Here is a 115,343-nt window from a genome sequence, read left to right as displayed (position 1 = left end):
GAGGGGTCGTTTCAAATATTAAGAAGTGTGCGGCTGGAAGATTGCCTGAACAAAACGTGAAAAACGTTCATGCTGTGCTGCAAGAAAGTTTTGAGTTGGTGTAACACGGATAGTATTAAGTACTTTTAACTCATCATCTGTTGATGGAAGTACAATAGTGTTACGTTTTTGCTGATCTAAAGCTTTTTCAATAAGTGAAGACTGTTTATCTGAAAGACTTTTACTTGGTGTATCTTTCAGTACGGCTGCTGTAGACAGTTGCGATGCAAAACTAAGCACCAAACCCAAGCTTAAAGCTTTTCCATAATGAATTTTCATTTTCTGTTCATCCCCTCAGTACATTTCGTCTATTTTTTGAGTTTAACCAAATGTAAAATTACGGTAACGCTACGATTCAAACATAAATTTTAATAAAAAAGTAGAACTATGTCACACTTTTTACAAAAAATACCTTTATTTTACGCTGGTACCTTTAAATGTAGCCTATGTGTATCCATTACGTCTCATTATTTAACAAATTAATGTGTAGATAAAGTGAAGACTATAAATAAACTATAAGAATAATTACAAAACTTTTCAAAAAGGAGAAGGAAAAATTAGAGTTAACTATATCTTTTAAAGTGATTAGTAAAACATTTATTTATATAACTATTTGATTGAAAACTAAAAAAATAAAAATATAGTAGACGTTAAAAGTAAAAGTGGTTTTTATAAATGAAAAGAATAGCAATAATTGCAGTCGCTACGTATATGGGGTTGGCAGTAAGTGCTGTGCAGGCGGCGACTACATTTTTAAATGTCTCTTATGATCCAACTCGAGAATTTTATCAGGAATATAATCAGGCATTTGGTAAGTTCTGGAAACAACGTACCGGGCAGGACGTGGATTTTAAACAATCCCATGGAGGCTCAGGTAAACAGGCTCGCGCTGTAGCAACTGGTCTTGAGGCAGATGTGGTGACCTTAGCCTTAGCCAATGATATTGATGAAATTGTAAAAGCAGGCTTTATCCAGCCAAACTGGCAAAAAGAATTCCCTAATAATTCTGCACCGTATACCTCTACAGTTGTGTTTTTAGTAAGAAAAGGCAATCCAAAAAATATTCGTGACTGGAATGATTTAACTAAACCTGGTGTTGAAATTATTACGCCTAATCCGAAAACGGGTGGGGCACCGCGTTGGATTTATCTTTCTGCATGGGGATATGCTTTAAAGCAGCCGGGTGGAAATGATGCTAAAGCCAAAGAGCTGGTTAAAAAACTTTATCACAACGTTAAGGTGTTAGATTCGGGAGCGCGAGGCTCGCTTACTACATTTGCTGAGCGTGGAATTGGAGATGTTCTACTTTCTTGGGAGAACGAAGCACTATTGGCAACGAAAGGTCTCGATAAAGATAAATATGAAATTGTTTACCCATCAATTTCAATTTTGGCAGAACCATCTGTTGCCATTGTTGACAAAACAGTCGACAAAGACGGTAACCGTACTTTGGCAAAAGGTTATCTCAACTTTTTATACTCACCTTTAGGTCAAGAGTTGGCTGCTAAACACTATTTCCGTCCTCGCAATCCTCAAGTTGCTGCTAAATATGCAGCACAATTCCCAAAAATTAAATTATTTACGATCAATGATGTTTTTGGCGGTTGGGCAAAAGCTCAGAAAACCCATTTTGCCAATGGAGCCATCTTTGATCAGATTTATGATGGAAAGCAGTAGATAAAATTTTGGTAGAGTAGAAGTTTAAAAATTAGTTTACTTTTTTATAGTGAAGCAAGTGAGCCTGAAAAGGTGAGCTTGCTTTTTTGTTTTGCTTAAAAAATGAAAAGAAAACGGTTTTCTCTATGAAAAATTAATATTTTCCTACAAAAAGCCGTTTGGTGTTAGCCATAAACAAGGTGATAATGTGCAGTTACATTTTTACGCTATGATTTAACTCCTATGTCGCATATTTCTGTCTTACTTTTTGAGACCGTTGAAAGCTTATTGGCAGATCGCACAACTGGGGTGTATATCGATGCAACCTTTGGACGAGGTGGGCATACGCGCTTGTTATTGTCGAAACTCGATGAAAACGCCCGAGTATATGCTTTTGATAAAGACCCTCAAGCTCTGGAAGTTGCGGCTGCTTTAGCACAAGAAGATCCAAGATTTACGATTATTCATGCAAGTTTTGCTGATATTAAGGAAAAAATGCAGGAAATTGGGGTGCAAAGTGTCGATGGAATTATGGCAGACTTAGGTGTGTCCTCTCCTCAACTCGACCAGGCTGAACGCGGCTTTAGCTTTATGCAAGATGGCCCGTTAGATATGCGCATGGATAACTCTAAAGGATCGACTGCTGCCGAATGGTTACTTGAGGTAGAAGAGGAAGATTTGGCAAATATCATTTATCAATATGGTGAAGAACGATATAGTCGCCGTATTGCTAGAGCAATTAAACAGGCCGGAAAATTGGATACTACGGCGCAATTGGCTGAAATAGTAAAAACAGCCCATCCAAAATGGGAAAAGCATAAACATCCGGCGACACGTACGTTTCAGGCAATCCGTATTGCTATTAACAAAGAACTAGATGATATTGAAGTATTTTTACCGCAAGCTGTAGACTTGCTTAAACCAAAAGGGCGTTTGTCTGTGATCAGCTTCCATTCGCTTGAAGATCGGTTGATCAAACAGTTTATTCAAAAAGAATCAACTCTAGCAGAAGATTCTGGTTGGGGGATGCCTCAACAGCAGGTTGATACGAGAAGATTAAAGAAAATTTCACGGGTTCGTGCGAGTGAAGAAGAAGTAAAAGCGAATCCACGTTCACGTAGTGCATGGCTTCGGGTTGCTGAACGCTTGGAACAAAAAGGCGCGTAATGAAAAGCAGTGATGAAATCGAAACCACAGAAAATAAAGTGGTCAAAAAAGTTGTGGTATATGCAGTCATGGTGGCATTGGTTTTTATCAGTGCCATGATGGTGGTATTTCAAGTATTTGAATACCGTCATGATTATAGAGAGTTAAGCTCTTATATGCGTGAACGTGATGACCTCAATGCTGAATGGGGGCGTTTATTGATTGAGCAACAAACATTTGGTGCGACTGCTCAAATTGGTACACGTGCTGTGACACAATTACGAATGTTTTCGCCACCTGCTGCAGAAACGGTGGTAATTTCTTTACCGATGACCTCAGAGCAAAATAAGTAAGGCCTTGCTGTATGGTAGATAAGCGAACAAAGCAAACACGAAAAAAACAGCAGTCTATTTCGGAAAAACCAAGTCTTGCCTTTGATATGTGGCGGTTTTATCTGCTCTGGGCGGTAGTGCTACTGTGTTTTGTGGTATTAATTGCACGTGCATTTTATGTTCAAGTCATTAATAAAGACTTTTTGCAAAATAAGGCCAATGCCAATATTTTGCGTACTGAACGTATAGAGGCTATGCGTGGAGTGATTAGTGATCGCCACGGTGTACCTTTAGCGATTAGTAGTCCAATCATGAAAATTGTGATTGATCCGCGTGATTATTTTGAGACCAAGCATTTATATGATCAAATTACGGCTGAACTAAAACAAGATCCAAACAACCGTAAATTAAAACGCCAATTGCCAGATAAAAATTTAAATCTTGATGAACTTGCCGACGTGGTGGGTGTTGATCGTGCTGATCTTAAAAAACAGATGAATGCGCGTCCGCGTTCTCGCTATCTGGTTTTGAAAAAAGAAGTACCTCCTCAGCAAGCTGACCTCATTATGAAAGGTAATTTCCAAGGGGTGTATGCAGAAAAAACTTATAAACGTTATTACCCGCAACCTCAGCCAAATGCCCAAATTATTGGTTTGACCAATAGTGAAGGTCAAGGTATCGAAGGCTTGGAAATGCAGTTGAATAAGCAACTGTCAGGTGTAGACGGTGAGCAAAAAATTATTCGCGATAAGCGTGGTAACCGTTTAAAAGTTTCTGAGGTAATTCGTGAGGGTGAACCAGGTGAAAATATCACTTTAAGTATCGACTCACGTTTGCAGTACATTATGTACCGTGAATTAACGGCTGCAGGTGTGGCTAACAATGCGCGTTCAGCAACAGCAATTGCAGTTGATGTTAAAACAGGTGAAATTCTGGCAATGACCAGTTGGCCATCTTATAACCCGAATGATAAGAATGGCTTATCAAATAAAGATGCTATGCGTAACCGTGGTGCGATCGATATGTTCGAGCCTGGTTCAACCATGAAACCTTTTACTATTTCTGCAGCTTTAGAAACGGGTCAATACACACCAAATACGATTGTAAATACCTCTCCTGGCTCAATGCGTTTAGGCTGGCATACTATTCGTGATACCCATAACTACGGGGCTTTGACCGTAAGTGGTGTCATTATTAAGTCTTCAAACGTGGGTTCTGCAAAAATTGCATTATCGCTTCCGAAAGAAACCTTGCCGAGCTTCTTTAATCGCGTTGGTTTTGGTAAGCGTTCTGCAGTAAGGTTCCCTGGGGAAAGTTCAGGTCTGGTTTTACCTGTTAATAAATTAAATTCTTCTCAAATCGGGACCATGGCATATGGTTATGGCTTAAACGCGACAATCCTTCAATTGGCTCAAGGTTATGCCATGCTTGCAAATCATGGTGTCAAAATGCCATTAAGCTTGCATAAACTAGATCAGCCACCTAAAGGTGAGCAAGTTTTAAATCCGAAAATTGCCGATCAAGTTTTGTTAATGCTTGAGCAAGTGACTATGCCGGGTGGTACTGCAAAACAAGCCAATATTCCTGGTTATAGGGTAGGTGGTAAAACAGGTACTGCACATAAATTGCGTGCAGATGGTAAAGGATATTCAAATAATGAGTATCGTGCCTTATTTGCGGGCGTCGCACCAATTAGTGATCCACGTTTAGCCGTTATTGTAGTGGTGGAAAACCCACAAGGTCGCTATTACGGTGGTTTGGTTGCCGCTCCAGTTTTTGCTCGTATTATGCAAGAGTCGTTGCGCTTAATGAATGTGCCGCTTGATAAGCCACTTAATACTCCAGAAAATCCTATTCGCAGGTAAGCTATGACTGTTTCTTTTCAAGAAATTCATCCAATCGAAATTGATGCTCAATGGCCTCAACAGCCATTTCACGGCTTTAGTTTAGATAGTCGTAAAGTTGAAACGGGCCAAATTTTTATTGCTTTGACAAGTTATAGCCAGCCTGAAAAAACGCGTACATTTGCTGAAGCGGCTTTAGCAAATGGAGCGTTGGCTGTCATTAGCGAAACCGAATTAGGTGTAGCAAATGAATGGGTATGTCCTGATGTGCGTCAGCGCATGGGAGAGTGGCAAAAACGTTATTTGCAACAAGCTGATGTAGTAAAACCTCTACGGATTATTGCTGTAACAGGCACAAATGGTAAAACAACAATTTCTCGTTTAATTGCTGAGTTAATTAGTTCACAACAGCAGCGCTGTGCAGTGATGGGGACAACAGGGAATGGTATTTTACCGAACTTAACGCCTTCTACGCATACTACCCTCGACGCTCTACAGTTACAAAATGCACTACATGATTATGCTAAACAGGGAGCAACTTTTGCTTCTTTAGAAGCAAGTTCACATGGTCTTGAACAGGGTCGATTAAATGGTTGCGATATTGAAATTGCTGTTTATAGCAACTTAAGTCGTGACCATCTGGATTATCACGGCACTTTAGAAGCTTATGCAGAAGCAAAGGCGTGTTTATTTCAGTTTAATTCGTTAAAAGTCGCTGTTGTTAATTTAGATGATGCACATGCTGACTTGATGATTAAATCCGCCCAAAATAATCCAGCACAACCTAAAATTTTGACTTACTCACTAGCTCAAAATACAGCTGATTATTACATTACCGATTTAAGCTATAGCTTGGCGGGTGCAACTTTTAATTTAGTAAGTCAGCAAGGTTCATTTGCGGTAGAAAGCCCATTATTAGGTCATTTCAATGTTGAAAATTTAATTGCCGCACTCATCGCTGCTGAGCAAGCTGGTTTCGATTTACAGGCATTGGTTAATTTTGTTCCTAAACTAATTGGTGCGCCAGGCCGAATGCAAGTTATTCGTGATGATGAGCGATTATTTGTAGTGGATTATGCGCATACACCAGATGCATTGATTCAAGTGCTTAAAACATTAAAGCGTCATGTTTCGAATCAGCTTTGGGCGGTGTTTGGATGTGGTGGTGACCGTGACCGTGGTAAGCGTCCACTCATGACTCAAGCAGCTTTGGATGGCGCAAATCCTGTTATTCTGACTTCAGATAATCCAAGAACAGAAGACCCTGAACAAATTTTTGCTGACATGAAGCAAGGAATCGATTTTTCAGGGCATCGTATGCATGAAATTCATGACCGCCGTGAAGCAATTAAATTTGTTGCAGAGCAAGCTCAAGCTGGTGACATTGTAGTGATTGCCGGCAAAGGACATGAAAATTATCAAGAAATTAATGGTGTGCGTCACTGGTTTGATGATGTGGTTGAAGTGCGTTCCGCGATTGATGCCCAACATCATACGGTAGATGCTGCTTACCCTGCACAATAGGAAAAATTATGCATACTTCAACCACCAGTACCGTGCCTTTGGAACCGTGGACAGCTCAACAATTACAACAGGCAACACAGGGTTACTGGCATAAAGACCAGATCCCTCAAAGTGAAATTAAACGTATTTTGACTGACTCGCGTCATGCAGAAAGTGGGGATGCCTTTTTAGCACTAAAAGGTGAACGTTTCGACGCGCATAATTTTGTCGCGCAAGTGGCTGCAAATGGTTGCCAAGTCGCTATTGTCGAGCGGCCTATAGATGCAGAAATTGCTCAGCTTGTAGTTGCCGATACCCGTTTGGCTTTAGGGCAACTTGGTGCGTATCGCCGTGAACAAAATGCTCAATTGAAAGTAATTGCTTTAACGGGCAGTAGTGGTAAAACCACCACCAAAGAAATGCTAGGAAGTATTTTGTCTCGTTTAGCACCTACATTGATTACCCGAGGCAATTTAAATAATGACCTTGGTGTGCCGATGATGTTGCTTGAGCTTCGAAAGGAGCATCAGTATGCGGTGATGGAACTTGGTGCAAATCATCAAGGTGAAATTGATTACACATCAAAAATTGTTCAACCGCATGTTGCTGGCATTTTAAATATTGGAACTGCTCATTTGGGTGAGTTCGGCGGGCGTGATGGCATTTGCCGCGCTAAATCAGAAATCTATCGTCATATTTTACCTCAGGGCGTTGCTATTGTTCCGCAACAAGATGACTTTACCGCTGAGATTCGTGAAGCAGCCAAAAGCCATCAAATCATGAGCTTTGGTGTTGGTGGTGATGTCTTTGCTACAGAGATTGAATTGTTGCCACAATCTGTCAATTTCCAGTTACATACGCCTCAAGGTTCAAGTTTTGTAAGACTGCCGTTTGCGGGTGAGCACAATGTGCAAAACGCAACTGCAGCAGTAGCATTTGCTTTGGCGTTAGGTGTTAGCTTGGAAGATATCGTAAAAGGTCTAGAGCAAGCACAAGGTGCAAAAGGTCGTTTGAATTTTATTCAAAAAGCGCCTCATTTATTTATTGATGATACTTATAACGCCAATCCAACATCTATGCGTGCTGCGGCACAAGTATTACTTCAGCAAAATGGCATTAAAGTCATGGTGATGGGTGATATTGGGGAGTTAGGTGATAGCAGTTGGCAAGAACATCACGATTTAGGTCGCGATCTTGCTGAGCTTCCTTTAGACCATATTATTGCAGTTGGGCAGTTTGCCTCAGCAGCTCTCGAAGGCGCAGGTCTTCATTCTACTAAATTGAAAGCATTTCAGACTCAAGCTGAGGCGCTTCCATTTTTAATCAATCTAATCCAAACACATCAACCCCAGTCCATGAGTTTCCTGTTTAAAGGTTCTCGCTTTACTCATATGGAAACGTTGATGGCTGATTTGATGGAGAAACTTTAAATGCTGTTATGGTTGTTTGAACAACTTGCGGGCTATCACAGTTCGTTTCAGGTTGTTCGTTATTTAACATTACGTTCTTTACTCAGTGTATTAACGTCACTGACCATTGGTTTGGTTCTCGGACCAATCATGATTCGTAAATTACAAGCGTTAAAATACGGTCAGGCAGTAAGTTCGTTTGCTCCTGAAAATCATGCTAAGAAAATGGGTACACCGACGATGGGTGGGATTTTAATTCTGCTCTCAATTGGTATTAGTACTTTATTGTGGGCTGATTTATCTAACCCTTATGTTTGGATTGTACTTGGTGTAATGGTTGTGTTCGGTGCGGTTGGCTGGGCTGATGACTGGATTAAAATTCGCTATAAAGATAATGCTGGTCTACCTGCCCGTAAGAAGTTTTTCTGGACTTCTGTTGCATCGCTGGGTGCTGGTATTGCGTTATATTTAATTGCTACCCAACAATCTAATGCAGAATACACAGCAAATATGCTGGATTTATTGATTCCTTTCTTTAAGAATCTTTCAATTCCGCTTTCTATTGTTCCTTTAGGTTTAGCATTTATTGTATTTACCTATTTAGTAATTAATGGTGCCTCTAATGCGGTTAACCTAACTGATGGTTTAGATGGTTTAGCCATTATGCCAGTAGTTATGGTAGCGACGGGCTTAGGCGTATTTGCGTATTTATCTGGTGATATTCGTTTTGCCAACTATTTGCATATTCCTTATGTGAAATATACCTCTGAACTTGTGGTGATCTGTTCTGCCATGATTGGTGCAGGTTTGGCATTTCTTTGGTATAACGCACATCCGGCGCAAGTCTTTATGGGTGATGTGGGCGCTTTAGCTCTAGGCGCAATGCTTGGAACCATTGCCGTTATGGTTCGCCAAGAAATTGTATTCGCAATTATGGGCGGTGTTTTCGTTATGGAAGCGGTATCGGTATTCCTGCAAATCGGCTCATTACGAATGCGGAATAAACGCGTATTTTTGATGGCACCTTTGCACCATCACTATGAAAAACAAGGCTGGAAAGAAACCCAAGTAGTCATCCGTTTCTGGATTATTACGATTATGCTGGTTGTTTTAGGCCTAATGACCTTAAAATTGCGCTAGAACTTATTTTGGTGTCAATATAAAGCCAGTTTCTACTGGCTTTTTTTATTGGAGAGGTAAATGATAAAAGTTGCTGGTCTAGACCAATTATCTGTAATTAATCAAAAAGTAGTTGGAGAGGGCGAAGTCTTACCTCAAGTTGTGCTTAAAGATGGAAGTCAGGTGCAAACGGGAACTGTCGCGACGATGCTGCATAATATTGAACTCTATAATGCGGGGCAAAGAGGGCAAATTGAAGAAGAGTTGAAGATCGCAATTCCAACTTTAGTTAAAGTGGGCTTGTTTGATTTGTTTGAAGTAGATGAATGGATTAAGGGAACAAATGCAGGCCGTACATTTGTTGGAATACACGCTAAGGCTTATTTACAACAAAAAGAACAAGAGAATAATTAAACGTGACTACGCAAAATTTAATGTGCCCTGTGTGTCGTCAACGACTTGAGCTGGTAAGCAAAACATGGCGGTGTGAACAGGGTCATAGCTATGACATTGCAAAGCAAGGTTATGTGAACTTACATGTTGTACAGCACAAACATAGTAAAAATCCGGGGGATACTCCTGAGTCTATAGATGCGCGCCGTGCTTTTTTACAAGGTGGCTATTATCAACCTTTACAGCAAGCAGTAGTTCATTTGCTGAAAGATCTTAAAGCTAAAATGGTACTTGATATTGGCTGTGGCGAGGGCTATTACACCAGCGCAATGCAACAGGTCGTTGAACAGTGTATAGGTGTAGATATTGCAAAAAATGCAGTACAACGCGCAGCAAAGTTAAATGACAAAGTGACATGGGTGGTTGGTACAGGAGCAACTTTACCGGTCATCGATCAAAGCATGGATGTGTGTACGAGTCTTTTTAGCCCGATTCCCCAAACGGAAATTCTGCGTGTTTTAAAAGATGATGGTTATTTAATTGTTGTGACTCCAGCAACCGATCATTTGTATGCGATGCGTGAGGCGCTGTTTGAACAGGTTAATCCTCACACACCACAGAAATTTGTTGAACAATTGCAAGATTTATTTGAGTTGAAAGAACAGCAAGTTTTTGATGCTCCTTTAGTACTTGACCAGCAAGCTTTAAAAAATCTTATTGCAATGACTCCCTATGCTTATAAGGCATCTCCAGAACGTCGTATGCAACTAGAACAGAAAGTACACTTACAAGTGACCGCATCTTTTCAAATTTATCTTTTTCAAAAGCGTAATAAAAAAGCCATCTAACGATGGCTTTTTTATTTTTACTCAATTTGATTAATCAAGTTTTCTAATTCATCTTTTTCACGCTTCGGCGCTGCCCCTTGCGAAGGTTTCATCGCTGGAGGTGTTGTCTTGGAAGGAATCACAATTTCCTCACCAGGTAAGTCATCGAAGTCATTATTGGTGGTTTTAGGTTGTGGTGGTGCAGGACGATAGAGTGGACGTGCTAATGGAGGGGCAGCACGATATGTTTTCTTATCGCCTACTTCAGTTGAGACTTCTTGCTTATCGCGAGAAATAGGTGCCTGAGCATCTTTTTCTAAACGAACCCAAGCAGCTGGTGTTCCTTGCAATGCTTGACCCATAAAGTTAATCCAGATCGGTAATGCAGCAATACCACCATACTCACGGCGACCAAGTGTAGTCGGCTGGTCAAAACCAACCCATGTTACAGTTACTAACTTGCCATTAAAACCTGCAAACCATGCATCTTTTGCATCGTTAGTCGTACCTGTTTTACCTCCTAAATCACTACGGCCAATCTTGAGTGCAGCACGACCTGTGCCATGCTCAATTACGTCACGTAAGATATTTGCCATGTCATAAGCAGAGCTTGATTTTAAAATGCGCTGAGCTTGACGATATTGACTGTTATTTTTGTCCGTCTGTTTAAGGTTAAGTTGTTTGGTTGCCTTTTCTTTCTGCTCTAGCTCTTTATTTGTGACTTCAACAACTTGATCGTCTGGAGTAGTTACCTGTGCATCGTCAGTTGTCTCAGGAGCATTAATACATGGAATACATGCATATTCTGGCTTGGCTTCGTAAATGACTTTACCGTATGCATCTTCAATACGCTGAATAAAATGCGGTTGAACACGGTAACCACCGTTTGCGAATGTTGCATAACCAGTTGCCATTTGAATTGGTAATACTTGAGGCGTACCTAAAGCAATGGTGTAGTTACGTGGAATTTGATCCTCTTGTAAACCAAAATCCATGAATAATTGGCGAGTACGTTCAATTCCTACAGTTTGTAAAAGTCTTACTGAAACCGTATTACGAGACAAATACAAAGCACGGCGTAACGGGATCATGCCTAGGTAGCGACCATCAGAGTTCTTCGGTGTCCACTTGCCAATCGTAATAGGGCTATCATTCACCATACTATAAGGTGTCATGCCACGTTCTAATGCTAAAGCATAGAGGAATGGTTTGATGGTAGAACCTGGCTGACGCCAGCCTTGTAAAGCACGGTTAAATTTTGATTGATAGAAATTATAACCACCTACAATTGCTTCAATTGAGCCATCGTTTGGGTTAATTGCAATGAGCTGACCTTGTACTTTTGGTACTTGAACTAGTGACCACGCAGTTTTAGCTTCATTTGGACGTAAACGAACAATATCTTTAACTTTAACAATTTGAGATGCACGAGAAGGTGCTGCACCTACGCTATTTGCATTGCGATAGGGACGGGCCCATGACATGCCGGACCATTGCACGGTTACTGTTGAGCCATCTTGCATTAATGCTTCAAAAGAGCTGCTATTTACCTTGGTAACTTGCGCCGGATAAGTGTTGGCATATGCTCTAAATTCGCTTAATGGCTTATCATGTGCTTCTGCACCACGCCAGCCATGACGACGGTCATAAGCTTCAAGGCCGTCCTGCACAGCTTTTTCCGCAATCGCTTGGCGTTTCGCATTAATTGTTGTGTAGACTTTATAACCAGAATCAATTGCTTGTTCACCAAAATGTTTTACAAGCTCTGAGCGGACCATTTCACCTGCGTAGGGGTGAATATTATTTAGGTCACGGTTGGGCATATTCAAATTGATTGGCTCTGCAACGGCCTTTTGATATTCCGCTTGAGAAATATAACCAAGTTGAAGCATTCGGCCTAAAATCCAGTTGCGACGTTCAAGTGCACGCTCAGGGTTAACAACTGGATTATATTTAGATGGTGCTTTAGGCAAGCCGGCAATCATGGCCATTTGGGCAATGCTGAGCTCATTAATGCTTTTGTTGTAGTAAATCTTTGCAGCTGCTGCGATACCGTAAGCATTTTTACCTAAGAAAATCTTATTTACATAGAGGCTTAAGATGTCTTCTTTAGATAAGTTTTGCTCAATTTTTCTAGCCAAAAAGATTTCTGTTAGTTTGCGTTTTAATGTTCTTTCTGGACTTAAATAATAGTTCTTTGCGACCTGCATCGTGATGGTTGAACCACCAGTTTGTACATCAGAACCAGTCACACTTTCACTCAAAGCACGACCTAAACCTTTAAAACTAATGCCGCTATGTTCAAAGAAAGAAGAATCTTCTGCTGCTAGGAATGCATGAATAAAATTAGGAGGAATTTGTTTGTATTCAACCGGAATAGAAAGTTTACCACCGTATTCAGCAATGAGTTGATTATCGGCTGTATAGACTTGCAATGGTTTTAAAAGCGGTGCTTTTTTTAGTGAACTCATTTCCGGAAGCGTTGGGGCAATATAGAGATACATGCCATAGAATCCCATCGGAAGTGAGACTAAGATAATAATAATGATCAAAAAAATTGGACGCACGAAGCCCAAACTGGATAGCTTTTTCATGATAAGTAAGCTTTAATAAGATCGAATACAAACTAATTGTGGTCAGTATAGCCTTTAGACATGCGGATTGTTAGATGAGATATTGTATCCGTGTAAAAATAAAGACCGAGATTATTGGTTTGTAATTTTTTTTGGGGATAAAAAAATAATAGGACAATAGTGTGCTCAGGTTATATCGTAAACCTAATAAGGGGTTAATGGGTGTCGATATTAGTTCGACTTCTGTTAAGTTGTTAGAGCTCTCTGTCAAGAACGGTAAATATTGGGTAGAAAGCTATGCTTTGATGCCTTTACCCGAAAACAGTGTAGTTGAAAAAAATATCTTAAATCCAGAAGCAGTTGCAGAGGCTTTGGAACGGGCGATGAATTTAGCAAATCCCCAAACCACTCATGCTGCAATTGCTGTTCCGACATCGACGGTTATTCATAAAACTATCGAAATGGATGCAGATATGAGCGATGACGAACGCGAAGTTCAGATTCGTGTAGATGCGGAGCAGTATATACCGTTCCCTTTAGATGAGGTGAGCCTTGATTTTGAGGTTTTGCCGGATCGTCTTGCGAATCCAAATCGTGTAAATGTGCTCTTGGTCGCCACAAGAACAGAAAACGTTGAAACACGCGTTGAAGTGCTTGAATTGGCAGATTTAAATCCTAAATTGGCTGATGTCGAAAGTTACGCGGTTGAGCGCGCTTTTAGCGTGTTTGCTGATAGCTTACCGATAGGTGCAAATACCATAGGGATTTTAGATATCGGCCATACCATGACGACATTATCTGTCATGCAAAATGGCAAGATTATTTATACACGAGAGCAGGTTTTTGGCGGAAAACAACTTACGCTTGAAATTCAAAGTCGTTATGGTTTGTCTTTAGAAGAAGCAAGCCGAGCGAAAAAAGATCGCTCTTTACCAGATGATTATGAAATTGAAGTGCTAGACCCATTTCTAGATGCGGTAGTTCAGCAGGCGGCCCGCTCACTACAATTTTTCTTTTCCTCATCCCAATTTAACGAAATAGACCATATTTTGCTCGCTGGTGGAAATGCGAATATTCCAGGCCTTGCCAAGCTTTTGCAGCAAAAATTAGGTTACCGTGTCACGATTGCCAACCCGTTTTTACAAATGGGCTTTTCTCCTCAAGTCGACGTTCAAAAAATTGAAAATGATGCTTCATCTTTAATGGTGGCATGTGGCTTGGCTTTAAGGAGTTTTGATTAATGGCAACAATTAATTTACTGCCTTGGCGCGAAGAGCTGAGGGAGCAACGAAAAAAACAATTTATAACGTTATGTTTTGGGGTGGTTGTTTTGGGGATTACAACCGTATTTGGGGGATGGTTTTATTTTGACCATAAATTAGATGATCAAGAGCAAGCGAATCAGCTCATTATGAGCACAAATCAGAACCTTGATCAGCAATTAAAAACATTAAACGGCTTACAGGAACAGCGTGATGCCATTATTGAACGCATGAAGTTGATCCAAGGTTTGCAGAGTCAACGTCCAGTAGTGGTAAGACTTGTTGATGAGTTAGTTCGAGTCACACCACCAGCTATGTATTTAACGAAATTTAGCCGAACCGGAGATAAGTTTACGATTGAAGGTAAAGCTGAGAGTCCAAATACAGTAGCCGAACTACTCCGTAATCTTGAAGCATCTCCTTGGTATCGTAATGCTTTTATGAACTCTTTCTTGGCTAATGAAGAGAAAAAAGATAAGGCTGCAAGTTCTCTTCTTCCTAGGGTGGAAGACCACTATGGTAGTTTTGTTGTGACTGTCGATTTGGGGGAAATGGGCGTGGCCACAACGGATGATTCTGCTAAGCCATCTACAGGTGAAAGTGTGGGGGCTGCTAAATGAGTCAAGACGAACTTCAAGAATTGTCATTAGAACAATTATCTGCAAAGAAAAAGAAATTTAATCTCGATAAATTCCTTCAGCAATTTAATACGCTGGATATGAACAACTACGGTAGTTGGCCAATATCTGTAAAAATTACGTGTTGGATTTTTATTTTCTTTGCTGTGTTAGCTTTGGGGTATTTCATTGTTATTCAACCGAAATTACAAGTTATTGATAATGCTCAAGCTCAGGAAAGCAATTTATTAAACGAATTTCGTGAAAAAGACTCGAAATTACGTAACCTGCAACAGTATCAGGTACAGCTTCAAGAAATGCAGGCAAATTTCAACCAGCAACTAGAGCAGTTACCAAAAGAAACTGAGATTCCGAGTTTAGTTGAAGATATCAACTTAACAGGAGTGAACTCTGGATTGAAATTTAAAAATATTCGCTTGGAAGATGAAGTAAAGCAGGAAATTTTTATTGAGCAACCAATTGCCATAGAAGCGACCGGGGACTATCACGCATTTGGAGCTTTTGTAAGTAGTATCGCTGCTTTGCCTCGTATTGTAACCATGCACGATTTTACTGTTGATGTATCGCCAGCTAAAGATAACAAGTCTGATATTCCTGTGCTGAACTATTCCATTAAAGCAAAAACATACCGATACGTAGGGGCAACAGATACATCGGAGCAAACAGGCAAAGCTCCAGCAGCATCTGCTTCAACGAACACTACTGTTCAGCCGAAATAGGAGAGTTATGATGAAAATTAAGCAAATTACTCTTTATGTTTTGGCGTGTACTGTGCTTGTCGGTTGTGATTCAAGAATTGATGCAGTAAATCAGGAAATGGCCAATATTCGTAATCAGCCGCCACTCCCTATTGAACCAGCACCGATTTTTACTCCTGTACCACAATTTAATTACGCTGCTCATCAATTAAAAAGCCCATTTATGCCAAGTTCTCTAGCTGCCGAGCTCAAGATTATGGCGGGGAAACGGGTTTATCCGAATTTCTCACGTGCGCCGCAACCACTCGAAAGTTATGCACTTGAAGCTTTAAATATGAAAGGGAGCATGCGTAATAATCGAGGGCACATATTGGCCTTGATCCAGACACCGGATCAGCAGATTGAACGGGTACAAGTGGGTAACTATATGGGTATGAATCAGGGCCGTATTACCCATATTAGTCCAACCCAGATTGATCTGGTTGAAATCGTACCAGATGGTCGAGAAGGCTATGTCGAAAGACCAAGAACATTGGTCTTGATTGGGCCTGCACCCTAAAATTTAGGGAGTAACAACGAAAAAATATTTTTAAAGATTATTTAATTGGGGATGGTCAGACAATGAATCACGTATTCCGTCAGTTTTCTATGGGGGCTGTAGCTATTGCGATTATGCAGGCTGCATCTGCACAGGTCAGCATGACCAACATTGTACCAATGCAAATTGCAGGTCAGGGCACAGAAATTAGAGTCATGTTTAATGGCTTGCCACCACAACCACAAGCTTACCAACTTGAAAATCCTTCACGTTTAATACTTGATTTTGATAAGGCTCAGCAAGGTTTAAAACAGTCTAAAATTAGTGTTGCAACTAATGAGGCAAGTTCTGTAGATGTTACTTCAGATGACCAGCGTTCACGTTTAACTGTAAACCTAAAAGATGCTGGAGCATTTACAACACGAGTCGAAGGTAATACCTTTATTTTAAAAATTAATTCTGCTCAAACAAGTAATAAGCCGCTACCTGTGGTCTCAGTTCAACCACAAGGTGTTTCAAATATTGGCTTTCAACGTGGTAGTCAGGGAGAAGGCCTGGTTGTTGTAGATCTTTTAGGAAGTAATACGCCTGTAGATGTTCAGCAGCAGGGTAGTAAAGTCGTTATAAGAACAATAGGTACAAAAATCCCGACACATTTAGCACGTCGCTTAAATGTAAATGATTTTGCAACCCCCGTTTCAAGTATCGATGCTTATAATGATAAAGGGGTTGGTGTAATAACTATCCAGTCCTCTGGTAGCTATGAATATATGGCCTATCAGGCAGAGAATAAGCTCACGATCAGTTTGAAACGTCCCCAAGATAAAAATGTTACCTCTTTATATAAAACGCCGAATTATTCAGGAAATAAACTTTCATTAGACTTCCAAGATATTGAAGTACGTCGTGTGTTGCAATTACTTGCTGATTTTACAGGCATCAATATGGTAGCTGCCGATAGTGTACAAGGTAATATCACACTACGTTTAAAAGATGTACCTTGGGATCAGGCTCTTGATATTATTTTAAAAACTAAAAATCTTGATAAACGCCGTAATGGCAATGTGATTTGGATTGCTCCAGTTGCAGAATTGATTAAGGCGGAAGAAGAAGAAGCGAAAGCTGTTGCACAAAGTGTCAAACTTGCACCCTTACAGACTGAGTATATTCAACTGAAGTATGCTAAAGCTGGCGATATTATGGGTCTCATTACACAAGGCTCAAATAATAGTAATGGCTTACAGCATACTTCTGGTGGAGGGACCTCAACTTCAACCAATTTAAATACTGGAGTTGATAGTCTAGGCAATAATGTGGGTAGTTTGCTTAGCCCGCGTGGCACTATTACTCAAGATGACCGAACCAATACTCTTATTATTAATGATACTGCTCAGTCAATTGATCAAATTCGTAAAATGATTGACTTGCTTGATGTGCAAGTTAAACAGGTTATGGTTGAGGCACGTATTGTCAGAGCCTCTACGTCATTTACCAAAGAACTTGGTGTGAAGTGGGGCATTCTGTCGCAAGGTATTACCAATAACAACAATTTGCTGGTTGGCGGTAGTGAAACAACTTTATGGAATTTACGCGAACCTAAAAAAGATGAAACTACAGGTGGGTATAAATATACGATTGAGCGCCCAGATAACTTAAACGTGGATTTAGGAGTTTCTAATCCTGCAGGAAGTATTGCTTTTGGCTTGATTAGTATGTCTGACTTTATGTTAGATCTTGAATTGTCTGCTTTACAAGCGGATGGTTATGGTGAGGTTATTTCTACCCCTAAAGTCATGACTGCCGATAAACAAACAGCGAAAGTTGCAACTGGTCAACAAGTTCCATATCAATCTACAACTAACTCTGCAGCAGGTTCAACTGCTACAACATCTTTTAAAGATGCTTTGCTGAGTTTAAATGTGACACCAAGTATTACACCTGATGGCAAGATTCAAATGAAGTTGGATATTTCTAAGGATTCTGTAGCGGGTGCGGCTCCAAATGGAGAGTTGATTTTAAATAAAAATAATATCAACACCAATGTATTGGTAGATAATGGCGAAACTGTCATTTTGGGTGGTGTTTTTGAGCAAACGACTATGAATTCACAAACCAAAGTTCCTTTCTTTGGTGATATTCCTGTTGTTGGGCGTTTATTTAGAAAAGATGTAAAGTCTGATGATAAACAAGAGTTGCTGATTTTCGTTACACCACGAATTGTTAATGACACTTTAGCGAGAAATCATTAATATATTTTTTAATGAAAGCAATTGAAATAGGTGGCGCCTTGCCAAGCAAAGCGTTTGAAACCCTACCAAATATTTATTTGGTAGGGCCCATGGGGGCAGGAAAAACAACCGTTGGACGTCATTTAGCAGAACTATTAGGGCGTGAATTTTTAGATAGTGATCATGAAATTGAGCGCAAGACAGGGGCTACTATTCCCTGGATTTTTGAAAAAGAAGGAGAAGTCGGCTTCCGTACGCGTGAAACTGTCGTTTTAAATGAGCTTACTTCACGTAAGGCATTAGTGCTTGCCACAGGTGGCGGTGCTATTACTCAGGCGCCTAATCGGGAGTTTTTAAAGCAACGTGGAATCGTTGTTTATCTATATACTCCTGTCGAATTACAACTACAAAGAACCTATCGCGATAAAAATAGACCTTTATTACAAGTTGAAAATCCTGAACAAAAATTGCGGGATTTATTAAAGATCAGAGATCCTCTGTATCGTGAAGTTGCACACTATACGATTGAAACGAATCAAGGTGCTGCACGTGATCTTGCCCAAAAGATTTTGCAACTTATTCTATCGAACAAGTTAAAATAGACGAACTGACTAGTGGTTTTATAAATTCATGCAAACTTTACATGTTGAATTAGGCGAACGCCGTTATCCTATTTTCATTGGTAGCCAACTTGACCCGAAACAATTACTAGAGCCTTATATTCATGGTCAACAGGTCATGATTGTGAGTAATGTTACGGTTGCGCCTTTATATTTAAGCCACTATCAGGAAGCTTTGGAAAGTCTAGGTAAAACGGTTGCGACCTGTATTTTACCTGATGGCGAAAAGTATAAAGATATTCAGCATTTAAACTTAATTTTTGATGCATTGCTTGAAGCTGGTTTTAACCGCGATTGTACGGTTTTAGCTTTAGGTGGTGGCGTCATTGGTGATATGGCTGGTTTTGCTTCTGCTTGTTTCCAACGTGGCGTTTATTTTGTACAGGTTCCTACGACCTTACTTTCACAAGTAGATTCAAGTGTTGGTGGAAAAACAGGAATTAATCATCCGCTTGGCAAGAATATGTTAGGTGCTTTTCAGCAACCACAAGTCGTTTTAGCTGACATGGCACAATTGAATACATTGCCAGAACGTGAGCTCTCGGCCGGTTTAGCCGAAGTAATTAAATATGCACTTTTGGGTGATGAAGATTTCCTGGTTTGGCTTGAAGAAAATATGGATGGCCTAGTTGCAAGAGATGCTGACCTTTTAGCAGAGGCTGTTTATCGTTCATGTGCTCATAAAGCCCGCATTGTTGCCAATGATGAGAAAGAGCAAGGTGAACGTGCTTTACTTAACTTAGGTCATACTTTTGGCCATGCGATTGAGTCGTATCTAGGTTATGGAACTTGGTTGCATGGTGAGGCTGTAGCAACTGGAATGGTTATGGCGGCAGATTTATCACAACGTTTGGGTTGGATCTCAAATGAAGATGTGGCACGTACAAAAAAAATCATTCAACGTGCGAATTTGCCGATATCATGTCCACCAATTCCATTGGATGATTTCCTTGGATATATGGCTCATGACAAAAAAGTTCTTAATGGGCAATTACGTTTGGTGTTGTTAAAACAACTTGGGCAAGCTGTAATTACTAAGGACTTTGATGTTGAACTTATGAAACAAGCTATTTTGGCGAATCAACACGGATAACAAATAAGGTAAAGCATGACTGTATCACGTACACTTTGGCAGAATGTTCAACAATATATCTGGTTGGTTGGTGGTATTGTCTGCTTATTCCTTGCTTTTATTTTTTGGGTCATAACTGATAATAAAAAACTGGTTGAGGTTGAAAAGTCAGCTGATTCCGATGCACCTGTACAAATTCAGCCAGAGAAAGTTGCAACCACTCCTAACTTAGGTGCTTTAGCTGACGAGGTTCGTCCACTGGATTTAACAACGCGAACTGTGGCGTCAGGTGAACATGAGCCTGAGTTTCGTGGCACAAAATTTATTAATGAAAATAAAAAACAATGGACGCTTGAGTTATTCAGAGCTTCTGATGAAGACATCATTAAAAACTTTTTAAAAAGTCGTACTGATCGTAATAAGTTTATTTATTTCCGCTTAAGCGGAGAACAACAAGCAGAACAGTATGTGTTGGCTTACGGAACATTCAAACGTTCAGAAGATGCGGTTCAGCAATTAACACAGATTAATTTGCAGTTACCTGATTCGGTTAAACCTCAGCCACAGCAGTTCTCAAGTTATGCCCCACTGGTAAATGATTTGGGGGCAGATGAGATGAAAGGTGGCAATAATCAGTTATATGAAGTTAGATTGCGTCCAGCGGCTTTGCCTAGAATTGATGAATCTTTATTAATGTCAGCTCCAGCGAGTGGTACCCTAAACACTCAGCCAAAACCTGCTAATAATAACTCAGCTACAAAAACTACTATTGTGCGTCGTGATGCGGCAGGGAATGTGGTTGATGTACAGCAATCGAATTCTAATATTGATCAGCCAAATAAACCTGCACAGACACGGGTTAATGAGAATCAACCCAAAAATGCTACAAATGAGGGCACAAGAGGGAACTAAATCACCTTAATTTGTGCTCTAAAATAGTGCAAATATATGGTGTATTAATATTTTTTGACCAGATGTGGTGCATATTTAGTCATTTTTTAACATGATAACGTGAATAAAATAATTATATTTATAATAAATATAAAGATTTAGGCCTATTTTTCTATTTTGGCACACTTTTTGCTTTATTGTTGTGCTTATTAATGTGCTGCAAACTATTTTAGCCTCTAAGAAGTGAATTCTATGCAGAGTCGTGGGGTCGAACTGCTTTAAAAGAGTGCGAAATAAGTCAAAACATTTTTCTAGCAAAACCAGTGTACGTAAAAATGGAACAGCGTATATTGGCTTATCCGCCCAAAATTTTTTTTTGCGAAACATTGAGCTAACTATCGTCCATAGGCACTATCGCAAAAAGAAGTTGTTTGTTTGACGCTCGAAAGAGCCTTATTGAAAGAAGGGTACGCTATGCACATGCCATCGCCTAATACTGTAGCTCCCGCTCAAGGTTTATATCAGCCTGATGAGTTTAAGGATAACTGTGGTTTTGGACTGATTGCCCATATGAAGGGTGAATCAAGTCATCATCTAGTAGAAACCGCGATTCACAGTTTAAGTTGCATGACGCACCGTGGTGGTATTGCCGCAGATGGCAAGACGGGAGATGGTTGCGGCTTATTATTGGCGATGCCAAAGCAATTTTTCCGTGATGAAGCAAAAAAACTGAGTGATATTACACTGAGTGAAATTTTTGCTGTGGGTACGGTATTTTTAAATATTGATCCAGCATTAGCACAGCACTCTAAAAATATTTTAACGAAAGAAATTGAGTCAGAAGGTTTACGTGTACTTGCTTGGCGTATCGTTCCAACAAACAACGATGCATTGGGTGAAATCGCGCTTCAATCTTTACCTGCTTTTGAGCAAGTCATCGTCAACTGCCCAATGGGCGTAACTGAGGTTGAATTTAACCGTAAGTTATTCTTGGCGCGTCGCCGTGCGGAACAACAACTCCAAAATGATCCGTTATTTTACGTGACTACGCTTTGCTCGACAGTTATTAGCTATAAAGGCTTAATGATGCCTGCGGCGATTGCCGAGTTTTATACAGACTTGGCAGATGAGCGTTTAAAATCACATATCGTGGTATTCCACCAACGTTTCTCTACAAATACATTACCGCGTTGGCCATTAGCTCAGCCATTCCGTTATCTTGCGCATAATGGTGAAATCAACACAATTACAGCAAACCGTAACTGGGCATTGGCGCGTACTCCTAAATTTGAAAACCCATTATTACCAGGTTTGACTGAGCTTAACCCGATTGTAAACCGTACAGGTTCGGACTCTTCAAGTTTAGATAATATGCTTGAGATTCTGGTGGGCGGTGGTATGGATTTATTCCGTGCTTTACGTATGCTCGTGCCACCAGCTTGGCAGAACGTTGAAACTTTAGATGCAGACTTGCGTGCATTCTATGAGTTCAACTCAAAACATATGGAAGCTTGGGATGGTCCGGCAGGCCTCGTTATTCAAGATGGTCGTCATGCGATTTGTATGCTTGACCGTAATGGTTTACGTCCTGCGCGTTGGGTTATTACCAAAAATGATTACATTACCTTGGCATCTGAAATTGGTGTTTGGGGCTATGAGCCAGAAGATGTAGTATCAAAAGGTCGTGTAGGTCCTGGTCAAATCTTGGTTGTTGATACCCTTACAGGTAAAGTGCTTGATACTAAAGATGTTAGCAATCACTTGAAAAACATGCGTCCGTACCGTGAGTGGTTGCGTGACCATGCGATTCGCTTAAATGCAAACCCGGAACTTGAAGAACAACTTGTTGATAAAGGTTTAACTGGCGATGCATTAAAAGCGGCTCAAAAAATGTTTATGGTGACATTTGAAGAGCGCGATCAGTTGTTACGTCCAATCGCTGAGAGCGGCCAGGAAGCTGTGGGTTCTATGGGTGACGATACACCAATGGCTGTATTGTCTCGTCAAGTACGTCATGTGACCGATTACTTCCGTCAACAGTTTGCACAGGTGACAAACCCGCCAATTGACCCATTACGTGAGTCAATTGTTATGTCACTTGAAACCTGTTTGGGTCGTGAGCAGAACGTATTCGAACAAGGTCCTGAGCATGCTGATCGTATCATCATCTCTAGCCCGGTTTTATCAAATTCAAAAATGCAGCAAATTCGTAGCATTGAACGTGCGGGTTATGAGGCGGTTGATATTGATCTGAACTATGCTGAAACCGAAGGTTTACAAGCTGCGATTACTCGTATTTGTGAAGAATCTGCACAAGCTGTTCGTGATGGTAAGACCTTAATTGTTTTAACTGATAAAAACATTCGTCAAGGTTATTTACCTGCAAATGCTGCGCTTACAACAGGTGCGGTACACCATCACCTCATAAAAACTGGTTTGCGTACTGATGCAAACATTATGGTTGAAACCGGTTTTGCACGTGATCCACATCAATTTGCGGTGTTACTCGGTTTTGGTGCTACTGCCATTTACCCATACCTTGCATATGATGTAATCAATGATTTGATTGCTAAAGGTGAGCTTTTAGGTGATCCAATCCATGCACAGGCAAACTTCCGTAAAGGTATCGAGAAAGGCTTATTAAAAGTTCTTTCAAAGATGGGTATCTCGACAGTAGCTTCTTACCGTGGTGGTCAGTTATTTGAAGCAGTTGGTTTATCTTCTGAAGTTGTAGATCAATGTTTCTTAGGTGTTCCTAGTCGTATCCAAGGTGCAACATTTGTTGATCTTGAAAATGACCAGAAAAAATTAGCGGCTACAGCTTGGTCTAACCGTAAACCAATTGATCAAGGTGGTTTGCTGAAATTCGTATTTGGTAAAGAATACCACGCGTTTAACCCAGACGTGATTAACTCGCTACATAAGGCAGTTCGTTCTGGCAAATACGAAGACTTTAAAGAATATGCCGAGTTAGTGAATAACCGTCCGATCGCGACTATTCGTGACTTATTTAAGTTAAAAACAACCAATCCAATTCCGGTTGAGCAAGTTGAATCGGTTGAAGCTATCTTACCTCGTTTCGACTCGGCAGGTATGTCATTAGGCGCGCTTTCTCCAGAAGCCCATGAAGCAATTGCAATTGCCATGAATACCATTGGTGGTCGCTCAAACTCTGGTGAGGGTGGTGAAGATCCTGCGCGTTACGGCACAATTCGTAACTCGAAAATCAAGCAAATTGCATCTGGTCGTTTTGGTGTAACACCTGCATATTTAACTTCTGCTGAAGTCTTGCAAATTAAAGTTGCTCAAGGTGCAAAACCGGGTGAAGGTGGTCAGTTGCCAGGTGGTAAAGTGAATGGCTTGATTGCACGTTTACGTTACTCTGTTCCGGGCGTGACACTTATTTCACCTCCGCCGCATCATGACATTTACTCAATTGAAGATTTGTCGCAACTGATTTTTGACTTGAAACAAGTTAACCCGAAAGCAATGGTATCTGTGAAGTTAGTATCTGAGCCGGGTGTAGGTACAATTGCTGCAGGTGTTGCTAAAGCATATGCAGACTTTATTACCATTTCAGGTTATGACGGTGGTACTGCTGCGTCTCCGCTTTCATCAATTCACCATGCAGGTTCGCCATGGGAGCTTGGCTTGAGTGAAGCGCATCAGGCACTTCGTGTAAATGACTTGCGTGGCAAAGTACGTGTACAAACTGACGGTGGTTTAAAGACTGGTCTTGATGTTATTAAGGCGGCTATTTTAGGTGCTGAAAGTTTCGGTTTTGGTTCTACACCAATGATCGCATTAGGTTGTAAATACCTACGTATTTGCCACTTAAACAACTGTGCGACCGGTGTTGCGACTCAACAAGATCATTTACGTCAAGAGCACTATATTGGCGAACCACAAATGCTCATTAATTTCTTCCACTTTATTGCAGAAGAAACGCGTGAATGGTTGGCAGCTCTTGGTGTAGCTTCACTTAAAGACTTAATTGGCCGTGTAGATTTACTTGAAGTCTTACCGGGTGAAACAGAGAAACATGCTCATCTTGATTTAAGTGCATTATTAACTTCTCATCCTGCTGCTGAAGGTAAAGCACAGTATTGTGAAGTAGAAGGTAATGCACCGTTTGACAAGGGCGTATTGGCTGAAAGAATGGTCGAAGAAATGCTTCCTGCAATCGAGTCAAGCGCTGGTGGTCAATTCAATTTTAATGTCGTGAACTGTGACCGTTCAATTGGTGCACGTGTATCGGGTGAGATTGCTCGTCGCTATGGCAACTTGGGTATGGAAGCACATCCGGTTGTAATGAACCTAACAGGTACTGCTGGTCAGTCACTTGGTGTTTGGAATGCTGGTGGTTTGCACATCCGTCTTGAAGGTGATGCAAATGACTATGTAGGTAAAGGTATGGCTGGTGGTCGTATTTCGATCTTCCCACCAAAAGGTTCACCTTTCCAGACACAAAATACAGCAATTATTGGTAATACTTGTTTGTATGGCGCAACTGGCGGTAAGTTATTTGCTGCAGGTACAGCAGGTGAGCGTTTCGCAGTTCGTAACTCTGGTGCGTTCGCTGTTATTGAGGGTGCAGGCGACCACTGCTGTGAATATATGACTGGTGGTGTTGTGACTGTGCTTGGAAAAGTGGGTCATAACTTCGGTGCAGGTATGACAGGCGGTTTTGCTTACGTGCTTGACCTCGATAATGACTTTGTAGATTACTACAACCACGAGTTAATTGACTTAACCCGTATTTCAACCGAATCTATGGAAGATCATAAAGAATTCTTATTGCGTATTATTGACGAGCACATCAAGGAAACAGGTAGTGCTTGGGCTTACAAAATCCGCAACGAGTTTGACTTCTACAGCCGTAAATTCTGGCTTGTAAAACCAAAAGCTGCTAACTTGCAATCGCTTTTGAAAACTACACAAGCTGACCCACAATAATTCCACGACTGCAAAGACATAGGCAGGTGCGGGCAACAAGGAAATCCGCGCCTACCCACGGAGAGAGACATGGCAGAACGCCTAAATAATGACTTTCAATTTCTGGATGTACCACGTCAAGATCCAGAGAAAAAAGATATTACTGTCCGCAAAGCAGAGTTTGTGGAAATTTATAAACCTTTTACTTCGGAAACTGTAACTAATCAGACGCACCGTTGTTTAGGTTGTGGTAACCCATATTGCGAATGGAAATGTCCTGTACATAACTACATTCCAAACTGGCTAAAACTCATTGCTGAAGGCCAAATTTTCCAGGCTGCTGAGCTTTGCCATCAAACAAATACTTTACCTGAGGTATGTGGTCGTGTATGTCCGCAGGACCGTTTGTGTGAAGGTGCTTGTACCTTAAATGATGGCTTTGGTGCAGTCACCATTGGTAATGCTGAAAAATATATCAATGACACAGCTTTTGCTTTGGGTTGGCGCCCAGATATGTCACATGTGAAGTGGACAGGTAAAAAAGTTGCAATCATTGGCGCAGGTCCAGCAGGCCTAGGCTGTGCCGACATTTTAGCTCGTGGTGGTGTTAAACCGGTGGTATTTGATAAGCGTCCTGAGATTGGTGGCTTACTAACATTTGGTATTCCAGAATTCAAGATGGAAAAAGATGTCATGAAACGCCGCCGTGAAATTTTCACAGGCATGGGCATTGAATTCCGCTTAAATACTGAAATTGGTAAAGATGTCACGATTGATGAATTACTTGCTGAATATGATGCAGTATTCATGGGGATGGGAACTTATACCTACATGAAAGGTGGTTTCCCTGGTGAAGATCTTGACGGTGTTTATGATGCGCTTGATTTCTTAATCTCTAACGTGAACCGTTGTCAGGGATGGGAAAAGGACCCAAGTGAATACATTAGCATGGATGGTAAGAAAGTTATTGTTCTTGGTGGTGGTGATACCGCAATGGACTGTAACCGTACTTCATTACGTCAAGGTGCCCACGACGTAACATGTGCATACCGCCGTGATGAAAGTAATATGCCGGGTTCTGCACGTGAAGTAAAAAATGCGTATGAAGAAGGCGTAAAGTTCTTATTTAACCGTCAACCAATCGAGATTGTTGGCGAAAATGGTAAGGTAACAGGCGTAAAAGTGGTAACGACACAAATGGGTGAACCAGATAGTCGTGGCCGCCGTAGCCCTGAGCCAATTCCGGGTTCTGAAGAAGTTTTACCTGCTGATGCAGTTTTGCTAGCGTTCGGTTTCCGTCCAAGCCCTGCTGACTGGTTTGATAGTGTGAATATTAATCTTGATGGTTCTGGTCGTGTTGTTGCACCTGAACAGCAGGAATTTAAATTCCAGACTTCAAACCCAAAAATCTTTGCTGGTGGTGATATGGTACGTGGTTCAGACCTTGTAGTTACAGCAATCTGGGAAGGTCGCCAAGCTGCTGAAGGTATTTTAGATTACCTTGGTGTTTAATCTAAAAAAATCATTATTAAAGTTTTTGATAAAGCCTGCGATATGCAGGCTTTATTTTTTTACCATTAGTCAGTTTGATGCTTTTGGCAAATACAATAAGCTTTTTTGCCCTGTTTAGCCCCTTAGTCGCAAGAGATACTCAAAACTTCCTTCTTCAATACAATAGGTGTTGAATATGAACATCGCAGGCATGACGGCAGAAAAATCATATTTAAATCGTCGAAAAGCGTTGGGTATTACAGTACGTCGTCTTGAGTTTAACCCTCAAGCTATCAAACGCTATTATTTTGCAAATTCGCCTTTAATGTCCCATTTTTTAACTGCACTCTCTTCAACATTTCCCGTGGGAGAACAGTTTTTTGTAAATAGCGTGCGTAATGTACGTGACAAAGTTTCCGACCCTCAATTACAGGCTCAGATTGCGGCATTTATTGGGCAAGAAGCAATGCATTCGAAAGCACATGGAGAGTTCAATGAGGCTTGGCGTCGTGATGACTATAATCTGGATCGCTTTCAAAACTGGTTGAATGAGCGTGACAAGTATTTAAGAACAATTTCTCCTAAGCTGCAGCTAGCACTGACATGTGCATTTGAGCATTTTACGGCTTTGCTGGGGGGATATATTTTACAGCATCCAGAACTTCTAAAAACTTTGGATCAAGATGCGCTAAAGCTTTGGGTTTGGCATGCTATAGAAGAAATTGAGCATCGTTCAGTTGCATTCGATGTCTATCAACAGGTATATGGCGATGACCGTATTCGTCGTTTACTCATGCGGAGTGTCACTACAGGGTTTGCAAGTCTTACTTTTTATGGCACTACACGGCTATTTTGGCAAGATAAATGGAAGAGCTTACCTAAAATCGGAGGTAACTTATTTGGGCTATATTTGCTTGCTAAAATGCTTATACAGCTAACTCCTGAATATTTTGCTTATTACAAAAAAGACTTCCACCCGAGTCAAAAAGATTATGGCCATATGGTCGATTATTGGAAAAGCTATTTGGCTGATGAATATCAAATGACAAGTTTCCAAGAGGAAAAAAATCCAAGACCAAGCTAATAAAAAACCGGATTTAAAAATCCGGTTTTTTTAAATCTATAAAATAAAAGCAACACAATAATGCCAAAATCGTCATACAATCGGGAAAAGTGGTTAAAAATATAAAGAAAAACTTGAGGATAATGTGACGATGAAAACGTTTAAACAACTTGCTATCGCGACAACACTTGCCAGTACCCTATTATTTTCAGGCTGTGGCTATAATACTTTACAGGTTAAAGATGAAGCTGTAACAGCGGCTTGGTCTGAGGTACAAAACCAATATCAACGTCGTGCCGATCTAGTTCCAAATTTGGTAAATGTTGTAAAAGGTTATGCTAAACATGAAGAACAGGTTTTAACAGAAGTTACCCAAGCACGTGCCAATGTTGCAGGCTTGAAGGTTGATAAAGAAGTATTAGAAGATCCAGCATTACTTGAAAAATATCAACAGGCACAAAGCCAGTTAACTGGGGCATTATCTCGACTTATTGCCGTTTCAGAAAACTACCCGGATTTAAAAGCCAATACCCAATTCCAAGAATTGCAAGTTCAGCTTGAGGGAACAGAAAACCGAATTGCTGTTGCCCGTAATCGTTATATTACAACTGTTCAGGACTATAACGCTTATGTTCGTCAGTTCCCACAAGCAGTAACAGCAAAAGTGATTGGCATGCATCCTAAAGCCAATTTCTCTGCAGAAGCATCTGCTCAGCAGGCTCCAAAAGTTTCTTTTGATTAATTTAAATCAAAGGAGTGCCGCATGAGAAATACTATATTGCTTCAGTCTAAGCAAATTAGGGTATTCGTTATTACCTTAATTGTTCTCTGCTGTGGTGTTCTGTTTCAGAATGCGGCTTGGAGTGAGAATAATATTGCCACTGCTACCGATGAAGCGGATACGGTAGTGGCAGGCAAAATTATTCAACAGCAGCAAGCTCAAGCATCTAAGCCTCAAATAAATTCTCAGGCAGCTTCGAGTGTCACACCTCAAACGCAAGTTGCAAATGATATGGCTGATGGTGAATCGATTCGCGGTTTACCAACATTAAATCAACCTGTCATTGATCAAGCTAACGTTTTGAGTGAAACCGAAAAACAACAGCTTAGCCAGAAAATCTTAAATCTGTACCAGCAAGGTAAAGCACAAATAGGTATTGTGATTGTACCGACTACAGGTCAAGAAGATATTTTTGATTATGCTTTGCGAGTAGGTGAAAAATGGCAACTCGGTTCGAGTAAACGAGATAATGGCTTACTTATCGCAGTTGCAATTAATGACCATAGAATACAGATTCTAACTGGATACGGTTTAGAAGGAGTATTACCTGATATTGTTGCAAGTCGAATTATTCGAAATCAAATTACCCCTTATTTTAAACAAGCCCAATATGCTCAAGGACTAAATGCAGGACTTGATGAAATTGGAAGAATTTTAAATTTAGATCCGGAAGTTGCTCAGCAAGCTGCTCAAGATTTAAAAGAACGCCAACATCAAGCTGCCGAAGAACAACAAGCGAAACAAACTACGCTTACAATGGCTTTATTTATTCTTGTTGCTGGGGTTGTGGGATCATTTATTGTTGGTCGACCACTTAGCGCGTCAACAGCAGGAGTTGCGGCAGCGGTAGCTGGTTTCGTAAATGGTGCTGGCGTAGTAATGAGTTTACTACTGGGTTTTGGTATTTTCTTTTTACTCATAACTTCAATTGCCCAACTGATTTTACAGGCTATTCTGAGCGGAGCTGGTGGCGGTGGACGCGGAGGAGGCTTTGGCGGTGGTGGCGGAGGCTACGGCGGCGGTGGACGTTTTGGCGGTGGAGGTGCTTCAGGCTCATGGTAACAACATCAGAAACAACCCAAATTATTACTCAGCCAAAAATTGAGGAATATGTAGAGCCAAGTTTAAAACGTTGGTTTAAGCATTTTTGTTATTTACCAGCAAGTAGCAAATATTTCTCCAAACAAGATAAACAAGCTATTGCTGAGGCTGTACAGCAAGCAGAGCATGGGCATGTTGGCGAAATACAGGTTGTCATAGAAGGCCATATCCCATGTTCACAAGCGTATAGACAAAATACCCGTTTAAGAGCCCAGCAATTATTTGCAGAACTGGGTGTTTGGGATACAGAGCTCAATAGTGGTGTATTGCTCTATTTAAATTTGTGTGAACGTACAGTAGAAATCATCTTTGATCGTGGGATTAGAAATGCAACTACTGAACAAATATGGCAGCAGATTTGTAAGTCGATTGTAGAGCAGCTTCAACAAAAGCAATATCAGAAAGCGGTAGTTACAGGAGTTCAGCAAATTGGAGAAGTGATGTCACGCTTTTACGATGAAAACATGCCAGATCAATTAAATGAATTAGGTAACGCACCTATCATTATTAATTAAATGATTGACTCAAAAATTTAACTGTTTTTAGAATTTTTGCTCAATAAGGTGGCTGACAAAAAATGTCACCTATTTGATTATTATTATAGAGATTTTTATCACATTCGATATTAAAAAAATGAAATAGGCAATAAATTAATTTTTATCGGTGATTCAGTCCTAATAATTCCTAGTGACAATTTTTGTCAGTTAATTACAGCTTAAACTACTAAAATAAGGCTTTATAAATTATAAGTTTATGTTTTTTAACAATAATAAAAGTTGGCATGGTTGCTGCAATATATTTGATAGCTGAAAAGCTTATATAAAAACATACATACAATCTTTGGGGAAAAGGCTATGAATGCACAAAAAGGTTTTACATTAATCGAACTTATGATCGTGGTTGCCATTATTGGTATTTTGGCAGCAATTGCGATTCCTGCTTATCAAAACTACATTGCTAAGTCACAAGTAAGTACTGGTTTAGCTGATATTACTGCTGGTAAGACAAATGCAGAAACTAAATTAGCAGAAGGTTTAACTGCGGCATTAACTGATGTAACAACTTTAGGTTTACAACAATCTACGAATGCTTGTGCTATTACAGCCAATATTGGAACTAATGGTGCAAGTAATATTACTTGTACATTGAAAGGTACATCACAAATTAATGGTAAAAAAATTGAATGGATCCGTGATGCAGATAATGCTACAAATGGTACGACAGGTGCTTGGCGCTGTAAAACTGATGTAGCTGAAAACTTACGTCCTAAATCATGTGGTGCTTCTTAATAGTTAATTAATAAAAAGAGAGGTTGCGGCCTCTCTTTTTTATTGAAGAAAATAAATATGTTAAAGAAAAATATTTTACTGTTTGTGATAGTAATCTATCTTATTACAGCACTATTGGGATATCGAATTGGCTGGTCTGTCTTTCAATATGATGAACTTCGTTTATTGCAGTTTCCTTTAGCGTTATGTGCTTTATTAATATTAATCTCCGCAAAAAAACTAAAATACTCAATTTATAGTCAAATTAATTTTTTTATTATTGGGGTATTTATATTAATTCAACACATAAATTGGGGAATTTTTGAGTTTCAAGAGCTTTGGTCTGCGATAGCATTACTTTTTATATTTTCTGCCTTAACATATGAGTTAAGGAATATAAAAAATATAGAGCATGGTATTGCACTAATTGTAGTTACAGCAATTATTCCATGTTTATTTATTTTGATTTCTATTTTTAATTTTATTATCCATCAACAATGGTTTGATTGGCAGTTTAACTCTGGCACGATTCGGATTTATGATAGTGTTATTGTTCCCTTGTTTTTCTTCCTGATTTATCTAAAAAATAAGAAATATCCTTATATCTCTTATTTTTACCCTATAGTAATTTTCTTTTTTGCTTTAGCATGGTTTTTTGATGGAGCTAGGTCTGCTTTACTTGCGGTAATGACAGGATTGTTAGTTCTCTTTATATATTCTAAAGAAAATCGAAAGCTTATTTTGCAAAGCTGTATTTATATTTTTTTAGCTTTTTTTATTTATAAAATCACTATTTTTTTAGCTGAAAAAAATACAATGACTGTAATACGAACGGGAACATCGCTGCGCGCAGAAATGTGGAAGTTTGTATTTGAACAATGGAAACAGCACCCATTTACTGGGGTTGGTGGTGGATACTTGTCTAAAATACAGTATGCGTATGGACATCATATACATAATCTATATTTAAGACTTATTTTTGAATGGGGCATTATAGGTCTCATATTCTGTATATGGATGTTGACCCAATTAATTGGTTTATTTAAAGATAAAACTGTTTCACTAATTTTGAAAGTTGGTGTGATCGCCGTTTTAGTTGATGCAATGTTCTCAGGTAGTATGGTGTACCCAGCGTCACAAATTGCCTGTGTATTATTTATAGCTTTTACTTTTTCTCATAGAGAGTTAACTTCTAGTTCCCAATATTCTTCTAGGTCGACAAAAATACTGATTGCTTTATGGGGAGTTTTATTCTTATACATCACAATAATGTATTTAGGGCAAGATTTAACTTGTTGGAGTTGCGGAAGCTATGGAGGACGAATGGCTCCAAACTTTTGGTTTTATGGTGGTGCGGAGCACTTAGTACCAGCTTCAAAAATTCCTTAACTTTTGAAGTAAAATTTATCAAAGCCATTTCATATAGACTCATACATTTTTCTTTAGGGTTCCATGTATAATTTCACCCATTTCTAATAGTCTCAAACCTGTCACTATGCAAGTATTCTTTCTGTTCCTCGCAGCAATTTTGTTGGGTTTTGCGTGGTTATCACCATTTCACTATAACCCTTGGGTAATGTTTTCTAGTGAAATGAGTACTTTTGCGGCAGGTTTAAGTGTCTTAGCTGCACTTTTTTATCAAAATATTAAAATTCCGCGTGCACAATTATTGCTATTGCCATTTATTTTAATTCCAGTGGTGCAGTGGGCTTTTGGTCTAGTTTTTGATTTTAGTACAGCTTTGTTAAGTTCACTTTACTTATTAGGCTTCTGGTTTATGGTTGTGGCGGGTTATAACTTGTCACTAGATCAACAAAAGCGAGATCAAATTTTTACAGGCTTTAGTTTATTACTGATTATTGTATCAATTGCGACCAGTTTTATTGCGATATGCCAATGGTTAAATATTGAGTCTCATTTTGTGCATATGTTGCATTTAATTGGTAACCGTCCTTACGGCAACTTTGGTCAACCTAACAATATGGCAACCTTTCTGATTATGGGGCTATTAGGTTGTCTATTTTTATATGAAAAGAATAAAGCAACAGTTTGGTTACTTTTCCCTTCAGCACTTATTATCTTGTTTACAATCGCTTTAAGCCAATCAAGAACTTCTTGGGTGGTTTTTCCATTTTTACTTATCTATTGGATAGTTAAACTATTTGGAAAACAAAAAAGATTTGGTTTTATTCAAGGGTTCTTGTGGTGTGCTGGTTTTTTTGTAATAGCCGGCGTAATTCTGCCATTTGCTACTAGTTTAATTGAAGCATGGTCGAGCGCTGATGTAGCCCAAGCAAGTAGTTTAGTTGAAAGAGCAAGCTCTGGATATCTACGTTTTAATATCTGGACCCAAATGCTACTTGCTGTACAGCAACATCCTTGGTTGGGGTATGGTTGGAACCAAACCAGTGTAGCGCAAATGTCAGCCTATGCTCTTTTTCCAACAACTGAGTGGACGACCAGTGCCCATAATATTTTATTAGATCTCATCATCTGGAACGGTATCCCAATAGGTATAGTCATTATTGCTTACTTTGCATGTTGGTTCCTTTGGCTAAACCAGCAGGCTAAAGAAACTATCTCAATTATTGCAATTATGATGGTGTGTACCGTACTCATTCATGCCATGTTAGAGTTTCCTCAACGCTACGCTTACTTCTTACTTACTTGTGGATTCTTATTAGGCATAATTCAGGCACAGACACCTGTACTCAAAGGTATTGTGCTCAACAAGCAGGTTCTTCGTTTAATTTGGGGAGTCAGTTTAATACTTCTGCTAGCAATTTGGCGTGACTATAATGTCTATGTCACAAATAGTAATTTGTTGTTTAAGAATAAACAGCCAAATGCTGAGGTTTTGGGAAGTAATCAGATTTTTGTTTTAACGCAGTTTGAGCAGCGTCTAAAATGGATTGAGATGAAGCCTGAAACTACTTTATCTGATGCTGATTTAGCAGTGTGGGGTAATTTTGTGAAGAATAAAGCGACGCCTTATAACTTGCGTAAATATGCCCAGCTACTTGCCTATAATGGAAAAGTAGAACAGGCCGAGCAACAAATATTTATTTTGCAGCATCTTTATCGACAGCAAATAACTTTGGCAGAGTTGTTAAAAGATAAATAAAAAAAATCCCCTTGAATACAAGGGGATTTTTTTATGAGAAATTACATTTGGCTTTGAATATAATTTTCGATACCAACACTGCCAATAAGATCAATTTGAGTATCTAACCAATCCCAATATTCTTCCTCTTTTTCTAAGATTTCTTGTACCAAATCACGCGTTACATAGTCTTGTTCTGTTTCGGCTAAAGCGACCGCTTTTTGAATTGCTTCAATATTTTCTTTTACTTTACGGATGTCGCATTGCAGAACTTCTTCTGTATGTTGACCGATATACAATTTACCTAAGTGTTGAAGATTAGGGAGACCTTCTAAAAATAAGATACGCTCAATAATTTTGTCAGCATGCTTCATTTGGCGAATTGATTCTTTATATTCGGCAGAACCGAGTTGTTCAATTCCCCAATCATTAAACATACGAGAGTGTAAAAAGTATTGATTAATTGCAGTTAAATGATGATACAGCACTTGGTTGAGCTGATTAATGACATCACGATTGCCTTTCATTGTAGCTACTCCAAAACAATTTCTGCCTTAATTCAATTAAGGCAATCTATAAATTCATTTTAGTGAACAATCATGGATATGGCGAGTAATTTATAGAACAGCAAATGAAAATCGCAATCAAAAACAACACAATATTGGTAAATGTGAATTTCCTTCCAAAAAAAACCGCTTCAATGAGGAACATTTAACGTTCCGCAAAAAGCGGTGGAGGAGTCAATAAATTTTTGTTAAATATAAATTTTTATTATGCAGCTACAGAAATGCGAGCAGCAATTTCTGCTAATTCTTCACTAATAATAGCACGTGCTTCTGGTGCACAGCGTCCACAGCAAGTACCAAGATCAAGCAAATCGCGAATTTCACGATAGCTTTCAGCGCCATTTTCAATAGCGTCTTTAATATCCTGATCGGTAATGCCACGACACAAGCAAACGTACATGGGAGTGATCCCCAAATATAAATGCGATAATTGATATTATTGATAATTATTATCGTTTGTCAATGAAATTCATTTAAAATCTCATTTATCGTTATTGGGATTTTGGATAAAAAAATACCACCTAAGCGGAAATCTGAGAGTTACTCAGCTTTTTAAGCTGGGGTGGTATCTAATTTTAGAGCTAAATAATTTCTAGTTAATATTTTATCTTACTGATTAATAATAACAATTCCATCCATTTCAACTAAAGCCCCTTTAGGCAGGCTTGCTACACCAAGTGCAGCACGAGCAGGGTATGGTTGAGCAAAATATTCGCCCATAATTTGGTTAACGAGTTGGAAATTAGATAAATCAGTAAGAAAAATATTGAGCTTTGCAATATCTGCAAGTGTGCCGCCTGCAGCTTCACATACTGCTTTAAGGTTATCAAAAACACGGCGGATTTGAGCTTCAATACCGTCTACAAGTTCCATACTGTAAGGATCTAAACCAATTTGCCCTGATAAATATAGTGTGTTACCTACTAAAATGGCTTGAGAATATGTGCCGATGGCAGCAGGGGCATTTTCAGTATGAATGACTTGACGGGACATTTGGTTCTCCTTGATTAAATCTTTTTTCATCATAATCGATGATACGTTTTGACAAAAGTATCATCGATTTAATTGATTAAGTACTTCTAGAAGTTAGATTTTAGTAAAGCAGAACAAATTTTAGCTGACTTTGGAAATTTCCATTTGTGGAGCAGGGGCGTCTAGACGCTCAATACGTGGGAAGCCATAGTGCATTCGTAAATCACGAATGACTTTTGCAATATGTTTACGGTTGTTTACTACAATATTGACGAAAGTACGCTGTTCGTTGGAATGTACCATTTCTACCCCAGCATTATTTTTACGACATTGGTAGATGAGGTCTGATACCTGTTCATCATTCATTGCCATATAAATCGCAAGGTAAGCAGTAAAACGTACATCATCTACGTCATCTGCTTTCCATTGAAGCGGCATAATGTTTTCTGGGTGTAAATGTTGTTCATGAAGCAAATTATGACAACGAATACGGTGCACAATTAAACCACGTCGTGTTAAATGGCCTTGAATTGGATCGCCTAAAATAGGATTACAACAGTGGGCATATTTAACATCAATGCCTTCAGTTCCTTGAATTAGTCGATCTGAATTTTCTGCTCGAGGATGCTTGTCATTTGCAAACAAATGGTTAGCTACAAGTTGAGGAAGTAAATCTCCAACAGCAATTTGCTCAAATAATGCATCTTTATTATCAATATGACGCCATTGTAAGAGATCTAACCAATCTGCATCTGAAAGGTCGTTAATAGAACGATTAAAGAGTTTCAAAGCTCGTGAAAGTGCTTGGGCACCAACTAAACGTTGTTCTTCAATATCTTGGTCTTTGAGTACGTGCTGTAAAGCACGGCGAGCTTTTTGAGTGTTAATGAAGCTCAGCCAATCTGGATTTGGCGTTGCTAAAACGTCAGTAATAATCTCAATAACCTGCCCACTAACTAATGGTGTAGAAAGTGGCTTAATTTCACCATCAACTTTCGCACCTACCGCATGGTTGCCTAAGAAAAGACTAGCTGAATAGGCAAAATCAACTACTGTGGCACCTTGTGGTAACTCATGTAACTGGCCGTGTGGTGTGTAAACCCAAATTTTTTCTTGATGCAAATAATCAAGTAAGTCATTAAAAGTCGTTTTAGCACATTCACCATCAATGAGTGTATTTAGGTTCTGCATGGAAGCTTGAATGGCAGAGCGGCAAGTTTGTGGAGCATTTTCGCCGAGTACTACACCGAAACGTGCAGCTTTACGCATCAACTCAGTTTGAATAGTGAGCGATAAGGTAGTTTTTTCACCCTTAAGCTTGATCATTAATGACTGATTGCCACCTGGTAACGGGCGGCGGATATGATCTTGATATTGGATGACCTGAAAATTTTCTTTTAAGGCTGCTACTAAACGATCGCAGTCTGCAATAGACTGCAAAACGATTTCAAAGGCATGGCTATGAGTAAGTTCTTGTAAATCCATTTCATTTTTTACGAAATGGCGTAAGAGCTCAATATTATTATTTTTCTTTTTAATTCGACCTTGAATATGATAATTGTGGAGAAGCTCCGCAAGATTTTGTTCCCAGATACTTTGGTATTTACATCGCTCTGGCTTGGTTTGAAGCAACGCATTTTGAACGTTATCAAACATATCTAAATCGAGATTTTGATAACATAAATTTTCAAGGTTATCGGCCATTTCATTCATGCCGACTAATCTTGCCATCGGTACGAAAATATCAAAGGTTTCTTGAGCAATACGAGCACGTTTATCGGGACGTAAGGCGCCCAATGTGGTCATATTGTGGTAGCGATCAGCTAGTTTAATAATAATGACGCGTGGATCTTGCAAAGTAGCTTGTAGAATTTTTCTAAAAGAAGCAGCTTTATTATATTCTTTATCGCTCGACTGGCTTAGTTTGGTTACGCCATCAACAAGCTCTGCAACTGTTTGTCCAAATCGCTCAATAATATCGTATTTTGTATATTGAGTGTCTTCAATGACATCATGTAAAAGTGCAGCCATTAATGTTTCAGGATCCAGGCGCATATTCGCTAAAATACAGCTAACCGCGATAGGATGCAGAATATAAGGTTCACCACTTTTACGGGTAATACCAGTGTGTGCCAGATCTCCAAAATCGCAGGCAGCAAGCACTTTTTCGACTTCACTTACCGATAAGTAAGGGTCGATAATTAATTTGAGCTGTTGCTTGGCTTGGCTGACCTCTTCGCCTGGCATAGACCACCCTTTTTCTGTTGCTTAAAAAACTAAATCTATCTACTTCTTAATGAAAAGCATATTGCGGAACTTGTCAATTTTTTCGATTGAAAAAGTGTATTTTTTTTTCAATGAAAATAATTGCTTTTACCAATATGTTTTAAATATGCATAAGCCAAATAAAAAACCATCGCAAAAAAACGATGGTTTTTTATAGAAACAGGAATAATTAGAAAGAAAAACCTTCTAAATTTAAGCTGTTTGTAGAAAGGGCAAGATCAAGACTAGAAGTTTGGTAATCTTGCTCACGTTGTTTAAGAATTTCTTTCGTTACGTGACCTACAGCGATTTCACGTAAAGCAACAACTGTTGGTTTGTCGTTATCCCATTCTACAGTTGGCTCCATGCCTTGACGTGCCAATTGACGAGCACGTTTACTTGCAACGAGCACAAGCTCAAAACGGTTGTCTACATGATCTAAACAATCTTCAACGGTGACGCGTGCCATAAAAGTTCTCGTTTTGGAATGGTAAATTTGAACAGACTAAATAGTATAAAAGGCTTTCGTTCCAGACTCAAGTTATTCCTGTTTTGGTTGTGGAGTAATCAAGTCTTGAATTAGATTTTGATGTCTTTTTGCCTGTTGAGATAAGACTAAACGATTTGCTGTAATGACGGCTTCAAGCTCATGTAGGGCTTTATTAAAGTCATCATTAATGATGATATAGTCGAAATTTACATAATGCTGCATGTCTTCAACAGCACAGCTTAAGCGGTGTTCAATAACTTCAACAGAGTCTGTACCACGGTTAGATAAACGCTGACGTAAATCGAATTGAGTAGGTGGTAAAATAAAGATCTGTTTAGATTCAGGAAACAGCTTGCGTACTTGCTCTGCACCTTGCCAGTCAATTTCAAGCAAGACATCATGTCCTTGAGCTAACTGTTGTTTTACGGTTGCTTGCGAAGTGCCATAGTAATTACCAAATACTTCAGCATATTCGATAAATCCACCTTGGTTCACTTGGTCTAAAAATTCATCTTTTGTTGTGAAGTGATAGTGAACACCATCTAACTCACCTGGTCGTTGACCTCGGGTAGTATGCGAAACTGAAACATGTAAATTGCTCACACGGTCAAGTAGGGCTTTCACCAAAGATGTTTTGCCCGTTCCTGATGCAGCAGAAACGACAAACAATAGACCCGACATGATATTTTTCCTGATATGATAAAATATCTTCGCTATTGTAGTGTACCGTGCGTTTAAACTGAATAGTTTTAACTGCAAATATTTACGAGAAGTTCCCCTGTTTTATTAATTTTGAGGCTGTTATGGAAATTGTGTTAGCTAATCCGCGTGGTTTTTGTGCCGGTGTTGATCGAGCCATAGCAATCGTCAATCGGGCTTTGGAATGTTTTAATCCTCCTATCTATGTACGTCATGAAGTTGTACACAATAAATTTGTGGTAGATGACTTACGCCAAAGAGGGGCAGTTTTCGTTGATGAGCTCGATCAAGTGCCAGATGATTCTATTGTAATTTTCAGTGCGCACGGTGTTTCAAAAGCAGTTCAGCAAGAAGCAGAGCGTCGAGGCTTAAAAGTTTTTGATGCAACTTGTCCATTGGTGACTAAAGTACATATTGAAGTAACTAAATATGCTCGCGAAGGGACAGAAGCTATTTTAATTGGTCATGAAGGGCACCCAGAAGTTGAAGGTACGATGGGACAATATGACAAATTAAAAGGTGGCGATATTTATCTGGTTGAAGATGAGGCTGATGTGGCAGCACTCGAGGTTAGACATCCGGAAAAATTAGCATTTGTTACGCAAACGACCTTATCTATTGATGATACAGCAAAAGTGATTGATGCTTTGCGTGCAAAATTCCCGAATATTCAAGGTCCGCGTAAAGATGACATCTGTTATGCAACTCAAAATAGACAAGATGCAGTACGTGACCTAGCTGAAAAATGTGATGTTGTGCTGGTTGTTGGCTCACCTAACTCGTCAAATTCGAATCGTTTACGTGAGCTTGCTGAGCGTATGGGGAAAGCTGCTTATCTAGTAGATAATGCAGATCAACTTGAACAATCATGGTTCAATGATACTTGTAAAATTGGTGTTACAGCAGGAGCTTCTGCTCCAGAAATTTTAATTAAGCAAGTGATTCAACGTTTACAAGATTGGGGAGCTCAGGCGCCTAAAGAATTAGAAGGACGTGAGGAAAATATTACTTTTAGTCTTCCTAAAGAATTACGTATACATGTGACCCAAGCATAAAATGTGACTTATTTAACATACTGATTTTAAATAGTTAAACAGATAATTGTTAACATGACAGTTATCTGTTTTTTTATACCCTTTGTCTGTTTTGTATTTGTTTTGTAATTTGTAAAAGTAAAATTTAAATAAGAAATAAAAAATTTTAGTTTTATTTGGGGTTCTGGGGATGAGGGGAATTATTCCACAAGAAGGGTTCACCTTGGTCGAGCTAATGGTGACGATTGCGGTCATGGCTATTATTGCATTGATGGCTGCGCCATCAATGTCAAATTTATTAGAAAGTAAACGTTTAGATGCTAATCAAAGAGACTTAATCAACACTTTATCAGAAGCGAAAAGTCAGGCAATTTTAGGCCGTCAGAATGTTTCTGTTAACTTGAACTCAACAGCTTCAAATACACCCACTTCATTAAATTGGCAGACAGCTTCTAATAATACTCTTGAGCTAAAAAATATAGCCGCTGATGGTACGCAAAGTTCTTTAACGACTACCACTTTAGCTTTTAATGCAAATGGAGTAGTGGCAAATATAACTCAAGATACGCTTTTATCTATTTGTAATTCTAGAATAAATAAAAAGAAAGTCATTATTTTGACCAAGCTTGGCACTTTAGTTTTTAAGGCCGAGGAGACTTGTTAATGCATCACTATAAGCAAAAAGCCCAAGCTGGGGTGGGCTTACTCGAAGTTTTGGTTGCCTTAATTTTACTTGCTATTGGAGTTTTAGGTTATGTTGCCTTGCAGCTAAGAGCTATGGATGCCTCTTCAGAAGCATTAAGTAAATCTCAAGCCATTCTAGTGATGAGGGGATTAGCAGAAAATATCCGTACAAATAGTACTCAAGCTAGCCAGTATCCTACATTTGTGCGTAGTTATAGCAACTATACATCTGATACTCCTGCACCCACGTCATGTTTTAACTCTCTATGTACTGCCTCCCAACTTGCTCAATTTGATGCCTATCAAGCAGCTAGAAATGCTAATCAACTGGGTATGAGAATTACGATGTCAAATTGCCCTGGCGTTACAAATACAATGGTGCAACAACGCCAGTGCCTATTTGTCTTTTGGGGTAAAACTGCGCCAGTGATTACTACAAATGGAACAAATACTAGTGTGGATGTTTCAAGTTGTATGAGTAATAACGGTGTTTACGTGAATAATTTAACTTGCTTAATGATGGAGGCATATTAAATGGCTCAATCATTTATTTCTAATAAAGAACAAGGTTTTACCTTGATTGAACTTATAGTCGCCTTAGCTTTAGGCCTAATATTAGTGGCTGCTGCAACACAGCTATTTATTGGAGGGCTTTTATCGAGTCGATTGCAAAAAGCCAATGCTGAAATCCAGGACAGCGGTATTTTTGGTTTGGAATATATGGCACGTGATATACGGCTTCTAAATTATGGAAATGTTGTAAATCCACAATTAACAGATACAACGCCTTGGGGAGGTATTGTATTAACAGGTTCAACAGCAACAAATGCCAACAATATTAATTTTATTCCAAAAGTTGATACAAATACTTATATTCCGGAAGCGTTATTAAGCCGTGGTGCAGGTGATACGGTAAGTACAGTGAATAACCACTGGAAAGGTCTTTCAAATATACAGAATAGTTCAAATGCTGAAGTACAAAGCGATCAACTGACTATTCAATTCATTGCCCCGACCAATATGACTAATTGTGAAGGTGTGAATGTGTTAGCGGGGGACCTAATAGTTCAACGGTATTTTTTACGTGTTGATAATAATGGTAGCTCTCAACAGGATTATGCACTTGCATGTGATGCGAATACCCCTGCGGTTAGTGCTACAGCGCAACCTGATATCGTTAATGGATTAGGAGATGCAGGGCAAATTATACTGCCTCGTATTGACCATTTTCATGTCTTATTAGGTGCGAAAAACGCAGCTGGTAATTTTGCTTATTACACAATTCCTCAGTATCGGGTGGCTGCGCAAGCTGCTCGAGATGCGAGTCCAGCTGTGGCTGCTCCAAGAATTCTGTCAATACAAATATCGGTATTAGCCCGTTCTACAAATAATGCTCAAAATAAGGCAATAGACCCTAATCAGTCTTTTCTTATGCTAGATCAGAATGTGCATGCTGCTGATAACAGAACTCGCTTTTTGCGACGCGTATATAGCGTGACAATTGCTTTACGCAATGCAATGGGAGAAACAATATGACCCATTTAAATTATAAAAATATTAAAGGTCGATCTAAGGAAACGGGTGCCACACTTATTGTTGTACTTATTATTTTATTGATTGTTATTTCTGTCGGGGTTTTGGCAATAAGAGTAGCGATTGTTTCTCTAAAAGTTGCAACTAATAGCCAAGTTGGCCAATTAAACTTTCAATCTTCAGATACTCCGTTAGAGCTTATTGTACAGATGAACCCAACCACATTGACAAATATTACCAATGTGATTGGAGCAGCACTGAAAGCACATGAAAGTAACCCTGGTGCGGAATATAACTTTTGCTATAAACCAACTTCTACATCTGTAAGTTTTGCTCAAACTCGGGGGGCAAGTTTGCTTCGAGCTGGCAGCGCCAATAATGCTGTGGTTGAAGATGGTGGAGTAGCAGGTTTCTGCGATTTAACAAGTGACTATGGGAGTAATCGTCAAGCGGTAGTTACTCAAGTTGCTGTCAGTATCCCAACCGATGCCATGGCTGATATTCCGGGTTCAAATCTACCTCGGGACATAAATCTTTCCGAAGGAACCCAACTTCCTAAAAGCATGCTATCTACGCAACGTATTCGGGTTATTACAACAGCGTTTTTACCTGCTTATGCCTCGACTTCTTTAGAAGCTCTGCAATCTGATTGCTTAAGTACGAGTTCCGCAAAAATTAGTGACAACTTTGATAGTGCATTAACGGATAAGCAAACCCTAGCTGATTGTTTGGCAAACCATAACGTACCTTTTAGTACTCAAGTTCAAGAATTTAACTATACCAATAAGCTGACTGAAATCACGGCACCAGGTTCATAATGGGGAATATCATGAAACTAAAATTGAAGAATTTTAAGCCAAATAATTTATGGTATGCCGTCTGTTCAAGCTCAATGATATTCACATGGCTGATGACAAGCTCTGTGGTGCAGGCAAGTGATTTACAAATTTATGCCTCACCTACAGCAGGTAAAAAAACAATTGTGATGATGTTGGATACATCAGGAAGTATGACCAACAATAGTTATGGTGAAAACCGCTTAGCCATGCTTAAAAATGGTATGAATGCTTTTTTGGCTAGCAATAACCCTGTCTTAAATGATACGCGAGTAGGTTTAGGAAATTTCTCGGCAAATGGCGACAGCCGAAGTGGACAAATCTTGGTGGCTGCTGCTCCTTTAGGAGATGCGAGTACTTTAAATACGGTAGGCTCACAACGTTATAAATTAAAACAAGCTGTTGCTAATTTAACTGCAGGAGGCTCAACACCTTCAGCCCACGCTTATGCTGAAGCGGCTGCTTATTTGATGGGAACAACCACATATTCAGAGACGAATTATGCTATTCGTAAAGATAGTTATATCAAACGTGTAAGAAGATCTGATAATAGAACTGAATATTCATATTGTACTAATTACCGTGATTCGCAAATTGATACAGCCAACCTATGGCAACCTTGTCGTTCAAATAGTTATTGGAGTAGCTGGTCAACAAATAATCCAGGTGTGGATAATGCTACTGCTTATGATACTTCATCTGACTGGACTTATTACTATACTTATTACTACACCACTTTTAATTATGCTGTAGCAAATGCAGATAGCGGTATTCCAAAATCTAAATCAAATGATACAGCTAGCAATCCGAATATTGTTGTAGACCGAAATGCTACTAACTCCAATGCAGTGTATCAGTCACCTTTACCTGCAGTAGCGAATCGCCAGAGTTGTGATGGACAAGGTATTTACTTCTTATCGGATGGCGAACCGAACAATACAACAAATACACGTTCGGCAAGTGTCATGTCGACTGCTTTAGGTAGTACTTTTGGAGCTGATTTTAATTGTTCTGGAGGTTTATCTAACACTACGGCAGACTCTGGTTGGGCTTGTATGGGGGAGTTTGCAAAAAGATTATTTGATAAAACAAAGAACCCTGCCGGAGTTTCTATTCAAACAGCATTTGTCGGTTTTGGTAGTGACTTTTCTAGTTTGAATTCTTCTGATGTAAAAAATGCCTGCCGTTTAAGTTCGAGAACCCAGTCTGACCGAAAAGGAGATGATGCGTGTTCACCGAATCAATCTACAAATGCGGTAGCTGCACCAGGTTATGGGAATGGTGGTTTTTTCCCTACTCAGAGTTCACAAGGCGTAACAGACAGCGTTATCGCATTTATTAATAATTTAGATAAAGTTCCTTTAGAACCCTTAACCACAGGTGCTATCTCAGTTCCATATGATGCATTGAATCCCAAAAATTTACAGGAATATGGTTATTTACGAGCTTTTGAGCCAAATCCAGCTAACACGTACTTAACATGGCGTGGAAATTTAAAGAAATATCATGTTGTTTTATCTGGAGCGAATGCAGGTGCTTTTGAGGCCAATTCTGGCGGATTAGTCTACAATGCAAGTGGGGCTTTTAGGACTGGAACAAAGGATTATTGGAATAGCTCTACTTATACTGACGGAGGCAAAGTCTTTTTAGGTGGTTCATATGCGAATGTGCCTTTACCCATTGCTGGACAACCTGAAACACGTGATGCAGAAGGGAATATCACAAAATATTATTACGCAGTACAAAGTAAAATCCGCAACTTATTTACTGATGTTTCCGCCGTTGCAGCAGATGGTAGCTTAACGAAAATTTCAACTTCTGGAACTAATTTGCTAAAAATTCCAGCTGCTCCACCAGAAGGAACTAATCCTTTTGATACGGTGGCTAATACAGCAAGTTATGTTTTAGGTAAATTTGATCCATCAACTGGACAAAATATTTTAAAAGCTTTTCCTATAAGCTTGAAATTAAAAATATTAAATTATTTAGGTTATTCAACAGATATTAATGCAACAACTCTGCCTTCATCTTTGGTTACATCGAATGAACCTTATTTATCGATGGGGGGAAGTATTCACTCTTTACCGGTTCAACTAACCTACAATGGAACACTAGATGATAATGGAAATTTAACATCTGCGCGAGAACAATCCATCCTCTATGGAACTATGGAAGGCGGATTACATATTGTGGATGCTTCATCTGGTATTGAGCAAATGGTCTTTGTTCCTGCAGATATTTTAAATGATTCAGTTGCTTCCAAAGCTTTAGTTGTTGGTCAAAGTGATGCTTCAGCTCCCGCTCATGGTATGGACGGAGCTTGGGTATCTGATCCAGCCTATAATATTACTACAGTGGGAAGTGGTAGCTCGGCAGTATCAAAAGTAACTGCAAAGCAAATGAATATTTATGGCGGCATGCGTATGGGGGGAAGTAGCTACTACGGACTAGATGTATTAAGCCCTACTTCACCGAAACTGCTTTTTAGAATAGGGGCAGACCAGACTGACTATAGCCGTATGGGTCAAAGCTGGTCTAAACCCGTACTCGCGAACATCCGTTATAACGGTTCTATTAGACGCGTCCTGATTGTTGGCGGTGGTTATGATCAGTGTTATGAAAAACCAAATATTACGTTGACTGACGCTTGCTTTACCAATGGAAAAGCAAAAGGAAATGCTGTCTATATTATTGACGCAAAAACTGGTCAGCGTTTGTGGTGGACAAGTGATACAGGTTCTAATACTGATAACGCCAATATGAAGCATAGTATTGTTAGCCGTATTAGTACTTTAGACCGTGATGCTGATGGCTTAGTCGACCATCTATATTTTGGAGATTTAGGCGGACAAATTTTTCGCGTGGACCTTAATAATAATCAGACAAAAACCAATTCGACCTATAGCAGTTTTGGTGTCAGAGTTGTGCGTTTAGCGAATTTAGCAACAAATGATTCAACTTATGATGGCACAAATGATTATACAGGTGGGAATGCTCCTCGTTTTTATGAGCCTCCAACAGTAACGATCCACGATTATGGAATTCACACTTTTATTACAGTAGGTATTGCATCAGGAGACCGTAGTACACCTTTAGACGTTTACCCACTCACAGGTCGTGAAGGTATGCTGCCTGCAAGTGCATTAAGTGGACGTCCTGTAAATAATGTATATGGAATTATTGATAGAGACTTTGTTAAAAAGAACTTAATGTCTTTAACTGATAATCAGCTTGAAACAAAAGATATTACACGGACAGGCTTAAGAAAAAATCCACAAATTCTAAGAACAGGTGAAACAAGAGTAGCTCAAATTTTCTTCCCCACTACAGGAGTAGGTAAAGGTGGTTGGTATCGCTCGCTTTCTAGTACGAGCGATGGTACAGAAAAAGCTAATAATAGTTTTCGTATTAAAGGAGGACTCAAAGCTTTTGAGGAACCAATGGCAATTACGGGTAATTTAATTATTCCAGTTTATGACCCTCAAGGAACGGGAATTGTTGCGGCAGATCCTTGCCTACCTCGTGTTGTGGGAGAAACAGACCGACAAACTTATTGTTTACCATTTGGTGCTTGTCTTAATCCGGATGGAACCATTAATTCAAATAAAGAAAACCCGAGCGGGTTTCAAACAAAAACTGGTAGTAACTGTCCAGCTGGAGTCTCTGAATGTAATACAAATGTCATTGGTGCAGGTATTCGTAATATCACATTTGTTCCAAAAAGAGATGAACCTCCTGTGACTAATAGTTGTGGCAAATTACAGCTGTCTGGAAACGAGAACGGAACAGGTGAGTGGCAGTGTACAAGTCATTTACTTCCTGTGCGCTGGTATGAGCGCTATCGCTAGAAGGAACAGCTTATGAATAAATACTCTATTCTACGGTTCAATCAGGGGGTTACCTTGATTGAGCTTATGGTCGTGATTGTTATCGTTGCTATTTTTGCTTCAATTGCTATCCCTTCATATCAAAGTTATAGCCGTAGAGCTACTGCATCTGCGGCTAAAAGTGAAATTTTGAAATTAGCTGAACAATTAGAACAGCATAAATCAAGAAATTTTACTTATAGGGGTTTTACCACAACCTCTATAACCCTACCTCGCGGGGGATATACGATTCAGATTACTGATGATACGACCACAGGTAATTTATTAACAAATTCTGCTGCAAATGGGCAAACATGGGTAATTAGAGCAACCACAACAGATTCGAGAAATTTTAATTTTATTGCTAAAAATTCAGGTATACGTTGTCAAAGTTTAACAGTTACAGCTGTTGATAATGATTGTGGTGGTACGACTACTTGTAATACATGTGAAGCGAACAGTGAGGTTTGGCAGTGAAGAATGGTTTTTCTTTAATTGAAATTATGGTCGTGGTAGCAATAGTTGCAATTTTAGCGGCTATAGCCACCCCTTCATATTTACAATATTTGCGTAAAGGACATCGTACTGCTGTTCAATCCGAAATGATGAATATTGCGCAGACCTTAGAATCTCAAAAAATAGTAAATAACCGTTATCCTTCGGATGCGACCATACAGTCAATTTATGGTTCTAATGTGAGTCCTATACAAGGTCAGGCTCTATATAAGTTAGCTTTTACAACTCTAAATGATTCAACTTGGGTACTTACTGCAACACCTATTTCTACTAGCTCACAAGCAGGTGATGGAATTATTTGTTTAAATGACCAAGGGCAAAAATTTTGGGCAAAAGGTGCCACAGTTTGTGCCCTATCTGCTTCATCGAGTTGGACCGAGTAATTTAAATTCAAAACTGCGGATAACTCAAAATTTAATCTTTCTTTCAGGGTGAAAATCACGTAGAATGTCGCCCTCTATGAAAGGGGTTTGAAGTGTTGCCGATGGTCGGCGCAGGGATAATCCGTAAGAATTATAAGGCTTTTATCATGGTTGTTATTCGTTTAGCACGTGGCGGCGCAAAAAAACGTCCATTCTATCAAATCGTTGTGACTGATAGCCGCAATGCACGTGATGGTCGTTTCATCGAGCGTATCGGTTTCTTTAACCCAACTGCACAAGGTCAAGCAGAAAAACTTCGTTTAGACGCAGACCGTTTTGCTCACTGGGTTTCTCAAGGTGCTCAACCTTCTGAACGTGTTGCTTCTTTGGCTGCTCAAGCTAAAAAAGCTACTGCATAATTATTGTAGTAGGTAGCCCATGACACCAACACAGAATGTTCCCGAAGATCGTATTCAGATTGGACAGTTACGTTCAGCTTATGGATTAAATGGGTGGCTCTGGGTGTATTCCAATACAGAACCCATGAGCAATATGTTTGACTACTTGCCTTGGTACATCGAGACCAAGGCCGGTTGGCAAATCGTTGATGTAAAACGTTGGAAACCACATGGCAAAGGCTTGGTTGTTGCTCTAAAAGGTGTGAGTGATCGCACAGGAGCAGAAAGCTTGGTTGGCGCTAATATCTGGATTGCTAAATCTCAACTGCCGAAAGCAGATGTAGATGAGTACTACTGGTCAGATTTGAAAGGCTTAACAGTGTTAGGTCTTGATGACGACGAACAGGAAGTGAACTTGGGGCAAATTCATGAGTTATTTGAAACTGGAGCCAATGATGTGATGGTTGTACGCGCTACACCAGACAGCATTGATTCAGAAGAACGCATGATCCCGTGGCATAAAGATGTGGTGCAACGCGTTGACCTTGAAGCTGGTCGCATTTACGTCAATTGGGGCGTAGATTATTAATCCTTTTTATAGGATTAACGCAGCAGGAAAATAGAGGAGTCTGCGGTGTTTTTTGCAGTCATTACGCTTTTTCCTGAAATGTTTGAAGCGATTACAGCCTATGGGATTAGCGGGCGTGCAGCAAAACGTGACATAGTACAAGTCACTTGTATTAATCCACGTGATTTTGCTGAAGGGAATTACCGAAGAGTGGATGAACGTCCATTTGGTGGTGGTCCTGGTATGGTGATGATGGCGGAGCCTTTGGCAAAAGCAATTAACCATGCCAAACAACTTGCTTCGCAAGCAGGATGTGTTCATGTACCTGTGGTGTATATGTCTCCACAAGGCAAGACTTTAAATGAACAGGCAGTACAGCAGTTTGTCGATTATGATGGCTTAATTGTATTGTGTGGGCGTTATGAAGGCGTCGATGAGCGTTTGATCCAGCATTATGTTGATCAGGAATGGTCGATTGGAGATTACGTCTTATCTGGTGGTGAACTACCTGCCATGGTGTTGCTTGATAGTATTATTCGCCGTTTGCCGAATGTAATGTCAGATGAGCAATCAGCGATACAGGATTCTTTTGTAGATGGTCTTTTGGATTGTCCGCAATACACTAAGCCAGACCAGTTTGAAGGGTTAGATGTTCCTGAAATTTTAAAATCGGGACATCATGCCAATATTGAGAAATGGCGTTTTTTGCAGCGTTATCAACGAACTTTAGAGCGTCGACCTGAGTTGATTGAACAGGTTACGTTGACTAAGCAGCAAAAAAAATGGCTGTCAGATGAACAAGGGTAAGCACATCCCCTGTGTTTTTCTGAGCAAAAGATGAGAAGCTTTGCTTCGAATTAAAGCATAAGTCTATTTTTTATAGATTTATGTGTACTTAAGGCTCTTTACGGTTGTCGTAAAGGGAAAGTTAAACGGGTTGATATGCGCTTTAGCCTCTATCCCCAGCGGAAACTCAGGCCTCTTCTGACTCCGCACATATTGGAGATTCCCACAATGAGTGGTAAACATCCTTTAGTTCAAGCTATTGAAAATTCACAGTTAAAAACTGACCTTCCTGAATTTGCTCCTGGTGACACAGTAGTTGTTCAAGTTAAAGTAAAAGAAGGTGACCGTGAACGTCTTCAGGCATTTGAAGGTGTTGTAATCGCTAAGAAAAACCGTGGTTTGAACTCTGCGTTCACAGTACGTAAAATTTCTAGCGGTGTTGGTGTTGAGCGTGTATTCCAAACTCACTCACCAGTTGTTGCTAAAATCGAAGTGAAACGTCGTGGTGACGTTCGTCGTGCTAAACTTTACTACCTCCGTGACTTGTCTGGTAAAGCTGCACGTATTCGTGAAAAATTACCAGCTCGTAAAGCGTAAGCTTATAGCGAGTAAAAAATGCGCCTTTTGGCGCATTTTTTTTGTTTTAAAGCTTATAATCCTTGAAGTTTTAAACGGTTAGCATGTTGACGGTAAACCGAGACAGGGTCTGCTGCAAAAATAGAACGTATTCCCATGATCTGATTGACTTCATCTAAATGATTCCAGTTATAGTCGTCACGAATAGTTTTACCAAATTTGGCACTGCATCGAGAAACCAGCCCATCATTATCCCCAAATGGGTCAACCACTAGACTACTTCCTGTCAATGCTATATCAAATGGATCTAATGGGTTTGTCAGCGCTTTATTACCAGAGAATGAATACATATAAATGCCTTTCTCCTGATAAGCACCCTCACCACAAGACGTGGTAGGAACACCCATTGGAAACTGGGCATTAAACTGTGCAGAGCCTTGAGTCGATAAACTGTGGGCACCTGCTAGGGAGTCATGCGGATAACTATTTGGGTCTAGACCTCCTGCCCAAGTAATTGCTGCGGAAAACCAGTTTACTAATGTTGCCAGTCCGGATAGAGGAGTACCCTCAACATTCAGGATGACATCTGCCATTGGCGATCCTTTGTGAGGTGCACCAATAGTAGTAAGCGAAGCGACTTTTTCAGGCATGATCCCAGCGACATAGCGAATTGTTGGTCCCCCGTGGCTATGTCCGATCAAGTTGACTTTAGGCTTTCCGGTGATGGCAATAATTTCTTCTACTTGTTGGGCAAGTTGTTCTCCACGAACTTCAGTTGAGTTAAACGGAGAAACTCTTGTTGCCCAGACATTTCCTCCGTTACGTGCAAGATCAGGAAGAATCTGATACCAGTAGTCCAGACCAAGCGTATCTGTTCCAACTCGATTAAAACCCGCCATACCATGGTTAAAAACCAATGGATATTTGGTTTGTGCATAAGTCGAATAGACGAATGAGCTTTTGACTTGCTCTGCATTTGTGGCATGGGTTGCTGAAACACTCAGTCCTGAGAGTATTGCAGCACAGAAAAATATTAAGTTCCTTTTCATTTTTTACTCACTATTTTTATTTTGTATGAGAAGCAGCTTCTACTGCTGGATAAGGTTTGGCTCACTTTGAAATAGAAAAGCCTAGTAGTTAAAGGGTAGTTCACCTCCTTGGTCATGGACTGTTTCAAAAGTTCTAAGACGAAGCTGTTCTTGCGATGAGCTAAATTGTTGTTGGCGTAGTTGTTGAATAGCTTGTTTTTTAGCGCTGTCACTCATATTGCTATGCAGGACTTCATCACGTTGATTTAAGTAGCCAGTCACTCGCTGTTGCCACGCATTACGCTGTATATCTAAAGTTTCTAATCGTTGAGTTGCCTCGGCTCCAACAAGTGCTGTACGCATTTGCCGAAGTTCCTCTGCTGAACCATTGCGAGCTTTAATTTGTTTGGTCAGTGTGTGTAAATCATCAAGCTTTGAGAGTTCTTGTAGGTTTTCTTGCCAGTCTTCTGGTAATTGTTCAAAGCGCTCTTTGAGTTTTTTAGCTTTTTCAATTTCGCTTAAAGATGAATCTTCTAAAATCTTCATGCGATCTAATGTGTAGTTCTGATAAATGTCTTCTGTTGAAAATAACCCTTCAATTTCAGAGGCAGAGAAGAAACGTTTTCTTATATCTTGAATTGAACTGAAGATCTTTTGAAAATAATTTTGATCTTGTTGTTTAGATTGAGGCGGTTGAATTTGTGCAAGCTGCTCACGGTATTTTAAATAACGCGTCCACAAATCAATAATCTGTGAGCGGGCTGGCTCTAAATATTGATCTTGTATAAATTTCTCAAAATGAGTTTTAACTTGTTGTAAATTGCTCTCGCCATACTGCGTAATAAAATATTCAAAGCAGTCACGGGTTTGGCTATTCACAACTAAATGCTGTGAACTATCAATTTTTAATTGGCAGTTAACTTGAGTATCTTGCTGACTTTTACTCAAATAAGTATTTTCGTTTAATGGTGAATTTAAAGTAGATTGCGAAGTAGCTACCAAACTTTTAGCTTCATCCTGATTTGGCTGAGGTGAAGTATTTTCCGAGTCTGGGCTTAGCCAATACACACATGCGATGAGGCTCAAAATAAAAAATCCGAGCACACACCACCATATCTTTTTCTGCATCCTTTGCATAAAGATATCTTCCTTAAGTTTTCATTTGTTGTTTTTTACTCGATCATTAATGTGCCATAAAATAAGTGAAAAGGCACCTAAATATTATGAAAATATCTTGCTGAATTTGCTAACATGTCGGCACTTTTCTCTAGCTTTGTGTTCCAGTAAAAATGACGACAAAAAATCAAAAAATTTCTCGTCGCCATATCAGTGGTGTATTTCTTTTAAATAAACCATTAGGGCTAAGTTCTAACGCTGCTTTGCAAAAAGTGCGTTGGCTTTACCGTGCCCAAAAGGCGGGTCATACTGGTGCATTAGATCCATTAGCAACCGGTTTACTACCTATTTGTTTAGGAGAGGCCACTAAATTCTCACATTATTTGCTGGACTCGACAAAGCGTTATCAAACTACTGTTCGATTAGGCCAAACTACAACAACAGGCGATGTTGAAGGCGATATTTTACAAGAACGTCCTATCCCGGTTCTTAGCAAAGAGCTTATTGAGCAAACTTTAGAAAAGTTTAGGGGCGATATTCAACAAGTTCCACCGATGTACTCGGCATTAAAAAAAGAAGGTAAGCCGTTATATGAGCTGGCCAGAAAGGGTATAGAGATTGAGCGTGAGGCACGCCCGGTTACGATTTATGCTTTAGAACTCATTGAATTTACTGAAAATAGTATCACTTTAGATGTAATTTGTTCTAAAGGAACATATATTCGTGTGCTAGGTGAAGATATTGGTGAGGTACTTGGTTGTGGTGGTCATTTAACCATGCTTCACCGTATTCAAACTGGACATTTTGAACTCATCCCAAGTTATACCATTGAATATTTGGAAAGCTTAACGGAAGAGCAAAGAGAAGCTTTGCTACTGCCCGTATATGCTCCAATTGACCATTTCTTAAAAATTCAGGTTCCCGAAGGACGGGAAAAATATTTTTGTAACGGTCTAGAAAGCAATATTGATCATTCTGCAGAAGCAGAAGTGTTGGTTTTTTCGGGTGAACGCTGTCTAGGTTTAGCTGAAATTACTGATAAAAAACGGTTGGTACCTAAACGTATCTTAAATTTGTAGTAGATGTAGAGTATAAAACATGGGCATGGAATGGGATGTTATCCTTAGTTTGATCTTTTTTGCGTTTACTGCGGGAGCAATTGATGCTGCTGTTGGTGGCGGCGGACTCATCCAGATTCCCGGGATCATGAGCACTTTTCCTAACATGTCGACTGCTACGGTGATTGGTACCAATAAAGTCTCATCCATTTTTGGTACGGCATCGGCAGCTTATACATTTGCTAAAAAAGTAAAGTTGCAATGGAAGCTTTTAGCCGTTATTGCCATTTGTGCTTTGATTAGTTCTTTCGCAGGTGCAGCTTGTTTGTCGCTTATCCCTCAATCGGTATTGCGTCCTTTCGTTTTCGTGATGTTGATTGTGATTGCGATTTATACCCTAGTTAAAAAGAACTTCGGACAGGTTCATACCGAGCAAAAAATTACTACGAAAATGCTCGTTTTAGCTGGTATCGGTAGTCTGGCGATTGGCTTTTATGACGGTATTTTCGGACCGGGTACTGGTAGTTTCTTTATCTTTTTCTTCATTCGTTTTTTACAAGTCGATTTTTTACATGCTTCGGCGTTGTCAAAAATCGGTAATTTTATGACTAACTTAGCTGCGCTGAGTTTCCTCATCCCAACTGGGCACGCTATTTTACATATTGGTTTAATGATGGCAGCAGCTAACGTGCTAGGTTCTATTGTTGGGGTGCGTACCGCGCTTAAATACGGTAGTGGTTTTGTACGTATTATCTTTTTAATTTTGGTGAGTATCCTGATTTGCCGTTTGGGATATCAAATGTTTGTTACAGGTTAAATAAGATAAAAGTATGAACTGTTCCTGAGGAGTGGTTCATACTTTTGTGTATCATTTAAAGCTATAAATATAAAAATCATTACAGAAACTTACTAGAAAGAAAACTGTGTAAAAAATAGTCTCATTTTAAGCTACTTAAATAATATAAATTTTGCCGTACGATAAACCTTGAAATAAAAAAGATTTTTTAACTAAAAATGAGGAAGAGAATGAATATTTTCGAAGCATTAAGAGAAAGCCACGAAAATCAACGCAACCTTTCTGAACAATTAATCCAGACACATGGTTTAACCGAAGAACGAAAAGAATTATTTGATGCATTAAAAAACGAACTTTATGCTCACTCAGTTGCCGAAGACCGTTATTTATATATCCCTTTAATGTTTGATGATGTCGGTTTGGATATTACGAGACATGCTTTATCTGAACACCATGAAATGGATGAGTTGGTCGAGCAACTTGAAAAAACGGATATGAGTAGCCCAAGTTGGTTGGCAACCGCTAAACAGTTGAGCGAAAAAGTCCATCACCACTTAAAAGAAGAAGAACATAAATTTTTTCAGCAAGCCGGTAAAATTCTTAAAGATAGTGAAAAAGAAACGCTAGGCAATAAATATTTGAAGGAATATAAAAAGTATAAAAAACAGCAATAAGCTACACCTATGATGCTGTTTTGCTCCTTAAAGTAACCCCAATTGACGCTAGCATTACGCAAGCTAAAGCCACCCATTGCAGCATGCTGATTTCTTCGTGAAGTAATAAGAAACCTGTTAATGCTGCCAATGCTGGCGCTAAACTTGTTAGGGTGCCATAAGTTAATTTATTAAGTTGTTTGAGTGCCATTAGGTCGAGTGCATAGGGAATAGCAGTCGCTAAAACTGCAATAAGTAAGGCTTTACCCCAGTACTGTGTATCAAGTAATGCTGGGCCATTATACCAAATACCAATTGGTAATAAGGCGAGGGCAGATACGGTAATCCCTATGGTTAAGGCATGCATTCCTATATTTTGAGTTACAACTTTTTGACCAAAATAAATATAGAATGCCCAGCAAAGCCCTGCGCCTAAAGCACAGGCTGCACCTACGTAAGAAAAGTGGTGTTGAGTTGGATCTTGCCAAGGTACCATGAGTGCAATACCCAGCATGGCAAAAGCTACCCAGATATATTCGCTCTTTTGTTTGATAGAAACTAGGGCTAGGCCTAATGGACCAATAAATTCTAGACCTACCGCAATCCCTTGGGGTAATTTTCCAAGAGAGGTATAAAATAAGATATTCATTAACCCTAAAGATGCGCAGTACATTAATAAATCACGCCATTTTAAATAAGGTAAACGAGACCAGATTTTCCAAGAACGGAACATAACGGCAACAATCACTGCTGCAAAACATAGTCTTAAAATAGTAACGGTAAGTGGATCTAAAGCTGCGATAAGTTGCTTGGCAAATGAAGCGCTGATTTGATACGAAACCATCGACAAAATCATATAGAGCACAGCAATAATTGGAAGATTTTGCATGGAAGTACCTTAACGCTTCATTTGATATTTAAAAATAAGAGTGATTCATTATAGTCAATACTGGGTTTCAACTCGTAGGTTTTGCAGAATTAACTTACTGTTTTTTCACGTTGTTGTCGGGCTCTTTGGGTGGTTATGGTACAACCCACAGAAGCAGTAATAATAGTGGCGAGTGCCAACCATTGATTCCATAACAGGTATTCACCTAAGAAGATAAAACCGGAAAGTGCAGCAACAGCTGGTTCTAGGCTCATCAATGTTCCAAAACTTAAAGGTGTTAAATTGCGTAGAGCTAACATTTCTAAAGAGAATGGAAGTGCACTGGCTAAAACAGCGAGACCAATAAAATAAAAAAAGTATGGTAATTCTATAACTTGCCCAATCGAGCCTGAGAAAAAAGTAATGGGTAAAAGTATACAAGCACCTACAGTCATGCCCAAACAAACTGTATGGTTACCTGAGATACCAGAAGGCTTTTGCCCTGCAATAATATATAGGGCCCAACAAGCACCCGCGCTCATCGCAAATAGGACTCCGATCCAGTCCAAACTATGTGCTTGGTTAAAAGGAAATAATAAAATGAGGCCAATAATTGCGAAAGTGACCCAGACAAAATCATATTTTTGTTTAGCATGGTAAAGGGCCACACTGAGTGGACCAATAAATTCAAATGCAACCGCAATACCAATGGGTAAACGTTCAAGCGATAAATAGAAAAGAGCATTCATGCCAGCAAGAGCAAAGCCATAGCTCAAAATAGCTTTCCATCGGACCTGACTAAAATTAATTTTCCAGATCTGAAAAATGAAAGCCAAAATAAATGCCCCGATACATAAACGCATTGCAGAAACAGTCAGTACAGGAAAGTTCTGAAACAGGACTTTAGCTAAGGATGCGCTACTTTGGACACTTAACATGGCAAGAATAAGAAAGCCCAAAGCATGAAGCTGGGATTTCTGGCTTGAACTGGACATTTTATTATTTGATCAATTGGTATACTTTTCACATGATAATGTAAATACCTATAAAAAAGCCACAGACAATGCTGTGGCTTTTAAAGTTACAGTCTGTATTAGAACAATACGCGTACGCGAATTGTGCCCTCAACTTCATGCAACATATCTAGAGCTTCTTGAGAAGCAGAAGCATCTACGTCCATTACAAGGTAACCGATGTCGCCTTTAGTCATAAGTGACTGACCAGAAATGTTGATGCCTTGTTCAGCAAACAAGTTGTTGATTTTAGACAATACACCCGGTACGTTTTTGTGGATGTGTAGTAAACGGTGTTGACCCGCTGTCAATGGCAACGCGATTTCTGGGAAGTTTACCGCAGAAAGTGTCATACCCTTATCAGAGTAAGCAACAAATTTCTCTGCTACTTCTAAACCGATATTTGCTTGAGCTTCCATTGTTGAACCACCAACGTGAGGAGTCAAGATCACGTTGTCTAAACCACGAAGTGGAGACTGGAATTCTTCACCATTTGCTTTTGGTTCTTTCGGGAATACGTCAACTGCCGCACCTGCAAGGTGACCAGATTTGATTGCATCAGCTAAATCTTCAATCACTACACATGTACCACGTGCAGCATTTAAGAAGATTGCGCCTTCTTTCATTTTTGCAAATTGTTCTTTAGTGAAGAAGTTACGTGTAGACGGAACATCCGGTACATGCAAAGTCACAACATCAGCAGTTGCTAAAAGTTCATCTAAAGAACCAACTTGGCGAGCATTACCCATTGGTAATTTAGTGACTGCATCATAATAAATGACATGCATACCCATACTTTCAGCAAGAACTGAAAGTTGAGAACCGATGGAACCGTAACCTACAATACCTAAAGTTTTGCCACGAGTTTCAAAAGAACCCACAGCAGATTTGTCCCAACCACCACGATGACAAGCCGCTGACTTTTCAGGAACACGGCGAAGAAGAAGAATAGTTTCAGCAAGTACGAGTTCTGCAACCGAACGCGTATTAGAATACGGTGCGTTAAATACAGGAATACCACGTGCCATCGCTGCTTTAAGATCTACTTGGTTTGTTCCGATACAGAAACAGCCTACTGCGATCAATTTATTTGCAGCTTCGAAAACTTCTTCAGTCAATTGGGTACGCGAACGAATACCAATAAAGTGAGCATCTTTAATTGCTTCTTTAAGCGCTTCGCCTTCAAGAGCAGTTTTGCGATAGTCAATGTTGGTATAACCCGCAGCGTTTAAAGTATCGACTGCGTTTTGGTGAACGCCTTCTAACAAAAGGAAACGGATTTTATCTTTAGGTAGTGAAAGATGTTGGCTCATTACGGCTCCGCTACAAAGGCCAAATTTGGTGGCGGTATAATAACATACTGGGCAGCGCTATAGATATTTCGTTTATACCATCGCCTTATGGCAATTTTATCTATGTCTAATCACTTCCATTTATGGCTTGTCGAGCATTACAAAATATGCTTGATCTACGTTTAGGCCCAAATTTTCCTTTAAGGCCTTATAAAAAGTGTTTTATTGGTGTTAAACATGTTTTGTAGTGACAGTATCTCTATTCTGAACTTTATCGCTTGTGCTGTTACATGTAGAATATAGGAGTTCCTTGAACATTATGGCTTTGCTCAGGTGAAAACCTAGAGAAATATGAGGTCATAGTCCCACCACAGTTTACTTCTTGCTAGGTCTGCAAACGATGAATGCTCCAGTCGCTTTAACACCTGAGTTACTCACCCAATTAACAGCAATCGTCGGTGAAAACCGTATTAAAACCGATGCTGATAGTCTCGAAAACTGGGGTAAAGATCATACCAAGCATTTTAATCCGAACCCATCGGTCATCGTTTTTCCATCAACGACTGAACAAGTTCAGGAAGTTGTGAAGCTTGCAAACCAGTTTAATATCGCAATTACACCGTCAGGTGGACGTACAGGACTTTCTGCTGGTGCTGTAGCAACCAATGGTGAAATTGTCATTAGCATGGACAAAATGAACCAGATTCTTGAGTTCTTCCCGGCAGACCGTATGGTTCGTGTACAAGCTGGTGTTGTGACTGAGCAATTGCAAAATTATGCAGAAGAGCAGGGTATGTATTATCCGGTTGACTTTGCGTCAGCGGGTTCTAGTCAGATTGGCGGTAATATCGGTACCAACGCTGGTGGTATTAAAGTCATTAAATATGGCATGACGCGTAACTGGGTACTCGGTTTAACTGTAGTGACGGGTAAGGGCGACATTTTACGTTTAAACAAAGGCATGATTAAAAATGCAACTGGATATGCATTACAGCATTTGTTTATTGGTGGTGAAGGTACATTAGGTTTAGTGACTGAAGCAGAAATTAAACTTGAGCGTCAACCACAAAACCTACAAGTTTTAGTTTTAGGTGTTCCTGATTTTGATGCAGTAATGCCTGTGTTACATGCTTTCCAAAAAGATATCGACTTAACTGCATTTGAGTTCTTTGGTGAGCTTGCAATGCAAAAAGTACTCGACCGTGGGCATGTTCAACGTCCATTTGAAACTCAATGTCCATTCTATGTATTGCTTGAGTTTGAAGCGCCATACGAACCGATTATCGACAAAGCAATGGAGATTTTCGAGCACTGTATGGAACAAGGTTGGGTACTTGATGGTGTAATGAGCCAGAGCCTTGACCAAGTAGAGAGCTTGTGGCGTTTACGCGAAGATATTTCTGAATCAATCGCGCCGTTTATTCCATACAAAAACGATATTTCAGTATTAATTACTCACGTACCTGCATTTATTCGTGAGATTGATGCAATTGTTCAAGAAAACTATCCTGACTTTGAAATTTGCTGGTTCGGCCATATCGGCGACGGTAACTTACACTTAAATATTTTAAAACCTGAAAACTTAACCAAAGATGAGTTCTTTGCGAAGTGTCAGGTCGTGAATAAATATGTGTTTGATACTGTTAAAAAATACGATGGTTCAATCTCTGCCGAGCATGGCGTAGGTATGACGAAAAAGCCATATTTGGAATATTCACGCTCAGCTGAAGAAATCGAATATATGAAAGCTTTGAAAAAAGTATTTGACCCGAAAGGTATTATGAATCCGGGTAAATTATTCGATCTTTAAATTAGATCTATTTTGTAGAACTACATAGTTTCTACAGAGTAACCGGCAAAGGCATAGCATCATAAAGCTATGCCTTTTGTTTTTTGGTGATGAAAATGCAACGTTTATTTTTAATTTCTGCACTCTGTGCTGGACTTATGACGGGTTGTGCAACCACAAGTAAATTAATTCCTTTTGTGGGCTCAGAAACCCCAATGCAACAAGTACTTAAAACGCAACCCGAGATTGTAAAAGAGCATAACAATACTTCAGTTCAGCAGGTATTTAACCGAGTAGAATCTCCAACAGTTTCTCGCATTACTGTTATACAAACCGGTTTAATGGATGACTCTGTCTCAGCAATTCGGACGGAATATTTATTTAAATTGGTTGATGAAAAGTGGCAATTGCAAAATAAGCAAAAGAGCTACCAATGTGCAAGAGGAAAAGGTTCTAAAGGTTTCCAGACGCAGCTTTGTTCTTAAGCATAAAAAAGACGATAAATATATCGTCTTTTTTTATTTCTTAAATTATACGCCACTTTCTAAAATTTTAATTTTGATGTCAACTACATCATCTTTGACTGCTTCATGATGCGCTTGCATATGAGGTGTAGCTAAGTGTGCTTCAAGATGAGCTACACTTTCCCATTTTTCTAACATCACAATAATGTCAGGGTCTTTGTTCTGGAAGCTCGCATTTGAAATGTGGTCAACTAAAGGTTCATAACCATGGCAACCATCTTCTGCTAAAACAGTTGGAATGATTTTTTGAAATGCATTCAATACGTTTTGGCGGTGCTGTCCACCCGATTGAGTACGAATTTCCGCGATAATAGTAAGCATGGTTTTCTCCGGGTTAGGCTGCTGCAAATAGTGTGTTCAAATGTGCTTTGTATGCTTCCACATAACTATCTACATCAGGCATTTTAATTACATCATTTACAATAAATGTTGGTAGGGTGCTCATACCTAAGAACTGATTTGCTTTATGAAATGGTAAATAAACACCATCTACACCCACGCCATGGAAAAACTGATCCGCATCGTCAAATGCTTCCATTGGCGCATTCCAAGTAAGCGACAACATATATTTTTTGTCATGAATTAAACCACCTGAACCATATTTTTTTGAGGCATCAGAGCGGCTACGACCATCGTTTGCATAAAGAGAACCATGACCTGTCGTAAATACATCGTCAATATATTTTTTTACGGTCCACGGTGCACCCATCCACCAGCCCGGCATTTGATAAATTACGACATCTGCCCATAAATACTTTTCTACTTCGGCTTCAGCATTGTAGTCGCTATCTGCACGAGTGACTTGAACTTCGTGGCCGAGTTCAGTGAGGTGATTCGTCGCTAATGTCGTGAGTGTGTCATTTAATTCACCATTTGAGTGGGCAAATTGTTTGGCACCATTAATAACTAAAATATTGCTCATGGGAGTTACTCTAATTCAATTCTTAAACTTGAGCGATACTTTAGAGAACTTACTCTTAAAGAAAAATGTAGTAATTGGAAAAATATTATTGATTAAAAATCATTAATCTTGGTTTGATACCTCATATTGGTTTCTTTATTTTAATGGTAAATACTTTACAAAGTTGAACGGAAAAAATTATTTGTAGACTTTAGCATCAAGGTGAAGTTGTGGTGGAGTTGAGTATGAAAAAGATTGGTTTACTCATGATGTGTAATTTGTTGATTCTGAGTGCTTGTACACCAAATACAAATCCACCTACACCTCAAGCGAACAGTCCGATACAAGCTGTTTTACTCGATCAACCTAATCTTTTAAATAATGCCAGTAATTTAAGTATTTCACAGCAAATGAATGCTTTAGAAGATCCTTCTAATGCTCAAGTCACTATTTTGCAGACAGAGCCGAGTGAAGATGCTGTTTCGAAAACACGTACTGAGTATTTATTAAAAAAAGATCAGACTGTTTGGAAAATCGTGAATAAAAAACAAAGTTATCAATGTACAAAAGGCGAGGAAACAGCAGACTTTCAAGTTAATCCTTGTCCTTAAAGCTGAATCTCTATTGAATATGTGGATAACTTTAGGGTTATTCACAATATAAAAATGAGTTCGTCATCATTAAAATATAGAATTTAAAATTGTTGGAATTGTCCGATTGATGATCAATTTGAAAAGTGATATTGTGTCATCCGGCAATTATGCCAGATGGTAAAAATTACCGAATCTCACGTCATACATTTTTTCTCGTTTTAGACACCTTGTGAATACGGTGTTTCACATTCTAAACATGCACTCTCACGGCATATAACAACTTAACTAAAGATTGACTGACCATACTGTCATCGTCATGACTACATTATTTATTTCAATATGTAGTTGCTGAGACATAGTGGCCGCTATTTTGAAGTGTACAAACTCATGAAAAATATTCAAACGACAGCGTTGAACCGTACAACGTTGATGTTTCCTTTAGCTTTAGTGCTATTTGAATTTGCGGTTTATATTGGTAATGACCTGATTCAGCCAGCCATGTTGGCAATTACTGAAGATTTCGGTGTAAGTGCAACTTGGGCGCCGTCTTCAATGTCATTTTATTTATTAGGTGGTGCATCTGTTGCATGGTTACTAGGACCTTTATCAGATCGATTAGGCCGTAAAAAAGTACTTTTGTCTGGTGTTTTATTTTTTGCCTTGTGCTGTTTTTTAATTTTATTAACGCGACAAATTGAACACTTTCTGACATTACGTTTTTTACAAGGTATTGGGTTAAGCGTAATTTCAGCAGTGGGATATGCCGCAATTCAGGAAAATTTTGCCGAGCGTGATGCGATTAAAGTCATGGCCCTCATGGCAAATATTTCATTGCTTGCGCCTTTGCTAGGGCCTGTACTTGGAGCTTTCTTAATTGATTATGTTTCATGGCACTGGGGCTTTGTGGCAATTGCTTTACTTGCACTGCTGAGCTGGGTTGGCTTAAAGAAACAAATGCCTAGTCATAAGGTAAGTGTAACCAAACAGCCTTTTAGTTATCTTTTTGATGACTTTAAAAAGGTATTTAGCAATCGACAGTTCCTTGGGTTAACGTTGGCTTTACCGCTTGTGGGTATGCCGCTTATGCTTTGGATTGCATTATCGCCAATTATTTTGGTCGATGAACTGAAGCTAACGAGCGTGCAATATGGTTTAGCACAGTTCCCGGTATTTTTAGGTTTAATTGTTGGTAACATTGTTTTAATTAAAATTATTGACCGTTTAGCTTTAGGTAAAACTGTCTTAATTGGCTTACCGATTATGCTCACTGGTACGCTAATTTTAATATTAGGTGTTGTCTGGCAAGCCTATTTAATTCCTTGCTTGTTAATAGGTATGACACTCATTTGTTTTGGTGAAGGAATTAGCTTCTCAGTGCTGTACCGTTTTGCACTCATGTCATCTGAAGTGTCAAAAGGAACTGTAGCTGCTGCTGTTTCAATGCTATTGATGACGAGCTTTTTTGCAATGATTGAGTTTGTACGTTACCTCTACACCCAATTTCATTTATGGGCTTTTGTCTTATCTGCTTTTGCATTTATTGCCTTGTGGTTTACTCAACCACGTTTAGCTTTAAAACGAGAAATGCAGGAAAGAGTTGCACAAGACTTACATTAAAAAAATACCGGAATTTATATTCCGGTATTTTTTATTCTATTTAATTTCATGCTCTAAAAGTTTGCCTTTTAAGCTTAAGAGTTCAGGCAAGGTTTCTAATAATAAACTCATCTGTTTTAAGACAAGTGTGTAGTTTTCTGAAAAATGTTCGTGAGTTATTAAGCTTTGAATTTGCTTTAAAGTCTGTTCAAGAAAACTAAAGTTAACCGACGCTTGTTCAAATAAACTTTGTTTAAGAATTTGCTGACAATCCAGTAAGAGTTGTAATACCTGTTGATCATCAATTTTTTGTCTTTGGCTGCCTAATGCTGCGACATAACTCAGCTGGCTGTGGCTATAAACCAAATAACGAAAGGCATAATGAATCAGCTCTGGATTTGGGTTGGGCTCGGCACTTAAGCTTGAAATCATATTCGACAGTTCAATTTGAGCGTTATGTGCAGCTCGGCGAATTCTACGATATTCAATGTCTTGATTTTTCCCGTGCTGATATTGCTCAACAATCACATTAAAGTAATCGAAAGTTGCTTGGCTACTTTTCTTAATATTGTTTGGAATATTACGGAAGTTCCAGTCTGGCCAAATAAAATTAACAGCAAGCCAAGCAATAAAGCAGCCTAATAAGGTGTCGATTAGGCGAGGTAAAATAATGCTGTAACCTGCACCTTTTAAGTTGAAAATGAGCAATACCATTAAGGTTGCCATCAGTGTTGCCAGAGCATATTTTTTCTGGCGTAAGTAGAAAAAGTTAACTCCACAAATAATGGTAAGAATGAGTTGACCTTCAATACTAGGAACAAAATATAAAATGGGAATACCCAATAAAACGCCGAGTAAAGTCCCAATCGTTCTAAGCTTTAAACGACTTTTGGTTGCAAAGTAAGTAATTTGGCAAACAAATAAACTGGTGAGCAAAATCCAGTAACCATGTTGGGCAAAAGGTAGGAGGGAAATGGCATAACCTGCGGCAAACACAACCGCAATTCGTATTGCATGTCTAAATAGGGCCGATTGTGGCGTCAGTTGCTGCCGAATTTTTAAAACAAGGTCTGAAAATCCTTGAATATCATCATCTAGTAAATTGAGATGTTCTTGCTTGTTCTGACTTAGCGTTTCATTAAACGGTTGAGCATATTGAAGTTGTTCAAATTGTTCATGCATTCCTTTTAAATTATTAAAAATCAGCTTTAAATTTTTAACTTCAAAATTTTGTGGATGCTGTTGTATCCAGTCTTTCAAAGAGCTTTCCAAATGGTTTAGGCCAATTTGGCTTTCTTGAGAAGACTGATATTGTTGATTATGCAAAATGCATTGGGCTAAATCATGGCAAGCTTGAGCTTGTAAGCGTAGGTTTTTCTGAAAACGAAAAATGAGATCACTACGGCTAAAATTTTGTTGGATATGCTCGTAGTGTAAATAATTAGAAGTTGCCTGCTCGTGTATATCTCGCGCAAAAAAGTATAAGTTTAACCAGTAAATACTTTTATTACTGACTCGTGATGCCTTAAGGCGAGTCAGCAGAGAGCTGCGTATTTGGTTAAGACTTTGCGCAACTTGTGTATTTTGTAGTGATAACTCAAATAAAAGCTGTTCAACATTTTCTTTATTATCCGGGTCGAACAACCGTGCTTTAGCTTGAAGTAAGGCTGAAATTTCTTCAAAAATTTGTGAAAGTTTATCTTGTAAAGGAAGTGTTGGTTTAAGAATAAAAAATAAAATAGAAGTTAGGCCGTACCACAACGCACCATAGACAAAATAAGTAGGCTGTTGGTACCAGTATGCATATTCTCCTAAACCAAACATACTATAAATTGAGAGTAAAATCGTACCAAAAGAAATGGTAGCGTAGCGTTGCCCTAAAGCGCCCAATAAAATGAAACAGGCACTAGAAATTGAAAGATATAAAATAAATAAAAATCTATAAGGTGCTAAAAAACCAAGAATAGTGCTAACAGTAAAAAAGAGTAGGCAGACATAGAGCAGGTTGCGTAAACGAAGACTTAAGCGATCATCAAAATCAGTAAGTGCAGCAGCAATCGCACCTAAAGTCACAGGAACGATCAGCTCATTATGACCTAACCAAAGTAAACCTAAAGTTGTGCCTGTGAGTACAATTAAAATTTGCAGGCAATAAATTAAAATTGAATTCGCTTTAAAACGATTGAATAGTTGAGTCAGATTATTCACGGCTTTTTTCTAAATGAGAGGGTACGTGACAATTGGTATTTAAATTTTTATTACTTGAAAAATATTATGCGTTTTGTCTAAAAAAGTCAGTTTATTTTTTAAGATTTTATAATAATTAATTAGTCTAAGTTGCTTAATAAAATAGCTAAATTGTGGATATCTTTTTAGATACCCACAATTTGAAAATAGCACTTATTTGATTACACCACATGCGATTCGCGCTCCGCCACCACCTAGAGGCAAAGGAGAATCTGAATAGTTATCACCACCAGCATGGATCATGATAGCGCGACCTTGAATGTCAGCAAGTTTTAAACGTGGTGCAATAACAGCAGTTGTAGCTACACCAGTATTGTCAACGACTAATGCTGGTAAATCGCCTAAATGCCCGGTAGTTGGCGTACCATGATGTGGGGCTTGGTTAGGGTTATAGTGGCTACCAGCAGCTAAAGCAGCGCCTGGTTTTCCATCTTTAACAGCAGGGGCACAAGATGGATTTTCATGAATGTGGAAACCGCGAGTACCACTTGGTAAATCTGCTAAAGCAGGGGTAATGATTAAGCCCTTATCACTATCTTGAAAGCTAATCGTACCAATTTTTTTACCTATACCATTGGCTGTCACTTCATTAACATCCACCACTTTTTTAGTATGCATTGTGGTAAGTGCATGGGCTGTATCAGATACAGTCTTACTTACCGTGCTACAACCGACCGTTAATAAAGCTGTCAGTGCACATACTGCACCAATTTTATTAAATACTGGCATTATAGATATCCTTATAACTATAAATCTGATTTTTTTATTCAAGCAAAGGTGCGTGAACCCTACAAGTTAATTTAAATAGTCACTTTGTATCTTGAAATATTTTTAAATCATTAGCTTAGTTTTTAGATGGTGGTAAATCATCATCTGAATCATAAATCATGGTTGTTTTTGGCATGGGTTCAGGGTCAATCGTCTCATGAAGCCATTCACGCCAAATCGCTAATAAAACAGCTAAAATAACAGGGCCAATAAATAGACCAACTAAACCAAAACTTGCAATACCACCCAATACACCGAACATAATCAATAAAAACGGAATTTGAGTCGCACCAGAGATTACAAGTGGACGGATCACGTTGTCTGAACTACTTACAATAAGCACACCCCATAAGATGACGCCAATAGCTTCCATGGTTTGACCTTGAGAAAACAACCATAGTCCAACGCCTAAGTAAGAAACAGGAGTACCAAACGGAATTAGGGCTAATAAGAACGTTGCAATGGTGAGAACCATTGGGTTAGGTACACCAGCGACAAAATAACTTAATCCAGCCAGTACTGCTTGAGCAATTGCAGTTAAACCCACGCCATACACAACGGCACGTGTTGTTTCTGAAATTGTGTCGAGATAATGATGAATACGTGGCCCAATCACCATTTCCAAGGCTTTACTCACTTGGGTTAAGATCGTGTGACCATCACGATAAAAGAAGAAAAGACTTAAAATTGCAAAACAAAGTTTGACGATATTTTTACTAATTTCATTTAATAACACACGCCCATAACTTAAATGGCTTTGTACCCAAGCTGCAATATTTTGAATAGTACTATTAGGGTCTGTGTTAATTTCGTTGAGTGTGCGAGATATTTCTTTACCAATAAACGGAAGATTACGAATAAAATCGGGAACGCTTAAATGACCTGAAAAGACTTGACGCTGTAAATCAAAATAAAGGTTTCGGCCTTCATGTTGTAGAATAAAAATAGCACATGTAAATGGCACACCAACAATTAAAATGACTAAGCTAATCATAACTGTAGCATTTAAATTATTTCGGTTTTCACCAAAAAAATGCTGAATTCTTAAATAAATCGGCCAAGTCATGTAGGCAATAATGGCAGCCCAAAGTACAGGTACAATAAAGTACTTCAGGATGTTAAATCCTAAAAAGATCAGGATAAAAAACAGCCCAAACAATAAAACGCGCTGTAAAGTAGGAGCGTATGGATGCACGAACAAAATTCTCTAATTTTTAAAATAGAATAAGGTCATATTAACTGAAAAATGACCTGAGACAAATTTTAGGCAGGCGTGCTCATTTCTGCATCTTGCCCACCTAAAATAAAGAGATGGTTTTAGAACCACTCAGATTTATCTTCAATCAGTTTATTTAAAAGAGGCTGCCACTGGCTTTGAATTGCAATAAAGTTCTTTTGTGGTTTATCAAATACACTTAGACCTTGCATTGCTAAACTGCCATAAGCACTACGCTCTGCAATCCATGCAATAGGTTCATGTTCGATTTTTTCAAAAAATTGCTGAATATCTTTTGAGCTGGCGCTGTTCGGTTTAACTCGGTTTGCAAGTAGTAAAATTTGTACTTTACCTTTACGAATACGTTTAATATCCTGCAAATGCTTGAGAAAACGTCGTGTACTGTCGATATCGAAAAATGAAGGCTGAAGTGGAGTAATAATCGCATGGGCTTCGCTGACTAATTGTTCAGCATGATCACCTGAAAGGGCACCCGGTGCATCAATAATTAAATAGTCTAAATTTTTAGGTGCATCACCAATTGATTTTTCTTGACGCCAGTCGAGGCTTTGAATTACAGCTACGTTATCTGGACGTTGCTTTAACCATTGTAAGGAAGATTTCTGGTTGTCAGAATCTGCCAATGCTACTTTATATCCTTTTTGTGCCAAAGCTGTTGCCAACGTAATGGCTGTCATGGTTTTTCCGCATCCGCCCTTTTGATTTGCAATAAGTATCGTTTTCATAAATTCAGTTATATTCAGCAGCACACTTGTTCTACTTATACCTTAGCATCTTTTTATGTGAAGTAGATGACTGCCTTTGACAAAAGTTTAAGCTACTCCCTAATTTTAGATATGATTGCTCATCTATCGCGATGATGTGTATTTGTTAAGGAAAATTTATGTCCGTATGGCTGGCCATGCTTATTGGTGCTGGTATTGGTATTATTATCACGACGCTTATTTTATCAAATACCCGTAATGGCCGAATCAAGGCTGAATACGAGCAATATATTGCCGAGTTGGAGCTTGAGCATCAACAAGCCCTTGCCCAAGCACAAAAGAGAAGTGTGAATACGAGCCGCGCCGTATTAAAAGGAAAAATGGCAGAACAATTTGCGCCAGTCTTGCCGGAGTTTCAGTATTTGCCAAGTGATGCCAAGTTTATGGGCGACCCGGTTGATTATATTATTTTCGATGGCTATACCGATTTTCGAGATGGAGACGGAACTGCCGATGATATTCAAATTATTTTGCTGGATGTAAAAAGTGGAGGGGCACGTTTAACAAAGGGGCAGCAAGCAATTGCTCAGGCAATTAAGGAAGGGAAAGTTCGTTTTGAAACTTTAAGAATAGATTTTGAAGATTAATAATCTATTTAATTAGGCACAAAAATAGACGAAATTGATCTGTATTGTTACTAAATTCCGATATTTTTTTCATACCTTAGAGCTACCATAAAACGAAGATCTAATGAATTTGATCTAGCAATATTTGAGGTATAAAGCGATGAAAAAACAACGTTTGATGATAGCTTTGCTGGCGACTTTAGGCATGGGTTCAGCATTTGCATCAACCTCGAGTGAATATAATATTGCCAATGGCTTGCTTCCAGTTGAAAAAGATCAATCAATTTCTGTATTACAACCATTTCAGGGAAATTTTAGGATTTTAGGTTCAAAAATTTATCACAATGATGAGCAAGCCAAATTTTCACCGATTGATTATGCGGTAAGTTGGGGTTTATTTGCTCAACCTGAAATCGCGCGACATATTTCAGTGAAACAATATGACCGCTATTTAAACTGGAAAATAGCAAAACTACCTGTACCAGCTGAGCAAGCGATGCAGATGGTATCGAATATGCACATTATTCCTGCAAACCCTGAAATCGCCCAACAAATTAAGCAAGTTAAACGTGGTGATTTGGTTTATTTAAAAGGTGATCTGGTTGAAATCAAAGATAAAGATTTAGTTTGGAAGTCATCTTTGACCCCAACTGATACCGGCGATGGTGCATGTGAACTCTTCCGTGTTCAATCCATTCACTGGGTTGAAAAACAAAATATTTAAATTAAAAAAGCCTTCTTTATAAGAAGGCTTTTTATTGCATGCAGTTAAATTAATGCTGCTGTGAGGCTTTCCAGTATTTTAACTGATTTTGTGCTTGTAAATAGTCAGCAAGCTGTTTGACCTGCTCATCTTTACTTGCCTGCTTATCACTAAAGTTCTTTTCTTGGTTTTCCCAATATTGATAGAGTAAGCCTTGAATATAACGACCTTGTTCAGTTTTTAAATCGAGGTCTTTTAGCATGGTCAATGCTGAGCGCACATTATCAAGCGTACGTTTTTGTTCAAATTCTGTGGTGAGCGTACCTGCCTCATGCATTTTTTCTAGCTCAGTTTCCATTTCATCACTCATTTCAGTAAAGCGGTGATCGTAATCTTCTAGTAGTGCAATATCATGAGCGTCATCCGCGGTAGCTGGGAATTTCTTCACTGGTCTTTCATTGAGTTTTTCTAAGACCTGATCGGTAGATGAACTTGTATGAGATTGTTCAGTCTTTGCTGGCTCATCTGCTTTTTTACAAGCCGTCAATAATAGGCTAGAGCTGAGCAAAGACATTAAGATGATATGAGGCGTTTTTTTTAACATAGCTTTCAACCGAACCTATTCTCTATGATTTGACGACGTACTTTTTTGAAAATGATATGCATATGTGACATATGGAAAATCAATCTGATCTTGTGGGCCTAACCCAGTAAAATCATAAACAATTTTTTCAAACTGAGCTTTGAGCTGTAGTTGATCTTTTTCAGTCATTGCTGCAATAAAACTTGTTGAAAGTAACCGCTTACTCACCACTTGTTCGACAGTACCATGCTGCGATTGCGAAAAAGTATTTAAATTGTCAAAAGTAAATAAATTTTGCTCTTCAAAAACCTTTTTCCACCTTTCACTATGGTAACGAGGTGTATCACCTTCAAGCGGTAGTAGAAAATCCGCTAAAGCTTTTACCCAGTCTGTACCTTCATCGCGCTGGTTCCAAACAAGTCCTAAATGTCCTTGAGGTTTTAATACCCGATGGATTTCGGTCAATGTTTCTATGTTGTCAAACCAATGAAAAGATTGGGCACAAATGACAGCATCAATCTGTTGGTCATTTACCGGAATATTGTGGCTAAAGGCTTGTAAAGTTTTAATATCAGGATAGGCTTGCTGAAGCTGTTGTAACATCTCGCCAATTGGCTCTACTGCAGTAATATTGGCATGTGTTTGTTTTAAGTAAGGTAAGAATTTGCCAGTACCCGATCCAAGATCGATAACAGTAGAATTTTCATGGATTTGGAGCCGATCTTGTAGCCAACTTACTATTTCTACGGGATAATTTGGTCTAACTTGCTGATAAAGCTCAGCAGCAGAGCTGAAGCCTTTTTGAGCGGTAGGATGTAAGGATTGTGTCATATTTTGCGCTTTTTAATCTGACTGGCATCTATAAAATAAGATACTCCGCAATCATAAATTGGCAAAACACCTATTTTGTTTCATTTTTGACGATGTATGTGGGAGTAAATTTTCTTTCGGTGTGAGCATGGATAAGCAAATTATTTTTGAAGACGAACACATTAGAGCCATTTTTTTACAAGGCGATTCTAATACATTAGTTCTCTCTTTTGGCGATTTGATTACCCGGGCGAGTGGCTTATCTATCAATGCTGAAAAGTCTCTAATAAAGTACCAATACAGTGTTATTGGGGTGATGCCAAAACAAAAATCATGGTTCCCAAAGGCCAGTATGGTTGAGCTGGCAAAAGTCATTTTGCCTATTATTCAGCGTTTTAAAAATATTGTAGGTTATGGCGGCTCAATGGGCGGCTATGCAGCAATTAAATATTCGAATTTATTAAATATGAATCGAATCATTGCATTTGTGCCTCAGTATTCAATTGACCCTGAACAAGTTGAAGACCGACGCTATGCTGAGTTTTTCGATGCTGTCGCGAATAAAGACATGCAAATTCAGCCGCAAGATGTAGATGCAAGTCGTGAATACATTATTGTTTATGACCCTTACTTTTCAATTGATCGCGAACATTACTTAAAAATAAAAGAGATCTTACCAAGTTTACATACAATTCATTTGCCTTTTACAGGACATGAAGCTTTATCTGTATTGGCAAGCTCAAGCCTTTTACATGATTTTATTGAGCATGAATTTGATGAAACGTATTTCTATCAACAAGTTCGTAAAATCAAAAAACAAAGTAAGTTCTATTATCGTAATGTTCTTGCAAATGTGCTGACATACCATGACAGCATGTTATTGAAAATATTGCGTCAAAATGACTTTCAGTTAGATGAACGTTATTTAGACAATGCGCTTAAGCAAGCGGTCTCACGTAGTCTTATTAAAACAAAGCAAGCTACAGAGCAAGATTTTCAGAAGCTTGGAATTAAAATTCAGTATAGCCAGCAAGCTGAAAACCCTAAAAAAGGTTTTAAAAATCAATTTGAGGCAATACTAGTATTTAATTTGATTAATCTAAAGCTTGAAACCTATGCTGTAGATGTAGTGTTGGCAAACCCTTCATATTTGATTCCGATTGTGGCAGAGCACACTGGGGTTGTTCAGATTGAATTAAATAATGAACTTTATTTGTTAGGGATGAATGACCGAAAAATTATTAAATTGTTTAAACAGGGTGACGCACTCACTTCGGATATGAGTCCGTTTGTCATTAAACAATATTCTGATTTCTTTGCGTTAAGCTACAAGCAATTAAATTTAAATTGTGATGAACAAGGTGTTTGTGATTACGTTGAAGGTTCTGTTCAGCCATCTCAACAGTTTGTATTGACCAGCTACTAAGTCATTTCCTCGATTAAATAAAGCTCAAATCTTGAGATTTGAGCTTTATTTTTTGCTTAAAAAATATTTTTTTATCAATTTATTTGTATATAAAATTAAAAGTCATTATTTAAATAAATAGTATCTCTAATTTTTAAATAAAGATAAAGCTAAAAGTAGGCATGGGGAATTAAGTGAAAAATTATTATATTTTAAAAAGTATGATTTTTTAATTTATATAAATTAAAGAAATGATGTAAGATTAATTAAAATACAATAATTATCCTAATAATTATTAATTGTTTGTTTTTAAAATATATTTTATTTGGTTGGCAAAATATTGCTTAAAATAACTCCACTATTCAAAGATAATTGCATATTTATTTTTTTATCCTAAAATGATTTTTTACTAAATTGTCGTTACAGTTTTTTATATGCAATCATTAAATTATCGGAATAATGATGCATCGCAACATGGAAGTTCTGCACCTTTGAAACGAGCAATGAGTACTCGACATTTGGTGATGATCTCCCTTGGCGGTGCCATAGGTACAGGTCTTTTTCTTGGGTCTGGCGACGTAATCTCTCAAGCAGGTCCAATTGGCGCAATTATCTCTTATTTCTTGGGCGGTTTAATTGCCTATACCGTTATGCTGTGTCTCGGTGAGCTAGCGGTTCATGTCCCTGAGTCTGGCTCTTTTGGTGAATACGCACGGCGTTATATCGGTCCAGGTACGGGGTATATGATTACTTGGCTATATTGGCTGACTTGGACTGCAACTTTGGGGACTGAGTTTACCGCTGCGGCCTTGTTGGTTCAGGAGTGGTTTCCATCTACCTCGGTGTGGGCTTGGACTCTTTTCTTTGGCGCCTTGGTTTTCTTTCTTAATGTAAGTTCAACCCGCTTATTTGCAGAGTCTGAATTTTGGTTGGCGCTTGTAAAAGTAATCACCATTATCTGTTTTATTGGTTTGGGGCTGCTTGCAATTTTCGGCTTTATTCCTTATCAGGGGCATGAAACAGCACCATTGTTCAGTAATTTGACTGCTCATGGTTGGTTTCCAAATGGTCTTTTCCCAATTTTTGCCACTATGCTTATCGTTAATTTTGCTTTTTCTGGCACAGAATTAATTGGGGTAGCAGCTGGCGAAGCAGAGAATCCAGCAAAAACAGTTCCTAAGGCTATTAATGCGGCTATTTGGCGCTTATTAATTTTCTTTGTTGGTACGATTGTAGTGATTAGCTCACTATTGCCATACCACCTAGCAGGTCTTAGTGCAAATGATGTGAGCAGTAGCCCATTTGTGACTGTATTTAATTACATTGGTATTCCGTATGCAGAGGATATTATCCGTTTCGTAATTATTACGGCTTTACTTTCAGCTGCTAACTCGGGTCTATTTGCTGCATCACGTATGATGTGGTCGCTTTCAGCAAAAAATCAATTACCTAAAATTTTTGCGAAACTCACGCCGTCTGGAACACCTATTATTGCCATTATTGTGACAATGTTTGGTGCTATTCCGGGATTGCTTTCAGAACAATTTGCGCCAGAAACAATTTTTAAAAATTTGTTGGGTGTTGCTGCTTTTACAATGGTTGTTGTTTGGATTGCAATTTGTATTTCGCAATTTAACTTCCGTAGACAGTGGTATAAGTCAGGAAAAACAGTAAAAGATCTACGTTTCGCCGCACCATTGTTTCCATTGACACCAATCGTGGGTGGGCTATTCTGTATAGTTACTTGTATCAGTATGGTATTTGATCCATCTATGCAAGTGGGCTTTATCTGCTGCATTATTTTTATCTTGCTATGCTATGTCAGCTATTTCATCTTTTATCGTAAAAAAGATATAGCTCAAAACTAAGTCTTTTGCTTACTTGGTTGTGTTGATTGAAGGCTCCTTATGGGGCCTTTTTTCATGGGCGTAACTTGAGCTTTAAAGTGAGTTTTATATATTTTTTTTGAAAATGTTTTTTTTGTTTTGATAATAAAAGCAAATATTGACACATAAATTAACCACTTATCGGAATATTATTAATAGCTAATTATTATAAGTTTTTAAATAAGTATATGTTTATCATGGTTATTTAATAAAGAGATTGTTTAAATATTTATATATCTTTGTTTTGAATTAGAGAAACTGAATAAATATTATGAAAATTTATAGAAATTTTAAGAATTTTTTGAAAATTTTTGTTAATTAAGTAATTGTTATTAAATGATAATTTTTTAATCATTTTTAATTTTAATATTTTTTTAATTTCCATAAAATAAAATTATTATAGTGTAGTGTTTTTTTAGGTCTGGTTACTTTTTTATTATAAAAAATAGAGAAAATTGATTATTTTTTCTCTGCTTGTTTATTTTAAAATGTTCTAAATTAACTTGCTCTGTGCTATATTTACTTAAAGATTTTATGTCTATATGAAGGCTTGATTAACTCGCTTGAGTAGTGATGTGAAACTTGCAGTATTACTGAACAATTTTTATTTAAAAAGACTAATGGAGGGATCTATCGATTAGTCAAAAATAATTTTAGGGACTTATGGTTTTTTTGTTTCATGAACCCTAGTTCTTTTTAACTCCCAAACGGTTATGTCACCTCTTTTGTACTTATTTCCAGTCGACTTATTTGAGTTGGTTGCGGTGGAACTTTTGCTTTTATAAAGACTTTTTATAAATGGCAGATGAGGCAAAAGAATATTGTAAAAGATATCGATATATAAAAGTAAATCGTACTTTTGATATCACAAGATGGAATTTAAAAGGTCTAAAGCTTTAGAAGAGCTGAAGATTTTATAAATAAATCAAAACATTGTTATTGCAAGGTTTTGGTTGCTGAATAATAAAGACTGCAGATTTATCACATCTGAGTCTGTGTAGGTAGATAGGAAAAAAGATGTCAGATCTTTCATACGTAAACGAACATAGCGATGCATGGCAAACTTACTTGGCTCAAATTGACCGTGTAGCGCCATACTTAGAACATTTAGCTGATTATATCGATACATTAAAACGTCCTAAGCGTGCGCTTATTGTGGACGTGCCAATTGTAATGGACGACGGTTCAATCCAGCACTTTGAAGGCTACCGTGTACAACACAACTTGTCTCGTGGTCCTGGTAAAGGTGGTGTTCGTTACCATCCAAATGTTGACTTAAATGAAGTGATGGCATTGTCTGCATGGATGACAATTAAAACTGCTGTTTTGAACTTGCCATTTGGTGGTGCAAAAGGTGGTATCCGTGTTGACCCACGTAAATTATCAAATCGTGAGTTAGAGCGTTTAACTCGCCGTTATACGACTGAAATTGGTCACATTATCGGACCTCAAAAAGATATTCCTGCTCCAGACGTTGGTACAAATGCCAATATTATGGGTTGGATGATGGATACTTACTCTACTAGCCAAGGTCACACAGTGACGGGTGTTGTAACTGGTAAACCAGTTCACTTAGGCGGTTCTTTAGGTCGTGTGAAAGCAACTGGTCGCGGTGTATTCGTTACTGGTCGTGAAGTTGCTGCAAAAATCAACTTACCAATTGAAGGCGCGAAAGTTGCTGTTCAAGGTTTTGGTAACGTAGGTAGTGAAGCTGCTTTCTTATTTGTTGAATCAAAAGCAAAAATCACTCACGTTCAAGACCACACAGGCACAATTTTCAATGCTGATGGTATTGATCTTGTTGCGCTACGTGATCACGTAAATGCAAACCAAGGTGTTGGTGGTTTTGCTGGTGCACAAGCAATTGCAGATGAAGATTTCTGGACTGCAGAAGTAGACATCATTATTCCTGCTGCATTAGAAGGCCAAATTACAGTTGAGCGTGCTGAAAAACTTAAAGCTAAGTTGATTTTAGAAGGCGCGAACGGCCCGACTTATCCTAAAGCTGAAGATGTATTGGTTGAGCGTGGCATTGTTGTAGTTCCTGACGTTGTATGTAACGCAGGCGGTGTAACTGTAAGTTACTTCGAATGGGTTCAAGACATGGCGAGCTATTTCTGGAGCGAAGAAGAAATCAACGAGCGTTTAGACAAGTTGATGGTTCAAGCAATGGATGACGTTTGGAATACAGCGAACAAGAATGCTTGTACTTTACGTACAGCAGCTTACATCTTGGCATGTGAGCGTATCTTAAAAGCTCGTAAAGAACGCGGTATTTTCCCAGGATAATCTGCGGAAACTACCTTTTAGGAAAGGTGGACCGAGCAAATATAAAGGATGTTATAGGGTTATTTGTTTGGTCCCTTTTTCTAAATGAATTAAATTAAAGACAGTAAGACAGATTAAATAAATTAAATAGATACTGAGGTAAGCATGGAACAGCCAATTTCTGTAACTCGAAGCAACTTTAATGACTGGATGGTTCCAGTATTTGCACCGGCAAATTTCATTCCGGTACGTGGTGAAGGTTCACGTATCTGGGATCAAGAAAATAAAGAATATATCGATTTTGCAGGCGGGATTGCAGTAAATGCATTAGGTCATGCGCATCCAGTGGCAGTCAATGCGTTAACAGAACAAGCAAAAAAACTTTGGCACGTCGGTAATGGCTATACCAATGAACCAGTACTACGCCTTGCTAAACAACTCACCGAAAATACATTTGCAGATAAAGTATTTTTCTGTAACTCGGGTGCAGAAGCGAACGAAGCAGCTTTAAAATTGGCTCGTAAAGTTGGGTTAGACAGTGGTGTTGCTGGCAAAAGTGGCATTGTGGCATTTAACAATGCGTTCCACGGCCGTACCTTATTTACCGTTTCAGCGGGTGGCCAACCTAAATATTCACAAGACTTTGCACCACTTCCAAACGGCATTAGCCACGTTGCTTATAATGATTTAGAAGCAGCTAAAGCCGTCATTAATGAACAAACTTGTGCAGTAATTGTAGAGCCTGTACAAGGTGAAGGCGGGGTAATTCCAGCTGATATCGAGTTTTTAAAAGGTTTACGTGAACTGTGTGATCAGTTTGGTGCCTTACTTATTTTTGATGAAGTACAAACTGGTGTAGGTCGTACGGGTGCACTTTATGCCTACATGAACTACGGTGTGGTTCCAGATGTGTTAACAACTGCAAAAGCATTGGGCGGTGGTTTCCCGGTCGGTGCAATGTTAACAACTGATAAATTTGCGCCGCATTTTTCTGTAGGCACACACGGTACGACTTACGGCGGTAACCCGTTAGCAAGTGCAGTTGCAGGTGCAGTTTTTGAGTTTATTAATACACCAGAAGTACTTGAAGGTGTGAAACACCGTCATCAATATTTCCTTGATGCTTTAAATACTTTAAATGCTGAATATCAAGTATTTGATGAAATTCGTGGTCAAGGTTTATTGATTGGCTGTGTACTAAAAGCTGAATATGCAGGTAAAGCGAAAGACATTACCACATGGGCAGGCGAAGAAGGATTACTCGCTTTAATCGCAGGACCTAACGTGGTTCGTTTCACTCCTTCTCTAATTATTCCTGAACAAGATATTGATGAAGGGATTGCTCGTTTAAAAAGAGCTTTGGCAAAGTTGGCTAAATAAAAAAAAAGGAAAGCTAGCCATGATGATTGTCCGTCATGCCGAGTTTCGAGACCTTGAAGATATTTATAAATTAGCAGGTAAGTCAGGTGTTGGTCTGACTTCCTTGCCACAAAATATGGATACGCTTTCGGCTCGAATTTCACGTACTCGCAATACTTTAAATGGCAATGTTCATAAGAGTGAACAGGGATATTTATTTGTTCTGGAAGATACCGAAGCTCAACGTGTTATTGGTGTAAGTGCAATTGAGGTTGCGGTAGGTTTAATTGAACCTTGGTACAACTTTCATGTGGGAACACAAGTACACGCTTCAAAAGCATTAAACGTATATAAGTCATTACCGACTTTATTTTTAAGTAATGACAGAACAGGAAGTAGTGAGCTCTGTACATTATTTTTAGATCCGGAACGCCGTGAAAACCAAAACGGTAAATTCTTATCGAAAATCCGTTTTATGTTTATCGCAGCATTTAAGCAATATTTTGAGAAAAAATTAATTGCGGAAATGCGTGGCTACTCTGATGAAAATGGATGTTCACCTTTTTGGGATGCGATTGGGCACCATTTTTTCAATATGGATTTCTCAACTGCTGACTATTTAAGTGGTATTGGCCAAAAAGTTTTTATTGCCGAGCTGATGCCACGTTTTCCAGTCTATGTTGACCTTTTGCCAAAAGATGCGCAAGAAGTGATTGGAAAAATGCATCCACATACTTTGCCTGCTTATCATGTGCTTGAGTCAGAAGGTTTACGTTATCAAGGATATGTCGATATTTTTGATGCGGGTCCAACTATTGAAGCGAATATTGATGAGTTGCGTGCAGTCAAAGAAAGTCAACTCTTAAACGTCAAAATTACTAATGAGGCAACAGTGGGTAAAACACAATACCTTGTTGCTAATGATAATTACCACGACTATCGGGCCATGTTATTGAAGCTTGATCTCGTAGATAACACTTTAAATTTAACGCATGAACAAGCTGAAAAACTCGGTGTACAAGAAGGTCACGCTGTTCGTGTGTTATCACTAAATCCTATGGAAGTATCCTGATGTCAAACTCTTTATTTATAAACGGTGTCTGGTTACAAGGCAGCGGTACAACATTTGTAAAAACAAACCCGGTTGATAACCAAACTGTATGGTCAGGCGCTGAAGCTACGGCTAGTGATGTTGAGAAAGCTTGCCAAGCTGCTCGTACAGCATTCCCAGCGTGGGCGCGTTTACCTTTTGCTGAGCGTGTGGCGATTGTAGAAAAGTTTGCAGCTTTGCTTGAAGAAAATAAAAAGCATTTAGCGGAAGTGATTAGCCAAGAAACCAGTAAGCCTTTTTGGGAAACATTAACTGAAGTTCAGTCAATGATTGGCAAGGTTGCAATTTCGATTCGTGCTTATCACCAACGTACAGGTGAAAGCTCAACTGAAATGGCAGATGGAGTGGCATCTTTACGTCACCGCCCACATGGCGTACTTGCAGTTTTTGGTCCATATAACTTCCCGGGCCACTTGCCGAACGGACATATTGTTCCTGCGTTACTTGCTGGTAACACAGTTGTATTCAAACCAAGTGAATTAACGCCTTGGACTGCTGAAGAAACTGTAAAACTTTGGCAACAAGCCGGTTTGCCAAATGGTGTAATGAATTTAGTGCAAGGTGGTCGTACCACGGGTGAAGCGCTAGCTGCCTCACATGAAATTGATGGCCTGTTATTTACCGGAAGCGCAAATACAGGTTATCACCTACACAAACAAATGGCGGGTGCTCCTGAGAAAATTCTTGCGCTTGAAATGGGCGGCAATAATGCATTGATTATCGATGAAATCGAAAATATGGATGCTGTTGTTAACCTCACTATTCAATCTGCATTTGTTTCGGCAGGGCAGCGTTGTACATGTGCGCGCCGTATCTTGGTAAAAAATGGTGCGCAAGGCGATGCATTTATTCAACGTTTTGTTGAGGTTGCTAAAAACTTAAAAGTTGGTCGTTGGAATGATGAGCAACAACCATTTATGGGCGGCGTAATTTCATCGGCTGCTGCAACAAACATGATGAATGCTCAGCAAAAGTTGCTTGAGCTTGGTGCAAAAAGCTTGTTGCCAATGACACGTCCTCAAGAAGACAGCTCATTACTTACTCCAGGCATTATTGACGTAACAGGTGTAGCGGGTATTCCAGATGAAGAATATTTCGGTCCGCTTACCACTATTCAGCGTTATGACAGTTTTGATGAAGCATTAAAAATTGCCAATGCAACTCGTTTTGGCTTGTCGGTTGGTTTGGTTTCTCCAAAACGTGAATTGTTTGATGACTTACTCATTGAAGCACGTGCCGGGATTGTAAACTGGAACAAACCCTTAACAGGAGCATCGAGTGCAGCACCATTTGGTGGTGTCGGAGCTTCAGGTAATCACCGTGCAAGTGCATTTTATGCTGCTGACTACTGTGCTTGGCCAATGGCTTCACTTGAAAGTGAAAGCTTGACGTTGCCAGAAAAATTATCTCCAGGGATTGTGTTGCCTTAACACTAGGGAAAGAAAAAATGAAAGGATATGAAGTAAATTTTGATGGTTTAGTGGGACCAACACATCACTATGCGGGTTTGTCTTTTGGTAATGAAGCATCGACCAAAAACCGCAATAATTTGTCTAACCCAAAATTGGCGGCGAAACAAGGCTTATTAAAAATGAAAGCTTTGGCTGACATGGGCATGAAACAAGGTGTACTTGCTCCGCATGAGCGTCCACATGTTCCGATGTTACGCCGTTTAGGTTTTACCGGAGATGACATTAGTGTTGTGTCTCAAGCAATGCGTTATTCACCAGAGCTACTGTCATCTTTAAGCTCAGCTTCTCCAATGTGGACTGCAAATGCTGCGACAGTTTCACCTTCGGCTGATAGCCAAGATGAGCGCGTGCATTTTACTGCGGCTAACCTAAACAATAAATTTCACCGTTCAATTGAAGCTGAAACTACAAGCCAAGTTTTACAAGCGATCTTTAAAAATGAACGTCATTTTGTACACCATGAAGCTTTACCGCAAGTGGCTTTGTTCGGTGATGAAGGGGCAGCAAATCACAATCGTTTAGGTGGTGATTATGCTAAACGTGGTGTTCAGGTGTTTGTTTATGGTCAACAACACTTAAATAACGGCTTACCGGGACCAAAACGTTATCCTGCACGTCAGACACGTGAAGCGAGCGAGGCAATTGCACGATTGCACCGTTTAGATGATGCACATACAGTTTTTGTTCAGCAAAATCCGGATGTAATTGATCAGGGCGTTTTCCATAACGATGTGATCGCGGTAAGTAACCAGCAGGTTTTATTCCATCATCAACATGCCTTTTTAAATCAAGATCAGGCCTTTGCTGAAATTCGTCAAAAAATGGCAAGCATCGGTGAAGACTTTATTTCAATTGAAGTGCCTGAAAACCGTGTGACTGTGGACGATGCTGTTGCAACATATTTATTTAATAGTCAGATTTTGACTCGTCCAGATGGCGGAATGACCATTGTTGTGCCTGAAGAGTCTCGCCAAAATGCTGCAGTGTGGAGCTATTTGAATGACATGATTCAAATGGGTACACCAATTGATGCAATTCAGGTTTATGACTTGCGTGAAAGTATGCGTAACGGTGGTGGTCCGGCTTGTTTACGTTTACGTGTAGCATTAAATGAAACCGAATTAAATGCCGTAAATCCAAAAGTTCTCATGAATGATCAATTGTTTATGACACTTAATCAGTGGGTAGATAAACACTATCGTGATCGTTTAGCACAAGAAGATTTGGCAGATCCGCATTTACTCATGGAAAGCCGTATGGCACTTGATGAACTGACTAAAATTTTAGGTTTAGGTTCGGTTTATCCTTTCCAAAAATAATGAGGAGGTGACATGCAAGATTTTCTAGCATTAACCTTACAAGGTGAGCAACCTGCAACGCGTGAGGGAAAACAAGCAAATTTTTCTTGGCGTTGGTTAGGTGAGGGACTTCTTGAATGTACACCACATGCGCAGTACGACAAAGCTGTCGTACTGTCAGCTGGAGTACATGGAAATGAAACGGCACCAATTGAATTGCTATCTCATCTTTGCACCGATTTATTTGCCGGGCGTTTAAAGCTTGCGGTGAGATTATTGCTTGTATTGGGTAATCCCTATGCGATGCGTCAAGGCAAGCGTTATGTACATGACGATGTAAACCGTATGTTCTGTGGTGGGTATAAAAATCTGCCTGTAACTGAAGAATCTAAGCGTGCTGAGGTTTTAGAGCAGACTGTTGCCACTTTCTTTCAGGAAAGTTCGAGTCAGGCAAAACGTTATCATTATGATTTGCACACAGCAATTCGGGCTTCATTATTACCAACATTTGCTTTATTTCCATATCAAACGCATAGCTATGATGCTGATCTAACGGCAAGTCTTGAAGCAGCTGATTTGGATGCTTTGGTTTATCACAATGCGGTAGGTAAAACATTTACCCATTTTACGAGTGAGAATTTTAAGGCTGCGAGTGCAACTTTAGAGTTAGGCAAAGCATTGCCATTTGGACAAAATGACTTGAGCCAATTTGCTTCAATTGATGAAGTCATTCGTAACGTGGTTTCTGAGCAAGCTTTGCCAGTGCGTAATAAACCAAAAATTCGTGTGTTTCAGGTATCTGACTCTTTAATAAAAAAAGATGAAGAGTTTCACATGAATTTATCTGCTGAGGCTCCAAACTTTTCAACTTTTACTAAAGGCGAAATCATTGCGACTCAGCCTTCTGGTAACTATGTAGTTGAACAAGATCAGGTCTGGATTTTATTCCCAAACCCGAATGTGAAGATCGGTTTACGTGCAGGCTTGGTTTTAACTGAAACAATCTGAATAGTTAATTTTAGACAAATAAAAAAAGGGCGATGAATCGCCCTTTTTTTATTGCTAACTTAATTAGTTAGTACCGAAAAGACCTTTAATAAAAGATTTCTTTTCGCCTTTTTGTGTAGACGCTTGAGCGCCTGCATTTACGTTTGCATTTGCATTAATACCAGCAACATTAACACCAACGTTTACACCTGTTTGAGCGTTAACTCCATGAGCTGGTTGAGCTGCATTTAATTTTGCTTGAGCATCAGCTTTAGTGTCAGCAACGAATTCTTTTTGCTCAGCTTGATTTTGTGCTACACGAGCTTTAACAGCATCTACACGTGCTTGAGCATCGGCCTGTTTTTCAGCAGTAAATTCTTTTTGGTCAGCTTGTTTTTCTGCTACCTTAGTTTTTACAGCATCAAGATGTGCTTTTGTATCTGCTTTAGCTTCAACTGCTAGGTTTTTAGTGCCAGTTGCAGCCTTAGTCGCTAAATTTTTTGTACCTGTTGCTGCTTCGGTAGCAAAATGTTTAGTACCAGTTACAGCTTCACTTGCTACATGTTTAGTGCCAGTAGCAGCTTTAGAAGAAAGTTCAGTTACTTTACCTGTTGTTTTTTTTGTAGCTTTAACGGTTGTGTCAGCAGCTACGTGACCAGCATGTTTTGCTGTGTTCCCTACAGTATGTGCAGTATTTTTGACTGTATTGGCTACGCCACTAACAAGACCACCTGGTTGTACGTTGACTTGAGCAGATGCACCTGCATTAACGCCCGCACTTTGTGCAAAAATAGAGGCAGAAGCAAGTACACTTGCAGTAACGATAGCTGTTTTCATCATTTTCATTGCGATATCCTTCAAAGAATATACCCTTTTAGTGAGGTATTTCATAAACGCAATCGCATCATAGCTAAGGAAATATGAGCTTGGGAACTCACTTCATCAAAACGTTACAACAGTGTTACATTGAGTAAACAGACTAGGGATAAATTGTGAAGATTAATAAAAATTAATAATAAAGTGAAAAAGAACATTTATTTTTTAGTTATTCTTATTAAGCTGGTCCTATTTTCATCTTACAGCTTTTAACCTTCGTCTCCTAAATTTTTCTATCGTTGTTCATGTGATACATGCCTATATCTCTAAATGTGATGTGTTTCTCATTATTTATTGGAGGAAACGGCATAATAATTGCTTATTATGAGAATAGAGTGCTTTTTTAGCACTTTTTTGAACCTTATTCTGCCAGAAATATAAACGTAAAGGGCAGAACTGTATTTTTGCTTATTCGAGAAAAGATATTTTAGCTTTTCTCATGTTTATACATTTTATGAAATAGAAATTTCACATGAAATGTAATTCAAGAAATGTCTCTTTATTTCGAATAATCAAAAATAAATATAGATGTCTATAAACAAAAGAACAGAGATCTTAAATGATGAAAATTATAGCTTCCCTACTTGTAATAGTCGGCTTGATCGCCGTTGTTCTTTATTTCAAACCCACAAGCGGTGCATCTGATGTGTTCAATTCTGCTTTACATGAGACGAATTCACCACAACCAGATACTTCATCTTCCCTTTCTAAACTTAAGGAGCCTACTCAACCTAAAAACGTATCTTTAAATTCAAACCACTCTCAATCGGTATCAGCAGATACCGTTCCTTTTTATGACACAAAAAGTGATCCTTCGATTCAACCGATTGATCCAGAAAAAGATCCAGCAAATGAAATAAAAGCGAAATAAGCAAATTGTTAGTTGAAAAACTACGGAGAAAAATAATGCAAAGTAAAACGTTGTTTCTATTAGGTCTATGTACAATTTTCAGTACAACTGTGTCCGCTCTTCCTTTGGATTCCAAAGGGGCCAAACAGCGGTTAAGTCAGGCAGCAAAACAAAAAGTGTTCCAAGGTAAAATAGATTTAGATGCCTTGGTTAGTAATGATTCAAACGATTTAATTGTCGAATACAATATTCCTTCATCGAGCGTACCTTCCGGTTTAGAACGGCGAAGTTATATTGCTACAAATAAAAAGAATCTTCAGACAAGGTTTAATCGTGCCGGCGGTGTACAAGTACTTCGGGATTACAATAACCTGCCTTTGGCTTTTTATCGGATTAGTAACCGTGAGGCTTTAGTATCTTTATTAAATGATCCGAACGTTAAAGCAGTTTATCCAAACCGTATTAACCGTACTACAACTACTGAAAGTTTGCCTTTGATTAATCAACCACAAGCCAATACCAATGGTTTTACGGGGGAGGGATCTAGTGTTGCTGTGCTGGATACAGGGGTAAATTATCTACATTCAGATTTCGGATGTACCGCTGTGAATACTCCATCAAGTACTTGCCGTGTGGTTTATTCTTTTGATAGTGCACCAGATGATGGCACTTTGGATGATGATGGGCATGGTAGTAACGTTTCCGCTATTGTGTCGAAAGTCGCTACTAAAACTAAAATTATTGGTATTGATGTATTTAGAAAGGTCAGATCGCAAGGTAAGTGGGTAAGCACCGCTTATGATAGTGATATTCTCGCGGGGATTAACTGGGCTGTAAACAATGCACAAACCTATAATATTAAAGCGGTGAATTTGAGCCTTGGTGTGCCGGGAGTCAAATATACCTCTGAGTGTAGCGATAGCAGTTATGGAACAGCATTTGCCAATGCGCGAGCTGCTGGCGTGGTTCCGGTTGTAGCCTCTGGTAATGATGCCTTCCCTGACGGAATTTCATTTCCTGCTTGTGTGGCAGGGGCAGTAAGGGTAGGCGCTGTTTATGATAGTAATATTGGTGGTGTGTCATGGGGTAACCCCGTGAAATGTTCTGACCCTACTACAGCAGCAGATAAGGTAGCCTGCTTTAGTAATGGGGGAAGCCTTGTGACTTTATTGGCGCCGGGTGCAATGATTACCGCAGGTGGCTATACCATGGGTGGTACCTCTCAAGCGACACCACATGTGGCAGGCGCGATTGCTCTATTGAGAGCGAATAGTGTGAGTCCAACAGAAAGTATCGATCAAACCATTAGCCGGTTAAAAGCTACGGGTAAACCTATTACTGACTCAAGAACGGGCTTGGTTTTCCCACGGATTGATTTACTGGCGGCAACCAATGGTTTAACCGTTAACTAAATGGCATATTTATAATTTTTATTAGGTCCAAAAAATTTAAATGGCTATGGCTCGTTGCAAAAGATAACTTCTGCAACGAGTTTTTTATGAAAAAGCCTTAATCACACTTTGCTAAGTTGTCTTTACTAAAATTACTTTGAAGTTTTTTGAAGTTATTTTGAATTTCGGGATCTTGGATATTAAAAGTGGTAGAGCTTTTGGTTGTCGAATTGGTCGCTTGACTTAATATGCCAGAAGAGTCTGGATATTGCTCTGTAAATGATTGAGCTGAAATCAGGCCTTTATTATTAAAAATCCAATGTTCAGTTACTTGTCCACCACCTAAATAACCCGTAAATTCAATCATACAAGCTTGCTTATCGTGTTTAATGAGTTTGGCTACATTGCCTGTAGTAGTTGGATAAGCTTCGATATTGGTATCTTGTTCTAAAACTTGTGCCTGAGGATAAGAAGAAAGAGGTGTGGTAGTTGCACATGCAGTTAATGCTAAGCAGCACAGGGTAGAAAAGAGAAGTTTTTGACTGTTCATAAGGCAGGTTCCTAGCTCTTTGTAGTGGATGTATGTCTTTTTTAAAGTGTGTTTCTTTGGAAGCGCGATATGATCGCGCTACTCTGATTTAATTTTAATTGGCAGTCGTACTAGATTTACTTAGCTCACCTTGTTCGATTGGAATATTTTCACCGTTTCTACTGCTGGTGATATTTTGCTTAGCTTGTTCTATTTTCTGTTCAGTAAATACTTTGGCTGTATCCGCTTTTTGTTGAACAACTTCTGCTTTTTCGGCGGTAAATTCTTTCGTATCTTTCCATTTTTCACTAATTTTATTTGAAGTTTTTTCAGAAGCGCCTTGAATAGAATCTCCTAAATTTTGAATGCCTTTTCCTGTTTTGTATAACAGTACGCGGCCTAAGCTTGGATTATCACCATAAGGCATTGTCTTAGAAGTTGCTTCATTCACTTGTTGAGGTTGAGGTGTTTCAGCAAAGAGAGATGATGAAACCAAGATAGAGCTTGTAATACATAAAATTTTTATGGCTTTCATTTTGGATTAATCTCCCCAATGACTATCAAAATATGGATAGCTGATCTTACTGTTAAAAATAAATCTTGTGCAGACATGAGATAAAACCCATACGATTTGATTACGAGAAATCATCATTTGAAGGGAATAGCATCATTACCCAAATGCTTTATAAACAAAACTCAGACTTAATCAACTCTATAAACATGTCTCTCGCTTTATGGTTACTCACATTTTTATGCCAGAAAAAATGATTTTGCATAAAGGCAAGGTATTCAAATTTATAACTTTGAATATGCGCTAAATTTTTATATTGTTCATAAATACTCTTAGGCACTAACGCCACGCCAGAACCCGCACTGACACACCCAATAATGGTGGCGTAACTGGTAATACTGGTGATAGGGAGAGAGATATTCTTCAGTTTAAGCCATTCTTCAAGAGCTGCACGGTAAGGACAGCCTTCAGTCCACATGAAAATTTCTTTACCAATCAAATCTTCTTGGCAATGAATTTCTCCTAAAGAATGAGATGCAATTAAGACCATGTCTTCTTGATAAATACTGAGTTTATTTAACATAGGAAACTCAATATTGCCTGCAACAATTGCACCATCAAGTTTGTGCTGAGAAATATCGACTAGTAGCTGTTTCCATGTGCCAGTAATAATTTGAATAGAAACTTCTGGATAACGTTGATGATATTTTGCAAGTAAGTTGGGCAGGCGAGTTGTAGCAGAAGATTCAATAGCTCCAATTTTGAGCGGGCCAGAGGGCGGTGCATCTGGATGAATACTTCGTTTCGCTTCATCGCATAGCGCTAAAATTTTATGGCAATAATCGAGAAAGATTTCTCCTGATGGGGTGAGTTTTAAGCTTTTTCCTTCGCGATAAAACAGCGGTGCGCCTAGTTCTTCTTCAAGTTGCTTAATGCGTGTAGTGATATTGGAGGGTACGCAATGTAGTTGTAGTGATGCTTTAGCCATGGTTCCGCATTCAACCACGGTTTGGAACATTTTTAACTGGGTAATATCCATGTTTAATCATTCACTTTTAATGAATATTTGGCTCAATATAAGTTAATTTTATTCAACTATCTATGCGCATATGATGAAAGAGTTCCATTTCATTAGTGCAGATTTAACATGGCAATTTCTCTTGCTGCCGAAACCCAGCCTCCAGCATTTAAGCTCTACTTATGTATTGCTGTAACCGTTTTTTGTTGGGGCTATTCGCCTATTGGTGTACATAGTGCTTTGCATTCATATACACCGCAGCATATAGCCTTGCTTCGCTTTTTAATTGCTTCATTTTTTTTATTACTTCTGGTCATAAAAAAAGGTATTCAGCCTTTAAAGTGGAAAGATGCTCCTGCGCTAGGTGTATTAGGATTTTTCTCTGTAACGCTGCATCATTTGCTGATAAATACAGGGCAACAATATGTAACTGCGGTCGCTTCTAGTATTTTGAGTCAATCTATTCCGCTATTCACTTTTATTATTTCAGCTTTGGTTTTTAAAGAGCATATTCGGTTCAAACAGTGGTTGTGTATTTTGCTAGGGCTTAGTGGTGCCGTGTTAGTGGTCAGTGGAGATCATGGTTTTGGTATACCGAGCCCTTATAGTTTGTTGATTGTTTTAGCTGCAATCGCTTGGGGGCTTTATTTTAATTTATATAAAAAATTTGCCTTAAATTATGATGCCTTGAGCATGATGTGCTACATCATTTGGTTCGGGACCCTTCCTTTACTATTTTATAGTGCTCATTTACCTAGTGAAATTTTACATGCCACTTGGCAAGCCAATATGTCGGTTGTCTTATTGGGTATTTTTCCAAGTGCGATGGCTTATGTACTTTGGGGCTATGTACTTAAAAATATGCCGTTAACGATTGCATCAAATTTTTTATATTGCTCGCCGATTGTCGCGATGAGTTTGGCCGTTGTTTTCTTAAATGAAAAACCATCAATGATGGTGCTGCTGGGTGGAACGATTATTGTGGGGAGTTTGGTATGGATGAATTGGGGGAATAGGCGTACTATCGAATAAGCTATGTCACGCGCTACTTGCTTTAAGAGAATGAGATGATTGTTGTTACTTTAACTTATAAAAAACCGTTAGCCGAAGTTGATGCAGTGCTAAAAGAACATATCACATTTTTAGATCATTACTATGAGCAAAAGAAATTTCTGGCATCAGGTCGCCGTGAAAATAGAGTAGGTGGTGTAATTATAGTTCTAAGCTCTTCGATTCAAGAGGCTGAAGAGATTATGAAAAATGATCCGTTTTATAGTCATGATGTGGCCGATTATGATTTTATGTGGTTTGAGCCATCGAAAAGTTTAGAAGAAATTAAAGAATTTGTTTAACGTAAAAAATAAAGGAATCTATAAAAGATTCTTTTTTATTAAGGCTAATTTATTTGATAAAATTTTAAAAGTTATGCTTTAGCCTATGACATCTATTGTTTTTTTTAAGAGTTTTTTTGATTAAAGGAATAGCTTAGTTCTTGAAAAGTTATCAGTAATTACATTGCGCTTGATAAGTGTTGAGGACGATTTATTGTGAATATACTTTTAGATAAAATATAAGAAAGGACTTTAAGTCACAGAATTTTTATTGTTAAGTAGCTACTAAGAAAAAATGACAATGTGGAAGTTAAAAATAAACTTTTTAAATTTTTGATTTTTATAATTATTTTTGGGTGATTTGATCATTTAAATAGTGTTCAATTATAGTGTTTAAATATCTTTTATGGTATTTTATCCTCTCATCTAATCCTGATTTTAGAGAAATTTATGCATAAAAATAGTAAAATTTTTATGCTGAGATCAATTGTAGTTGGGCTAAGATATAAGTTATATTTTAGCTAAAGTTTTTATTATAGATGAGTTTGTATTTTTTATTGGGTGATTTATGGATATTCCTTCAAAATTATATATTCAAGATATTATAAAAGATGATTTAGATGATGATTTTATAGAAGGAATTATTTCTTTAATTGATGAAAAGTGTTCTCAAGCTTATTTATTAAGATCCCCACTTAATGAGAAAAAATACAATTATTATTATGATCAAGATGATGAAAATCCAGATTTGTATAATAATGGCTTTGTTTTTTTACAACCAGGATATCCCATTGTATTTATTTCTATTGATGATGATGAGGATGCTTTATATTATTATGGTGAACAATTCATTTTAGATGTTAACTCATTGTCTGATAAATTTAGATATGATAAATATATTGGAAGACAGTTGAGATGGAGAAAATATATTGACAATTATTTTTCTATAAGCAATTTAAATGAGTATTTTGAATTAAAACAGAATAATGATGATAAAAGAAAAACAGAATTATTAATATCCTTAATTATTGGTAGTATTAACCAAATAGATAATATTTCTTTAAAGGCTTCTGATAATTTATTAGATAAAGTTAAAAATAAAATTCAGTTATTTGATGGAGATCAGACAAGGTTTATTTATGATTCAGAATCTGATTTAAAAATGATCAGAATTCAAGGTCTATCGGGTTCAGGAAAAACTGAACTATTATTACATAAATTAAAAGAAATTTATTTGAAAGATGGTGATTCTAAGATTTTGTTTACATGTCACAATAAAATTTTATCAAACTCACTAAAAAATAGAATTCCTTCATTTTTTAATTTCATGAAAGTAGAGGTTCAAATTGATTGGGAGAAATTATTATGTGTTCATGCATGGGGGTCAACTTTAAATCCTTTTTCTGGTGCCTATAGGTATATATGTGAAAAATATGATTTAAATTTTTATACTTTTTCTCGTGAAAATACTTTCGACAAAGTTTGTAAAGTTGCAATTAAAGAGTTGAAAGATAAAATAGAGGGAGATGATCAGAAAATATTTGATTATGTTTTTGTGGATGAAAGTCAAGATTTTCCTAAATCATTTATAGAGTTAATAAATCTTGTAACTAAAAAACAAATTTATATTGCTGGTGATGTTTTTCAGAATATATTTGATAATATTGATTATAATTCTGTAGAGCCAAATTTTTTATTAAAAAAATGTTATAGAACTGATCCAAGAACATTAATGATTGCTCATGGTATGGGGTTGGGAGTCTTTGAAGAGAAGGCAATAAAGACATTAACAGTAAATGAATGGAAAGCATGTGGATATAATGTGATAGAACATAATGAGCAATATGAACTGAGTAGAGATCCTACAAGACGATTTGAGGATTTAGAATCAGAATCAATAGTTAGTTTTGAAATGTTGACATTAAATAAAGATATTTATAATAAAGATTTAGTTGATAATATTTTTCAAATAATTAATTTAATTCGAGAGGAAAATTCTACTGTTACCGTATCAGATATAGGTATTGTATTTATAGATAGAGATCCTATTGTTTATAATTATATTGAGTATTTTTGTGCCCATTTGGGTCAGTTAATTGAGTGGAATGTTAATAATGCTATTAAAAGCAAAGATAATATAGGTAATCAATTATTTGTTAGTAATATTAATAATGTTAAGGGTTTAGAGTTTCCTTTTGTTATATGTATTTCTAATACTATTAAAAATGATGCTTCTTATAGAAACTCCCTTTATATGACATTGACTAGATCTTTCTTAAAAACATATTTTGTAGTAGGTAAGATTGAAGATAATTTAAGACAACGTTTTGCAAATAATATTGAAAATATTACATCGACCAAAAAAATGTTTGTTAATATTCAACAAGAAACTCTACCTGAAAGCTTAACTATTGATTTGAAAAGTGATGTTTCTAATTATTCATTAGCTGATTTTATTAAAAATTATTTAAAAGATGTTGATATAGAATCTTCAACTAAGAATAAAATATATAAATTGACAAAAGGTTTCTATGATGATTCTAATATGTATAAACCAGAAGAAGTTGAAAAATTTATTAATGATTTGATAGAAAAGTTGTAAAGATGAATCAATTGTTTTTTTATAGTATTAACTCATTTAAACTAAATTATATTTTTAGTTTTCCTGTCAGACATAAGGTTGATCTTATGAGCCTTTCCTTAAGGTTAATGATAGAATTGATTAATGAGGATGTTTATTTCAGTTTGAAAGAGGAAACTAACTTAGTCTTAATTAAGTCAAAAGATACTTTTAGATATGCTATCATTAAAGAGAATCAGATTATGTCTGCTATTTTGCCATTTAGATTTGATTTTGATGTATGTGTCGAATTTAATTTTGGTCAGGAAATTATTGATTTAAATGATTTATATATTATTATACGGTGTGTGGAAAAAGTAAAAGAAGAAATTAATAATGGAATTGATCTTTTATCTGATGATATTAGGGCATTAATAGATGAAGTTTTAATTCAAGATTTAAATTTAAGTAGTAATCAAGAATATAAGTATAAAAAATTACTAAATCATATGTTTTTCCAAGAAGATGGTTATTTAAGATTTGATTATGATGAAGAAAACTCAAATGGGCATTTGCATCCATTAAATCATCTTGATATTAATTATAGTAACTCATCAACTTTCAAGTTAGGGCTGAAAGCTAGAGTAGATTTTCATACTTTTTGGGATATTCTGCGTTCTGATACTAATTGTTTTTATTTAGAAAAAAGTTAGAACACCTTATTTTTAAATAAGATGTTCTAACTTTTAACCTATTATTAGCCCTGTAACACACTTACATCAGCAGTAGTAAACAAGTCACGTAACTGAGCCAATAAACGTAAACGGTTTGCTTTTAGGTCAGTATCATCCGCTATCACTATTTCGCCATCAAAGAAGGTATTGTTAAGTACGCAAAGCATTACAAGCTCAGAATCTTTACTTAAACCATTTTCTAAAGCTCTGGCAAAAAGAAGAACAGCATAATAGCTCCAAAAATTCCGCTTAAGATCAACCAGTCTTTTTTACGCATATCTGCAAGGCGAATCACCGAAAGATAAACACTACTGAAAAAAACCAAAACAAAAACCAGCAAAACTAGCGGATTATTGAAGAAGAATTTGCTGATGCCAAATAGCACGAAAATAATGGTACTAGAAACCCAATACAGCAGAGCCAAAATAAATTTGTTCACTGATAAATTATGAACAGAACGATCTAAACGAAGCAAAGTTATAGCTAGCATAATCAGCCCTGCGAAACCGCCTAGAATAGAGATAATCATAAAGAACAAGCCGCTCATATCTGGTTTGGTCTTTATATGAGGATATAGCTTCCATAGACCATAACCGAATGCCATCAAAAGGGTGTGGCAAAGAACAAGGTAAGCATCTATACGGTAAAACTTTTTAATTGAAGTGGTATTCATTATGATAACTGCTGATTTATTCTTAATATTAAAAAACCCCACTAATTTATAGAGGGGTTCTCATTAATTTACAACCAATTAAGGCTTAGCCTTGCAACACACTCACATCAGCCACAGCAGTAAACAAGTTACGTAACTGAGCCAATAAACGTAAACGGTTTGCTTTCAGGTCAGCATCGTCTGCCATAACCATTACACTATCAAAGAATGCATCAATCGGCGCGCGAAGTGCTGCAAGCTTAGAAAGGGCAGCTGTGTAGTCTTTTGCTGCAAGTAATGGTTCAACCACAGGAGTCACTGCTTGAAGCTCAGCAAATAATGCTTTTTCAGCATCTTCAACCAAGTTCGCTTCAACGACAGAACCTTCAGGTGTTGCTTCTTTGGCAAGAATATTGGCAACACGTTTATTTGCAGCAGCAAGTGCAGCAGCTTCAGGTAATGTGCGGAAGTGGTTAACAGCATTTACACGCTTGTCAAAATCAAGTGGAGATTTTGGTGCAAGAGCTTGAACTGCTTGAAGTACGTCAACAGCAACGCCTTGGTCTTCATACTTAGCACGGTAACGACCTTCCAAGAACGCAACAGCATCAGCGCGAGTTTTGTCGTGGTCTTTAACGATATCGCCATAACCTTGAAGTGCAAGATTCACTAACTCTTCAATTGTTACGTCTAGCTCATTTTCAATGATTAAACGTAAGATACCAATTGCTGAACGACGAAGAGCAAACGGGTCTTTAGAACCTGTAGGCGCTTGTCCAATACCGAAAATACCAACCAGCGTATCTAAACGGTCAGCAAGAGCAATAGTTGTACCTGTTTTGGTTTTAGGTAAAACATCACCTGCAAATTTTGGTAAGTATTGTTCACCTAAAGCTTCTGAAACTTCAGTGTTTTCACCTTCAATACGTGCGTAGTAAGTACCCGCAATACCTTGAAGCTCTGGGAACTCACCTACAAGTTCAGAAGTTAAGTCACATTTAGCAAGTAATGCTGCTTTTTCAGCATCAGCTGGGTTTGCACCAGTGATTGAAGATAATGCAACTGCAAGTTTTGCAATACGTGTTGATTTGTCCCAAAGCGTACCAAGCTGAGCTTGGAATACCATGTTTGCTAATTTTTCTTTACGAGATGCAAGCGGTTGCTTTTGATCTTGTAAGAAGAAGAATTCAGCGTCTGACAAACGAGGGCGAACAACTTTTTCGTTACCTTCAATAATTTGAGTCGGGTCTTTAGACTCAATGTTTGAAACAGTAATAAAGTAAGGCTGTAATTTACCTTCCGCATTGATCAAACAGAAATATTTCTGGTTGTCTTGCATTGTCGTAATAAGAGCTTCTTGAGGAACAGCTAAGTAGCGCTCTTCAAAAGTTGCACGTAAAGCTACAGGCCATTCAACCAGACTTGTTACTTCATCAAGTAAGTCAGCTGGAACAATCGCAGTTGCATTCACTTCATCAGCTAACTTTTTCACTTGTTCTTGAATGGTTGCCTGACGCTTTTCAAAGTTCGCTACAACATATGCTTTTTCTAACGCAGCTAAATAGTCATTTGCATGCGCTAAGGTCACAGCTTCAGGTGCATGGAAACGGTGACCATAAGTCACATTACCAGCTTTGTGATCTTGAATAGTCGCCTCAATAACTTGGTCATCTTTGAGTAAGACAACCCATTTCACTGGACGTACAAATTCGGTACGGCTTGCAGCAGAACGCATGCGCTTAGCAATTGGTAAATTGTCTAACGCAGTTTGTAAAATCTGTGGAAGTAAAGCATCAAGGCTTTGACCTTTCACATCTTTTAAATAGCAAACTTTTTCAACTTTACCTGCTTGGAATGTAGAAAGTTGCTCAACAGTAATGCCTTGACCGCGCATAAAGCCTTCAAGTGCTTTAGTCGGTTTGCCTTCTGCATCGTAAGCTGCTTGAACAGCAGGGCCGTCAAAACGTTTTTGTGTATCCGCTTGAGCAGCATCTACATCTACAATTTTAAGCGCTAAACGACGTGGAGCGGCATAAGCTTCAACAGATGCGAAGTTTAAACCAGCTTCATTTAAGCCTTTTACCGTTTCTGCTTGTAGTGCATCACGTAACGTTTTTAAGCTTTTTGGTGGAAGCTCTTCACAGCCAAGTTCGAATAAAACAGTATGTTTGCTCATTAGTTTTTCTCCGCCTTTGCTGCTTCACTTTCAGCTTGTGCTTTTAGCTGTGCCAATACTTCATCACGTAAGTGTGGTTCTGCCATTGGGAAGCCAAGCTCTGCACGTGCTTGTACATAACTTTGTGCAATAGCGCGCGCCAAAGTACGTACACGTAAAATGTAACGTTGACGCTCAGTTACAGAAATTGCGCCACGTGCATCAAGCAAGTTAAAGGTATGAGACGCTTTAACGACTTGCTCATAAGCTGGAAGTGGAAGTTTAGCTTCCATTAAACGGTTAGCTTCTGACTCGTAGAAATCAAATAGTTCAAATAGTTTGTCAACTGGAGCGTATTCAAAGTTATAAGTCGATTGCTCAACTTCATTTTGATGGAATACGTCGCCGTAAGTTACCGTGCCGAATTGGCCTTTGGTCCAAACAAGGTCATAAACCGAGTCTACACCTTGTAGGTACATCGCAAGACGCTCTAAACCGTAAGTGATTTCGCCTGTTACTGGGTAACATTCAACACCACCAACTTGTTGGAAGTAAGTGAACTGAGTTACTTCCATACCGTTAAGCCAAACTTCCCAACCTAAGCCCCAAGCCCCAAGAGTTGGAGATTCCCAGTTGTCTTCTACGAAACGGATATCGTGAGTAAGCGTATCAATCCCGATTGCTTTTAAAGAATCGAGATAAAGCTGTTGGATATTGTCTGGGTTTGGTTTAAGTACTACTTGGAACTGATAGTAGTGTTGCAAACGGTTCGGGTTTTCACCATAGCGGCCATCTTTTGGACGACGTGAAGGTTGAACGTATGCCGCGTTCCAAGTCTCTGGCCCTAAAGCACGTAAGAATGTTGCGGTGTGGAATGTTCCAGCGCCCATTTCCATGTCGTAAGGTTGTAGTACGACGCAGCCTTGTTCGGCCCAATAGTTTTGTAGGGCAAGAATTAAGCCCTGAAATGTATCAATGTGCGAGATGGCGCGACTCATGTAGCATCCACGAATTTATGAGAAAAATTGCCCCTAAGTATAAGGATTTTGTAGGGGAGTGGCAAAGGCTTAATGCGGAGGAAATTATTGAGGCGGTAACTAGAACTTTAATATTTCCATAATCCTGTTGGAGTAATTGTTAGCCACATCATTTTAATGATAATATCCACCCGTAATCTTTTTTATTGTTACGATAAAAAATCGCGAAAAATCGACTTAAGTTTCATTTCTTTTCCACTAGAAAATACTCAGTCGACACATATCCCAATCTTTAAGATTCGGCCAGCGTTCATCAGGGCTTGAGTTGTTATCAAGCATCGTTAACAGGTTTTCACATTTACTGTGCCTGACTTTTCGATAGGACGCTTTATGAATCGATCTCTATTTATTATCTTTGCAACTATTGCTTTAGATGCTATTGGTATCGGTCTTATTTTTCCGATTCTTCCTTTATTATTACAAGATATGACGCATAGCACTCATATTTCTATATATATGGGGTATATTGGCCAGTCTCTATGCGGCCATGCAATTTATCTTCTCTCCTTTATTAGGTGCGTTAAGTGACAGATGGGGGCGTAGACCGGTCTTGCTTATTTCACTGGCTGGGTCAGCAGTTAATTATCTCTTTCTAACTTTTTCACATAGCCTAATTTTATTGCTAGTAGGTCGCATTATTGCTGGAATCACCAGTGCCAACATGGCTGTTGCAAGTGCTTATATTGTCGATGTTTTGCACGAAAATAACCGCGCAAAATATTTTGGTTTAATCAATGCTATGTTTGGTGCAGGCTTCATTATTGGCCCTGTATTGGGCGGATTCTTGAGTGAATATGGATTAAGACTTCCTTTCTTTGCGGCAGCTATATTGACAGGGCTTAATCTTTTATCTGCCTATTTTGTTTTGCCTGAATCCCGAAAAGTGACTTTGGAGAACAAACAATTATCTACATAAACCCTTTTAAAATATTTGCTGGTATTAGCTCTATTCGTGGTGTACTTCCACTTATTACGACCTTTTTTATCTTTAGTGCCATAGGGGAGGTATATGGAGTCTGCTGGCCATTATGGGGACATGACACATTTCAGTGGAGCGGTTTCTGGGTAGGTCTTTCTCTAGGCGCATTTGGTCTATGTCAAATGCTGGTACAGGCTCTTATTCCGAGTCATGCTTCAAGATTGCTGGGTAATCGTAATGCTGTGCTGGCTGGTATTGCTTGTTCTTGTTTTGCTTTAGCAGTAATGGCTTTCGCCCAAAGTGGTTGGATGATTTTTGCTATTATGCCTATTTTTGCGCTAGGGAGTATGGGGACACCTTCATTACAAGCCTTAGCTTCTCAAAAGGTTTCTGCTGACCAGCAAGGACAGTTTCAGGGAGTGATAGCATCTACGGTAAGTATGGCCTCTATGATTGCCCCTATGTTTTTCTCCACTCTTTATTTTCAGTTTCAGGAAAAATGGCCGGGAGCAATTTGGTTGAGCGTGATTTTGATTTACCTGCTCACCTTACCGATCATTTTGTATAGTACCCGACCAGTCGTACAACAAAGATAGTAATGTAGAGTTAAATTCTCTATTTATCCTAAATAGAGAAGATCTATGGCCTACTCCCTTAGATCATTCTAATTTAAAACGTCACTTCATGACGCCGAGCGTATTTCACTGGATTAAATTTAAGAATACGAAATGATATTTTTTAAACGATGTCATAAATGAGTCGTTTGATATGTCTGATCGCATTCGGGAAAAACTACAAATTCTTGCTGATGCTGCTAAATATGATGTGTCTTGTTCATCAAGTGGCAGTGATCGTAAAAACAAAAATAAAGGTCTGGGGGATGCCAGTCATTCGGGTATTTGCCATAGCTATACCGAAGATGGCCGCTGTGTATCTCTCTTAAAAATTCTATTTAGCAATGTTTGTATTTTTGACTGCGCCTATTGCGTTTCACGCCGTTCTAATGACGTCCAACGTGCGGCATTTACGGTGCAAGAGGTTGTTGACTTAACCATTAATTTTTACCGTCGTAATTATATTGAAGGTTTATTTTTAAGCTCAGGCATTTTTAAATCGGCAGATCACACGATGGAGCGTATGCTTCAAGTCGTAAAGAAGTTGCGTCTTGAAGAAAACTTTAATGGTTATATTCACCTAAAAACAATTCCGGGTGCATCGCCTGAACTGATCCATGAAGCAGGTTTATATGCTGACCGGATGAGTATTAATTTAGAGATGCCGACTGAGATTGGGTTAAAAACTTTTGCGCCAGAAAAATCACATCAGGAAGTACAAAAAGATTTAGGTTTAGTTCGTGACAGACTCATTCAACTTAAAGATGAGCGACAAATTATTAAGCACGTGCCGAAATATGTACCAGCAGGGCAGACTACGCAAATGGTTGTTGGCGCTCATCAAGAGTCAGACCAAGATGTTTTGTTTATGGCTGACAAACACTATAAAGAATTTAAACTTAAACGTGTCTATTTTTCGGGTTATATCCCAATTAATACTGAAAATAATTACTTGCCCGCAGTTGGCTCTGCACCGCCATTATTGAGGGAAAACCGACTCTATCAAAGTGACTGGCTGATGCGTTTTTACGGTTTTGAAGTCAATGAAATCGTCAATGAAAAACACCCTAACTTAGACCTTGATGTAGATCCGAAATTAAGTTGGGCCTTAAGGCATCCCGAACAGTTTCCGGTAGATTTAAACTGTGCAGATTATCAAATGATTTTGCGTGTACCGGGCATTGGTGTGAAATCGGCTAAGAAAATTGTGCAGGCTCGCCGTTTTGGAAAAATCCATATCGATTTACTTAAAAAACTCGGTGTGGCCTACCAACGAGCAAAATTCTTTATTCGCTGTGAAGACAGTCCAAAATTCCAAAAAGAATTGTCTTCAAGTTTTATTCGGCAGCAGATTTTAACGCAAGGCTCATCGAAATATGTACAGCAACTCTCGCCACAATTAAGCCTTGGGTTTTAGTCATGTTTAATGATGAAGTAGCTTATTATTTTGATGGTTCAATGGTTGGGCTGCTGAGCTGTGTTTTTCGTGCATTTCAATTTAAAGAATTACAGGTCAGGCTTTGCTTGAGTGATGCGGCTCAACATGGCTTGTTTGCTGATAAAATTGAGGTTTCAAATAACGAGCAACACGCCGAGCGTGTTTGGTCAGCGCTACAAACAAAGCTTTCATCTTCTTCGTTAAAACAATTTTATTTTGCTTATTTATCTGAATCTTTAGATGCCTATCAGCATTTATTTAATTACTGTATTTATGTGTTTACTAGCCATGTTTCCATAGAAAAAGATTATTCAAATCCGAGTGTTTTAGCGATTGCGCAGTGGACGAAAAAGGTCGGACGAGAGAAGCATCGAATGGAGGCTTTTATTCGGTTTAAGAAAACCAAAGATGAGCTTTTTTTAAGTCTGGTTCGTCCTGATTTTAATGTTTTACCACTCATTCAGCCGCATTTTAAACGGCGTTATCAAGATCAACGTTGGCTCATTTATGATGAGCAACGCAAATTTGGGCTGTATTATGATTTACGGGAAATACATGAAGTTTCACTCGAAGCCTCTGACGTTGACCGTAATTTAAAAAATGGAATGAGCCAAAGTTTTCAGCTTGAGCTAGATGAGCAGGAAGTTTTATATGATCAGCTTTGGAAGGATTATTTTAAAAGCGTTAATATTACGGAACGCCAAAATATTAAGCTTCATGTGCAATATTTGCCAAAAAGATACTGGCGCTATTTAAATGAAAAATTAATTGAATATTAAAACATTAAAATATTAACAGCACGTTCAACAGGTTTTCTGATAATTGAAAGATATAATTTAAATGCACTTTATGCGGCTTTGGGCGTATACTTTTGCCCGTTATAAATAACGGCATATCCCCTAAGGTGTACTGTGAGTGTTATACAGCCAGAATGGTTACAGATTTTAAAACCGAATTTTAAGGTTTTACCACTAAAAGAACGGTTGCTTTGTGGCGTTGGAGCGCTATGTGGTTTAGCAATTTCCTCATTAATTAGCTGGTATGTTTTAGGCGGAATTAATGCTTGGTACATTGCACCAATGGGGGCCTCATCTGTTCTCTTATTTGCTGTACCTACCAGTCCATTGGCTCAGCCTTGGAATGTTATTGTCGGTAATACATTAGCCGGAATTATTGGGGTCGCCTGCGCACAGTGGATTCCGGATTTAACCACAGCTTTTAGCGTGGCTGTGGGTTTTGCCATATTTTTGATGATGACCACCGACTCCTTGCATCCGCCTAGTGGAGCAGTTGCGATTACGGCTGTGTTGGGCGGCGCTGCCATTCATAAATTAGGCTTTTATTTCGTTTTTTATCCGGTTCTGCTCAACTCACTACTTCTACTCGGTTTTGCTGTATTTTTTAATAGGCTGATTGGGCGACATTATCCGGTTACTGCACATTTAAATGAGCGTAGTAAAGATCCAACGCCCACTCAAAAAGTATCAATTCAGCCAAAAGATATTGAGTATGCATTAGAACATCATACTGAATTGTTAGATATCAGCCAGTACGACTTAGAAAAAATCATTTTAGAAGCGCAAGAACATGCCAATGAACGTATGGTGAACCAATATACCTGTCAGGATATTATGAGCCGAGATGTGATTAAATTGCATGAAAATGATGATATTCATCAGGCATTAGATAAATTTAAACAAGAAAATCTCATGAGTTTGCCTGTAGTTAATGCAGACAACCATTTAGTGGGTACTTTGGCGCTATATGAAGTAGTGGAATGGTTTAAAGGGGCAACAGATCCAAGAAACTCATGGCAGCATTACGTAAGACAAATTATGAGTCGTCGAGTAGTTACTGTACTGCCAACTCAGCCGATTCAAGACCTTGTACCTTACTTTGTTGAGAAGTCTTTTAACTATATTCCGGTGGTTGAGGAACGAAAACTGATTGGAATCATTAGCCGTGCAGATATGATTGCGGCTTTACAACAGCAGTTAAATCGTAAATTATAATTTTAAATATAAAAAAAGCTACGGTTGATTAGGGGATGCAACCGTAGCGACCAAAATAAACTAAGTTATTTAATGTATTTGTTCTTCTCGTACAGTGCGAACAGGTTGTTGATAACCTTGCACTTGTTCTGGCTGTTTTTTAGGAATTACCAACCATAAAACTAAGTACACTAAAATCCCTGGAAAAGCCGCGCTCATTATCGAAACTAACACGAAAATAATGCGTAATAAATTTGCATTCCAACCAAATCGTTCAGCAATACCGCCCATTACACCGGCGATCATGCTTTGTCGGTTCGAGCGATATAAACCAGAATTGGCCATCTAAGTCTCCTCAAATATATAAGTTACAAGGAATCATTTATTCACTTGGTTAATAAGAATATGGAGCCAATCCGAATGAATTAAAGGTTCATAAAACTAAAAATGGTTAAAATATGTAAATGGTTTAAATCAATGAAAGCAACATCTACTAAAATGCACTGTTTCGGGGCTGAAAGTGTTTGTAGCAGCGATGATATCTTTCCTGAACAATAAGGTTGAACTGTAGCATTGCTGTTGTATGTGAATGATGTATATGTCTTTGAAGTGGTCTGGTCTTTTAATGAAACATTTGGGTGTGGCAGCCATCTTGTGTATGGGGCTAAGTGCCTGTGATGTAAATCATGCTGACTCTAAAGATCACTCCGCGGTAGCAACGACTTCTAGACATGAAGATAGTTTGATTAAAAGCACCACGAAGGTTAAAACTTTAGATGATGCAGCGGGACGAACTTTCTTGCCTGAGGGCGTTCCAGATCAAACCTCAAAACTATCCGAAGCAGACCAACAATATGCAGGCCGTTATCACACTCGTATTTCATGTGAAGATAATTTTGCCGATTGTGAAACAGGCGAGGCAGAATATATTTTAAATTTATTACCTGATGGAACTGCGTATTGGAATGTTGTTCATTTTGGTCGTGTTGGTAGTAAAGATGGCTCAAAAAGTGCGGTCATCAATCAATTATGCCCTTCCTTGAAATGGAAGGTTGAGCCCGCCGCTCATGAGTTAACGATCCAATGTCCTTTATCAGATGTTAACTTCTATTTTGATATTGATGCAAAACAAAGATTAGTCGTAAATTTAGAAAAATTATTTTATAGCGATTTTGGTAAAAACCGTGAGTTTTTGGAACAAAATTATTTTGTTCCTACAAAAGCTTATGTACTTGATAAAGAGTAAAGCCAATTTTAGCAAAATCAAAAAGAGCGCAATATCAATTGCGCTCTTTTTGATTTTAGAGTCTATACATCATTAGTAGTCGAAACTAAAGTGTTCTGCTGGTAATGAAGTCAGCGTACGAGAAGTCGTTACCATTGATTCTGCATGACCTTGAGCACGTGGTAATAGACGGTCAAAGTAGAAATCTGCAACTTTAATTTTTGCTTTATAGAACTCAGGAGTTTCTTGGCCATTACCTGCTTCTAATTTTTCAGAAGCGACAACTGCTTGTTGTGCCCAGAAATAAGCCATCATCACATAGCCTGAGAACATCAAGAAATCTACAGAAGCAGAAGATACGATGTCACGGTCTTTACGTGCAGCAAGCATGATACGAACAGTTAAAGTGTTCCACTGAGCACAAAGCTTTGTTAAGTCCCAAGCAAAACGACGTAAGTATTTATTACGAGCATGTGCAGCACAGAACTTTAAGATTTCAGCAGTGTATTCACGAACTACTTTACCTTTTGAGCTTAACAACACTTTACGACCAATCAAATCAAGTGCCTGAACACCAGTTGTTCCTTCATACAAAGTAGAAATACGGGCATCACGTACGATTTGCTCCATACCCCATTCTTTGATGTAACCATGGCCGCCGTACACTTGCATACCGTGGTTAGCAGCTTCTAGGCCAAGCTCGGTCAAGAAACCTTTTAAGATTGGTGTATAGAAACCAAGTTTATCGTCATAATCTTCAAATGCAGCTTGGTCACCGCGTGTCAAAGCATCTGTCATTTTGTCAGCAAGCTGTGCTGCGTAGTAGATCATTGAACGACCACCTTCAGCGATTGCTTTTTGAGTTAACAACATGCGGCGTACGTCAGCATGGTGAATGATTGCATCAGCAACTTTATCTGGATCTTTTTTACCAGAAAGGGCACGCATAGACATACGTTCTTTGGCATATGGTAGAGCGCCTTGGAAAGATAACTCTGCATGGGCAATACCTTGAACCGCAGTACCAATACGCGCTGTGTTCATAAAGGTAAACATGGCATGTAGGCCTTTGTTTACTTCACCAATGAGGTAACCTGTTGCATTATCAAAGTTTAATACAGCAGTTGCAGAAGCACGGATACCCATTTTGTGTTCGATTGAACCACAGCTTACAGTATTACGTTCACCTACGCCGCCATCCGCAGTTGGGATAAATTTAGGGACGATAAATAATGAAATACCACGAGTACCTGCTGGCGCATCTGGAAGACGTGCAAGCACAATATGAATAATGTTTTCTGTTAAATCATGTTCACCGGCAGAAATAAAGATTTTTGTACCAGAAATCTTATAAGTGCCGTCAGCTTGTGGTTCAGCTTTGGTTTTTACCTGACCTAAGTCTGTACCACATTGAGGTTCGGTTAAGCACATTGTGCCGCTCCATGTACCTTCAACAAGTTTCGGCATATACGTTTGTTTTTGCTCATCTGTACCGAATTGCAAAATAGTATTCATACAGCCTGAGCTTAAACCTGGATACATGGTAAATGACCAGTTCGCAGTACCCATCATCTCTGATTTAATCAGGTTTAAAGACATTGGTAGGCCTTGACCACCAAATTCTTCAGGATAAGAAAGACCTTGCCAGCCACCCATTACAAACTGGTCATAAGCTTCTTTAAAACCTTTTGGCGTTTTAACTTCGCCGTTGTCAAAATGGCAACCTTCTTCATCGCCAGATTGGTTAAGTGGAGACAGTACGTTTTCACAATAATCTGCTGCACCTTCAAGAATCATATCTACTGTATCAGGATCTGCACTTTCACCATTTGATAAAGTTTTGTAGTGAGCAGGATAGTCTAGTACTTCATTCATTAAGAAGCGGATATCGTGTAGCGGAGCTTTATATGCTGGCATGGCTTTAATCCTAATTTTGAATCATTGTGGGATTATCTGAATCGATGATTTGATTATTCACTCGCATGATAAAAATACAATGTTAATCGCACCCGAAAGGAATGTCAGAAAAGCGAATTTTGTCGAAAATAAATACACCTGAAATTATAATTTCTGCTAAAGTCGGGACTTATACTTTTATGTGAAAAAACAACTAATTTTTTTATTTTTAGCAAGTTTTGTTAAAAAGATAAAGCGATAAGGTTTTAAAAAAGGTTATGCATTTAAAATATCTCAGTTTATGTTTATTTAGTTTGGGCTTGACGGCATGTGCACAACACGGCGTGCGTCCACAGGTGGCATCTGCGAGTTTAGAGCAAAAAGCCATTCAAAGTGTTAATGCGATGTATGAATACCCAAGTTATGATTATCGCGGAAACTTTAAAATTACCGTTGATCCTTCACAAATAAAGCAAAATGTAAAAGCTGAGAATACTGCTAAGCTAGATGCTGAATTACAAAAGAAAGTTGATCAATATTTACGTGAACAAAAAGTTGCCTTAAGTAAAGCACAGAAACAAACCTTATATGCGGCGATTGCAAACGAACAAGGTGATTTGGGACTGACTTCCTCAGCACGTTCTGAAAAAATTAACACCGTATTATTTAATTTGTTAAATGATCTTCAGTTTAGTTATGACGGCTCGATACATTATCGTCAAAAAATGGGTTCATTTAATTTAACGGCTAAATATGAAAAACCGACACTTTTAGTTCAGGCAAAATTGCCAATGGTGCTTGATCTTGAGAATTATAAGTTTTACATAAATTATTTTGGCTTGATGCCATATTTGGTCAATAAAGATAACCAAAATAATTTAGCTTATGTTGATTTCTCAAAATATAAAGCCTTCTTTAAAAATGTCGATAAGAAGAAATTTATTGAATACCTTAAAGCTTCAAGTGCTGTTTCATATCGATTAGCTGAACCGCAAAACTTACAACGTGTATCGTTGACTGAAGCTGATCGTAAAGCAGGGGCGGTTGAAAAAATTCGTTTAAAGACGACGGTTGAGCAACTACTTTTAGAAGTAGATTTGTTTGGGCAAGTTAATGAAAAATATCTTCAAAAAAGTGTTTTAGGTCTTGATGAGGAAAAACTTGCTGAAACGCTTGCCGCAGAGATTGCTGCTTCTGATGTGAAAAAAGGCACTGCTGGTAAAGAAGAACAAAAGGTTTCTTCTGATGACGCCGCTGCTGTTAGCCAACAGTTGTACTCCCTTGTTAATGCTCATTTAGGCAATACCTCTACTTCTGAAGATGAGGAAGTAGAGTCTGCTTCTAGTGAAGAGGCGAGTGATGTAGCTGTAGCAGAGACTGAACAAACTTCAGAAAATGAAGAAGTAGTTGCCCTGACGGAAGATCAATGTATTGAATTAAAATCACTTAAAAACCCGGTCGCTTTAGGGGATATTAATTATTGCCAAATCTACGGTATTGATGTCCTAGATCAGAGCGATACAAGTATTCAAAAAGCGCAAATCAAGTCTCGTCAGGACGCTTTAAAGCAAACTTTTGAAGCTTATAACCAAAACCAGTTTATTAATGATGAAGCATTCAAAGTTCTTTGGTTAAAACATAAGGATGAAATTGAACAAGCTTTACCGAAGCAAAGAAACCCAATCACAATTGATGTGGCTTTAGATGACAAAGGCCGTGCAGTCAATATGGATTACGATGTTGATTATACGCCAGCTGAGTTTAAGCACCGCTTCAATATTAAAGCAGATATGCAAATTCTGAATTATGGAAAAGCGACTTCAATTGATCAGCAGCAGCTTAAACAAGCTAAATCTGTAGCTGAAACAAGTAAAGGTTCTATGCTGGAAAACTTTATTAAAGGTTTTAGTGAAAAGCTTGGGCAAAGTGATGTTTCAGAGCACCCTGTGGGCACACATAGTGATGTACAAGATTTAGATGCAAATCTGGCTGTACTTGCAGATAAAACCTATGATGCAACGCATGCTTATGACAAAACTTATAAAGTAGTATTTATTGCCAAATTGACTGCCGAAAAACCGTCATATATTAAGTATTACTCAGTTCAACAACTCCAAGAAATTGCTGAGGTTTATGCTTACTGGTTCTCTGATGAAGATACATATAATCCTCAAGGAAAAGCCTTAGAGCGTATTACCGCTTTACAGAAAAAACATCATCTTGAACAAGATGATCAGTTTGACCACGAGTTAGGACGTGCTGTAGATCATATTGTATTAACGACTATACAAGGTAAAACAGGGCGTGAAGCTTGGCAGAAGCTACAGAAGCAATATAAACAGCCAGCCCAACTTTTCTCAAAACAGTATCAGTTAGAGTTTGAAAAACAAAATGGTGTTTCTGCTGAAGAAAAGCATCTGTTATCAGAAACGGCTGATATTTTAGGAAATGTTTATGTGGCTGCTCGTAAAAAACAGCTTTCGGAAAAAACAATTCAGAACTTAAAACCTGAACATAATGAATTTATCGATTATGAAATTTTCCGTGAGGTTTATAAGCAAATGGTTGCCGCTAGAAAATAATAAGTAAGATAAAAAAGAACCTACATATGTAGGTTCTTTTTTTGGTTTATAGAAAATCTTTTAATTGTGGTCGTACACCATTCCAGATAGAGAAGGCTTCAATAGCTTGGCCTACTAACATGCCGAAACCTTCTGCGTAAGGCACATTACGTTGTTTCGCTTGATCAAGGAAACTAGAAGGTTTGCCATAAGCCATTTCATAGGCATATTTGAATTGTAATTTTTCAGGTAGTTGTAAAGCATCGCCTGAAAGACTTGCCGAAGTGGCATTAATCACAATATCAAAATCGCCTTCTAAATCATTTAGGGAAATTGCTTGTAGTTGGGCTTGTGGAACTGCTGTTTTTAAGTCATCTACAAGTTGTTCTGCACGAGCTAAAGTTCGGTTTGCAATGACGATTTTTTGGGCACCAGCCTGTACAAGAGGATAAATAACACCACGCGTTGCGCCGCCAGCTCCTAAAATTAAAATAGTTGTATTTTCAAGCTTCCATTCTAAAGCTTGAATTGCGGCAACTAAGCCTTGGCCGTCTGTATTGTCACCATGCAATTTGCCATTTTCCATCCATAAGGTATTTACAGCTTTAGCAATTTGAGCACGCTCGGTTAACACATCACATAAAGCAAAAGCTTGCTCTTTAAAAGGAACAGTAACGTTCATACCACTGCCGCCTTCTGCAAAGAAACTTCGCATGCTCGATTCAAAACCGTCAAGAGGAGCAAGCCGTTTTTGATAGTTTAGATCAACACCTGTTTTTTCAGCGAAAGCATGATGCAATTCAGGAGAGCGTGATTGTTCGATCGGATTGCCAATTACTGCAAACTGTTTGGTCATTCTTTTATCCAAAATTTTAAAATGGCATGAAGCAGATAGAGCCTGCACTGAATATTCAGCAGGCCTCACTATAAGTCAAAATAGCACAAGAAAAAATATTTGGATGAAGGCAAATAGAAATCAAAAAAGGAGATTCTTTAGGGTGGAAGCCAAAGAATCCCCAAAACAAAAAATTAGGCGACTTTTTCTTCTAAACCTAACCAATCACGAGGTTTTAAATAGTAGTCAGTTAAACGCTTCTCTGGAGAGTCTTCATCCCATTCAGGGCGATAAGACCATGCAGCTAGATTAGGTAAGCTAACTAAAATCGACTCAATACGGCCACCTGTTTGTAATCCAAACAACGTACCGCGGTCATACACCAAGTTATATTCGACATATCTGCCACGGCGGTAAAGCTGGAACTCTCGTTGAGCTTCGGTATAAGGCTGTTCGCGGTGTTTTTCGAAAATTGGCAAGATCGCATTTAAATAGCCATTACCTACGGCTTGAATATATTTAAAGCAGGTTTCGAAATCCCAGCAATTTAAATCATCAAAGAATAAACCGCCCACACCACGTTGTTCATCGCGATGCTTTAAATAGAAATAGTCATCGCACCATTTTTTATGTTCAGCATAAACATTGTCACCAAAAGGCTTACAGAGGTCATAAGCGGCTTGGTGCCAATTTAAAACATCTTGATCATCTGGATAGAATGGCGTTAAGTCAAAACCACCACCAAACCACCAAATCGGATCTTGACCTTCACGTTCTGCAACGAATAAGCGGACATTCGCATGCGAGGTTGGAATATTCGGGTTTTTAGGGTGAATGACTAAAGACACACCTAGCGCTTGAGCTTTTGCCCCTGCAATTTGAGGGTGACGTTCTGTTGCAGAAGCAGGCAGTTTACTAATGTTGATATGTGAAAACATCACACCGCCTTTTTCAATCACTGTACCATTTTGCAGTACACGTGAACGGCCGCCACCGCCTTCAGGGCGCTCCCAATCATCAATGATAAATTCTGCTGTCCCACCACCAGCTTTTTCTTGTTGTTCTAAACCGGCACAAATACGGGCTTGTAAATCGAGGAGAAATTCGCGGACACGTTGAATATCTGTTGAAGTCGGATGTTGCATAATGACCCTCAAAGATGATCGAAATAGATTAGATACATCAAAACATAAATCCATAAAAAAAGTAAGGGATTTTTTCTAATTCCTGAAAAAATCCCTTAAATATAGTTTTTAAATTTTGGGCTCGAAATCAAAAATCATCTTTTTGGTAAAGGTGATCCATTCTTTCACGTTTGGTTTTTAAATATTGTTCATTAAAAGGGTTACGGCCGACAGTTAAAGGTACACGGTCTACGACATTAATACCTTGATCTTTGAGTGCCTGAATTTTCAAAGGATTATTGGTAATTAATTTAACTTCTTTCACTTTTAAGTGGTCGAGCATAATACTGCACATATCGTAACGACGTGCATCGGCGGGTAAATTCAGTAGTAAATTGGCATCTACTGTATCGTGCCCCTGATCTTGCAGGGCATAAGCACGAATTTTATTGGTTAAACCAATACCGCGTCCTTCTTGGCGTAAGTATAAAATTACACCTTGTCCTGCTTCATTGATGAGTTTCTGAGTGGCTTGTAGTTGTGGGCCACAGTCACATTTCAATGATGCAAATGCATCACCCGTTAAGCATTCAGAATGTACGCGGACCAAAACAGGACCCGTTGGCGGATTTTCTAACCCTTTGGAAAGTGCCACATGTTCTTCACCTGTTACGGGATCTTGAAACACAGAAATATTGAATTCACCAAAAGCGGTCGGGAGTTTTGATGTTGCAATGAACTCTATAGGCACAGATTAACTCATCTTTTAACCGAAAACGGTTTAAAGTATAGCGTAATGCTGGGAGATTGGTCGAATTGTCATAATCATTTTGCACACTAAGGTTTTCTTTTTTGTATAAAGAAGACGATAATAGTTGATAAATAGTCAGATTATTCAGGATAATCTGCCAACCATACCCATACTGTATGAGAGACTGCTTTGCATGATCTCGTTCGCAAATGTGGCTGATTGAAGGTGACTTCATTCGATTGTATGATCGACCCATTTTGACCCAGCTTAGGATTTGCCAGGCTTATAAAGGCTTTGCCACATATGTTGTATACCGAAATTCCAACTCAACGCCCTGTTACGCCATTGTTAGATGCGATTGATCATCCTCAACAATTACGTCAGCTCGAGCATAGCCAATTACTACAAGTGGCTGATGAGTTGCGTCAATATATTTTATATGCAGCAGGCCAGAGTGGTGGCCATTTCGGTGCTAACCTCGGCGTGGTTGAGCTGACGGTAGCGCTGCATTATTGCTTTAATACACCAAATGACCGTTTAGTTTGGGATGTGGGACACCAAGCATACCCACATAAAATCCTGACTGGACGCCGTGAACAAATTACGACCATTCGCGCTAAAAATGGATTGGCTGCTTTCCCAGCCAGAGAAGAGTCTGTTTTTGATACCTTTGGGGTAGGGCATTCTTCAACTGCTATTTCAGCTGGTTTGGGTATGTCTTTGGCACGTCGCTATCAGAAAGACCCATGTGAAGTCGTTTGTATTGTGGGTGATGGTGCAATGACTGCGGGCATGGCATTTGAAGCAATGAATGATGCTGTTGCTCATGATGCAGATTTAATTGTTGTACTCAATGACAACGATATGTCGATTTCTTGCAGTACAGGTGGCTTTGCCAAACATTTAGCTGCAATTTGGGAAAAAGGTCATTTAGTTAATGTCAATGAACATGGTGAAGCTTATATCCAGCCACATCCAAAATGGACATATAACTCTCGATTACACCAATCGGCAACCGACGCGGCAGATAATTTATTTAAAGCAATTGGTTTTGATTACTTCGGGCCTTTTGATGGACACGATGTCACTCAGTTGGTTCAGGTGTTCAATGCGCTCAAAAAACGCAAAGGTCCACGTTTAGTTCACGTTTATACCAAGAAAGGTAAAGGCTTTGCTCCTGCTGAAGCAGATCCGATTACTTATCATGCGATTGGCAAAATTAATGCTGCTTCGGGCGGGAAAACACCACCAAAATACTCTGATGTGTTTGGTGAGTGGTTGTGTGATGAAGCTGCACAAGATGAGCGTTTGCTTGCGATCACGCCTGCAATGTGTGAAGGCTCGGGCATGGTCAAATTTGCGAAGCAATTTCCGCAGCGTTTTTTCGATGTCGCGATTGCAGAGCAGCATGCTGTAACACTTGCAGCAGGAATGGCATGCGAAGGGCTAAAACCTGTTGTCGCCATTTATTCAACATTCTTGCAGCGTGGTTACGATCAGCTTATTCATGATGTCGCATTGCAAAATCTTGACGTGACTTTTGGTATTGACCGTGCAGGCTTGGTTGGTGAAGATGGTCCAACGCATGCAGGTGCATATGACTATGCTTATATGCGTACTGTGCCTAATATGGTGATCATGGCACCGAAAGATGAAAATGAATGCCGTCAAATGCTTCATACAGCCTATGCCTATAATGGCCCGGCTGCAGTACGCTATCCGCGTGGTGCAGGTGTGGGCGTCGAAATCCAAAAAGAGATGACTGTTCTTGAATTGGGTAAAGCTGAAATTGTTGCAGAAATTAAAGCAAACAGTGATGAGCAGATTACGGTTTTAGCATTTGGTAGTCGTGTCATGGTTGCTCTGGAAGCAGCTGAGCAATTTGCGCAAAAACATGAAGTCAGTGTGTGTGTTGTAAATATGCGCTTCGTAAAACCGCTTGATGAACAAATGATTCGAGACTTAGCTGAGCATACTCATTTATTCGTAACAGTTGAAGAACACGCGATTATGGGTGGTGCGGGTAGTGCAGTGAATGAGTTTATGGCTCAAGAACAAATTGTTAAACCTATCATTAATTTAGGTCTACCAGACTCATTCTTGCATCAGGCGACACATAATCAAATGCTACAAGATTGTGGTTTAGATGCTAAGGGTATTTTGAACTCGATTGAGCGAGCATGGCTTAAGGTAAATCAGGTGGTTTAATACCTCAATAAAATTTTTCGAAACATTTTTTCCCAAAAAGCGTATTCATTTGCTAAAATGGATACGCTTTTATGCATTATTCTTTGTCAAAATCTTCAAATTTGTATTGTAGTGGGTGTTCAATGGAACCTATGGTGGTGATGGCTGCGCGTGCGGCTCAAACAGTTGGTCAAGAGCTTTTAAAAGCGCATCAAAATCGTCATAAGCTCGATTTGCAAGTTGAAGAGAAAGGCATTGATGGTCCTGTAACACGTGTAGATCGTTATTTAGAACAATTGACGATTGATACATTACGTAAAAGTTATAAAAACCATAGCTTCTTAGGTGAAGAGTTCGGTTTGCAAGAGGGCAAAGGCCACGATGCAGACTGGTGCTGGGTGATCGACCCTCTTGATGGCACGCAAAACTTTATTAATGGTTTCCCTCATTTCTGTATTTCTATTGCTGTTCAGCACAAAGGTGTTACTCAGCACGGCGTAATTTACGATCCAGTACGTGACGAATTGTTCTCTGCAAGTCGTGGCCGTGGTGCAGTGATGAACCAGCGTCGTATTCGCGTAAATGTAAAAGACAGCCTAGAAAATACATTCTTGGCAGTAGGTCACCCTTACCGTGCTAAACGTGCTGGTGAAATTGTGTCTTATGCAGAGCAGCACTTTGCTTCATTATTAGCTGTGACTCAAGCGGGTGCTCAAATCCGCCGTGGTGGTTCAGCTGCTCTCGACTTAGCATATGTTGCTGCTGGTCGTTTCGATGGTTTCTTTGAACTTGGTTTAAAACCATGGGATATCGCTGCTGGTGAGCTTATTATCAAGGAAGCTGGTGGTGTTGTGGTTGACGCACGTGGTGGTAATGATTCACTTGAAAATGGTCAAGTGATTGCATGCTCACTGAAAATGTTAAAGCCATTAATGCAAACTGTAGTTCCTGCTTGGGGCAAAGCTGCAAAATAATTTAAAAAATTATTTCTGAGTAAGACCCTCTTTTTATAGAGGGTTTTACTTTTTAATGGTCGGTAAAATACAAATAACAGTAGAAATACCGAGAAAGTTGATTAAAACACATGACTTTTAAATTCTTTCTGCTATAATCCGCCCACGCACTTAAATTTCCGTTCATTACCTGAACATTCTGTTCTATTCATTGTAAGCGCACGCTGTCCATAGAGAGGACCATTTCTTGCGCCCCAATCGCTCAGCGATTCTTCAGGTTGCGGCCGTAATCAAGCGTGCGTTTAGTCCACATCGTCGTTACTCGGATTGCTGCTGAATAATAAGATTCAGCTAATATTTGCTTTGCCGCTTTTGCCGATGTCTATTTGTATTTATTAAAAATGGAGCACCCTTTGGGGTGGAACTCTCTATGAGCAAAACTTTTGCCGAATTTTCTTTGCACGAAACCTTACAACAAGCTCTTGAAGGTTTAGGTTTTACTAACCCAACTCCTGTGCAAGAACAATCTATTCCTGCTGCTTTAGAAGGTAAAGACCTTCTTGTTTCTAGCCAGACTGGTTCTGGTAAAACTGCTGCATTCTTATTACCGACATTACATAATTTGGCAGGTCAAGATACTTTCGTTCCGTTCAAAGAACGTATGAAAGCAGTGACTCAGCCTAGCATTTTAGTTTTATGCCCAACACGTGAATTGGCTCAACAAGTTAGCCAAGACGCAATTGCTTTTGTACGTCACATGAAAGGTGTTCGTATTGCTGCAATTATGGGTGGTATGCCTTTTGGTAAACAAATTCAACAGCTTAAAGGTGCTCAAGTTGTAGTTGCGACTCCAGGTCGTTTATTAGACTTAGTTAACCGTCGTCAATTAAAGCTAGACAAAGTTGATGCTTTAATCGTTGACGAAGCTGACCGTATGTTAGACCTTGGTTTCTCTGAAGACTTAGAAGCGATCAGTGACTTGGCTGCGAATCGTGGTCAAACGTTAATGTTCTCTGCAACTTTTGCTGACCGTATTATTCGTCTTGCTGAGCGCATGATGAATGAACCTGAGCGTATTGCAATTGAAACTGGTCACAGCACCAATACTGACATCACCCAAACTTTACACTGGACAGATGGTTTCGAACACAAGAAGAAACTCCTGACTCACTGGTTGGCTGATGAAACGCTTGACCAAGCTGTTGTATTCGCGAGCACACAAGAAGATACAGATATGTTGGCTGAAGAACTTGCAGAAGCAGGTCATTCAGTTGTTGCACTTCACGGTGCAATGCCGCAAACAGTTCGTAACCGTCGTTTACGTAGTATCCGTGAAGGCCGTGCGAAAATCTTAGTTGCTACTGACGTTGCTGCACGTGGTCTTGACGTTCCAACAATTTCACACGTTATTAACTTCGGCTTACCAATGAAGCATGAAGATTATGTACACCGTATTGGTCGTACAGGTCGTGCTGGTCGTACAGGTCAAGCGATTACTTTAGCGACTTATCGTGAACGCGGTAAAATCCGTGCGCTTGAAGATTACTTAGAAGCTCGTTTAAATGTTTCTGAAATTGAAGGTTTAGAGCCATCTCCACCTCCAGCTCGTCCACGTCGTGAAGGCGGTCGTGGTGGTAACGGTGGCCGTGATGGTCGTCGTGGTGGCGGTTTCGGCGGTGGTCGTCGTTTCGAGGGTGAAGGTAACTTCAAACGTCGTGAAGGTGGTCGTGATGATCGTCCACGTCGTAGCTTCGATGATAAGCCTCGTGGTGAGCGCCCTGCTTTCGGTGGCGAAGATCGTCCACGTCGCGAGTTCAACTCAGATCGTCCACG

The 115,343-nt window shown here is 38.8% G+C and carries 102 protein-coding genes and 3 pseudogenes; 70 read left to right on the top strand and 35 right to left on the bottom strand.

Annotated elements, in window-relative coordinates; all coding sequences use genetic code 11:
• Positions 1-18 precede the first annotated feature (18 nt).
• Positions 19-318, bottom strand: a complete 300-nt coding sequence (locus R5R67_RS07075; RefSeq protein WP_000690905.1) for a hypothetical protein — start codon at positions 316-318, stop codon at positions 19-21.
• Between the two features lie 396 nt (positions 319-714).
• On the opposite strand from R5R67_RS07075, the gene R5R67_RS07070 reads away from it, so the two are divergent.
• The 9 genes from R5R67_RS07070 to R5R67_RS07030 all read left to right on the top strand — a co-directional run bounded on the left by R5R67_RS07070 (position 715) and on the right by R5R67_RS07030 (position 10,289).
• Positions 715-1,716, top strand: a complete 1,002-nt coding sequence (locus R5R67_RS07070; RefSeq protein ID WP_001981590.1) for a sulfate ABC transporter substrate-binding protein — start codon at positions 715-717, stop codon at positions 1,714-1,716.
• 222 nt (positions 1,717-1,938) lie between these two features.
• On the top strand, positions 1,939-2,862 hold the full coding sequence (gene rsmH, locus R5R67_RS07065) for a 16S rRNA (cytosine(1402)-N(4))-methyltransferase RsmH (protein WP_000018349.1): 924 nt from the start codon (positions 1,939-1,941) through the stop codon (positions 2,860-2,862).
• Positions 2,862-3,194 (top strand): cell division protein FtsL, encoded by a 333-nt coding sequence (ftsL, locus tag R5R67_RS07060; RefSeq protein ID WP_000842465.1) that lies wholly within the window; start codon positions 2,862-2,864, stop codon positions 3,192-3,194. Before rsmH ends, ftsL begins: the two co-directional genes overlap by 1 nt.
• A gap of 11 nt (positions 3,195-3,205) precedes the next feature.
• Positions 3,206-5,038: a penicillin-binding protein PBP3 gene (gene ftsI, locus R5R67_RS07055; RefSeq protein WP_000227936.1), complete on the top strand. Its 1,833-nt coding sequence runs from the start codon at positions 3,206-3,208 to the stop codon at positions 5,036-5,038.
• A 3-nt stretch (positions 5,039-5,041) separates the two neighbouring features.
• On the top strand, positions 5,042-6,541 hold the full coding sequence (locus tag R5R67_RS07050) for a UDP-N-acetylmuramoyl-L-alanyl-D-glutamate--2,6-diaminopimelate ligase (protein WP_000218536.1): 1,500 nt from the start codon (positions 5,042-5,044) through the stop codon (positions 6,539-6,541).
• Positions 6,542-6,549: 8 nt separating this feature from the next.
• On the top strand, positions 6,550-7,950 hold the full coding sequence (locus R5R67_RS07045; RefSeq protein ID WP_000557493.1) for a UDP-N-acetylmuramoyl-tripeptide--D-alanyl-D-alanine ligase: 1,401 nt from the start codon (positions 6,550-6,552) through the stop codon (positions 7,948-7,950).
• Positions 7,951-9,069, top strand: a complete 1,119-nt coding sequence (gene mraY, locus R5R67_RS07040; RefSeq protein ID WP_000928089.1) for a phospho-N-acetylmuramoyl-pentapeptide-transferase — start codon at positions 7,951-7,953, stop codon at positions 9,067-9,069.
• Positions 9,070-9,129: 60 nt separating this feature from the next.
• A complete protein-coding gene (locus tag R5R67_RS07035) occupies positions 9,130-9,462 on the top strand; it encodes a hypothetical protein (RefSeq protein WP_000598371.1) in 333 nt (110 codons plus the stop codon).
• 2 nt (positions 9,463-9,464) lie between these two features.
• Positions 9,465-10,289 (top strand): putative RNA methyltransferase, encoded by an 825-nt coding sequence (locus tag R5R67_RS07030; RefSeq protein WP_100223340.1) that lies wholly within the window; start codon positions 9,465-9,467, stop codon positions 10,287-10,289.
• Positions 10,290-10,306: 17 nt separating this feature from the next.
• Here R5R67_RS07030 and ponA read toward each other — a convergent pair whose 3' ends face one another.
• Entirely contained in the window at positions 10,307-12,862 is a 2,556-nt protein-coding gene (gene ponA / locus R5R67_RS07025) for a penicillin-binding protein PBP1a (protein WP_000736673.1), read from the bottom strand.
• Between the two features lie 161 nt (positions 12,863-13,023).
• On the opposite strand from ponA, the gene R5R67_RS07020 reads away from it, so the two are divergent.
• From R5R67_RS07020 to R5R67_RS06940, 17 genes are all read left to right on the top strand, one after another.
• The gene (locus tag R5R67_RS07020; RefSeq protein WP_031950501.1) at positions 13,024-14,082 is read left to right on the top strand and encodes a pilus assembly protein PilM; all 1,059 of its coding nucleotides are present in this window, start codon (positions 13,024-13,026) and stop codon (positions 14,080-14,082) included.
• Entirely contained in the window at positions 14,082-14,723 is a 642-nt protein-coding gene (locus R5R67_RS07015; protein WP_000201223.1) for a PilN domain-containing protein, read from the top strand. Before R5R67_RS07020 ends, R5R67_RS07015 begins: the two co-directional genes overlap by 1 nt.
• Positions 14,720-15,460 (top strand): type 4a pilus biogenesis protein PilO, encoded by a 741-nt coding sequence (locus R5R67_RS07010; RefSeq protein WP_000076105.1) that lies wholly within the window; start codon positions 14,720-14,722, stop codon positions 15,458-15,460. The genes R5R67_RS07015 and R5R67_RS07010 overlap by 4 nt, the downstream gene beginning before the upstream one ends.
• A gap of 10 nt (positions 15,461-15,470) precedes the next feature.
• Positions 15,471-15,998: a pilus assembly protein PilP gene (locus R5R67_RS07005; RefSeq protein ID WP_000695068.1), complete on the top strand. Its 528-nt coding sequence runs from the start codon at positions 15,471-15,473 to the stop codon at positions 15,996-15,998.
• 62 nt (positions 15,999-16,060) lie between these two features.
• Complete coding sequence (gene pilQ / locus R5R67_RS07000; protein ID WP_001017035.1) at positions 16,061-18,226, top strand: type IV pilus secretin PilQ family protein; 2,166 nt, start codon at positions 16,061-16,063, stop codon at positions 18,224-18,226.
• 11 nt (positions 18,227-18,237) lie between these two features.
• On the top strand, positions 18,238-18,807 hold the full coding sequence (aroK, locus tag R5R67_RS06995) for a shikimate kinase AroK (protein WP_000643712.1): 570 nt from the start codon (positions 18,238-18,240) through the stop codon (positions 18,805-18,807).
• A 28-nt stretch (positions 18,808-18,835) separates the two neighbouring features.
• Positions 18,836-19,918 (top strand): 3-dehydroquinate synthase, encoded by a 1,083-nt coding sequence (gene aroB / locus R5R67_RS06990; RefSeq protein ID WP_001193995.1) that lies wholly within the window; start codon positions 18,836-18,838, stop codon positions 19,916-19,918.
• A gap of 15 nt (positions 19,919-19,933) precedes the next feature.
• Positions 19,934-20,809: a hypothetical protein gene (locus R5R67_RS06985; RefSeq protein WP_000218796.1), complete on the top strand. Its 876-nt coding sequence runs from the start codon at positions 19,934-19,936 to the stop codon at positions 20,807-20,809.
• 459 nt (positions 20,810-21,268) lie between these two features.
• Entirely contained in the window at positions 21,269-25,744 is a 4,476-nt protein-coding gene (gltB, locus tag R5R67_RS06980) for a glutamate synthase large subunit (RefSeq protein WP_001139948.1), read from the top strand.
• A gap of 69 nt (positions 25,745-25,813) precedes the next feature.
• Positions 25,814-27,235 carry a glutamate synthase subunit beta gene (locus R5R67_RS06975; RefSeq protein ID WP_000840833.1) on the top strand — a complete coding sequence of 474 codons (1,422 nt, stop codon included), beginning with the start codon at positions 25,814-25,816 and terminating at the stop codon, positions 27,233-27,235.
• Positions 27,236-27,410: 175 nt separating this feature from the next.
• The gene (locus tag R5R67_RS06970; RefSeq protein ID WP_001017326.1) at positions 27,411-28,298 is read left to right on the top strand and encodes a metal-dependent hydrolase; all 888 of its coding nucleotides are present in this window, start codon (positions 27,411-27,413) and stop codon (positions 28,296-28,298) included.
• Between the two features lie 130 nt (positions 28,299-28,428).
• Positions 28,429-29,019 carry a LemA family protein gene (locus tag R5R67_RS06965; RefSeq protein WP_000846931.1) on the top strand — a complete coding sequence of 197 codons (591 nt, stop codon included), beginning with the start codon at positions 28,429-28,431 and terminating at the stop codon, positions 29,017-29,019.
• Between the two features lie 21 nt (positions 29,020-29,040).
• Positions 29,041-30,120, top strand: coding sequence for a TPM domain-containing protein (locus tag R5R67_RS06960; RefSeq protein WP_001246378.1), 1,080 nt, complete (start codon positions 29,041-29,043; stop codon positions 30,118-30,120).
• Positions 30,114-30,674 (top strand): TPM domain-containing protein, encoded by a 561-nt coding sequence (locus R5R67_RS06955; RefSeq protein WP_000258955.1) that lies wholly within the window; start codon positions 30,114-30,116, stop codon positions 30,672-30,674. The genes R5R67_RS06960 and R5R67_RS06955 overlap by 7 nt, the downstream gene beginning before the upstream one ends.
• 339 nt (positions 30,675-31,013) lie before the next feature.
• Positions 31,014-31,448, top strand: a complete 435-nt coding sequence (locus R5R67_RS06950) for a pilin (protein WP_000993717.1) — start codon at positions 31,014-31,016, stop codon at positions 31,446-31,448.
• A gap of 57 nt (positions 31,449-31,505) precedes the next feature.
• Complete coding sequence (locus tag R5R67_RS06945) at positions 31,506-32,816, top strand: O-antigen ligase family protein (protein ID WP_000914628.1); 1,311 nt, start codon at positions 31,506-31,508, stop codon at positions 32,814-32,816.
• A 106-nt stretch (positions 32,817-32,922) separates the two neighbouring features.
• Positions 32,923-34,551 (top strand): PglL family O-oligosaccharyltransferase, encoded by a 1,629-nt coding sequence (locus R5R67_RS06940; RefSeq protein WP_001195765.1) that lies wholly within the window; start codon positions 32,923-32,925, stop codon positions 34,549-34,551.
• A 41-nt stretch (positions 34,552-34,592) separates the two neighbouring features.
• Here the strand turns inward: R5R67_RS06940 and bfr are convergent, their stop codons facing one another.
• From bfr to gmk, 7 genes and pseudogenes are all read right to left on the bottom strand, one after another.
• Positions 34,593-35,057: a heteropolymeric bacterioferritin subunit Bfr gene (gene bfr / locus R5R67_RS06935; protein ID WP_000678123.1), complete on the bottom strand. Its 465-nt coding sequence runs from the start codon at positions 35,055-35,057 to the stop codon at positions 34,593-34,595.
• A gap of 244 nt (positions 35,058-35,301) precedes the next feature.
• Positions 35,302-35,496 carry a bacterioferritin-associated ferredoxin gene (locus R5R67_RS06930; RefSeq protein WP_000289091.1) on the bottom strand — a complete coding sequence of 65 codons (195 nt, stop codon included), beginning with the start codon at positions 35,494-35,496 and terminating at the stop codon, positions 35,302-35,304.
• 209 nt (positions 35,497-35,705) lie between these two features.
• On the bottom strand, positions 35,706-36,089 hold the full coding sequence (locus R5R67_RS06925) for a RidA family protein (protein ID WP_000090000.1): 384 nt from the start codon (positions 36,087-36,089) through the stop codon (positions 35,706-35,708).
• A gap of 120 nt (positions 36,090-36,209) precedes the next feature.
• Complete coding sequence (locus R5R67_RS06920; RefSeq protein ID WP_318754791.1) at positions 36,210-38,315, bottom strand: RelA/SpoT family protein; 2,106 nt, start codon at positions 38,313-38,315, stop codon at positions 36,210-36,212.
• A 39-nt stretch (positions 38,316-38,354) separates the two neighbouring features.
• Positions 38,355-38,485 (bottom strand): annotated as a pseudogene (locus R5R67_RS06915) (hypothetical protein).
• Positions 38,486-38,523: 38 nt separating this feature from the next.
• Positions 38,524-38,802 carry a DNA-directed RNA polymerase subunit omega gene (gene rpoZ / locus R5R67_RS06910; RefSeq protein ID WP_000135049.1) on the bottom strand — a complete coding sequence of 93 codons (279 nt, stop codon included), beginning with the start codon at positions 38,800-38,802 and terminating at the stop codon, positions 38,524-38,526.
• A gap of 72 nt (positions 38,803-38,874) precedes the next feature.
• On the bottom strand, positions 38,875-39,504 hold the full coding sequence (gene gmk / locus R5R67_RS06905) for a guanylate kinase (protein ID WP_000015937.1): 630 nt from the start codon (positions 39,502-39,504) through the stop codon (positions 38,875-38,877).
• A gap of 122 nt (positions 39,505-39,626) precedes the next feature.
• Between gmk and ispH the strand changes: the two genes are divergently transcribed.
• The 12 genes from ispH to rplS all read left to right on the top strand — a co-directional run bounded on the left by ispH (position 39,627) and on the right by rplS (position 50,702).
• Positions 39,627-40,577, top strand: a complete 951-nt coding sequence (gene ispH / locus R5R67_RS06900; RefSeq protein ID WP_000407064.1) for a 4-hydroxy-3-methylbut-2-enyl diphosphate reductase — start codon at positions 39,627-39,629, stop codon at positions 40,575-40,577.
• A 169-nt stretch (positions 40,578-40,746) separates the two neighbouring features.
• On the top strand, positions 40,747-41,220 hold the full coding sequence (locus tag R5R67_RS06895) for a Tfp pilus assembly protein FimT/FimU (protein WP_001214065.1): 474 nt from the start codon (positions 40,747-40,749) through the stop codon (positions 41,218-41,220).
• The gene (pilV, locus tag R5R67_RS06890; protein WP_100223341.1) at positions 41,214-41,774 is read left to right on the top strand and encodes a type IV pilus modification protein PilV; all 561 of its coding nucleotides are present in this window, start codon (positions 41,214-41,216) and stop codon (positions 41,772-41,774) included. The genes R5R67_RS06895 and pilV overlap by 7 nt, the downstream gene beginning before the upstream one ends.
• Complete coding sequence (locus R5R67_RS06885) at positions 41,775-42,776, top strand: PilW family protein (protein ID WP_000079197.1); 1,002 nt, start codon at positions 41,775-41,777, stop codon at positions 42,774-42,776. It abuts the gene before it with no gap.
• Positions 42,773-43,591 carry a PilX N-terminal domain-containing pilus assembly protein gene (locus tag R5R67_RS06880; RefSeq protein ID WP_000149371.1) on the top strand — a complete coding sequence of 273 codons (819 nt, stop codon included), beginning with the start codon at positions 42,773-42,775 and terminating at the stop codon, positions 43,589-43,591. The genes R5R67_RS06885 and R5R67_RS06880 overlap by 4 nt, the downstream gene beginning before the upstream one ends.
• Positions 43,592-43,602: 11 nt before the next feature.
• Positions 43,603-47,457 (top strand): PilC/PilY family type IV pilus protein, encoded by a 3,855-nt coding sequence (locus tag R5R67_RS06875; protein ID WP_000768945.1) that lies wholly within the window; start codon positions 43,603-43,605, stop codon positions 47,455-47,457.
• A gap of 12 nt (positions 47,458-47,469) precedes the next feature.
• Positions 47,470-47,952 carry a type IV pilin protein gene (locus tag R5R67_RS06870; protein WP_001046419.1) on the top strand — a complete coding sequence of 161 codons (483 nt, stop codon included), beginning with the start codon at positions 47,470-47,472 and terminating at the stop codon, positions 47,950-47,952.
• Positions 47,949-48,374, top strand: coding sequence for a type IV pilin protein (locus R5R67_RS06865; RefSeq protein ID WP_000788338.1), 426 nt, complete (start codon positions 47,949-47,951; stop codon positions 48,372-48,374). The genes R5R67_RS06870 and R5R67_RS06865 overlap by 4 nt, the downstream gene beginning before the upstream one ends.
• 146 nt (positions 48,375-48,520) lie before the next feature.
• Entirely contained in the window at positions 48,521-48,772 is a 252-nt protein-coding gene (gene rpsP, locus R5R67_RS06860) for a 30S ribosomal protein S16 (RefSeq protein WP_000260334.1), read from the top strand.
• A 19-nt stretch (positions 48,773-48,791) separates the two neighbouring features.
• The gene (gene rimM, locus R5R67_RS06855; protein ID WP_000189236.1) at positions 48,792-49,340 is read left to right on the top strand and encodes a ribosome maturation factor RimM; all 549 of its coding nucleotides are present in this window, start codon (positions 48,792-48,794) and stop codon (positions 49,338-49,340) included.
• Positions 49,341-49,385: 45 nt separating this feature from the next.
• Entirely contained in the window at positions 49,386-50,126 is a 741-nt protein-coding gene (trmD, locus tag R5R67_RS06850; RefSeq protein WP_000464598.1) for a tRNA (guanosine(37)-N1)-methyltransferase TrmD, read from the top strand.
• 207 nt (positions 50,127-50,333) lie between these two features.
• Complete coding sequence (gene rplS / locus R5R67_RS06845) at positions 50,334-50,702, top strand: 50S ribosomal protein L19 (protein WP_000014562.1); 369 nt, start codon at positions 50,334-50,336, stop codon at positions 50,700-50,702.
• 53 nt (positions 50,703-50,755) lie between these two features.
• Here rplS and R5R67_RS06840 read toward each other — a convergent pair whose 3' ends face one another.
• Both R5R67_RS06840 and R5R67_RS06835 read right to left on the bottom strand, forming a co-directional pair.
• Positions 50,756-51,697: a lipase family alpha/beta hydrolase gene (locus R5R67_RS06840; protein ID WP_086261923.1), complete on the bottom strand. Its 942-nt coding sequence runs from the start codon at positions 51,695-51,697 to the stop codon at positions 50,756-50,758.
• Positions 51,698-51,811: 114 nt separating this feature from the next.
• Positions 51,812-52,846 carry a lipase secretion chaperone gene (locus R5R67_RS06835; protein WP_001189451.1) on the bottom strand — a complete coding sequence of 345 codons (1,035 nt, stop codon included), beginning with the start codon at positions 52,844-52,846 and terminating at the stop codon, positions 51,812-51,814.
• 152 nt (positions 52,847-52,998) lie between these two features.
• On the opposite strand from R5R67_RS06835, the gene truB reads away from it, so the two are divergent.
• The 3 genes from truB to R5R67_RS06820 all read left to right on the top strand — a co-directional run bounded on the left by truB (position 52,999) and on the right by R5R67_RS06820 (position 55,353).
• Positions 52,999-53,904 (top strand): tRNA pseudouridine(55) synthase TruB, encoded by a 906-nt coding sequence (gene truB / locus R5R67_RS06830; protein ID WP_000208693.1) that lies wholly within the window; start codon positions 52,999-53,001, stop codon positions 53,902-53,904.
• Positions 53,905-53,923: 19 nt separating this feature from the next.
• On the top strand, positions 53,924-54,700 hold the full coding sequence (locus R5R67_RS06825) for a sulfite exporter TauE/SafE family protein (RefSeq protein ID WP_000525222.1): 777 nt from the start codon (positions 53,924-53,926) through the stop codon (positions 54,698-54,700).
• Between the two features lie 209 nt (positions 54,701-54,909).
• Positions 54,910-55,353 carry a hemerythrin domain-containing protein gene (locus R5R67_RS06820; RefSeq protein WP_001019905.1) on the top strand — a complete coding sequence of 148 codons (444 nt, stop codon included), beginning with the start codon at positions 54,910-54,912 and terminating at the stop codon, positions 55,351-55,353.
• A 7-nt stretch (positions 55,354-55,360) separates the two neighbouring features.
• Here the strand turns inward: R5R67_RS06820 and R5R67_RS06815 are convergent, their stop codons facing one another.
• The 3 genes from R5R67_RS06815 to serA form a co-directional block, all read right to left on the bottom strand.
• Positions 55,361-56,221 carry an EamA family transporter gene (locus R5R67_RS06815; RefSeq protein ID WP_001180515.1) on the bottom strand — a complete coding sequence of 287 codons (861 nt, stop codon included), beginning with the start codon at positions 56,219-56,221 and terminating at the stop codon, positions 55,361-55,363.
• A gap of 89 nt (positions 56,222-56,310) precedes the next feature.
• Complete coding sequence (locus R5R67_RS06810; RefSeq protein ID WP_000099319.1) at positions 56,311-57,195, bottom strand: EamA family transporter; 885 nt, start codon at positions 57,193-57,195, stop codon at positions 56,311-56,313.
• Between the two features lie 98 nt (positions 57,196-57,293).
• Complete coding sequence (gene serA / locus R5R67_RS06805) at positions 57,294-58,526, bottom strand: phosphoglycerate dehydrogenase (protein ID WP_000077814.1); 1,233 nt, start codon at positions 58,524-58,526, stop codon at positions 57,294-57,296.
• A 379-nt stretch (positions 58,527-58,905) separates the two neighbouring features.
• Here serA and R5R67_RS06800 point away from each other — a divergent pair, with 379 nt between their 5' ends.
• Positions 58,906-60,315, top strand: a complete 1,410-nt coding sequence (locus tag R5R67_RS06800) for an FAD-binding oxidoreductase (protein WP_000993504.1) — start codon at positions 58,906-58,908, stop codon at positions 60,313-60,315.
• A gap of 95 nt (positions 60,316-60,410) precedes the next feature.
• The gene (locus tag R5R67_RS06795; protein WP_001189305.1) at positions 60,411-60,779 is read left to right on the top strand and encodes a hypothetical protein; all 369 of its coding nucleotides are present in this window, start codon (positions 60,411-60,413) and stop codon (positions 60,777-60,779) included.
• A gap of 45 nt (positions 60,780-60,824) precedes the next feature.
• Here the strand turns inward: R5R67_RS06795 and R5R67_RS06790 are convergent, their stop codons facing one another.
• Both R5R67_RS06790 and R5R67_RS06785 read right to left on the bottom strand, forming a co-directional pair.
• A complete protein-coding gene (locus R5R67_RS06790) occupies positions 60,825-61,139 on the bottom strand; it encodes a putative quinol monooxygenase (RefSeq protein WP_000955559.1) in 315 nt (104 codons plus the stop codon).
• A gap of 13 nt (positions 61,140-61,152) precedes the next feature.
• Positions 61,153-61,740, bottom strand: a complete 588-nt coding sequence (locus tag R5R67_RS06785; RefSeq protein WP_000065461.1) for an NAD(P)H-dependent oxidoreductase — start codon at positions 61,738-61,740, stop codon at positions 61,153-61,155.
• A gap of 224 nt (positions 61,741-61,964) precedes the next feature.
• On the opposite strand from R5R67_RS06785, the gene R5R67_RS06780 reads away from it, so the two are divergent.
• Complete coding sequence (locus R5R67_RS06780; protein WP_000719498.1) at positions 61,965-62,330, top strand: hypothetical protein; 366 nt, start codon at positions 61,965-61,967, stop codon at positions 62,328-62,330.
• Positions 62,331-62,699: 369 nt separating this feature from the next.
• Entirely contained in the window at positions 62,700-63,929 is a 1,230-nt protein-coding gene (locus R5R67_RS06775; RefSeq protein WP_000790115.1) for an MFS transporter, read from the top strand.
• A 36-nt stretch (positions 63,930-63,965) separates the two neighbouring features.
• On the opposite strand, the gene yccS is transcribed toward R5R67_RS06775, so the two are convergent.
• The 4 genes from yccS to R5R67_RS06755 form a co-directional block, all read right to left on the bottom strand.
• Positions 63,966-66,116 carry a YccS family putative transporter gene (yccS, locus tag R5R67_RS06770; protein ID WP_001061817.1) on the bottom strand — a complete coding sequence of 717 codons (2,151 nt, stop codon included), beginning with the start codon at positions 66,114-66,116 and terminating at the stop codon, positions 63,966-63,968.
• Positions 66,117-66,308: 192 nt separating this feature from the next.
• A complete protein-coding gene (gene sodC / locus R5R67_RS06765) occupies positions 66,309-66,884 on the bottom strand; it encodes a superoxide dismutase family protein (RefSeq protein WP_001143885.1) in 576 nt (191 codons plus the stop codon).
• A gap of 115 nt (positions 66,885-66,999) precedes the next feature.
• Positions 67,000-68,118 carry an AI-2E family transporter gene (locus R5R67_RS06760; RefSeq protein ID WP_000553809.1) on the bottom strand — a complete coding sequence of 373 codons (1,119 nt, stop codon included), beginning with the start codon at positions 68,116-68,118 and terminating at the stop codon, positions 67,000-67,002.
• Between the two features lie 122 nt (positions 68,119-68,240).
• Complete coding sequence (locus R5R67_RS06755; protein ID WP_000849145.1) at positions 68,241-68,885, bottom strand: ParA family protein; 645 nt, start codon at positions 68,883-68,885, stop codon at positions 68,241-68,243.
• Between the two features lie 158 nt (positions 68,886-69,043).
• Here R5R67_RS06755 and R5R67_RS06750 point away from each other — a divergent pair, with 158 nt between their 5' ends.
• Both R5R67_RS06750 and R5R67_RS06745 read left to right on the top strand, forming a co-directional pair.
• Positions 69,044-69,511 (top strand): Holliday junction resolvase-like protein, encoded by a 468-nt coding sequence (locus tag R5R67_RS06750; protein WP_000118035.1) that lies wholly within the window; start codon positions 69,044-69,046, stop codon positions 69,509-69,511.
• Positions 69,512-69,650: 139 nt separating this feature from the next.
• Complete coding sequence (locus R5R67_RS06745) at positions 69,651-70,214, top strand: hypothetical protein (RefSeq protein ID WP_000744750.1); 564 nt, start codon at positions 69,651-69,653, stop codon at positions 70,212-70,214.
• Between the two features lie 49 nt (positions 70,215-70,263).
• Here the strand turns inward: R5R67_RS06745 and R5R67_RS06740 are convergent, their stop codons facing one another.
• Together R5R67_RS06740 and R5R67_RS06735 are read right to left on the bottom strand one after the other, a co-directional pair.
• The gene (locus R5R67_RS06740) at positions 70,264-70,797 is read right to left on the bottom strand and encodes a hypothetical protein (protein ID WP_000915015.1); all 534 of its coding nucleotides are present in this window, start codon (positions 70,795-70,797) and stop codon (positions 70,264-70,266) included.
• A 15-nt stretch (positions 70,798-70,812) separates the two neighbouring features.
• Positions 70,813-71,607, bottom strand: coding sequence for a class I SAM-dependent methyltransferase (locus tag R5R67_RS06735; RefSeq protein WP_000194479.1), 795 nt, complete (start codon positions 71,605-71,607; stop codon positions 70,813-70,815).
• A gap of 127 nt (positions 71,608-71,734) precedes the next feature.
• On the opposite strand from R5R67_RS06735, the gene R5R67_RS06730 reads away from it, so the two are divergent.
• The 8 genes from R5R67_RS06730 (at position 71,735) to astE (ending at position 83,393) form a co-directional block, all read left to right on the top strand.
• On the top strand, positions 71,735-73,012 hold the full coding sequence (locus tag R5R67_RS06730; protein ID WP_000360756.1) for a hypothetical protein: 1,278 nt from the start codon (positions 71,735-71,737) through the stop codon (positions 73,010-73,012).
• A gap of 413 nt (positions 73,013-73,425) precedes the next feature.
• On the top strand, positions 73,426-74,859 hold the full coding sequence (locus R5R67_RS06725) for an amino acid permease (protein ID WP_001191140.1): 1,434 nt from the start codon (positions 73,426-73,428) through the stop codon (positions 74,857-74,859).
• Positions 74,860-75,894: 1,035 nt separating this feature from the next.
• Positions 75,895-77,166 carry a Glu/Leu/Phe/Val family dehydrogenase gene (locus R5R67_RS06720; RefSeq protein WP_001281781.1) on the top strand — a complete coding sequence of 424 codons (1,272 nt, stop codon included), beginning with the start codon at positions 75,895-75,897 and terminating at the stop codon, positions 77,164-77,166.
• A gap of 144 nt (positions 77,167-77,310) precedes the next feature.
• Positions 77,311-78,525 carry an aspartate aminotransferase family protein gene (locus tag R5R67_RS06715; RefSeq protein WP_000437501.1) on the top strand — a complete coding sequence of 405 codons (1,215 nt, stop codon included), beginning with the start codon at positions 77,311-77,313 and terminating at the stop codon, positions 78,523-78,525.
• A gap of 19 nt (positions 78,526-78,544) precedes the next feature.
• Positions 78,545-79,576 (top strand): arginine N-succinyltransferase, encoded by a 1,032-nt coding sequence (gene astA, locus R5R67_RS06710; protein WP_000973732.1) that lies wholly within the window; start codon positions 78,545-78,547, stop codon positions 79,574-79,576.
• The gene (astD, locus tag R5R67_RS06705; RefSeq protein WP_000071645.1) at positions 79,576-81,045 is read left to right on the top strand and encodes a succinylglutamate-semialdehyde dehydrogenase; all 1,470 of its coding nucleotides are present in this window, start codon (positions 79,576-79,578) and stop codon (positions 81,043-81,045) included. Before astA ends, astD begins: the two co-directional genes overlap by 1 nt.
• 17 nt (positions 81,046-81,062) lie before the next feature.
• Entirely contained in the window at positions 81,063-82,406 is a 1,344-nt protein-coding gene (gene astB, locus R5R67_RS06700; RefSeq protein ID WP_000679455.1) for an N-succinylarginine dihydrolase, read from the top strand.
• Between the two features lie 12 nt (positions 82,407-82,418).
• Positions 82,419-83,393 (top strand): succinylglutamate desuccinylase, encoded by a 975-nt coding sequence (gene astE / locus R5R67_RS06695; RefSeq protein ID WP_001150820.1) that lies wholly within the window; start codon positions 82,419-82,421, stop codon positions 83,391-83,393.
• 63 nt (positions 83,394-83,456) lie between these two features.
• Here the strand turns inward: astE and R5R67_RS06690 are convergent, their stop codons facing one another.
• Entirely contained in the window at positions 83,457-84,218 is a 762-nt protein-coding gene (locus R5R67_RS06690) for a hypothetical protein (protein WP_000783286.1), read from the bottom strand.
• Between the two features lie 592 nt (positions 84,219-84,810).
• On the opposite strand from R5R67_RS06690, the gene R5R67_RS06685 reads away from it, so the two are divergent.
• Positions 84,811-85,119 (top strand): hypothetical protein, encoded by a 309-nt coding sequence (locus R5R67_RS06685; protein WP_000691034.1) that lies wholly within the window; start codon positions 84,811-84,813, stop codon positions 85,117-85,119.
• A gap of 35 nt (positions 85,120-85,154) precedes the next feature.
• The gene (locus R5R67_RS06680; protein ID WP_318754790.1) at positions 85,155-86,510 is read left to right on the top strand and encodes a S8 family peptidase; all 1,356 of its coding nucleotides are present in this window, start codon (positions 85,155-85,157) and stop codon (positions 86,508-86,510) included.
• 97 nt (positions 86,511-86,607) lie between these two features.
• Here the strand turns inward: R5R67_RS06680 and R5R67_RS06675 are convergent, their stop codons facing one another.
• The 3 genes from R5R67_RS06675 to R5R67_RS06665 form a co-directional block, all read right to left on the bottom strand.
• Positions 86,608-87,039 (bottom strand): hypothetical protein, encoded by a 432-nt coding sequence (locus R5R67_RS06675; protein ID WP_001088072.1) that lies wholly within the window; start codon positions 87,037-87,039, stop codon positions 86,608-86,610.
• Between the two features lie 94 nt (positions 87,040-87,133).
• Positions 87,134-87,553: a hypothetical protein gene (locus R5R67_RS06670; RefSeq protein WP_000644154.1), complete on the bottom strand. Its 420-nt coding sequence runs from the start codon at positions 87,551-87,553 to the stop codon at positions 87,134-87,136.
• 148 nt (positions 87,554-87,701) lie between these two features.
• The gene (locus tag R5R67_RS06665; protein ID WP_000355656.1) at positions 87,702-88,568 is read right to left on the bottom strand and encodes a LysR family transcriptional regulator; all 867 of its coding nucleotides are present in this window, start codon (positions 88,566-88,568) and stop codon (positions 87,702-87,704) included.
• A gap of 108 nt (positions 88,569-88,676) precedes the next feature.
• On the opposite strand from R5R67_RS06665, the gene R5R67_RS06660 reads away from it, so the two are divergent.
• The 4 genes from R5R67_RS06660 (at position 88,677) to R5R67_RS06645 (ending at position 93,151) form a co-directional block, all read left to right on the top strand.
• Positions 88,677-89,579, top strand: a complete 903-nt coding sequence (locus R5R67_RS06660; protein WP_001018278.1) for a DMT family transporter — start codon at positions 88,677-88,679, stop codon at positions 89,577-89,579.
• A gap of 35 nt (positions 89,580-89,614) precedes the next feature.
• Positions 89,615-89,899, top strand: a complete 285-nt coding sequence (locus tag R5R67_RS06655) for a YciI family protein (RefSeq protein ID WP_000637640.1) — start codon at positions 89,615-89,617, stop codon at positions 89,897-89,899.
• Between the two features lie 547 nt (positions 89,900-90,446).
• Positions 90,447-92,480, top strand: a complete 2,034-nt coding sequence (locus R5R67_RS06650; protein ID WP_000354258.1) for a DEAD/DEAH box helicase — start codon at positions 90,447-90,449, stop codon at positions 92,478-92,480.
• 86 nt (positions 92,481-92,566) lie between these two features.
• Positions 92,567-93,151, top strand: a complete 585-nt coding sequence (locus tag R5R67_RS06645; protein ID WP_227502016.1) for a hypothetical protein — start codon at positions 92,567-92,569, stop codon at positions 93,149-93,151.
• Positions 93,152-93,195: 44 nt separating this feature from the next.
• On the opposite strand, the pseudogene R5R67_RS19720 reads toward R5R67_RS06645, so the two are convergent.
• The 4 genes and pseudogenes from R5R67_RS19720 to glyQ form a co-directional block, all read right to left on the bottom strand.
• A pseudogene (locus R5R67_RS19720) lies at positions 93,196-93,318 on the bottom strand (hypothetical protein); the annotation flags it as partial.
• Between the two features lie 53 nt (positions 93,319-93,371).
• A complete protein-coding gene (locus R5R67_RS06640) occupies positions 93,372-93,845 on the bottom strand; it encodes a hypothetical protein (RefSeq protein ID WP_001098607.1) in 474 nt (157 codons plus the stop codon).
• Positions 93,846-93,930: 85 nt separating this feature from the next.
• Complete coding sequence (gene glyS / locus R5R67_RS06635) at positions 93,931-96,000, bottom strand: glycine--tRNA ligase subunit beta (RefSeq protein WP_000033902.1); 2,070 nt, start codon at positions 95,998-96,000, stop codon at positions 93,931-93,933.
• On the bottom strand, positions 96,000-96,977 hold the full coding sequence (gene glyQ / locus R5R67_RS06630) for a glycine--tRNA ligase subunit alpha (protein ID WP_000085212.1): 978 nt from the start codon (positions 96,975-96,977) through the stop codon (positions 96,000-96,002). Before glyQ ends, glyS begins: the two co-directional genes overlap by 1 nt.
• Positions 96,978-97,346: 369 nt before the next feature.
• On the opposite strand from glyQ, the pseudogene R5R67_RS06625 reads away from it, so the two are divergent.
• The 4 genes and pseudogenes from R5R67_RS06625 (at position 97,347) to R5R67_RS06610 (ending at position 101,999) form a co-directional block, all read left to right on the top strand.
• Positions 97,347-98,531, top strand: a pseudogene (locus tag R5R67_RS06625) (TCR/Tet family MFS transporter).
• Between the two features lie 172 nt (positions 98,532-98,703).
• Positions 98,704-99,966, top strand: coding sequence for a putative DNA modification/repair radical SAM protein (locus R5R67_RS06620; RefSeq protein WP_001283772.1), 1,263 nt, complete (start codon positions 98,704-98,706; stop codon positions 99,964-99,966).
• A 2-nt stretch (positions 99,967-99,968) separates the two neighbouring features.
• A complete protein-coding gene (locus R5R67_RS06615) occupies positions 99,969-100,766 on the top strand; it encodes a TIGR03915 family putative DNA repair protein (RefSeq protein WP_000481314.1) in 798 nt (265 codons plus the stop codon).
• A gap of 132 nt (positions 100,767-100,898) precedes the next feature.
• Positions 100,899-101,999 (top strand): HPP family protein, encoded by a 1,101-nt coding sequence (locus R5R67_RS06610; RefSeq protein ID WP_000111462.1) that lies wholly within the window; start codon positions 100,899-100,901, stop codon positions 101,997-101,999.
• Positions 102,000-102,068: 69 nt separating this feature from the next.
• On the opposite strand, the gene R5R67_RS06605 is transcribed toward R5R67_RS06610, so the two are convergent.
• Entirely contained in the window at positions 102,069-102,323 is a 255-nt protein-coding gene (locus R5R67_RS06605; protein ID WP_000013717.1) for a PspC domain-containing protein, read from the bottom strand.
• A gap of 253 nt (positions 102,324-102,576) precedes the next feature.
• Here R5R67_RS06605 and R5R67_RS06600 point away from each other — a divergent pair, with 253 nt between their 5' ends.
• Complete coding sequence (locus R5R67_RS06600) at positions 102,577-103,224, top strand: hypothetical protein (protein WP_000054181.1); 648 nt, start codon at positions 102,577-102,579, stop codon at positions 103,222-103,224.
• 72 nt (positions 103,225-103,296) lie between these two features.
• Here the strand turns inward: R5R67_RS06600 and R5R67_RS06595 are convergent, their stop codons facing one another.
• Entirely contained in the window at positions 103,297-105,120 is a 1,824-nt protein-coding gene (locus R5R67_RS06595; protein WP_001112080.1) for an acyl-CoA dehydrogenase C-terminal domain-containing protein, read from the bottom strand.
• A 257-nt stretch (positions 105,121-105,377) separates the two neighbouring features.
• On the opposite strand from R5R67_RS06595, the gene R5R67_RS06590 reads away from it, so the two are divergent.
• The gene (locus tag R5R67_RS06590) at positions 105,378-107,681 is read left to right on the top strand and encodes a hypothetical protein (protein ID WP_000550346.1); all 2,304 of its coding nucleotides are present in this window, start codon (positions 105,378-105,380) and stop codon (positions 107,679-107,681) included.
• 46 nt (positions 107,682-107,727) lie between these two features.
• On the opposite strand, the gene aroE is transcribed toward R5R67_RS06590, so the two are convergent.
• From aroE to ribA, 3 genes are all read right to left on the bottom strand, one after another.
• Positions 107,728-108,516, bottom strand: a complete 789-nt coding sequence (aroE, locus tag R5R67_RS06585; protein WP_000166003.1) for a shikimate dehydrogenase — start codon at positions 108,514-108,516, stop codon at positions 107,728-107,730.
• A 173-nt stretch (positions 108,517-108,689) separates the two neighbouring features.
• A complete protein-coding gene (hemF, locus tag R5R67_RS06580; RefSeq protein WP_001164616.1) occupies positions 108,690-109,640 on the bottom strand; it encodes an oxygen-dependent coproporphyrinogen oxidase in 951 nt (316 codons plus the stop codon).
• A gap of 127 nt (positions 109,641-109,767) precedes the next feature.
• Positions 109,768-110,370, bottom strand: coding sequence for a GTP cyclohydrolase II (gene ribA / locus R5R67_RS06575; protein WP_001121174.1), 603 nt, complete (start codon positions 110,368-110,370; stop codon positions 109,768-109,770).
• Positions 110,371-110,673: 303 nt separating this feature from the next.
• Between ribA and dxs the strand changes: the two genes are divergently transcribed.
• The 3 genes from dxs to R5R67_RS06560 form a co-directional block, all read left to right on the top strand.
• Complete coding sequence (dxs, locus tag R5R67_RS06570) at positions 110,674-112,578, top strand: 1-deoxy-D-xylulose-5-phosphate synthase (RefSeq protein WP_000967377.1); 1,905 nt, start codon at positions 110,674-110,676, stop codon at positions 112,576-112,578.
• Between the two features lie 122 nt (positions 112,579-112,700).
• Positions 112,701-113,531, top strand: a complete 831-nt coding sequence (locus tag R5R67_RS06565) for an inositol monophosphatase family protein (protein WP_000433618.1) — start codon at positions 112,701-112,703, stop codon at positions 113,529-113,531.
• Positions 113,532-113,940: 409 nt separating this feature from the next.
• On the top strand, positions 113,941-115,343 hold a 1,403-nt coding region (locus tag R5R67_RS06560), incomplete at its 3' end, for a DEAD/DEAH box helicase (protein WP_000047388.1).

Source organism: Acinetobacter sp. OYA S30, from assembly GCF_033599315.1.
GTDB classification, from domain to species: domain Bacteria; phylum Pseudomonadota; class Gammaproteobacteria; order Pseudomonadales; family Moraxellaceae; genus Acinetobacter; species Acinetobacter baumannii.
The sequence above is the reverse complement of the archived record's forward strand: the minus strand, read 5'-3'. Positions and strand labels throughout refer to the sequence as shown.

What these genes read in the sequence shown, in the direction of transcription:
- aroB (WP_001193995.1), top strand. Translation starts at nt 18,836, where the DNA reads ATGCAAACTTTACATGTTGAATTAGGCGAACGCCGTTATCCTATTTTC.
- gmk (WP_000015937.1), bottom strand. Translation starts at nt 39,504, where the DNA reads ATGTCGGGTCTATTGTTTGTCGTTTCTGCTGCATCAGGAACGGGCAAA.
- R5R67_RS06945 (WP_000914628.1), top strand. Translation starts at nt 31,506, where the DNA reads ATGTTAAAGAAAAATATTTTACTGTTTGTGATAGTAATCTATCTTATT.
- mraY (WP_000928089.1), top strand. Translation starts at nt 7,951, where the DNA reads ATGCTGTTATGGTTGTTTGAACAACTTGCGGGCTATCACAGTTCGTTT.
- R5R67_RS06965 (WP_000846931.1), top strand. Translation starts at nt 28,429, where the DNA reads ATGAAAACGTTTAAACAACTTGCTATCGCGACAACACTTGCCAGTACC.
- R5R67_RS07045 (WP_000557493.1), top strand. Translation starts at nt 6,550, where the DNA reads ATGCATACTTCAACCACCAGTACCGTGCCTTTGGAACCGTGGACAGCT.
- R5R67_RS06970 (WP_001017326.1), top strand. Translation starts at nt 27,411, where the DNA reads ATGAACATCGCAGGCATGACGGCAGAAAAATCATATTTAAATCGTCGA.
- R5R67_RS06885 (WP_000079197.1), top strand. Translation starts at nt 41,775, where the DNA reads ATGGCTCAATCATTTATTTCTAATAAAGAACAAGGTTTTACCTTGATT.
- R5R67_RS06815 (WP_001180515.1), bottom strand. Translation starts at nt 56,221, where the DNA reads ATGCAAAATCTTCCAATTATTGCTGTGCTCTATATGATTTTGTCGATG.
- R5R67_RS06930 (WP_000289091.1), bottom strand. Translation starts at nt 35,496, where the DNA reads ATGTACGTTTGCTTGTGTCGTGGCATTACCGATCAGGATATTAAAGAC.
- R5R67_RS07075 (WP_000690905.1), bottom strand. Translation starts at nt 318, where the DNA reads ATGAAAATTCATTATGGAAAAGCTTTAAGCTTGGGTTTGGTGCTTAGT.
- R5R67_RS07010 (WP_000076105.1), top strand. Translation starts at nt 14,720, where the DNA reads ATGAGTCAAGACGAACTTCAAGAATTGTCATTAGAACAATTATCTGCA.
- R5R67_RS06735 (WP_000194479.1), bottom strand. Translation starts at nt 71,607, where the DNA reads ATGACACAATCCTTACATCCTACCGCTCAAAAAGGCTTCAGCTCTGCT.
- aroE (WP_000166003.1), bottom strand. Translation starts at nt 108,516, where the DNA reads ATGACCAAACAGTTTGCAGTAATTGGCAATCCGATCGAACAATCACGC.
- R5R67_RS06685 (WP_000691034.1), top strand. Translation starts at nt 84,811, where the DNA reads ATGAAAATTATAGCTTCCCTACTTGTAATAGTCGGCTTGATCGCCGTT.
- R5R67_RS06595 (WP_001112080.1), bottom strand. Translation starts at nt 105,120, where the DNA reads ATGCCAGCATATAAAGCTCCGCTACACGATATCCGCTTCTTAATGAAT.
- R5R67_RS06670 (WP_000644154.1), bottom strand. Translation starts at nt 87,553, where the DNA reads ATGAAAGCCATAAAAATTTTATGTATTACAAGCTCTATCTTGGTTTCA.
- astB (WP_000679455.1), top strand. Translation starts at nt 81,063, where the DNA reads ATGAAAGGATATGAAGTAAATTTTGATGGTTTAGTGGGACCAACACAT.
- rpsP (WP_000260334.1), top strand. Translation starts at nt 48,521, where the DNA reads ATGGTTGTTATTCGTTTAGCACGTGGCGGCGCAAAAAAACGTCCATTC.
- R5R67_RS06725 (WP_001191140.1), top strand. Translation starts at nt 73,426, where the DNA reads ATGCAATCATTAAATTATCGGAATAATGATGCATCGCAACATGGAAGT.
- astD (WP_000071645.1), top strand. Translation starts at nt 79,576, where the DNA reads ATGTCAAACTCTTTATTTATAAACGGTGTCTGGTTACAAGGCAGCGGT.
- R5R67_RS06590 (WP_000550346.1), top strand. Translation starts at nt 105,378, where the DNA reads ATGCATTTAAAATATCTCAGTTTATGTTTATTTAGTTTGGGCTTGACG.
- R5R67_RS06645 (WP_227502016.1), top strand. Translation starts at nt 92,567, where the DNA reads ATGAGCCTTTCCTTAAGGTTAATGATAGAATTGATTAATGAGGATGTT.
- R5R67_RS06880 (WP_000149371.1), top strand. Translation starts at nt 42,773, where the DNA reads ATGACCCATTTAAATTATAAAAATATTAAAGGTCGATCTAAGGAAACG.
- R5R67_RS07015 (WP_000201223.1), top strand. Translation starts at nt 14,082, where the DNA reads ATGGCAACAATTAATTTACTGCCTTGGCGCGAAGAGCTGAGGGAGCAA.
- R5R67_RS06810 (WP_000099319.1), bottom strand. Translation starts at nt 57,195, where the DNA reads ATGTCCAGTTCAAGCCAGAAATCCCAGCTTCATGCTTTGGGCTTTCTT.
- R5R67_RS06675 (WP_001088072.1), bottom strand. Translation starts at nt 87,039, where the DNA reads ATGAACAGTCAAAAACTTCTCTTTTCTACCCTGTGCTGCTTAGCATTA.
- R5R67_RS07070 (WP_001981590.1), top strand. Translation starts at nt 715, where the DNA reads ATGAAAAGAATAGCAATAATTGCAGTCGCTACGTATATGGGGTTGGCA.
- ftsI (WP_000227936.1), top strand. Translation starts at nt 3,206, where the DNA reads ATGGTAGATAAGCGAACAAAGCAAACACGAAAAAAACAGCAGTCTATT.
- R5R67_RS06920 (WP_318754791.1), bottom strand. Translation starts at nt 38,315, where the DNA reads ATGCCAGGCGAAGAGGTCAGCCAAGCCAAGCAACAGCTCAAATTAATT.
- rsmH (WP_000018349.1), top strand. Translation starts at nt 1,939, where the DNA reads ATGTCGCATATTTCTGTCTTACTTTTTGAGACCGTTGAAAGCTTATTG.
- ftsL (WP_000842465.1), top strand. Translation starts at nt 2,862, where the DNA reads ATGAAAAGCAGTGATGAAATCGAAACCACAGAAAATAAAGTGGTCAAA.
- R5R67_RS06665 (WP_000355656.1), bottom strand. Translation starts at nt 88,568, where the DNA reads ATGGATATTACCCAGTTAAAAATGTTCCAAACCGTGGTTGAATGCGGA.
- R5R67_RS06750 (WP_000118035.1), top strand. Translation starts at nt 69,044, where the DNA reads ATGTCCGTATGGCTGGCCATGCTTATTGGTGCTGGTATTGGTATTATT.
- R5R67_RS06605 (WP_000013717.1), bottom strand. Translation starts at nt 102,323, where the DNA reads ATGGCCAATTCTGGTTTATATCGCTCGAACCGACAAAGCATGATCGCC.
- R5R67_RS06785 (WP_000065461.1), bottom strand. Translation starts at nt 61,740, where the DNA reads ATGAGCAATATTTTAGTTATTAATGGTGCCAAACAATTTGCCCACTCA.
- gltB (WP_001139948.1), top strand. Translation starts at nt 21,269, where the DNA reads ATGCCATCGCCTAATACTGTAGCTCCCGCTCAAGGTTTATATCAGCCT.
- R5R67_RS06755 (WP_000849145.1), bottom strand. Translation starts at nt 68,885, where the DNA reads ATGAAAACGATACTTATTGCAAATCAAAAGGGCGGATGCGGAAAAACC.
- R5R67_RS06800 (WP_000993504.1), top strand. Translation starts at nt 58,906, where the DNA reads ATGAATGCTCCAGTCGCTTTAACACCTGAGTTACTCACCCAATTAACA.
- sodC (WP_001143885.1), bottom strand. Translation starts at nt 66,884, where the DNA reads ATGCCAGTATTTAATAAAATTGGTGCAGTATGTGCACTGACAGCTTTA.
- R5R67_RS06740 (WP_000915015.1), bottom strand. Translation starts at nt 70,797, where the DNA reads ATGTTAAAAAAAACGCCTCATATCATCTTAATGTCTTTGCTCAGCTCT.
- R5R67_RS06835 (WP_001189451.1), bottom strand. Translation starts at nt 52,846, where the DNA reads ATGCAAAGGATGCAGAAAAAGATATGGTGGTGTGTGCTCGGATTTTTT.
- R5R67_RS06820 (WP_001019905.1), top strand. Translation starts at nt 54,910, where the DNA reads ATGAATATTTTCGAAGCATTAAGAGAAAGCCACGAAAATCAACGCAAC.
- astA (WP_000973732.1), top strand. Translation starts at nt 78,545, where the DNA reads ATGATGATTGTCCGTCATGCCGAGTTTCGAGACCTTGAAGATATTTAT.
- dxs (WP_000967377.1), top strand. Translation starts at nt 110,674, where the DNA reads ATGTTGTATACCGAAATTCCAACTCAACGCCCTGTTACGCCATTGTTA.
- rplS (WP_000014562.1), top strand. Translation starts at nt 50,334, where the DNA reads ATGAGTGGTAAACATCCTTTAGTTCAAGCTATTGAAAATTCACAGTTA.
- glyQ (WP_000085212.1), bottom strand. Translation starts at nt 96,977, where the DNA reads ATGAGTCGCGCCATCTCGCACATTGATACATTTCAGGGCTTAATTCTT.
- serA (WP_000077814.1), bottom strand. Translation starts at nt 58,526, where the DNA reads ATGAGCCAACATCTTTCACTACCTAAAGATAAAATCCGTTTCCTTTTG.
- R5R67_RS06985 (WP_000218796.1), top strand. Translation starts at nt 19,934, where the DNA reads ATGACTGTATCACGTACACTTTGGCAGAATGTTCAACAATATATCTGG.
- R5R67_RS06925 (WP_000090000.1), bottom strand. Translation starts at nt 36,089, where the DNA reads ATGTCCCGTCAAGTCATTCATACTGAAAATGCCCCTGCTGCCATCGGC.
- bfr (WP_000678123.1), bottom strand. Translation starts at nt 35,057, where the DNA reads ATGAAAGGCAATCGTGATGTCATTAATCAGCTCAACCAAGTGCTGTAT.
- R5R67_RS06690 (WP_000783286.1), bottom strand. Translation starts at nt 84,218, where the DNA reads ATGAAAATGATGAAAACAGCTATCGTTACTGCAAGTGTACTTGCTTCT.
- R5R67_RS06780 (WP_000719498.1), top strand. Translation starts at nt 61,965, where the DNA reads ATGAAAAAGATTGGTTTACTCATGATGTGTAATTTGTTGATTCTGAGT.
- R5R67_RS06960 (WP_001246378.1), top strand. Translation starts at nt 29,041, where the DNA reads ATGAGAAATACTATATTGCTTCAGTCTAAGCAAATTAGGGTATTCGTT.
- pilQ (WP_001017035.1), top strand. Translation starts at nt 16,061, where the DNA reads ATGAATCACGTATTCCGTCAGTTTTCTATGGGGGCTGTAGCTATTGCG.
- R5R67_RS07005 (WP_000695068.1), top strand. Translation starts at nt 15,471, where the DNA reads ATGAAAATTAAGCAAATTACTCTTTATGTTTTGGCGTGTACTGTGCTT.
- glyS (WP_000033902.1), bottom strand. Translation starts at nt 96,000, where the DNA reads ATGAGCAAACATACTGTTTTATTCGAACTTGGCTGTGAAGAGCTTCCA.
- astE (WP_001150820.1), top strand. Translation starts at nt 82,419, where the DNA reads ATGCAAGATTTTCTAGCATTAACCTTACAAGGTGAGCAACCTGCAACG.
- R5R67_RS06745 (WP_000744750.1), top strand. Translation starts at nt 69,651, where the DNA reads ATGAAAAAACAACGTTTGATGATAGCTTTGCTGGCGACTTTAGGCATG.
- R5R67_RS06655 (WP_000637640.1), top strand. Translation starts at nt 89,615, where the DNA reads ATGATTGTTGTTACTTTAACTTATAAAAAACCGTTAGCCGAAGTTGAT.
- R5R67_RS06950 (WP_000993717.1), top strand. Translation starts at nt 31,014, where the DNA reads ATGAATGCACAAAAAGGTTTTACATTAATCGAACTTATGATCGTGGTT.
- R5R67_RS06680 (WP_318754790.1), top strand. Translation starts at nt 85,155, where the DNA reads ATGCAAAGTAAAACGTTGTTTCTATTAGGTCTATGTACAATTTTCAGT.
- hemF (WP_001164616.1), bottom strand. Translation starts at nt 109,640, where the DNA reads ATGCAACATCCGACTTCAACAGATATTCAACGTGTCCGCGAATTTCTC.
- R5R67_RS06615 (WP_000481314.1), top strand. Translation starts at nt 99,969, where the DNA reads ATGTTTAATGATGAAGTAGCTTATTATTTTGATGGTTCAATGGTTGGG.
- R5R67_RS06620 (WP_001283772.1), top strand. Translation starts at nt 98,704, where the DNA reads ATGTCTGATCGCATTCGGGAAAAACTACAAATTCTTGCTGATGCTGCT.
- rimM (WP_000189236.1), top strand. Translation starts at nt 48,792, where the DNA reads ATGACACCAACACAGAATGTTCCCGAAGATCGTATTCAGATTGGACAG.
- ponA (WP_000736673.1), bottom strand. Translation starts at nt 12,862, where the DNA reads ATGAAAAAGCTATCCAGTTTGGGCTTCGTGCGTCCAATTTTTTTGATC.
- R5R67_RS06825 (WP_000525222.1), top strand. Translation starts at nt 53,924, where the DNA reads ATGGGCATGGAATGGGATGTTATCCTTAGTTTGATCTTTTTTGCGTTT.
- R5R67_RS06660 (WP_001018278.1), top strand. Translation starts at nt 88,677, where the DNA reads ATGGCAATTTCTCTTGCTGCCGAAACCCAGCCTCCAGCATTTAAGCTC.
- aroK (WP_000643712.1), top strand. Translation starts at nt 18,238, where the DNA reads ATGAAAGCAATTGAAATAGGTGGCGCCTTGCCAAGCAAAGCGTTTGAA.
- R5R67_RS06790 (WP_000955559.1), bottom strand. Translation starts at nt 61,139, where the DNA reads ATGCTTACTATTATCGCGGAAATTCGTACTCAATCGGGTGGACAGCAC.
- R5R67_RS06730 (WP_000360756.1), top strand. Translation starts at nt 71,735, where the DNA reads ATGGATAAGCAAATTATTTTTGAAGACGAACACATTAGAGCCATTTTT.
- R5R67_RS07050 (WP_000218536.1), top strand. Translation starts at nt 5,042, where the DNA reads ATGACTGTTTCTTTTCAAGAAATTCATCCAATCGAAATTGATGCTCAA.
- R5R67_RS06975 (WP_000840833.1), top strand. Translation starts at nt 25,814, where the DNA reads ATGGCAGAACGCCTAAATAATGACTTTCAATTTCTGGATGTACCACGT.
- R5R67_RS06940 (WP_001195765.1), top strand. Translation starts at nt 32,923, where the DNA reads ATGCAAGTATTCTTTCTGTTCCTCGCAGCAATTTTGTTGGGTTTTGCG.
- R5R67_RS06870 (WP_001046419.1), top strand. Translation starts at nt 47,470, where the DNA reads ATGAATAAATACTCTATTCTACGGTTCAATCAGGGGGTTACCTTGATT.
- truB (WP_000208693.1), top strand. Translation starts at nt 52,999, where the DNA reads ATGACGACAAAAAATCAAAAAATTTCTCGTCGCCATATCAGTGGTGTA.
- ispH (WP_000407064.1), top strand. Translation starts at nt 39,627, where the DNA reads ATGGAAATTGTGTTAGCTAATCCGCGTGGTTTTTGTGCCGGTGTTGAT.
- R5R67_RS06715 (WP_000437501.1), top strand. Translation starts at nt 77,311, where the DNA reads ATGGAACAGCCAATTTCTGTAACTCGAAGCAACTTTAATGACTGGATG.
- R5R67_RS06720 (WP_001281781.1), top strand. Translation starts at nt 75,895, where the DNA reads ATGTCAGATCTTTCATACGTAAACGAACATAGCGATGCATGGCAAACT.
- R5R67_RS06875 (WP_000768945.1), top strand. Translation starts at nt 43,603, where the DNA reads ATGAAACTAAAATTGAAGAATTTTAAGCCAAATAATTTATGGTATGCC.
- R5R67_RS06650 (WP_000354258.1), top strand. Translation starts at nt 90,447, where the DNA reads ATGGATATTCCTTCAAAATTATATATTCAAGATATTATAAAAGATGAT.
- R5R67_RS06565 (WP_000433618.1), top strand. Translation starts at nt 112,701, where the DNA reads ATGGAACCTATGGTGGTGATGGCTGCGCGTGCGGCTCAAACAGTTGGT.
- R5R67_RS06640 (WP_001098607.1), bottom strand. Translation starts at nt 93,845, where the DNA reads ATGAATACCACTTCAATTAAAAAGTTTTACCGTATAGATGCTTACCTT.
- rpoZ (WP_000135049.1), bottom strand. Translation starts at nt 38,802, where the DNA reads ATGGCACGCGTCACCGTTGAAGATTGTTTAGATCATGTAGACAACCGT.
- R5R67_RS07035 (WP_000598371.1), top strand. Translation starts at nt 9,130, where the DNA reads ATGATAAAAGTTGCTGGTCTAGACCAATTATCTGTAATTAATCAAAAA.
- R5R67_RS06895 (WP_001214065.1), top strand. Translation starts at nt 40,747, where the DNA reads ATGAGGGGAATTATTCCACAAGAAGGGTTCACCTTGGTCGAGCTAATG.
- R5R67_RS06600 (WP_000054181.1), top strand. Translation starts at nt 102,577, where the DNA reads ATGTCTTTGAAGTGGTCTGGTCTTTTAATGAAACATTTGGGTGTGGCA.
- R5R67_RS06955 (WP_000258955.1), top strand. Translation starts at nt 30,114, where the DNA reads ATGGTAACAACATCAGAAACAACCCAAATTATTACTCAGCCAAAAATT.
- R5R67_RS06795 (WP_001189305.1), top strand. Translation starts at nt 60,411, where the DNA reads ATGCAACGTTTATTTTTAATTTCTGCACTCTGTGCTGGACTTATGACG.
- R5R67_RS06775 (WP_000790115.1), top strand. Translation starts at nt 62,700, where the DNA reads ATGAAAAATATTCAAACGACAGCGTTGAACCGTACAACGTTGATGTTT.